The organism is Microcystis sp. MC19 (assembly GCF_003019735.1).
GTDB lineage: Bacteria > Cyanobacteriota > Cyanobacteriia > Cyanobacteriales > Microcystaceae > Microcystis.
Genome location: NZ_CP020664.1, coordinates 4820503 through 4935845 on the forward strand (window position 1 = coordinate 4820503; position 115343 = coordinate 4935845).

The 115343-nt window shown below is 42.7% G+C and carries 109 protein-coding genes, 1 tRNA gene and 1 pseudogene (2 of these 111 only partly in view); 47 read left to right on the top strand and 64 right to left on the bottom strand.

The annotated features are described in order from the left end of the window. The 3 genes from B5D77_RS24575 to B5D77_RS24585 form a co-directional block, all read left to right on the top strand. Positions 1-1469: the 3' portion of an ABC transporter substrate-binding protein gene (locus B5D77_RS24575; RefSeq protein ID WP_106909845.1), read on the top strand. Its footprint begins 148 nt before the window's first position; 1469 of the gene's 1617 nt are visible here — the last part of the coding sequence; its start codon lies off the left edge, out of view; the stop codon is at positions 1467-1469. A 148-nt stretch (positions 1470-1617) separates the two neighbouring features. Further along, a complete protein-coding gene (locus tag B5D77_RS24580) occupies positions 1618-2400 on the top strand; it encodes an endonuclease/exonuclease/phosphatase family protein (RefSeq protein WP_008199922.1) in 783 nt (260 codons plus the stop codon). A 478-nt stretch (positions 2401-2878) separates the two neighbouring features. Continuing rightward, positions 2879-3172, top strand: coding sequence for a hemolysin XhlA family protein (locus B5D77_RS24585; RefSeq protein ID WP_008199924.1), 294 nt, complete (start codon positions 2879-2881; stop codon positions 3170-3172). Between the two features lie 183 nt (positions 3173-3355). On the opposite strand, the gene B5D77_RS27865 is transcribed toward B5D77_RS24585, so the two are convergent. The 4 genes from B5D77_RS27865 to B5D77_RS24610 form a co-directional block, all read right to left on the bottom strand. Then, a complete protein-coding gene (locus B5D77_RS27865) occupies positions 3356-3943 on the bottom strand; it encodes a choice-of-anchor R domain-containing protein (protein WP_106909846.1) in 588 nt (195 codons plus the stop codon). 1074 nt (positions 3944-5017) lie between these two features. Further along, a complete protein-coding gene (gene groL / locus B5D77_RS24600) occupies positions 5018-6643 on the bottom strand; it encodes a chaperonin GroEL (RefSeq protein ID WP_002804201.1) in 1626 nt (541 codons plus the stop codon). A gap of 46 nt (positions 6644-6689) precedes the next feature. Then, entirely contained in the window at positions 6690-7001 is a 312-nt protein-coding gene (groES, locus tag B5D77_RS24605; protein ID WP_002759486.1) for a co-chaperone GroES, read from the bottom strand. 495 nt (positions 7002-7496) lie between these two features. After that, on the bottom strand, positions 7497-8282 hold the full coding sequence (locus B5D77_RS24610; RefSeq protein ID WP_008199944.1) for a slipin family protein: 786 nt from the start codon (positions 8280-8282) through the stop codon (positions 7497-7499). Positions 8283-8515: 233 nt separating this feature from the next. On the opposite strand from B5D77_RS24610, the gene B5D77_RS24615 reads away from it, so the two are divergent. From B5D77_RS24615 to B5D77_RS26405, 4 genes are all read left to right on the top strand, one after another. Next, complete coding sequence (locus B5D77_RS24615) at positions 8516-9001, top strand: allophycocyanin subunit alpha-B (protein WP_008199947.1); 486 nt, start codon at positions 8516-8518, stop codon at positions 8999-9001. 661 nt (positions 9002-9662) lie between these two features. Further along, complete coding sequence (locus B5D77_RS24620) at positions 9663-10175, top strand: hypothetical protein (RefSeq protein ID WP_008199954.1); 513 nt, start codon at positions 9663-9665, stop codon at positions 10173-10175. A 108-nt stretch (positions 10176-10283) separates the two neighbouring features. Further along, entirely contained in the window at positions 10284-10793 is a 510-nt protein-coding gene (locus B5D77_RS24625; protein WP_008199957.1) for a tetratricopeptide repeat protein, read from the top strand. Positions 10794-11393: 600 nt separating this feature from the next. Continuing rightward, positions 11394-11570, top strand: a complete 177-nt coding sequence (locus tag B5D77_RS26405) for a hypothetical protein (protein WP_008199960.1) — start codon at positions 11394-11396, stop codon at positions 11568-11570. A 59-nt stretch (positions 11571-11629) separates the two neighbouring features. Here the strand turns inward: B5D77_RS26405 and corA are convergent, their stop codons facing one another. From corA to pyrR, 3 genes are all read right to left on the bottom strand, one after another. Then, a complete protein-coding gene (gene corA, locus B5D77_RS24630; protein WP_039899808.1) occupies positions 11630-12790 on the bottom strand; it encodes a magnesium/cobalt transporter CorA in 1161 nt (386 codons plus the stop codon). 90 nt (positions 12791-12880) lie between these two features. Continuing rightward, positions 12881-14158 carry a recombinase family protein gene (locus B5D77_RS24635; RefSeq protein WP_106909847.1) on the bottom strand — a complete coding sequence of 426 codons (1278 nt, stop codon included), beginning with the start codon at positions 14156-14158 and terminating at the stop codon, positions 12881-12883. A gap of 137 nt (positions 14159-14295) precedes the next feature. Next, positions 14296-14829: a bifunctional pyr operon transcriptional regulator/uracil phosphoribosyltransferase PyrR gene (gene pyrR / locus B5D77_RS24640; RefSeq protein WP_008199968.1), complete on the bottom strand. Its 534-nt coding sequence runs from the start codon at positions 14827-14829 to the stop codon at positions 14296-14298. A gap of 136 nt (positions 14830-14965) precedes the next feature. Here pyrR and B5D77_RS24645 point away from each other — a divergent pair, with 136 nt between their 5' ends. Then, positions 14966-16363 (top strand): amidase, encoded by a 1398-nt coding sequence (locus B5D77_RS24645; RefSeq protein WP_008199970.1) that lies wholly within the window; start codon positions 14966-14968, stop codon positions 16361-16363. On the opposite strand, the gene B5D77_RS24650 is transcribed toward B5D77_RS24645, so the two are convergent. Both B5D77_RS24650 and metK read right to left on the bottom strand, forming a co-directional pair. Beyond that, positions 16356-18230 carry an ABC transporter ATP-binding protein gene (locus tag B5D77_RS24650; RefSeq protein WP_106909848.1) on the bottom strand — a complete coding sequence of 625 codons (1875 nt, stop codon included), beginning with the start codon at positions 18228-18230 and terminating at the stop codon, positions 16356-16358. The two genes, B5D77_RS24645 and B5D77_RS24650, sit on opposite strands and share 8 nt — an antisense overlap. Positions 18231-19222: 992 nt before the next feature. Then, positions 19223-20473, bottom strand: a complete 1251-nt coding sequence (metK, locus tag B5D77_RS24655; RefSeq protein ID WP_106909849.1) for a methionine adenosyltransferase — start codon at positions 20471-20473, stop codon at positions 19223-19225. A 326-nt stretch (positions 20474-20799) separates the two neighbouring features. Here metK and pcrA point away from each other — a divergent pair, with 326 nt between their 5' ends. Next, on the top strand, positions 20800-23121 hold the full coding sequence (gene pcrA / locus B5D77_RS24660) for a DNA helicase PcrA (protein WP_106909850.1): 2322 nt from the start codon (positions 20800-20802) through the stop codon (positions 23119-23121). A gap of 9 nt (positions 23122-23130) precedes the next feature. On the opposite strand, the gene B5D77_RS24665 is transcribed toward pcrA, so the two are convergent. Continuing rightward, positions 23131-23472, bottom strand: a complete 342-nt coding sequence (locus tag B5D77_RS24665) for a DUF5615 family PIN-like protein (protein ID WP_002759489.1) — start codon at positions 23470-23472, stop codon at positions 23131-23133. After that, positions 23469-23702, bottom strand: coding sequence for a DUF433 domain-containing protein (locus tag B5D77_RS24670; RefSeq protein ID WP_039899814.1), 234 nt, complete (start codon positions 23700-23702; stop codon positions 23469-23471). Before B5D77_RS24670 ends, B5D77_RS24665 begins: the two co-directional genes overlap by 4 nt. Before the next feature lie 325 nt (positions 23703-24027). Between B5D77_RS24670 and B5D77_RS24675 the strand changes: the two genes are divergently transcribed. Then, positions 24028-24456 carry a CAAD domain-containing protein gene (locus B5D77_RS24675; RefSeq protein WP_106909851.1) on the top strand — a complete coding sequence of 143 codons (429 nt, stop codon included), beginning with the start codon at positions 24028-24030 and terminating at the stop codon, positions 24454-24456. 205 nt (positions 24457-24661) lie between these two features. Here B5D77_RS24675 and gorA read toward each other — a convergent pair whose 3' ends face one another. Next, the gene (gorA, locus tag B5D77_RS24680) at positions 24662-26014 is read right to left on the bottom strand and encodes a glutathione-disulfide reductase (RefSeq protein ID WP_008199989.1); all 1353 of its coding nucleotides are present in this window, start codon (positions 26012-26014) and stop codon (positions 24662-24664) included. Between the two features lie 174 nt (positions 26015-26188). Here gorA and dacB point away from each other — a divergent pair, with 174 nt between their 5' ends. Beyond that, complete coding sequence (gene dacB, locus B5D77_RS24685; protein ID WP_008199991.1) at positions 26189-27613, top strand: D-alanyl-D-alanine carboxypeptidase/D-alanyl-D-alanine-endopeptidase; 1425 nt, start codon at positions 26189-26191, stop codon at positions 27611-27613. Positions 27614-27833: 220 nt separating this feature from the next. Further along, positions 27834-29312, top strand: a complete 1479-nt coding sequence (gene glgA, locus B5D77_RS24690; RefSeq protein ID WP_008199992.1) for a glycogen synthase GlgA — start codon at positions 27834-27836, stop codon at positions 29310-29312. 135 nt (positions 29313-29447) lie between these two features. Here glgA and B5D77_RS24695 read toward each other — a convergent pair whose 3' ends face one another. The 3 genes from B5D77_RS24695 to trmB are packed head-to-tail and all read right to left on the bottom strand — an operon-like array spanning position 29448 to position 31546. Then, positions 29448-30248, bottom strand: a complete 801-nt coding sequence (locus B5D77_RS24695) for a tetratricopeptide repeat protein (protein WP_106909852.1) — start codon at positions 30246-30248, stop codon at positions 29448-29450. Between the two features lie 19 nt (positions 30249-30267). Then, complete coding sequence (locus B5D77_RS24700; protein ID WP_106909853.1) at positions 30268-30876, bottom strand: hypothetical protein; 609 nt, start codon at positions 30874-30876, stop codon at positions 30268-30270. A 34-nt stretch (positions 30877-30910) separates the two neighbouring features. Then, complete coding sequence (gene trmB / locus B5D77_RS24705; RefSeq protein ID WP_106909854.1) at positions 30911-31546, bottom strand: tRNA (guanosine(46)-N7)-methyltransferase TrmB; 636 nt, start codon at positions 31544-31546, stop codon at positions 30911-30913. Positions 31547-31611: 65 nt separating this feature from the next. On the opposite strand from trmB, the gene B5D77_RS24710 reads away from it, so the two are divergent. Together B5D77_RS24710 and B5D77_RS24715 are read left to right on the top strand one after the other, a co-directional pair. Beyond that, positions 31612-32748, top strand: a complete 1137-nt coding sequence (locus tag B5D77_RS24710) for a metallophosphoesterase (RefSeq protein ID WP_106909855.1) — start codon at positions 31612-31614, stop codon at positions 32746-32748. 75 nt (positions 32749-32823) lie between these two features. Beyond that, the gene (locus tag B5D77_RS24715; RefSeq protein ID WP_254053018.1) at positions 32824-33213 is read left to right on the top strand and encodes a hypothetical protein; all 390 of its coding nucleotides are present in this window, start codon (positions 32824-32826) and stop codon (positions 33211-33213) included. A gap of 235 nt (positions 33214-33448) precedes the next feature. On the opposite strand, the gene B5D77_RS24720 is transcribed toward B5D77_RS24715, so the two are convergent. Beyond that, entirely contained in the window at positions 33449-34306 is an 858-nt protein-coding gene (locus B5D77_RS24720) for an IS5-like element ISMae4 family transposase (RefSeq protein WP_106909955.1), read from the bottom strand. Positions 34307-34764: 458 nt separating this feature from the next. On the opposite strand from B5D77_RS24720, the gene petG reads away from it, so the two are divergent. Next, on the top strand, positions 34765-34881 hold the full coding sequence (gene petG, locus B5D77_RS24730; RefSeq protein WP_002738052.1) for a cytochrome b6-f complex subunit V: 117 nt from the start codon (positions 34765-34767) through the stop codon (positions 34879-34881). Positions 34882-35047: 166 nt separating this feature from the next. Here petG and B5D77_RS24735 read toward each other — a convergent pair whose 3' ends face one another. Next, complete coding sequence (locus B5D77_RS24735; protein WP_008200011.1) at positions 35048-35599, bottom strand: acireductone dioxygenase; 552 nt, start codon at positions 35597-35599, stop codon at positions 35048-35050. A 131-nt stretch (positions 35600-35730) separates the two neighbouring features. Here B5D77_RS24735 and B5D77_RS24740 point away from each other — a divergent pair. Continuing rightward, a tRNA-Ala gene (locus tag B5D77_RS24740) sits at positions 35731-35803 on the top strand. A 28-nt stretch (positions 35804-35831) separates the two neighbouring features. Here B5D77_RS24740 and B5D77_RS24745 read toward each other — a convergent pair. The 6 genes from B5D77_RS24745 to B5D77_RS24770 form a co-directional block, all read right to left on the bottom strand. Continuing rightward, positions 35832-36896 (bottom strand): NAD-dependent epimerase/dehydratase family protein, encoded by a 1065-nt coding sequence (locus B5D77_RS24745; RefSeq protein ID WP_106909856.1) that lies wholly within the window; start codon positions 36894-36896, stop codon positions 35832-35834. Between the two features lie 27 nt (positions 36897-36923). Beyond that, positions 36924-38195, bottom strand: a complete 1272-nt coding sequence (locus tag B5D77_RS24750; RefSeq protein WP_106909857.1) for a glycosyltransferase — start codon at positions 38193-38195, stop codon at positions 36924-36926. A gap of 190 nt (positions 38196-38385) precedes the next feature. Next, positions 38386-39453, bottom strand: a complete 1068-nt coding sequence (locus B5D77_RS24755; RefSeq protein WP_106909858.1) for an NAD-dependent epimerase/dehydratase family protein — start codon at positions 39451-39453, stop codon at positions 38386-38388. 70 nt (positions 39454-39523) lie between these two features. After that, on the bottom strand, positions 39524-40303 hold the full coding sequence (locus tag B5D77_RS24760; protein ID WP_106909859.1) for a pantothenate kinase: 780 nt from the start codon (positions 40301-40303) through the stop codon (positions 39524-39526). A gap of 103 nt (positions 40304-40406) precedes the next feature. Beyond that, entirely contained in the window at positions 40407-41240 is an 834-nt protein-coding gene (locus B5D77_RS24765) for a metallophosphoesterase (protein WP_106909860.1), read from the bottom strand. Positions 41241-41332: 92 nt separating this feature from the next. Next, positions 41333-42568, bottom strand: a complete 1236-nt coding sequence (locus tag B5D77_RS24770) for an LL-diaminopimelate aminotransferase (RefSeq protein WP_106909861.1) — start codon at positions 42566-42568, stop codon at positions 41333-41335. A 153-nt stretch (positions 42569-42721) separates the two neighbouring features. Here B5D77_RS24770 and B5D77_RS24775 point away from each other — a divergent pair, with 153 nt between their 5' ends. Then, complete coding sequence (locus B5D77_RS24775) at positions 42722-42934, top strand: DUF2839 domain-containing protein (protein ID WP_008200026.1); 213 nt, start codon at positions 42722-42724, stop codon at positions 42932-42934. Positions 42935-43023: 89 nt separating this feature from the next. On the opposite strand, the gene B5D77_RS24780 is transcribed toward B5D77_RS24775, so the two are convergent. Continuing rightward, positions 43024-43959, bottom strand: coding sequence for an NAD-dependent epimerase/dehydratase family protein (locus B5D77_RS24780; RefSeq protein ID WP_106909862.1), 936 nt, complete (start codon positions 43957-43959; stop codon positions 43024-43026). A gap of 161 nt (positions 43960-44120) precedes the next feature. Here B5D77_RS24780 and B5D77_RS24785 point away from each other — a divergent pair, with 161 nt between their 5' ends. Next, positions 44121-44573: a DUF29 domain-containing protein gene (locus B5D77_RS24785; RefSeq protein WP_106909863.1), complete on the top strand. Its 453-nt coding sequence runs from the start codon at positions 44121-44123 to the stop codon at positions 44571-44573. A gap of 8 nt (positions 44574-44581) precedes the next feature. Here B5D77_RS24785 and B5D77_RS24790 read toward each other — a convergent pair whose 3' ends face one another. The 7 genes from B5D77_RS24790 to B5D77_RS24830 all read right to left on the bottom strand — a co-directional run bounded on the left by B5D77_RS24790 (position 44582) and on the right by B5D77_RS24830 (position 50632). Then, positions 44582-45367, bottom strand: a complete 786-nt coding sequence (locus tag B5D77_RS24790; protein ID WP_106909864.1) for a hypothetical protein — start codon at positions 45365-45367, stop codon at positions 44582-44584. A 136-nt stretch (positions 45368-45503) separates the two neighbouring features. Further along, complete coding sequence (locus tag B5D77_RS24795) at positions 45504-46010, bottom strand: type IV pilin-like G/H family protein (protein WP_106909865.1); 507 nt, start codon at positions 46008-46010, stop codon at positions 45504-45506. Between the two features lie 367 nt (positions 46011-46377). Further along, positions 46378-46908 (bottom strand): type IV pilin-like G/H family protein, encoded by a 531-nt coding sequence (locus B5D77_RS24800; RefSeq protein ID WP_106909866.1) that lies wholly within the window; start codon positions 46906-46908, stop codon positions 46378-46380. A 348-nt stretch (positions 46909-47256) separates the two neighbouring features. After that, positions 47257-47535: a DUF4164 domain-containing protein gene (locus B5D77_RS24810; RefSeq protein WP_106909867.1), complete on the bottom strand. Its 279-nt coding sequence runs from the start codon at positions 47533-47535 to the stop codon at positions 47257-47259. Between the two features lie 207 nt (positions 47536-47742). After that, the gene (locus B5D77_RS24820; RefSeq protein ID WP_106910065.1) at positions 47743-48105 is read right to left on the bottom strand and encodes a shikimate dehydrogenase; all 363 of its coding nucleotides are present in this window, start codon (positions 48103-48105) and stop codon (positions 47743-47745) included. 84 nt (positions 48106-48189) lie between these two features. Then, positions 48190-48555: a DUF4164 family protein gene (locus tag B5D77_RS24825; protein ID WP_106909868.1), complete on the bottom strand. Its 366-nt coding sequence runs from the start codon at positions 48553-48555 to the stop codon at positions 48190-48192. A 103-nt stretch (positions 48556-48658) separates the two neighbouring features. Next, the gene (locus tag B5D77_RS24830; RefSeq protein ID WP_106909869.1) at positions 48659-50632 is read right to left on the bottom strand and encodes a M48 family metalloprotease; all 1974 of its coding nucleotides are present in this window, start codon (positions 50630-50632) and stop codon (positions 48659-48661) included. A gap of 384 nt (positions 50633-51016) precedes the next feature. Here B5D77_RS24830 and rpmF point away from each other — a divergent pair, with 384 nt between their 5' ends. After that, positions 51017-51199, top strand: coding sequence for a 50S ribosomal protein L32 (gene rpmF, locus B5D77_RS24835; RefSeq protein ID WP_002742494.1), 183 nt, complete (start codon positions 51017-51019; stop codon positions 51197-51199). Positions 51200-51287: 88 nt separating this feature from the next. Next, complete coding sequence (locus B5D77_RS24840) at positions 51288-51887, top strand: sulfite oxidase-like oxidoreductase (RefSeq protein WP_008200046.1); 600 nt, start codon at positions 51288-51290, stop codon at positions 51885-51887. A gap of 116 nt (positions 51888-52003) precedes the next feature. Here the strand turns inward: B5D77_RS24840 and B5D77_RS24845 are convergent, their stop codons facing one another. The 4 genes from B5D77_RS24845 to B5D77_RS24860 all read right to left on the bottom strand — a co-directional run bounded on the left by B5D77_RS24845 (position 52004) and on the right by B5D77_RS24860 (position 56025). Further along, positions 52004-53467: a tetratricopeptide repeat protein gene (locus B5D77_RS24845; RefSeq protein ID WP_106909870.1), complete on the bottom strand. Its 1464-nt coding sequence runs from the start codon at positions 53465-53467 to the stop codon at positions 52004-52006. Between the two features lie 10 nt (positions 53468-53477). Beyond that, entirely contained in the window at positions 53478-54773 is a 1296-nt protein-coding gene (locus B5D77_RS24850) for a P-loop NTPase fold protein (protein ID WP_106909871.1), read from the bottom strand. Positions 54774-55105: 332 nt separating this feature from the next. Then, positions 55106-55357: a BolA family protein gene (locus tag B5D77_RS24855; protein ID WP_002755721.1), complete on the bottom strand. Its 252-nt coding sequence runs from the start codon at positions 55355-55357 to the stop codon at positions 55106-55108. 71 nt (positions 55358-55428) lie between these two features. Continuing rightward, the gene (locus B5D77_RS24860) at positions 55429-56025 is read right to left on the bottom strand and encodes a hypothetical protein (protein ID WP_039899817.1); all 597 of its coding nucleotides are present in this window, start codon (positions 56023-56025) and stop codon (positions 55429-55431) included. A gap of 280 nt (positions 56026-56305) precedes the next feature. Here B5D77_RS24860 and B5D77_RS24865 point away from each other — a divergent pair, with 280 nt between their 5' ends. Together B5D77_RS24865 and B5D77_RS24870 are read left to right on the top strand one after the other, a co-directional pair. Next, positions 56306-56869, top strand: coding sequence for a Uma2 family endonuclease (locus B5D77_RS24865; RefSeq protein ID WP_106909872.1), 564 nt, complete (start codon positions 56306-56308; stop codon positions 56867-56869). Between the two features lie 5 nt (positions 56870-56874). Further along, on the top strand, positions 56875-57444 hold the full coding sequence (locus tag B5D77_RS24870) for a Uma2 family endonuclease (protein WP_106909873.1): 570 nt from the start codon (positions 56875-56877) through the stop codon (positions 57442-57444). Positions 57445-57609: 165 nt separating this feature from the next. Here B5D77_RS24870 and B5D77_RS24875 read toward each other — a convergent pair whose 3' ends face one another. Further along, positions 57610-58620 (bottom strand): hypothetical protein, encoded by a 1011-nt coding sequence (locus B5D77_RS24875; protein WP_106909874.1) that lies wholly within the window; start codon positions 58618-58620, stop codon positions 57610-57612. A 267-nt stretch (positions 58621-58887) separates the two neighbouring features. Beyond that, positions 58888-59745 (bottom strand): bifunctional methylenetetrahydrofolate dehydrogenase/methenyltetrahydrofolate cyclohydrolase FolD, encoded by an 858-nt coding sequence (folD, locus tag B5D77_RS24880; protein WP_106910066.1) that lies wholly within the window; start codon positions 59743-59745, stop codon positions 58888-58890. An 89-nt stretch (positions 59746-59834) separates the two neighbouring features. On the opposite strand from folD, the gene B5D77_RS24885 reads away from it, so the two are divergent. From B5D77_RS24885 to ctpB, 4 genes are all read left to right on the top strand, one after another. Beyond that, a complete protein-coding gene (locus tag B5D77_RS24885) occupies positions 59835-60545 on the top strand; it encodes an OB-fold nucleic acid binding domain protein (RefSeq protein WP_106909875.1) in 711 nt (236 codons plus the stop codon). A 26-nt stretch (positions 60546-60571) separates the two neighbouring features. Beyond that, the gene (locus B5D77_RS24890) at positions 60572-60931 is read left to right on the top strand and encodes a four helix bundle protein (RefSeq protein WP_008200066.1); all 360 of its coding nucleotides are present in this window, start codon (positions 60572-60574) and stop codon (positions 60929-60931) included. A gap of 31 nt (positions 60932-60962) precedes the next feature. Next, positions 60963-61382 carry an NUDIX hydrolase gene (locus B5D77_RS24895; protein ID WP_106909876.1) on the top strand — a complete coding sequence of 140 codons (420 nt, stop codon included), beginning with the start codon at positions 60963-60965 and terminating at the stop codon, positions 61380-61382. A 142-nt stretch (positions 61383-61524) separates the two neighbouring features. After that, positions 61525-62850: a carboxyl-terminal processing protease CtpB gene (gene ctpB, locus B5D77_RS24900; RefSeq protein ID WP_039899822.1), complete on the top strand. Its 1326-nt coding sequence runs from the start codon at positions 61525-61527 to the stop codon at positions 62848-62850. 377 nt (positions 62851-63227) lie between these two features. On the opposite strand, the gene recR is transcribed toward ctpB, so the two are convergent. Further along, the gene (recR, locus tag B5D77_RS24905) at positions 63228-63818 is read right to left on the bottom strand and encodes a recombination mediator RecR (protein WP_043999193.1); all 591 of its coding nucleotides are present in this window, start codon (positions 63816-63818) and stop codon (positions 63228-63230) included. 149 nt (positions 63819-63967) lie between these two features. After that, a complete protein-coding gene (locus B5D77_RS24910) occupies positions 63968-64501 on the bottom strand; it encodes a DUF4330 domain-containing protein (RefSeq protein WP_008200075.1) in 534 nt (177 codons plus the stop codon). A gap of 325 nt (positions 64502-64826) precedes the next feature. Here B5D77_RS24910 and speA point away from each other — a divergent pair, with 325 nt between their 5' ends. Both speA and B5D77_RS24920 read left to right on the top strand, forming a co-directional pair. After that, entirely contained in the window at positions 64827-66866 is a 2040-nt protein-coding gene (gene speA / locus B5D77_RS24915; RefSeq protein ID WP_106909878.1) for a biosynthetic arginine decarboxylase, read from the top strand. An 86-nt stretch (positions 66867-66952) separates the two neighbouring features. Then, positions 66953-68968 (top strand): ribonuclease catalytic domain-containing protein, encoded by a 2016-nt coding sequence (locus B5D77_RS24920; protein ID WP_008200079.1) that lies wholly within the window; start codon positions 66953-66955, stop codon positions 68966-68968. A gap of 813 nt (positions 68969-69781) precedes the next feature. Here B5D77_RS24920 and B5D77_RS27565 read toward each other — a convergent pair. The 4 genes from B5D77_RS27565 to B5D77_RS24935 all read right to left on the bottom strand — a co-directional run bounded on the left by B5D77_RS27565 (position 69782) and on the right by B5D77_RS24935 (position 71603). Beyond that, positions 69782-70504, bottom strand: a complete 723-nt coding sequence (locus tag B5D77_RS27565; RefSeq protein ID WP_254053019.1) for a PEP-CTERM sorting domain-containing protein — start codon at positions 70502-70504, stop codon at positions 69782-69784. 61 nt (positions 70505-70565) lie between these two features. Next, positions 70566-70910 (bottom strand): hypothetical protein, encoded by a 345-nt coding sequence (locus B5D77_RS26105; protein WP_159036998.1) that lies wholly within the window; start codon positions 70908-70910, stop codon positions 70566-70568. A gap of 268 nt (positions 70911-71178) precedes the next feature. Next, positions 71179-71430, bottom strand: coding sequence for a type II toxin-antitoxin system RelE/ParE family toxin (locus B5D77_RS24930; RefSeq protein ID WP_106909879.1), 252 nt, complete (start codon positions 71428-71430; stop codon positions 71179-71181). Next, complete coding sequence (locus B5D77_RS24935; protein WP_106909880.1) at positions 71409-71603, bottom strand: hypothetical protein; 195 nt, start codon at positions 71601-71603, stop codon at positions 71409-71411. The genes B5D77_RS24930 and B5D77_RS24935 overlap by 22 nt, the downstream gene beginning before the upstream one ends. 773 nt (positions 71604-72376) lie before the next feature. On the opposite strand from B5D77_RS24935, the gene B5D77_RS24940 reads away from it, so the two are divergent. The 3 genes from B5D77_RS24940 (at position 72377) to B5D77_RS24950 (ending at position 73229) form a co-directional block, all read left to right on the top strand. After that, a complete protein-coding gene (locus B5D77_RS24940; RefSeq protein ID WP_002764591.1) occupies positions 72377-72628 on the top strand; it encodes a UPF0175 family protein in 252 nt (83 codons plus the stop codon). Then, on the top strand, positions 72621-72953 hold the full coding sequence (locus B5D77_RS24945) for a DUF3368 domain-containing protein (protein ID WP_254053020.1): 333 nt from the start codon (positions 72621-72623) through the stop codon (positions 72951-72953). Before B5D77_RS24940 ends, B5D77_RS24945 begins: the two co-directional genes overlap by 8 nt. Positions 72954-73076: 123 nt before the next feature. Then, on the top strand, positions 73077-73229 hold the full coding sequence (locus B5D77_RS24950; protein WP_008200105.1) for a DUF3368 domain-containing protein: 153 nt from the start codon (positions 73077-73079) through the stop codon (positions 73227-73229). 351 nt (positions 73230-73580) lie between these two features. On the opposite strand, the gene B5D77_RS26410 is transcribed toward B5D77_RS24950, so the two are convergent. Next, positions 73581-73754 carry a hypothetical protein gene (locus tag B5D77_RS26410; RefSeq protein ID WP_172456625.1) on the bottom strand — a complete coding sequence of 58 codons (174 nt, stop codon included), beginning with the start codon at positions 73752-73754 and terminating at the stop codon, positions 73581-73583. A gap of 280 nt (positions 73755-74034) precedes the next feature. Here B5D77_RS26410 and B5D77_RS26810 point away from each other — a divergent pair, with 280 nt between their 5' ends. Then, a complete protein-coding gene (locus tag B5D77_RS26810; protein ID WP_008200115.1) occupies positions 74035-74823 on the top strand; it encodes a choice-of-anchor K domain-containing protein in 789 nt (262 codons plus the stop codon). Between the two features lie 116 nt (positions 74824-74939). On the opposite strand, the gene B5D77_RS24965 is transcribed toward B5D77_RS26810, so the two are convergent. Next, on the bottom strand, positions 74940-76511 hold the full coding sequence (locus tag B5D77_RS24965; RefSeq protein WP_002758276.1) for a Na+/H+ antiporter: 1572 nt from the start codon (positions 76509-76511) through the stop codon (positions 74940-74942). A 135-nt stretch (positions 76512-76646) separates the two neighbouring features. Between B5D77_RS24965 and B5D77_RS24970 the strand changes: the two genes are divergently transcribed. Both B5D77_RS24970 and B5D77_RS24975 read left to right on the top strand, forming a co-directional pair. Then, positions 76647-77186, top strand: coding sequence for a DUF3038 domain-containing protein (locus tag B5D77_RS24970; RefSeq protein ID WP_106910067.1), 540 nt, complete (start codon positions 76647-76649; stop codon positions 77184-77186). 168 nt (positions 77187-77354) lie between these two features. Then, positions 77355-78689 carry a DUF4335 domain-containing protein gene (locus B5D77_RS24975; protein WP_106909881.1) on the top strand — a complete coding sequence of 445 codons (1335 nt, stop codon included), beginning with the start codon at positions 77355-77357 and terminating at the stop codon, positions 78687-78689. 300 nt (positions 78690-78989) lie between these two features. Here B5D77_RS24975 and B5D77_RS24980 read toward each other — a convergent pair whose 3' ends face one another. Together B5D77_RS24980 and lexA are read right to left on the bottom strand one after the other, a co-directional pair. After that, a complete protein-coding gene (locus tag B5D77_RS24980) occupies positions 78990-79256 on the bottom strand; it encodes a TIGR02450 family Trp-rich protein (RefSeq protein WP_002737176.1) in 267 nt (88 codons plus the stop codon). Positions 79257-79385: 129 nt separating this feature from the next. Beyond that, positions 79386-80000 (bottom strand): transcriptional repressor LexA, encoded by a 615-nt coding sequence (lexA, locus tag B5D77_RS24985; RefSeq protein ID WP_008200125.1) that lies wholly within the window; start codon positions 79998-80000, stop codon positions 79386-79388. A gap of 50 nt (positions 80001-80050) precedes the next feature. Here lexA and B5D77_RS26115 point away from each other — a divergent pair, with 50 nt between their 5' ends. The 5 genes from B5D77_RS26115 to B5D77_RS25010 all read left to right on the top strand — a co-directional run bounded on the left by B5D77_RS26115 (position 80051) and on the right by B5D77_RS25010 (position 88514). Beyond that, on the top strand, positions 80051-80281 hold the full coding sequence (locus tag B5D77_RS26115) for a hypothetical protein (RefSeq protein ID WP_081504660.1): 231 nt from the start codon (positions 80051-80053) through the stop codon (positions 80279-80281). Between the two features lie 542 nt (positions 80282-80823). Next, the gene (gene nifJ, locus B5D77_RS24995; RefSeq protein WP_106909882.1) at positions 80824-84378 is read left to right on the top strand and encodes a pyruvate:ferredoxin (flavodoxin) oxidoreductase; all 3555 of its coding nucleotides are present in this window, start codon (positions 80824-80826) and stop codon (positions 84376-84378) included. Between the two features lie 2 nt (positions 84379-84380). Further along, positions 84381-85406, top strand: coding sequence for a dihydroorotate dehydrogenase-like protein (locus B5D77_RS25000; RefSeq protein ID WP_106909883.1), 1026 nt, complete (start codon positions 84381-84383; stop codon positions 85404-85406). A gap of 278 nt (positions 85407-85684) precedes the next feature. Next, complete coding sequence (locus tag B5D77_RS25005) at positions 85685-87094, top strand: IS4 family transposase (protein ID WP_106909948.1); 1410 nt, start codon at positions 85685-85687, stop codon at positions 87092-87094. Positions 87095-87299: 205 nt separating this feature from the next. Continuing rightward, entirely contained in the window at positions 87300-88514 is a 1215-nt protein-coding gene (locus B5D77_RS25010) for an ATP-dependent 6-phosphofructokinase (RefSeq protein ID WP_106909884.1), read from the top strand. An 860-nt stretch (positions 88515-89374) separates the two neighbouring features. Here the strand turns inward: B5D77_RS25010 and B5D77_RS25020 are convergent. Then, positions 89375-90871, bottom strand: a complete 1497-nt coding sequence (locus B5D77_RS25020) for an IS5-like element ISMae6 family transposase (RefSeq protein ID WP_106909885.1) — start codon at positions 90869-90871, stop codon at positions 89375-89377. A gap of 329 nt (positions 90872-91200) precedes the next feature. Here B5D77_RS25020 and B5D77_RS25025 point away from each other — a divergent pair, with 329 nt between their 5' ends. Continuing rightward, positions 91201-92610: an IS4 family transposase gene (locus tag B5D77_RS25025; protein ID WP_106909948.1), complete on the top strand. Its 1410-nt coding sequence runs from the start codon at positions 91201-91203 to the stop codon at positions 92608-92610. A 126-nt stretch (positions 92611-92736) separates the two neighbouring features. Here the strand turns inward: B5D77_RS25025 and B5D77_RS26415 are convergent, their stop codons facing one another. The 10 genes and pseudogenes from B5D77_RS26415 to queF all read right to left on the bottom strand — a co-directional run bounded on the left by B5D77_RS26415 (position 92737) and on the right by queF (position 100499). After that, the gene (locus B5D77_RS26415) at positions 92737-92877 is read right to left on the bottom strand and encodes a hypothetical protein (RefSeq protein ID WP_008200156.1); all 141 of its coding nucleotides are present in this window, start codon (positions 92875-92877) and stop codon (positions 92737-92739) included. Further along, a complete protein-coding gene (locus tag B5D77_RS25030) occupies positions 92865-93092 on the bottom strand; it encodes a hypothetical protein (RefSeq protein WP_106909886.1) in 228 nt (75 codons plus the stop codon). Before B5D77_RS25030 ends, B5D77_RS26415 begins: the two co-directional genes overlap by 13 nt. A gap of 34 nt (positions 93093-93126) precedes the next feature. Next, positions 93127-93351 carry a DUF2283 domain-containing protein gene (locus tag B5D77_RS25035; protein WP_072923712.1) on the bottom strand — a complete coding sequence of 75 codons (225 nt, stop codon included), beginning with the start codon at positions 93349-93351 and terminating at the stop codon, positions 93127-93129. 3 nt (positions 93352-93354) lie between these two features. After that, complete coding sequence (locus tag B5D77_RS25040) at positions 93355-93585, bottom strand: hypothetical protein (protein WP_002742722.1); 231 nt, start codon at positions 93583-93585, stop codon at positions 93355-93357. A 106-nt stretch (positions 93586-93691) separates the two neighbouring features. Beyond that, positions 93692-97252, bottom strand: a complete 3561-nt coding sequence (locus B5D77_RS25045; RefSeq protein WP_106909887.1) for a hypothetical protein — start codon at positions 97250-97252, stop codon at positions 93692-93694. 65 nt (positions 97253-97317) lie between these two features. Beyond that, the gene (locus tag B5D77_RS25050; RefSeq protein WP_106909888.1) at positions 97318-97713 is read right to left on the bottom strand and encodes a hypothetical protein; all 396 of its coding nucleotides are present in this window, start codon (positions 97711-97713) and stop codon (positions 97318-97320) included. A 26-nt stretch (positions 97714-97739) separates the two neighbouring features. Then, positions 97740-98162 carry a hypothetical protein gene (locus B5D77_RS25055; RefSeq protein WP_106909889.1) on the bottom strand — a complete coding sequence of 141 codons (423 nt, stop codon included), beginning with the start codon at positions 98160-98162 and terminating at the stop codon, positions 97740-97742. A 346-nt stretch (positions 98163-98508) separates the two neighbouring features. Beyond that, positions 98509-99306 (bottom strand): annotated as a pseudogene (locus B5D77_RS25065) (PstS family phosphate ABC transporter substrate-binding protein); the annotation flags it as partial. A 47-nt stretch (positions 99307-99353) separates the two neighbouring features. Continuing rightward, positions 99354-99686, bottom strand: coding sequence for a hypothetical protein (locus B5D77_RS25070; RefSeq protein ID WP_253860447.1), 333 nt, complete (start codon positions 99684-99686; stop codon positions 99354-99356). 417 nt (positions 99687-100103) lie between these two features. Further along, the gene (gene queF / locus B5D77_RS25080; RefSeq protein WP_002740916.1) at positions 100104-100499 is read right to left on the bottom strand and encodes a preQ(1) synthase; all 396 of its coding nucleotides are present in this window, start codon (positions 100497-100499) and stop codon (positions 100104-100106) included. Between the two features lie 227 nt (positions 100500-100726). Here queF and B5D77_RS25085 point away from each other — a divergent pair, with 227 nt between their 5' ends. From B5D77_RS25085 to B5D77_RS25100, 4 genes are all read left to right on the top strand, one after another. Continuing rightward, positions 100727-101908 (top strand): M20 family metallopeptidase, encoded by a 1182-nt coding sequence (locus B5D77_RS25085; RefSeq protein WP_008200196.1) that lies wholly within the window; start codon positions 100727-100729, stop codon positions 101906-101908. Positions 101909-101930: 22 nt separating this feature from the next. Further along, positions 101931-102395, top strand: a complete 465-nt coding sequence (locus B5D77_RS25090) for an MEKHLA domain-containing protein (RefSeq protein WP_008200198.1) — start codon at positions 101931-101933, stop codon at positions 102393-102395. 240 nt (positions 102396-102635) lie between these two features. After that, positions 102636-103337: an orotidine-5'-phosphate decarboxylase gene (pyrF, locus tag B5D77_RS25095; RefSeq protein WP_106909891.1), complete on the top strand. Its 702-nt coding sequence runs from the start codon at positions 102636-102638 to the stop codon at positions 103335-103337. Then, positions 103301-103837 carry a hypothetical protein gene (locus B5D77_RS25100; RefSeq protein WP_008200212.1) on the top strand — a complete coding sequence of 179 codons (537 nt, stop codon included), beginning with the start codon at positions 103301-103303 and terminating at the stop codon, positions 103835-103837. The genes pyrF and B5D77_RS25100 overlap by 37 nt, the downstream gene beginning before the upstream one ends. Here B5D77_RS25100 and prmC read toward each other — a convergent pair. From prmC to B5D77_RS25115, 3 genes are all read right to left on the bottom strand, one after another. Beyond that, complete coding sequence (prmC, locus tag B5D77_RS25105; RefSeq protein ID WP_106909892.1) at positions 103834-104718, bottom strand: peptide chain release factor N(5)-glutamine methyltransferase; 885 nt, start codon at positions 104716-104718, stop codon at positions 103834-103836. The two genes, B5D77_RS25100 and prmC, sit on opposite strands and share 4 nt — an antisense overlap. Positions 104719-104723: 5 nt before the next feature. Then, positions 104724-105524 (bottom strand): Tic22 family protein, encoded by an 801-nt coding sequence (locus B5D77_RS25110; protein WP_008200214.1) that lies wholly within the window; start codon positions 105522-105524, stop codon positions 104724-104726. Between the two features lie 389 nt (positions 105525-105913). Continuing rightward, the gene (locus B5D77_RS25115) at positions 105914-106348 is read right to left on the bottom strand and encodes a hypothetical protein (RefSeq protein WP_106909893.1); all 435 of its coding nucleotides are present in this window, start codon (positions 106346-106348) and stop codon (positions 105914-105916) included. A 219-nt stretch (positions 106349-106567) separates the two neighbouring features. On the opposite strand from B5D77_RS25115, the gene mtnA reads away from it, so the two are divergent. Continuing rightward, positions 106568-107629, top strand: a complete 1062-nt coding sequence (gene mtnA / locus B5D77_RS25120; RefSeq protein ID WP_008200219.1) for an S-methyl-5-thioribose-1-phosphate isomerase — start codon at positions 106568-106570, stop codon at positions 107627-107629. Between the two features lie 925 nt (positions 107630-108554). After that, entirely contained in the window at positions 108555-109268 is a 714-nt protein-coding gene (locus B5D77_RS25130) for a response regulator transcription factor (protein ID WP_106909895.1), read from the top strand. A 51-nt stretch (positions 109269-109319) separates the two neighbouring features. Here the strand turns inward: B5D77_RS25130 and B5D77_RS25135 are convergent, their stop codons facing one another. The 3 genes from B5D77_RS25135 to B5D77_RS28260 all read right to left on the bottom strand — a co-directional run bounded on the left by B5D77_RS25135 (position 109320) and on the right by B5D77_RS28260 (position 113393). After that, on the bottom strand, positions 109320-110321 hold the full coding sequence (locus B5D77_RS25135) for a phosphoribulokinase (RefSeq protein ID WP_002750016.1): 1002 nt from the start codon (positions 110319-110321) through the stop codon (positions 109320-109322). Positions 110322-111216: 895 nt separating this feature from the next. Beyond that, positions 111217-113037, bottom strand: coding sequence for an EAL domain-containing protein (locus B5D77_RS25145; RefSeq protein WP_008200231.1), 1821 nt, complete (start codon positions 113035-113037; stop codon positions 111217-111219). Between the two features lie 248 nt (positions 113038-113285). Further along, positions 113286-113393 carry an EAL domain-containing protein gene (locus tag B5D77_RS28260; RefSeq protein ID WP_106909896.1) on the bottom strand — a complete coding sequence of 36 codons (108 nt, stop codon included), beginning with the start codon at positions 113391-113393 and terminating at the stop codon, positions 113286-113288. Between the two features lie 485 nt (positions 113394-113878). On the opposite strand from B5D77_RS28260, the gene B5D77_RS25155 reads away from it, so the two are divergent. Further along, a protein-coding gene (locus B5D77_RS25155; RefSeq protein WP_106909897.1) for a bifunctional aminoglycoside phosphotransferase/ATP-binding protein crosses the window boundary here: on the top strand, positions 113879-115343 show its 5' portion. The gene runs 62 nt beyond the window's last position; only the first 1465 of its 1527 coding nucleotides appear in the window; the start codon lies at positions 113879-113881; the stop codon falls past the right edge of the window.

Here is a 115343-nt window from a genome sequence, read left to right on the forward strand (position 1 = left end):
TCGATCCGGCCGATAGTTATGAGTTAGCGGGACTTTTTATTATTTATAATCTCGGTGAAACTCTCTACACCTACGCCGAAGGAACCACTAATTTAAAGCCTCTCCTCGCCACGGAATTGCCCCAAATTAGCCCCGATGGTTTGACTTATACTATCCCAGTACGTCGAGGAGTTATTTTTCATGATGGCACGGTTTTTAACGCAGAGGCGATGAAGTTTTCCCTAGAAAGATTTATCAAAAATGGTGGTGAACCTTCCTTTCTTCTCCGGGATACAATTGATAAAATCACCGTTACCAAAGAAGACGAAATTACTATTAAACTAACCAGACCTTTTGCCGCCTTTCCCGCTCTTTTAGCTTATCCCGGAGCCTGTGCGGTTTCACCCAAATTTTATCAAATTGGCGAGGGTAAATTTAAACCCGAAGAATTTATCGGCACAGGACATTATCGATTAAAAGCAGTTACCAGCGATTCTTTTAGTTTAGAAGCCTTCGATCGCTATTGGGGAGAACCGGCCAAAAATAAGGGAGTTAATGTGCAAATTTATCTCTCGAATCCTGCCAATTTGTTTAACGGTTTTCAGACAGGTGCGGTGGATATTGCCTATCAATCTTTACTGGCTCCTCAAGTGAAAAAATTACGCACAGAAGCAGCCCAGGGAAAATGGCAAGCCATCGAATCTTCTGGGGCAGCAATTAACTTTATGAGCGTCAATCTCAAAAGTGAACCCACCCATAATATTTTAGTGCGACAAGCCATTGCTTCTCTTGTTGATCGAGATTTACTTAATGATCGCATTTTACAAGGTCAAGGCATCCCTCTTTTTAGTCTCATTCCTACTACTTTTTCCGAGTCACAACCAGTGTTTAAAGAGCGTTATGGCAATCATAATATAGAGCAAGCCAAACAATTACTAAAAGCGGCTGGTTATAGTCCGGAAAAACCCGCAATTGTAGAAGTTTGGCACTCCTCCGGATCGATCACTTCCAGCACTGTGGCGGCAGTGTTGAAAGCCCTATCAAAACGGGATTTAGATAATAGGATTCAATTTGAACCCAATAGTATCCTAGGAGCGGCATTTTTCCGTAATATTAGCCGGGGACTTTATACCACTGCTCTATCTAATTGGTATCCAGATTTTTTGGATGCAGATAACTATATTTATCCCTTTTTAGATTGTGCTAAAGGTTCCCCAGAAACGGGCTGCGAAGAAGGCGGCTCGCAAAGTCAAGGCTCATTTTTTTACAGTCAAGAAATGAATCAATTAATCGCCCAATCCCGTCAGGAAAGTAACCCAGCTAAAAGAAAGCAAATTTTTGGCAAAATTCAAGAAATTCTCGCCGATGAAGTTCCCTATATTCCCCTTTGGCAAACCAAGGAATACGCTTTTGCTCGCCATGGCATCAGGGGAGTTATCATCAATCCCAGTCAAACTTTTCCCTTCTGGACAATTGCCAAAAAATCCTGATAATTAATTATTAGGAGTCAGCCTTGAATCAGTTATCAGTTATCAGTTATCAGATGTGAGTTTTCAGTTCACTGATTACTGTTTACTGTTCACTGACAAAACTCCCCACTTCCTTCTCCCTTCCATCTCTTCCATTCTCCATTTTGCTATGAAACTAACAGCAATGTCCTTTAATGTTCGCTACGATAAACCCGATCCCGATGAGCGTAATTGGCGAGTAAGAAGGGAAGCAGTAGCGGCTTTAATTGCTCACTATTCTCCTGATATAATTGGTACTCAGGAGGCTCGCGCTAATCAATTATTGGATCTACACCGTTTATTGCCAAAATACCAAAGTCTAGGCAGCGATCGCAGGGGGACAGGATTAGATGAACATTGTGCAATTTTATATCAACCAAGTCGGTTAAAATGTTTAGAAATATACGAATTTTGGCTATCAGAAACCCCCGATATTATTGGCAGTATTACCGAAGCTTGGGGTAATCCTTATCCCCGCATGGTAACGGGGGCTAAATTTCGCACTCTTGAGGGGCAAACTTTGCAGTTTTATAACACCCATCTCGATTACTATAGCGACAAAGCTAAGGACTTAGGTGCTAAGTGCATACAGGAGCATTTTTGTCAACTAGATTTAACAGAAGATTACCTATTTTTAACGGGGGATTTTAATGTTAATTCTCAGCAATTACCCCGTCAGATTTTAACTCAACCTCTCCAGTCAGACATTAAATTAAAGGACGCTTTAGCAGATTGGGAATTAGCAGAACAAATGAGCTTTAATAATTACACTGATACTCCTTATTTAGCCATCGATACCATTTATTATGATAGCCGTTTACAGTTAGATTGGGCAAAAGTTGATCGTTCCCGTTGGCTGAATCTTATTCCTTCCGATCATTATCCCGTAATTGCTGCTTTTACCTTGCCCTAAAAATAGATTATTTTTGTATTTAGCAAATATATAGAGGGGGAAAGCTGCAGCAGACTTTGGTAATTCAATAGTTAAATTTCTTAAGTGTTTTAAACAGGAAAAAACTTAACCAGTGGTATTTTTATGACGACTTTACTAGGAATTATCCCGACTTTTGTGGGGAAAACTGGGTTAAATTTGCTTCAAACTGGCAGTTTTGTACTAGGGAGTTTTAGCTTAACTATAAAGGTTATTTTTGGGCGTTGTCAGATCAGAATATGAAAGATGCAATGCAATCCCTGCTATCAAAGTAATTTCAGTTGCAAGCTGATTCGGATCATCTTTCAATTTGACAACGCCAAATAATTGGGTATTGGTGACAGATGATACTGATTTTAATTATGTAGATGGACTGATTTTAGAACGTTGGTAAGGAGCGCATCACCTACAAAAACAGCCTACAATATTACTAGGCGATCGAATATTCCTGGAAATTCAGATGAGTCAATCCCCCGTCACTATCACCTATTCCCTAGAAACTGTTCTAACAAGAATCGAAGGCAAGTTAGACTCTTTACAGAAAGATGTCACCGATCTAAAAGTAGATATGGCCGAGGTGAAAACCGAACTCAAAAGTATTGATAGGCGATTGGAAAAAGTAGAGGGAACACAGAACGCTTTAATTAAGGATGTATCCGACCTTAAGGGAGCAAAATCGTTGATTATTCCCGTGGTAGTGGCAGTATTAACCAGTATTCTGACTCTGCTGGTGCGATCGATCCCTAATCCTTAAAAGTTTCCCCGTTTGTATAGTAAATTCGTAGGTCGGGTTGAGGCAACGAAACCCGACATAGATCCTCGGTGGTTGGGTTTCACTCTGTTCAACCTAACCTACAGCTTAAAAGCTTCCCCCCCCTTGCCCCCCCGACATCGGGGGGGTTAGGGTAGGTTGATTCATCAATCAACCTACGGCAACTTATCCCTCGTTCCGACGACCTTTAACCCCCAGTAAACCCAATCCGAACAGGGACAACGCCGCGATCGCACCAGGTTCGGGAGTGGCGACCGAGGGGGGTATGTCGGCTGTGTTGATCTGGAAACTGTTCAAAATGGAACTGTCACTGAAACTCGATCCACCGTTAAAACTAAACTGGTTTCCCGATAACGTGGCGATGCCCGTCGGGGTTTGATTCGTATTAGAAGCGGTCCAGCTGAACTCTCCACTGGTGCTGGTAACGTATAACCAGTATTTAGTACCGGCGGTAAACGTGAGGGGGCCAGTGGGAGTGAAGGTGTAGCTAAAGGCTCCCAATCCTTGAGGGGCGGGATTGGTGAAAGTGGCGAGGACGGTACTGCCCGGATTGTTACCCCCGACATCATTGCGGATCTGGACGAGGGGATTGTCTCCGGTTTCGTAGTCCTTGAGTCGCAGGATGGCGTTGTCGAGGCTGTAATTGTTACCCGCAGGCAGGGTAAAGGCGAGTGCTTTTACAGCAGTGATAACACCAAAAACACCAATCAGATTGCCCGTATTATCATTATTTTGCGGGAGATTCCCGATCAGAACCGCCGCGCGGACAGGGTTTACCCCCCCCCGCTAGAACAAATGAACTGCTAATGCCCGCCAACACTAAAGACACAGGTAAGGTTTTCATGATTTCTAAAAAAGTTCAGAAAGATTGCCTTAATTCTATAGCAGCTGTCTCTTCTGTACGACCATTGATTATTTATAGTTATCATTTATCGTCTGGTATGATATTTAATTCTATAGGGTGTTGACAAAATGGCTAGAAAGTGGTAGGCAACATCGGGCAGTTTCTGGTCGTGCCAAGTAAATTCGTAGGTCGGGTTGAGGCAACGAAACCCGACATAAATCCTCGGTTGTTGGGTTTCACTATCGTTCAACCCAACCTACAGGTATTAACCTAAAACTACACTACTGTGATCCAATGCCCCAGTTTCTGGTCGTTCCAAGTAAATTCGTAGGTCGGGTTGAGGCAACGAAACCCGACATAAATCCTCGGTTGTTGGGTTTCACTATCGTTCAACCCAACCTACAGGTATTAACCTAAAACTACACTACTGTGATCCAATGCCCCAGTTTCTGGTCGTTCCAAGTAAATTCGTAGGTCGGGTTGAGGCAACGAAACCCGACATAAATCCTCGGTTGTTGGGTTTCACTATCGTTCAACCCAACCTACAGCTACAATATTACTAGGCGATCGAATGTTCCCGGAAATTCATGAGTCAATCCCCCGTTACCGATTCCCTAGAAATTATCCTGACAAATATCACGGAAAAATTAGTATAGTAAATTCGTAGGTCGGGTTGAGGCAACGAAACCCGACATAAATCCTCTAAATACGGTTATTAAAAGCTGATTATCTATTGCCCCTTTTGCCTTTCCTCATAAGTAGGGTTTGCGGCAAAAAGTACGGGCGAAGCATTCGGATAGAAAATCTCCAGTTTCACCGATAGGTTATTGCCCGAATGCTTCGCCCCTCTGAGTAACGCACAGAAAACGGGTTTCTCCGAGAAACCCGTTTTCTACTCATGTACTCATGCAAAAAGATGTTTTTTCATCAAAAAAAACTCGATCGCAATTAAGCGATCGAGTCAAGAAAAAACAGACTAATTATTAATAGTCGAAGTCACCACCGCCGGCGGGAGGAGCGGATTTTTCTTTTTCCGGTTTATCCACAACAATACACTCGGTAGTTAAAACCATACCGGCGATAGAAGCGGCATTTTGTAGGGCAGAACGAGTCACTTTAGCGGGGTCAACGATACCCGCCTCAAACATATCGGAGAACTCACCGGTAGCGGCATTATAACCGACATTAAAGGGCTTCTCTTTCACCCGTTCGGCAATAACTGCACCGTTTTGGCCGGCATTTTCAGCGATCCGTTTTAAGGGGGCAGCAATGGCGCGAGAAACGATTAAAGCACCGGTTAATTCTTCATGGTGTAGGGTTTCTTTGGCCCAGGTTTCCAATTGGGGAGCCAAGTGAGCCAAAGTAGTACCACCCCCGGGGACGATACCTTCTTCTACGGCTGCTTTAGTGGCGTTAATTGCGTCTTCTAGGCGCAATTTGCGGTCTTTCATTTCCGTTTCGGTAGCGGCACCGACTTTAATCACTGCCACACCGCCGGCTAATTTAGCTAGACGTTCTTGCAGTTTTTCTTTATCGTAGGAAGAATCAGTTTCCTCGATTTGACGGCGAATTTGCTCACAACGGGTTTTCACTGCCACGTCGTTGCCTTCGGCGACGATGGTGGTGGTATCTTTGTTCATAGTGATACGGCGGGCCGTACCTAAGCTGTCAATTTTAGTGGTTTCCAGTTTTAAACCCGCATCTTCGCTGATTACTTGACCACCAGTTAAGACGGCGATATCTTCTAACATCGCTTTTCTGCGATCGCCAAATCCGGGAGCTTTCACCGCAGTGACGTTGAGAACACCGCGCAGACGGTTAACCACTAGGGTTGCCAAAGCTTCTTTTTCAATGTCTTCGGCGATAATTACTAGGGGTTTACCTTGACGGGCAACTTGTTCGAGAATGGGAACCAAATCCTGTACTAAACCGATTTTTTTGTCGGTAATCAGAATAGCGGGATCCTCAAAAACGCATTCCATGCGCTCGGTGTCGGTGACAAAGTAGGGAGAGATATAACCTTTGTCAAAACGCATCCCTTCGGTGATTTCTAGTTCGGTGGTCATCGATTTCCCTTCTTCTAGGGAAATTACGCCTTCTTTGCCGACTTTATCCATGGCCGAGGCGATCATTTGACCGACTTCATCATCGTTACCAGCAGAGATAGCGCCCACTTGTGCGATCGCTTTGGAGTCTTCTACGGGTTTCGCGTGTTTGGCGATTTGACTGACGAGGAAATCGGCAGCTTTATCGATACCTTTTTTCAGAGAAATCGGGTTAGCACCGGCGGCGACGTTGCGTAAACCTTCTTTAACGATAGCGTGGGCGAGAACGGTGGCGGTAGTTGTACCATCACCCGCTACATCGTTGGTTTTTGAGGCGGCTTGGCGAATTAAAGCCACACCAGTGTTCTCGATATGGTCTTCCAGTTCGATTTCTTTAGCGATGGTGATGCCATCATTGACGATTTGGGGTGCGCCAAATTTCTTTTCGAGGACGACGTTACGACCTTTGGGGCCAAGGGTGACAGCTACCGCTTCGGCCAGAAGATCCATGCCTTTTTCTAAGGCGCGACGGGCATCTTCGTTGTAGATAATAGATTTAGCCATAATGTCTCGTTATTCGTGCAAAATAGGGGTTTTCAAGGGTAGATGATTAGGAAACGACGGCGAGAATGTCTTTTTCGGAGAGGAGAACGTATTCTTCGCCACCAAGTTTGATATCGGTTCCGGCATATTTGGAGTAGAGAACTTTGTCACCCACACCTACTTCTACAGGGGTGCGGCTACCGTCATCGTTGCGTTTGCCAGCCCCGGCGGCCACAACTTCCCCGATTTGGGGTTTTTCTTGCGCGGCGTCGGGAAGGAAAATACCACCGGCGGTTTTTTCTTCGCTGGGGCTAACTTTGACGAAAACTCGATCGCCTAGGGGTTTAACAGTTGTTACGTTGATGCTGACTGCAGCCATGGAATATCCTCCGTTTGTCTTGTATTTGGGTAAGTGCTTTTTCCAGATTAGCACTCTTACCTTCCGAGTGCTAATTTACCGAAATACAAGGACCCCTGACAACGGCTCGATCGGTACGGGTTTCCGAACTATGGTGTTAAGCCATAGCAGTTATCTTAATGGTGAGGTACAAAGTTTTCCTTTTGCGTCGGAGTGCGGTTGTCCATAACCTTCATATTTTAGCTCGAATGGGGATACACCACGAGGAGAAAGTGAGCTAACATAGCACCTTTTAAGTCAACTATCTTGCTCCCACTTCTCTTGACAATAAATTGATTAATTCATGAAAGGAATTAGAAGTTTATTGGCGTAAAATTTACGCCAATAAACTTGGCTCTGGGACATCCAGATTAATTTTGGTTTTTCAATTTAAACCAAGTATTTTTACTCAGTGAGCTATTACTGAATCGGTGTTCTAGCAAAGAGACCAACACAACCAATCTTTATTATTAAAAATTAACCTTTTTGGCTATTGACAATTGAGCCATTTTGTGATGGTTTTTCGGTTAATTTTTGAGCGAGATTTAAGATATCGGAGGGGAGCATAATCACGGTACTGGTGTTATTTTCCGCTCCAATTTCCGTTAACATTTGTAGGCGGCGTAATTCCAAAGCGGCGGGATTTTCCATGATTAATCGGGAAGCTTCCGCTAATTTTAGGGAGGCTTCCTGTTCTGCGGCAGCTTTAATCAAACGGGCGCGTTTTTCTCGCAATGCTTCCGCTTCCTTGGCCATGGCCCGCTGCATACCGGTGGGAATTTCCACATCTTTCATCTCCACCCGTTCGATATCGATGCCCCAGGGTTCGCTAATTTCATCGACAATTTGTTGGACTGCATGGTTAATTTTGTCTCGTTTTTGCAAGACATCATCGAGATGATTTTGACCAACTACATTTCTTAAAGTGGTCATGGCCGCTTGATAAACGGCCGCGGGATAGGATTCGACTTTATTAATCGCTTTGCTAGGGTCGATAATGCGATAGTAGAGAACCGCATTAACCTTAATTGTGACATTATCGGCGGTGACAGTTTCTTGCGGGGCAATATCAACGGTTTTGGTGCGAATATCCAGCTGCATTTTTTGGTCAACTAGGGGAATGATCCAGTACAGTCCGGGGCCTTTGGTGTCTTGATAACGTCCTAGGCGAAAGATAACACCACGCTGGTATTCTCGATCGATTTTAAAGCCATTTAACCCCAGAATGCCGGCTATCAACAGCAAGGGTGCTAAAAATTCCATATTAATTACCAGTTATCGGGTTCAAGTTAATCGGTGCGCGGTGAGATCTCAAGGACAATCTCCTCGCTCCTGACCACTAATACATTCATTCTAGAGATTAACCGGGCTGTCGGGGAAACTCATGACGAAATATTACAGATTTTTAGGAATTGCCTAACCAGCAGAGATGACTCGACTTCCAGACCCCGACCTGAGATAAACTACAGAATGTTATCAGAATTTACCTTGATATTATGAGCGTAGTTAGCCAAGTCATCCTCAAAGCCGACGACGAACTTCGTTATCCTAGTAGTGGTGAACTACAGGGTATCGGGCAATTTTTAAAAACCGGTGAGCAGAGAATTCGCATTGCCGAGACTCTCGCTGAAAATGAGAAAAAAATCGTCGATCAGGCTCAAAAACAACTGTTCAAGAAACGTCCCGATTATAGAGCGCCGGGGGGTAATGCCTACGGTCAGCGTCAATATAATCAATGCTTGCGCGATTATGGTTGGTATCTGCGTCTAGTTACCTATGGGGTATTAGCCGGAGATAAAGGACCGATCGAACAAACCGGCCTGATCGGGGTCAAAGAGATGTATAACTCTCTTAATGTTCCCGTCCCCGGCATGGTGGAGGCGATTCGTTGTCTCAAAGAGGCCGCTTTAGCTCTTTTGACTCAAGAGGATGCCGTGGAAGCAGCTCCCTACTTCGACTTTATCATCCAGTATATGTCCTAAGCGATCGGGACAATCCCAAGGGTCTGAAGTCTGAAAAGGGGCAATTTTCCCCTCTTTCAGGGTTCAGGCTTGACTTTTTTCAGTGATCAGTAAACAGTAATCAGTAATCAGTAAACAGTGAAAAGACAGTAGGAAACTGCCATTTTCAGTGATCAGTGATCAGTAAACAGTAATCAGTAAACAGTGAAAAGAAAGTAGGAAACTGCCATTTTCAGTGATCAGTGATCAGTAAACAGTAATCAGTAAACAGTGAAAAGAAAGTAGGAAACTGCCATTTTCAGTGATCAGTAAACAGTAATCAGTAATCAGTAAACAGTGAAAAGAAAGTAGGAAACTGCCATTTTCAGTGATCAGTAAACAGTAATCAGTAATCAGTAAACAGTGAAAAGAAAGTAGGAAACTGCCATTTAATACTGCTTGCTTAATACATAAGTACCTAAGCAAAATTAATTACACATCCAAACCGTCAGCAGTTACTCCGTCAGCTTTTTGCTGTGATCAGTAAACAGTGAACTAAAAACTCAAATCTGATCCCGTCTCCCGTCTCCTGTCTCCTGTCTCCTGTCTCCTGTCTCGACTGGGAAATTAATTTTGCATGACTACTTACTGCTCACTTAATACTCAAAACTGATAACTGATAACTGATAACTGATAACTGATTATGTTTTGGCGCATTATACTACTTACTTTTCTGATTCCATCGGTCTATGGGGTGTTTGGCTGGTCGATCGCCCATGAGCGTTTATCATGGAGTGATTGGTTAGTTGTCCGCGGTGATGAAATGAATTGGACTCTCACTAGCGAATGGCTAGAAATCATCATCTATACCCTAGCGGTGGGGGTTATCCTCTCAATTGCCCTAGGATTAACTTTGTTTAGTCACTTAATGCCGCTATTTTTCCGCAGTTGGTTTAAAAACGATATTAGCGCTGTATTATCAATTCTCGGCTGGTCTTTGGCGGTAGTCTTTATCTTCCACAAGTGGGCGGTATTTAGTCGAGTGTTAATCCTATTAGCTGCTACTATCCTCGGTCGTCTAGAACTTCAGGAAGCAGGTTACAATAGGTGGCAAGTTTTCCTGATGATCACCATCCTCTGCTTAGGTAGTTTTGGCTTGGGCATTTGGGCTTATAATCTTTGGGGTCAAGAATTTCATCGAGTTACTACTGATTAATCTTATCTGGTGCGTGGGGTGCGGATTACTAATTTTGGTTTTTCATGCCAAGGTTATCGCCGCCAACACGCACCCTACAAAATTGCTTATCTCTAATTGTTAAAAAGTATGCCAAAAAAAAATAACGATACCCTCAAACGAGTCTTAATTGTTTCCTCTGGTTTAGTATTTCTGGCTTTAATGGTGGTGCCAACTTTAGGTTTACTGAAAAATAATAATTCTAATTCTACCCAAGGCAGTCAACCAGGGCAAGAGGCAACTATTCCTCCCGAAAAATTAGCAGCAATGGTCAAAGGTTACGAGAAAATTCTCGAACGTGAACCGGATAACCCCACTGCTTTGCAAGGACTGGCGGAAGCTCGCCTACAGTTAAAAGATTTTATCGGAGCCAGAGAACCTTTAGAAAAGTTATATCAAAAATATCCCGACAATCTGGAAGTTATGCTGGTTCTTTATGGAACAAGATTACAAACTCAAGACGTTTCTGGGGCGAAAAGTCTCCTAGAAAAATTAGTCAAAGACTATCCCCAAGAACCAAAATTTAAAGAAGAATTAACTCGCTTAAATCAAGCGATTGCGGCAGCTTCCCAACAGCAAACCCCAGAACCTAAAAAGTAATGAAAAAAGAATTAATTATCGAAGCTGGGGGAACTAAAAGACAATATCGAGAATTTTTTATTTCTTGACTTGGCGCAATTATCGGCATTGCTTGGGCATTACTGCGGCGTTTCTTCGGTAAATTAGCCCGTTTGCCTAGGGATGGCGCTGCCCCAATAAGCTAGGACGCATTCTAAACGCCTATCCTTAGATTAGCTGAATCTCCCCCGCCCCCCCAACCCCCCCGACATCGGGGGGATTCTTGCCTCTTGCAAGAGTGCCTCATCTCAACAAGCAATTTAAATTTGCGGGCAGCGGCTCTCCCAGCTTTGGTGGGTAAAATGTATTCTAAGATACATTTCTCAAGAGCGAGGGGGTGGAACGAACCACAAAGACACAAAGGACACAAAGATCGATCGATCCTATGTCAATTAAACTTATCACACAGAACCTAGAAGAGCCGGGCAGCCTATCATCTAACCCTGACATTAGCTCACTTTGTTAGATAAGAACTTTTTTAAGAATTATGATCGGCCTATAATAGTAACTGTAGTCACCCCTATCCTTTAGGGATAATTCTTGGTTTAGGGTTGATGTCCTTCAGCGCAAGCGAGATAGGTTATGAAAATTAGCGAACTAGAAAACTACTTAGCTCAGGTTAAGTCAGAGATTGGTGACATCGATATCGTCTATCAATGTCGCAACCAGCACTATAGTTGGTTGGACAAAATTAGAAGCCATCAACTGAAAGTGTTAAAAAATACCGCCGACACTAAATTATTGATTTCTCTGCAATAGCCATTTTCTCTTGCTAGATGCCGGCCCTGCAATCCGGTTTATCTAATCTGCTTAACAGTTTATCTTTTCTTCACTGTCGATAGGTTCTTAAACCAGCCGCGTCGCCAAAAGAAAATGATTAAACTGAAAGCAACGGTTAGCATCAACACCCAGACGAATACATAGCCCCAATACCATTCTAATTCGGGCATATTATAGGGGGATTTATCAGTATTAAAGTTCATGCCGTAAATACCGACAATGAAGGTGAGAGGGATAAAAATCGTCGAGATTACCGTTAAAGTTTTCATAATCTCGTTCATTTTATTACTCACGGAAGACAAGTAAAAATCCATTAAACCATTGGCAAATTCCCGGTAATTTTCGATAACATCGAGGATTTGTACCACATGGTCATAACAGTCCCTTAGATAGGGTTTAATCGTTGTATCGATGACAATGTACTCATCGCGTAAAAGGGCATTGAGGGTGTCTCTTTGCGGCCAAATTGCCCGTCGCAGGGAGAGTAATTCCTGACGTAGTTGGTAAATTTTTGATAAAGTCTGTTCCGTGGGACTGGCTAAAATTTCGTTTTCTAGCTCCTCGATTCTTTCTCCGTAGGACTCTAAAACGGGAAAATAACCGTCAATAATGGCATCCCAAATCGAGTAGGCTAAATAACCCGATTTTTGCTGCCGGATGGAACCTTTATTTAAACGGATTCTTTCCCTAACTCCCTCTAAAGAATCGTATTGTCCTTCTTCCTGCACGGTTAAAACATAATTCTTGCCGACGATTAAACTGATTTGTTCTAGCAAAAAACCCTGATGATCGATCAGGATGGCCATTGGCACTATAATTAAAATATAATTCTCGCATTCTTCTACTTTTGGTCTTTGGGGAATACTGACTATATCCTCCAGGGTTAGGGGATGTAAATGAAAAATTTCTCCCAACTCTTGCAGTTTATCTTCATTACCCAAACCGACGATATCAACCCAAGAGATGGAATCATTGGATAAATATTTAAGACAGTCTTGAGGTAAGAGATTATTAACTATAGTGGCTTGTTGAGAGTTATAATTAATTAAAGATATCTCGGTAGCAACGGCATTTTCATCGATGGTGATTAACCCCGGCATCGTCCCGGGTTGGTTATAGTGATAATCATAAAGGTGGGGTTTTGTCTCGGAGGATTTTCGCCCTTTTTTATACCTAGTTAATCTTTTGTTATTGCTCATAGTCGAGATCGATCGCTGTTGGCCTTTTCTTAGCATTGATCACTCAAAGATTCCTCAATTTTTAGCTAACTTTAAGATTGTCCAAGATTGTTAAAAAACGAAGATTAAACGTAAATGCCAATTATTAGCCGTTTCCCTCTCTATTTCGATGCGACGGATAAACTCGCGAAAATAAAAACGGCGCTCGATTTCCGATAAATCTCGCCAAAATTGCGGAAAAGCAACGGCACGAGCGATAATAGTCAGGTTATCGGGGGGTAATTGGTCTAAACGTCCTTGAATCTGCGCGATCTCGTTTTTCAGTTTATAGGCCCGTAGATTAGCCGTTTCTCGATCTAAAATTCCCGCCGCTTCTAGGGAGGACAATTGCGACAAAATATCGTTTTTTTGCCCTATTTCCTCGCTCATTCCCCGTTTGATCGCCTCTAAATCCGGTAAAGCTATCTGAGCGATCGTCGGTGGTAGGTCTTGACAAATGCGCTCGATTGTGCTATCTAGAATTTTCTCATAAGCGATCGCTGAACATTTTTTCGTCCGGGGACATTGCAAAGGTCGCAAATAGAGGTATTCTAGGCCCTTTCCTCGCGCCGTCACTTTGGTAATCGTCATCCCCGATTGACATTGACTACAGACGACTAAACCCGCTAAGGAACGCGGCGCGCTGGCACTGCGGGGGGGTAATTTGCGATTATTTCTCAAGATGCGATCGATCTGGGCTGCTTCTTCCCGGGAGATAATCGGGGTGTGGGTATCGGGGATAATATCTTGACCGAGATAGCACAAATCACCGCGATAAACGGGATTAGTCAGCCATTTATGGGCAGTAGCTACCGATATCTTTTTACCGTAGCGTTTTTCTAGATAGCGCACCGTGGAACGCAGGGAAGCGGAAATCAAAAAGCGATCGAAAAAGTCTTTGACTACCGGCGCGGTACTGCGATCGAGTATATAACGCTCCTTGCCACGACGATAACCGTAGGGAGCTTTTCCGGGGGGAGGCAAAGCTTGCAGACGATTGTGAGCGTGACCTGCTTTTAAACGATTACTTAGTTCGTTTTTTGATATTTCTTGCAGAATCTTGGCAAAATTTAGCTTATAGTCTGGGTCTTCTAGGGCAATTATATCTATGTCGAGGGCTTCTAAGGATTGTAAAATTTTGCTAACTTCTGTGCCATTGTCTCCCAATTCTGCTAGGCGACGTAGGATCAGTAGTCGGGGGGGAGTTCCTTGACAATCGCGGAGCAGTTGCTGCCGTTGTGAGCGATCGCCAAAATCCTGATACACTTGTTCGGGAGAATAGGCCCAAATCGAGCTATCGGGGGGACTATCGAGGAGGGGATTGGTATAGGTGTAGGCGATAATTTTCATGGGATTAAGGGTGGAAAATCACGATCAGCACTCCTGAAAAGGCCTTGATTTTTATCAATTAGCCTCTCCACTTCCAAGCGCTTATGAGCAGGAATCCCAGGATTGGAAGCTAAAATGATCATCGTCTTAACTCCGGTTTATTTGATTAATTCCACCCCATCTTTGCCGTCAATCTCCTGTAGATAAACTCTTACCTGTTCCTCGGCTGCGGTGGGGAGTTTTTTGCCGGTAAAATCCGGGTGAATTGGTAATTCCCGATGACCACGATCAACGAGGACTAATAAGCGGATTTTTTGCGGTCTGCCATACTCAATAATAGCATTAAAAGCGGCGCGGATCGTGCGGCCTTTATAGATAACATCATCAACTAAAATCACGGTTTTACCCGTGACATCTAGGGGCATTTTGGTTTTAGCAGGAGTGCGGGTTTTAATGCGATCAAGATCATCGCGATAGAAGGTAATATCGATCGCTCCCACGGGAACTTTTACCCCTTCTAGGCTCTCAATTTGACTAGCAATTAAATTAGCTAAAGGCACTCCTCGCGTGTAGATACCGATCAAAATCAAGTTATTTAAATCGCCACTTTTTTCGATAACTTCGGAAGCTAAACGGGTAATGGTGCGACGAATTTCGTCAGCCGAGAGAATTTCAATTAACTGTGGGCGCATAATTTTCAAAGACAAGGGGGGATAGGGAAATTTTGACGGCAATGGACTTTTTTTTTCTTTTTCTTTTTTCTTTTAAAACCATCTTCCCACTAAGGAATATAATTATTTTCACTTACCTATTTTAACTTGATCGCTCATGAGTGATGAATTATTGCAAAAATCTGCCCTAGAATTAGCCCAACTGATTCGCACTAAACAAATCTCCCCCCTAGAATTAACCCATTTATACCTTGACAGAATTGAGAAATTTGACAGTCAAATCGGTAGTTTTGTCCATGTCGCCGGGGAAAGCGCCCTAGCAACTGCGAGCGCCCAAACGGAACAATTAAGTCAAATCACCGCTACTGCCGAATTACCGACTTTTTTTGGAGTTCCCACCGCCATTAAGGACTTAAATGCCGTCGCTGGAATGCCGGTTAGTTACGGAGTCGCCGCTTTACAGGGAAATATCGCCCAATACGACGAAGGAATCGTCGCCAGAATGAAAATGGCGGGTTTTATCCTTCTGGGCAAAACTGCCACTTCCCAGCTAGGTTCCTTTCCCTACACCGAAAATCCGGGTTTTTTGCCGACTCGTAACCCCTTCAACCGCGATTATACCGCAGGAGGTTCCAGTGGCGGCGCGGCGGCGGCGGTAGCGGCGGGTTTCTGCCCGATTGCCCAGGGTTCCGACGGTGGTGGGTCTATTCGTACTCCGGCGGGTTGTTGCGGTTTGGTGGGGATAAAACCCAGTCGTGGGCGCGTTTCCTATGCCCCGGTGGGGGAATTTCAAAGCGGTATCGCCACTAACGGCACTCTTTCTAAGACGGTGGCAGATGGGGCGGCGCTGCTTACCGTGATTTCGGGCTATACGACGGGCGATCCCTACTGGCTACCCGATCCGCCCTTTTCTTTCCTAGAAGCCACTCAGAGAGGCGTAAAACCCCTGAGAATCGCTTTTTCTACTTCCATATCCCCCTTCGGCGAGGCGGCTGCCGTCTATAAAAATGCTGTGATCGAGACGGCTAAAATTTTAGAGGGTATGGGGCATCATTTAACGGAGTATTCTCCCGATTTACAGGCTTTAATCGCTCCTTTTCGGCGTATTTGGCAAGCGGGGACGGCAGCGACGGGAATTCCGAAGGAGTTATTAAGTCCCCTTAACCAATGGTTATTAGAGAATTCTGGCAGCGCGGGGGAATACCTGCAAGCGGTGCGGCAGATGCACGTTATTTCGCGGCAAATTGTGGCGATGTTTGATAATTTTGATGTCTTACTTTTGCCCATTTTCCTACATCAACCCCCCGGAATTGCTGAGTGGGAAAATTTACCACCGGAAGAAGCGGTTAATAAGATGATTGCTTGGATTGCCCCTTCCCCCATTGCTAATGCGAGTGGTTTACCCGCGATTGCTTTACCCACAGGGGTTGATAGTCAGGGTTTACCCGTGGGAATTCAGTTAGTGGGCAAACCTGCTGATGAAATCACTTTGTTAGGTTTATCGGCACAATTAGAGGCAGCTAATCCTTTCGGTTTGAGGGCTAATTTTAACTAGCAATACTTTCGGTAAATTGGGGAATAGAAGCGATAAGTTTACGCGTGTAATCACTTTGGGGAGAGTTAATAATTTGGTTAGCTGTACCCATTTCCTCAATTTTACCTTTATTCATCACCATAATCCGATCGCTCATAAATCTGACAACACTTAAATCGTGGGAAATAAAGATATAAGTGAGATTAAATTCCTGCTGTAATTCTTTGAGTAAATTTAAGACTCCCGCTTGCACGGAAACATCTAAAGCAGAGACAGATTCATCACAGATAATAAACTGAGGATTTAAGGCTAAAGCGCGAGCAATACACACCCTTTGTCGTTGTCCTCCCGATAATTGATGGGGATAGCGATCGAACCAAGTAGGATCAAGTTTAACTCGTTCTAATAAATATTCTACTCGTTGCCGTCGCTTTTGGGAATTGCCGCCGGTATGATGAATAACCATCGGTTCTAAAATTGCTTTACCGATGGATAAACGGGGATTAAGGGAGTTGTAGGGATTCTGAAAAACTATCTGTAATTCCCGTCTCAGTAGTCTTAATTTTGGATCGCTGGGGTTTAATTTAGCGAGATTTTCTCCTCGGAAATAGATATTTCCAGAAGTAGCAGGAATTAAGCGCAGAATTGTCCTTGCTAAGGTAGATTTTCCGCAGCCAGACTCACCGACTAAACCGAGGGTTTCCCCCTGTTTAACGGCAAAACTGACGTGATCTACGGCATTAAAAAAGGTCTTTACTTGCCCGAAAACTCCCTTAACTGGAAATCTAACCGATAAATTTTCTACCGATAAAATATTCTCGTGATCTTGTAACCCTTCGATTCTGCTTTCTTCCTCCTGGAGAGTAATAAATTTAACTGCTGGTGGAGTAATTTCCTGTAATTCAATAATCTTACCTTGAGAGTCTTTTTCCACTCGTAAAAAATCGCTGACGGTGGGCAATTTTTCTGGACGAGAGTTTAAGCGGGGACGACAGGCAAGTAAACCTTTTGTGTAGGGATGTTGGGGATAATTTAATACTTCTTCTTTCGGTCCCTGTTCGACAATTTCTCCTTGATACATCACGACAATTTGATCGGCAATTTCGTTAATAACTCCTAAATCGTGGGAGATAAAAACCATTGACATTTCTCGATCGCTTTTACACAAATCGCGTAATAATCTTAATATTTCTGCTTGGACAGTCACATCCAAAGCGGTGGTTGGTTCATCGGCAATTAATAGGGTAGGATTACAAGAAATCGCCATGGCAATCATTACCCTTTGTAATTGTCCCCCCGATAATTCGTGAGGATAACGCTTGAGAATTGCCTCTTTTTGTTCCTGAATATAAGTTCTAATTTTTTCTCTGACATGACCCTTATTTTCTAAGGGAAAAGTTTCTATATACTTCTCCTCTAACTGTTGATCACTGGGTAATAAGCGCACTTCTTGCAGTAGAGAGATGGCTTGATTTTTTGCCTGTTCAGTGGTGACTTTTTGATGCAGTAAAATTGCTTCGGTAAGTTGAAAACCGATGTTATAGACTGGATTAAGAGAACTCATGGGTTCTTGGAAAATCATCGCCATTTCTCCCCCGCGATAATAACGCAATTCTTCCGGGGGAATAGATAATAAATCTACTGCTTGCATTGACGGACTTTTTGCCGGACGAAAGGAAATTTCTCCCCCGGTAATTTTCCCCGGAGAGGGAACCAGTCCCATGAGTGCAAGGGAGGTGACGGATTTTCCTGAACCCGACTCCCCCACACAACCGAGAACTTGACCTTTCTGCAAGCTAAAACTAATGTTATTAACTGCGACTGTTGTTCTTTTCTGATTAGAAAATTCAACGGTGAGATGGCGAACGTCGAGAACTTTGTTATCCATAGCTCTTTAACTGGTGAAACCTAGCATCATCTTAACCTAAGTTGTCAATTTTAACTATATAGCAGTTATCTTATTGGTGAGATGGGAAGTTTTCCTTACCCAATCAGGTTACACTTCCTCTTGATGAGAAAAGCTATGAATTCTCTGAGGATTGAAGTATATCTAAACGGGTGCATCTCATCTTTGTGACTTTCTCTCACATATAGGCGAGCAGCAGCAGTTAAGTAGGTGGGTGGAATTAAATATAAAATGAACGTAGGTTGGGTTGAAGCATGAAACCCAACGCCCGCATGGGTTACGCTACCGCTAACCCATCCTACAAATAATTGTGCCTACCTACTTATTAAAAGAGGGCGAATGCAATTCGCCCCTACAATAATATTATTTACCCAAAAGAGGGCGAATGCAATTCGCCCCTACAATAATATTATTTACCCAATGGTAGGGGCGCATCGTGGTCAGTGAGTTGATCGAACTGTGTGCGCCCGCAATGTAATATAGATATTTCGACCAAATGGAGATGCACCCGATCTAAACTGGCTAAGGGTCAGCTTTTTTTAAGCTACAAGAAGACCAAGACAATTTGTTGTCTGGTTATCCCATAAGAGTTAAGGATAAACACAAAGGCAGAAAGAATACAAACAGAAAGACAGATTCGATTGACTGATAAATAGGGCTTGCTGAATAATGGTAAAACCCTTTTAAAATAAGGCTTTTGACCTGTTAAAGTCCGATGTTCATGCTGCGAAAATAGGATTGGGACTTTCAAAAACCTTGCATTATCCTTCTTGTGGTACATCGCTTGGTACAAAAAACAAGGGCAACAAAGCCTGAAACGACCGGCTACTGACGACCGGCTACTGACTCCTACCCCCAGGAAAAACTTTTTCAGCAGACCCTAAATATAGCTTTTTCTGTTTAAAAACCGTCCAAAAAAGGAATAGAGCCTTAAACTCTATTCCTCAATCAAAAATTGCAGTTAATTTCTAACCCTATACTACCACAGAAGTCAAAGCTTCTTTGAGGATAGCGGCTTTATCGGTCTTTTCCCAGGGTAAATCGAGATCATTGCGGCCAAAATGACCATAAGCGGCCACATCTTGGTAAAAACGATCGCCTCTTTCACTGGGTAAACCGCGCAGGTTAAAGGTTTGGATAATACCGGCCGGACGGAGTTCAAAGTATTTATTGATTAAGTCCAGAATCACATCATCGGCGACTTTGCCAGTGCCAAAGGTTTCCACGAAGACACTTACCGGACGAGCTACCCCAATCGCATAACCCACTTGAATCTCGCACTTATCGGCCAAACCAGCAGCGACGATATTTTTGGCCACATAACGGCAAGCATAGGCCGCGGAGCGATCGACTTTGGTAGGATCCTTACCGGAGAAAGCGCCGCCACCGTGACGAGAATAGCCACCGTAGGTATCGACGATAATTTTCCGTCCCGTTAATCCCGCGTCGCCTTGGGGTCCACCAATGACGAATTTTCCGGTGGGATTAACCAGATAACGGGTATTGGCATCGGGTTTAATCTCTAAATCGCTGAAGACCGGTTGTACTACCGCTTCCCAGAGATCACTTTTAATCTTTTGTTGGACGAGATCATTATCGGTGATATCGCCGATAGTAGCATCGTGTTGGGTAGAAACAAGGATAGTATCGATACCCACGGGACGACCATCTTCATAAATGACCGATACTTGCGTCTTACCATCGGGACGCAGATAGGACAGTTCACCCGTTTTTCTGACTGCCGCTAAACGGCGAGCGATGCGGTGGGCTAAACTAATCGGTAAGGGCATAAATTCGGGGGTTTCATTGCAAGCGAAACCGAAGACAATACCCTGGTCTCCCGCACCAATTTTATCGAGTTCATCATTGCTGAGAAGTTCGCGATTTTCCTGAGCAGCCGTGACACCCTGGGAAATATCGGGAGATTGTTCGTCTAAAGCGACTAAAACGGTGCAACTATTCGAGGAAAATCCGTTATCTGCGTTGATATAACCGATTTCAGCGATTTTACTGCGAACTAAATTGACGAAATGAACCTGCGCTTTCGAGGTGATTTCACCGGTAATCAAGACTAACCCCGTATTGACAACCACTTCAGCCGCTACACGACTGTGGTCATCTTGGGATAACAGAGCATCGAGAATGGTATCAGAAATCTGGTCACAAATTTTATCGGGATGTCCCTCTGTAACCGATTCGGAGGTGAACAAATAACGTTTAGACAAGTGATGTCCCTCACATGGTAGTACATTTGAACGGTAAAAGATTCTCGGAAATCTTTGACTATACAGTGTAACAGGGAATTTGTAGAGATCGAATATTTTCAATAAGAAACCGCCCGAACATTGTCCGGACGGAGTGTGGTGTGAGGAGTGAACGGAAACTTGCGTCTCCGCTAATTCCATTGTAGATGACAACTTAGAATCTTGAGCGATTTGAAACAAACTAGCCCAAAAAAATTTTTATCTCTTCAAGGGGTTGACTAATGCCCGATCCCCGTCTCGATGATGTAGCCTGATTAATAGAGGTCGCAGAGCTATATGCAAAGATTATGACAGTCACAGCCGATTATTTAGAACAACTCAATCCCTCCCAGCGCCTTGCTGTCGAGCATTTTTGCGGCCCCTTGTTGGTGGTTGCTGGGGCAGGATCGGGAAAAACTAGCGCTTTAACCTATCGTATCGCCCATTTGATCCGTCATCATGGGGTCGATCCGGAAAATATTCTCGCGGTCACTTTTACCAATAAGGCGGCCCGGGAAATGAAAACTAGAATTGAAAAAACTTTTGCTCAACAAAAAGCACAGGAAAAATACGGTCAAAGATTAGAACTTTTGGAAGAATACGAACAGAAAAAACTCTTTTCTCAAGTTTATCGGAATTATACTAAAAAACTCTGGATCGGGACTTTTCACAGTCTTTGCGGTCGGATTTTGCGCTATGACATTAATAAATATCAGGATGAATATGGTCATAGTTGGCAAAGGAATTTTTCGATTATGGATGAATCTGATGCCCAGAGTTTGGTGAAAAATATCGTCACTAAACAGATGAATTTAGACGATAAAAAATTTGATGCTCGCAATCTACGTTATGCGATTAGTAATGCCAAAAATTTAGGTTTAACCCCCAGAGATTACGCCAGAGAAAACCCTCATTTTCGGGGAAAGGTCATTTCTGAGGTTTATCAGGCTTATCAGATGCAATTGGCACAAAATAATGCCCTAGATTTTGATGATTTAATACTGGTTCCAGTCCGTCTTTTTCAGCAAAATGAATCTATTCTCGGTTATTGGCACACGCAATTTAAGCATATTTTAGTCGATGAATACCAAGATACTAACCGGATTCAGTACGAGTTAATTCGGCTTTTGTCCACCAATGGTGAAACCCAAAAAAGTGAGTGGAATTGGACGGATCGATCGATTTTTGTGGTGGGTGATGCCGACCAATCTATCTATAGTTTTCGGATGGCGGATTTTACTATTCTGCTCAATTTTCAAGCGGACTTTGGCGATGGTTTACCCGATGATGATACTCGCACGATGGTGAAACTACAGGAAAACTATCGTTCACGGGAGAATATTCTGCAAGCGGCAAATAAGTTAATTGAAAAGAATAGTCAAAGAATCGATAAAGTTCTTGTTCCCACCAGAGAAGGGGGTGATAGTATTTATGTTTTTAAAGCCAGAGATGAACAGGAAGAAGCGGCTTTTGTTATCGATAAAATTCGAGAATTTACCCAAGAAAACCCCGAATTAAATTGGGGTAGTTTTGCCATTCTCTACCGAATTAATGCCCAATCTCGTCCTTTTGAAGATGGGTTAATTCGCAATAATATCCCCTATAATATTGTCGGGGGATTTAAATTTTATGATCGACAGGAGATTAAAGATGCGATCGCCTATTTACGAGTGATTGCCAATCCTGCCGATACGGTTAGTTTACTGAGAATTATTAACACTCCCCGGCGCGGTATCGGTAAAACCACAATCGATAATTTGCTCAAAGCTGCCCAAGAATTAGGAGTGCCTTTATGGGAAATTATCAGTGATGAAACTTCCGTTAATACTCTCGCCGGTCGTGCCACTAAAAGCATCAATAAGTTAGCTAAAATTATCCAAAACCTGCAAGAAAAAATCACCGATTTATCCGCTAGTGAAATCCTAGACCAAATCATGGAAGATTCGGGATATATCGATGAGTTAAAACAACAGGGAACCGAGGAAGCTGATACCCGGATCGAAAATATCCAAGAACTTTATAGCGCCGTGGTACAATTCCAAGAGGAAAACGAGGAAACTAATCTACGGGAATTTCTCGCTAGTGCTAGTTTAGCCTCGGATTTAGATAATCTTCAGGAAGGTCAAGAAAAAGTCTCGTTAATGACCCTTCATTCCGCCAAGGGTTTAGAGTTTCCTCTCGTCTTTTTAGTCGGTTTAGAACAGGGCATTTTTCCCCATAATCGTAGTTTAAACGATCCCATTGCCCTTGAGGAAGAACGGCGTTTGTGTTATGTGGGAGTGACTCGGGCCAAGGAACAATTATTTTTAACCTACGCAAAAGAAAGATATGTCTGGGGGAATAAAGAGACGAAGGTAGCTTCCCAATTTTTGCAGGAATTGCCCCCAGAATTGCTCACAAGCAACCTGAAACCGAAAAAGACCCCAAAAGTGGTTGCCATGGAAAAAGCTGTCTCTGATCAAAGAAAATGGCAGGTAGGCGATCGAGTGTTACACTCTACTTTTGGAGAAGGAGAAGTGACCCATATCCTCGGTACGGGCAAAAAAATGAATCTAGCGGTCAAATTTTCGGGTTTAGGTCAGAAAATCATCGATCCTCGCACCGCACCCATGCAACTTATCCAGGAATAGGGGAGGATTTTAAGGAGTATTGCTAATCTCTACAATTATTGTTCCCTGCTCTAGTTGTTTCAACGCATCGGGTAAAGTAGCTGTCAGTAATCGCCGCAGATTCTGATTTGTGACATTACCACAGGTTAACCATAAAATTTGAGGAGGTGTTCCCAGACGACAAACCAAATCAATAAAGTCACTATCTTTGGTCATAATCACGGCATTTTCCGCTCGCGCTGCTGCAAAGATCTCGATATCTTGAGCATCTCGAAGGGATAAGTCTCGCAGGGACGATGCTTCTAAATCAAAGGTCGCTGATAACCAGCTTGCTAGAGTTGGAGGTAGTTGAGCATCAATCCAAATTTTCATGCCGTTAGTTTAGGAAAATCCGTACACCGTGCTGCAAAAAGTAAACAAGCTTGGATATCTGCGAGTTCCAAATCGGGAAAGTCTTCTAGAATTTCAGTTATGCTCACATTCTCCGCTAACATTTCCAAAATATCCGTTACTCGAATTCGCATCCCCCGAATACAAGGACGACCACCACACTGGCCGGGTGTTTGAGTAATGCGGGTAAGCAAGCTAACTGTTGAGTCCATAGAACGCATCTCGAAGATATTTAGTCTGCATTTAATTATCTTATCTGGTAATCCTAACAACCAATCCCTAGCACCCAACTGACCCCCCCCGATTCCTCAACTCCGATCGCTACCTGCTGTTAGAATGGAGAATTGCGGTCAGACTGACGATAGAATTGAGAAGCTAAACCCTTGATTCTTAATAGTTGTTGAGAAACTTTCCGCCTACTATCGCAATTATCCGATAATATGGGCAACAGCGAGTTAGTCTATTCAGTCTGTTAAAATTGACCCCTGTTGGTCGTATTCGCGCACTGTCTAACCTTTATGATGAGGATCAGTTAATATGGAATCAATGCAACCGACCGAGACCAAAAATCCGATTAGAACGGATTTACCCGGGTCTCTGAGCAAACCCAGCAGCAGCACCGAACAGATTTGGTCTGAATATGTAGAACCAGTTTGGGATTCGGTGATGTCCTATCTGGCTAATGTCCCCGATTATATCGGTAGTTTCTTCTCTGGATACAAAAAACCTTTAATCGTTCTGGGGGCAATTTTAGCGAGTTTTGTCACCGTGAAAGTTACCCTAGCGGTTTTAGATGCGATCGATGATATTCCCCTCCTTGCTCCTATCCTACAATTAGTTGGGATCGTTTACACTGGTTGGTTTGTCTGGCGCTATCTGCTCAAGGATGAAAATCGTCGCGAGTTATTAGCCGAAATTGATGCACTAAAAGCGCAAGTTTTTGGCAGTCACAATAACCCTTTATAGAATCAAGCATAGATAACCGAGGAGTTGAGCGGAAACACTCAACTCTTTTGTTTTTGCACAATCTGAACATTAAAGAAGTCTAGAAGGAATAAGTGGGTGGGTGAAATTAAATAGGATTTGCGGCAAAAAGTAGGTTGGGTTGAAGCATGAACCGCTCATGTTACGCTACCGCTAACCCATCCTACAAATAATTGTGCCTCCCTACTTAACGCATGGTGACAAATTCCTCGGCAGCACTGGGATGAATGCCGACAGTGGCATCAAAATCGGCTTTTGTTGCCCCCATTTTTACCGCAATGGCTACTCCTTGAATAATTTCGGCGGCATGATCTCCCACCATGTGCGCCCCAAGGATTTTACCACTTTCTTGATGGACAACTAATTTCATCAAAGTTTTGTCCTCTCGGCCTGGTAAAACATTGTAACCGGGGCGGAATTTAGACCGATAAACTTTAATTCCCGTGTCACCATATAGGTTTTTTGCTTGCAATTCTGTTAATCCCACCGTCGCCGCTTCAGGAGTAGAAAATACTGCCGAAGGAACGTTTTCATAACTCATTAACCGGGGTTTATTACCGAAGACTGTATCGGCAAAAGCTCGCCCCTCATTAATCGCCACGGGAGTTAAATTAATTTTGTCGGTACAATCGCCCACGGCATAGATATTATCTTCGCTGGTTTGGCTATACTCGTTGACGACAATTGCCCGATTTTTGACCTCGACATTGACATTCTCTAAGCCCAATTTTTCCAGCTTAGGGATTCTTCCAGTAGCAGCTAATCCTAGGGCATCAACAAAGAGAATTTCTGCGGTTTCTTTTCCCTGAATATGTACTTTTAAACCTTCGTCAGTTTTCTCGATCGAAGTGGGGAAAGTTTCGGGCATAATTTTAATTCCCTGACGGATCATTTCCCCTTGAATTTCATCGCGGATATCCTCATCAAACCCTCTTAAAATCTTGTCTTTACGGATTAACTGCACCACTTCCGTCCCTAATCCGTGCATAATACCGGCAAATTCTACCCCAATATATCCCGCCCCTAAAACTATAATTCTTTTCGGTTGTTCCGGCAGTTGAAACATGGCATCAGAAACTACCGTATGTTCGATCCCCGGAATATCAGGTTTAACGGGATGTCCCCCCACGGCAATTAAAATTTTATCGGCAGTAATTTTCTCCTCTCCCACCTCGAGGGTATGGGCATCAAGAAACTTGGCATAATTAGGAAAAATCGTCACTTGAGAATTATCGAGCATCTTTTGATAAATGCCATTTAAACGGATAGTTTCCTGATTAAGCGCGCTAATTAATTTTTGCCAATTTAATTGACTCTCTACCGCACTCCAACCGTAACCTTCCGCATCCTTAAATAGTTGCGGAAAACGACTAGAATAAACCATTAATTTTTTGGGAATACAACCGCGATTAACACAAGTTCCTCCTAAACGATCATATTCTGCCAATCCCACTTTTGCCCCGTATTCGGCCGCCCGTCTAGCGGTGGCAATACCCCCAGAACCACCACCAATCACGAATAAATCAAAATCATAACTCATAAAAATATCCTCGCGAATAAATAGAAATTTGACGGAATCAAAAAACTTTCTGGGCAAAAAGGGGAGAGAATATCTCGGATCAATCCCTAACTGAATCTATCGAGTAACTAGCACAATATAGTCACTAATGCTGCTAAATTAGAGCCAATTTGACTACTGCGAAGATCTAATTCTATGCTAACACGCCGCTCGAAATTATCTTTTCTCTTGGGGACCTGTTCCCTATTTCTCTGGGTAAACCATCCCCTCACCCTCGCAACCCCCATCAGTCAAGACAATTCCCCCCCTTCCCAGTTTATCTGTCCAGCAGACTTAGCCAGCAGGATCGATCGCATTTTAGCCCGCCCCGATTATCAAGGCGCTTATTGGGGAATTTTAGTAAAATCCCTTAATTCTCAGGAAAATCTCTATAGTCTCCACGAAAATAACTTTTTTACTCCCGCTTCTACTGCGAAATTATTAACCACTGCCGCCGCTTTCAGCAAATTTAACCGCGATTATCGTCTGAAAACCCCCATTTTAGCCCAAGGCAACCCCCCCGATTTAGAGACTTTAACCTTAGTCGGGAGGGGAGATGCCACCATAACCACAGAAAAGTTAGAAAAATTAGCAGAAAAGTTAAAAGCAGGGGGAATTAACTCAATTTCTCGCTTAATTGTCGTTGCTAGTCCTTTTGTCGTCTCCGATAGTCAAAAAAACTGGGAATGGGAAGATGTCTTTTTTGACTACGCAGTTAGTGCTTCTAGCTTGGTTTTAAACGAAAATTCCGTCACTTTAAGGCTTTTACCGCGACAATTGGGGCAAAGCTTAGATTTACAATGGTCTGATCCCATTGCCGCTAAACAATGGCTAATTGAGAATCAAACCAGCACTGCATCGCAAGGAACCCCGAATACTTTGGCAATTAAGGGCAATTTAGCCAATAATCGCCTGATTATCACCGGTTCTCTGCCGATAAATAGTCAAGATGATTTTAATTTAGCTATTCCCCAACCTTCGGAGTATTTCCTAGCTCGCTGGCGTAATATCCTTGAAAAAGCGGGAATTACCGTTAAAACCGCCGAAATTAGCTCACAAATTCGCGGCGATGAAATCACCAATTTAGAATCAGAACCCCTGGCATATTTGGTGGAAAAAGTCAATAAAAATAGCGATAATTTACTGGCCGAAACCCTACTACAAATGCTCGGCGGTGTCTCAGGATTGCAAGAAACTTTAACAAAACTGGGAATTGAGGGCGATAGTTATAAAATCGGCGATGGTTCGGGGCTATCACGACAAAACCTAATTAAACCAAAGACTTTAGGCGAAATCTTACAAATAATGGCAGAAAATACTGATTATCGGCGTTCTTTAGCTATTGGCGGCATTGATGGCACTTTAACCAATAGATTTCGCCAGACTCCCCTAGAAGGACGATTACAGGCAAAAACCGGGACATTAACCGGGGTTATCGCCCTCGCCGGTTATCTAGAAACCGCCGACAAGCAACCCCTCATCTTTAGCATAACCGTAAATAACAGCGATAAACCCGCCACTACCCTCAGAAACGGCATCGATGAGGTGATTTTGCTCCTAGGACAGCTAAAACGCTGTTAATCTTTAGGAGATAGGGAGATAGGGAGATAGGGATTTAGGGAAATTTCAGCTAAATTCCCCCACTACCCAATTCATAATTCATAATTCATAATTCATAATTCCCACTCCCCCAACCCGCAACTAATTCGATCGACCGACCAATTTAATCACAGAAGACTGTATACTTTTGTAAAAATTGCTTCTAGCTGACCTGTAGATTAATCGACGGAGTTATTGATATATGTATATAGTTCAGGTTGCCTCTGAGTGCGCCCCGGTGATTAAAGCTGGGGGATTGGGGGATGTGGTCTATGGATTGAGTCGAGAATTGGAAATTCGCGGTCATTGCGTGGAGCTAATCCTGCCCATGTATGATTGTATGCGCTACGACCAAATTTGGGGCTTACACGAGGCTTATCGGGATCTGTGGGTGCCTTGGTTCGGTGGGGCAATTCACTGTAACGTTTTTTGTGGTTGGGTACACGGGCGCTTGTGTTTCTTTATTCAACCCAATTCGGGGGATAATTTCTTTAATCGCGGTACTTACTACGGTTGTAAAGACGATAATATGCGTTTTGCCTTCTTCTGCAAAGCCGCTTTAGAATTTTTGCTCAGAAGTAATAAACGTCCCGATATAATTCATTGTCACGACTGGCAAACCGGTTTAATTCCGCCCTTACTTTTTGAAATTTATAAATATCATGGCATGGGCAATCAGCGCGTTCTCTACACCATCCATAACTTTAAACATCAAGGATTTGCTGGTGCGGAAATTCTCTGGGCAACAGGATTAAATAACGATACTTACTACTTTAGCTATGCCCGACTGCGTGATAACTTCAATCCTTTTGTGATTAATTTTATGAAAGGTGGCATCGTCTTTTCCAACTATTTCAATACCGTCTCACCCCACCATGCTTGGGAAGCACACCACACCGATGTTAGTTACGGTTTAGGTCATACAATTCACCTGCATCAACACAAATTTACCGGCATTCTCAACGGTTTAGATTACAATATCTGGAACCCGGAAGTGGATAAATTTATTGCTGCACCCTACGGTGTTGATAGCTTCTCCGAGAAGGCACGCAATAAGAAGGCACTGCGAGAAAGACTCTGGTTAAGAGATGAAGGAGACAAACCCTTAATTTGTTATGTCGGTCGTTTAGATGACCAAAAAGGCGTACATTTAGTTCACCATGCCATGTATTATGCCTTAGCTCGCGGGGCGCAATTTGTCCTCTTAGGTTCCGCCACCGAATCGTTAATTAATAACTGGTTCTGGCATGAGAAAAATCACCTAAATAATAACCCTGATGTCCATATTGAATTGGGCTTTAATGAGGAATTATCTCACCTCATTTATGCGGGGGCCGATATGATTGTGGTTCCCAGTAATTTTGAACCCTGCGGACTGACACAGGTAATCGGCTTAAAATACGGAACCGTTCCCATCGTCCGGGGAGTTGGTGGTTTAGTTAATACGGTTTTTGATCGCGATTATGATAGCCATCACCAACCGGAAGAACGCAATGGTTTTGTCTTTTTTGATCCCGATAATAATGCCCTCGAATCAGCCATGTCCCGGGCATTGGAATTGTGGTACACTCAACCAGAAGAATTCCAAAAATTAGCAATCCAAGGCATGGAATGCGATTACTCTTGGAACCGCCCCGGGGAAGAATACGTTGCCCTCTATGAAATGATTCGCCACAAATAAACTGTCTTGTCTCTAGCAATTCCCTGGCAGTTGTCAACAGAAATTCGAGGAATAGATTTGTTGAAATTACTGGGGAATTGCTTTAGTTCTGACCGATTCCTAACCCCACCAACAAACTTTTTTAGTAAACCCTACTTAGTAAAGCAGAAATGTTAACTTTGCTTGGTATTCTTGGGTGAGGGGATGACTAAATCCCAAAATCTGAAATATAGCTAACATGGCTTTTCTTGCCCCATCCTGACGATATTTTCTACTTTCTTCCACCAGGCTGATCAGTTTATCTAAAGCGGCGGCATAATCTTCTTTTAATGCGAAATTAATCCCAGTAAAAAATATCGGATCGAGGGGATTATTTTCTAGTTTTAACTGTTGAAATTCTAGGAGAGTTTTCCAACCTTTGATAACAGGATTTTCCTCTTTAATAACACTGATTAATCGGTAGGCATCTGACCATTTTTCTAGACGCATGAGAAATTTTACCGCCATAATAACTAATCGCGGTTCGTTGGGATATTTAGGAAAAAGACGATCAAATAATTGTTTAGCTGCGGGCAAATTATCGAGGGCAATCGCTTCTTGTATTTCTGCTAATCCTGCTTCTAATTCCGATTGTAAATCGAGACGGGAAAATAAGTCTCTAATTTGTTCTTCTGGCAAAGCACCGACAAAACAGGGTAACACTTCTCCCTTGCTGACAATTCGCACATCGGGAACTCCTTCCACATCGTATTGTTCGGCTAATTCGGGATTTTTATCTATATCTATTTTGGCTAGGATAAAATTATATTCGCTTGCCAGTTTTTCCAGCATCGGTTTTACCAATTTACAGGGTCCACACCAAAGAGCATAAAAGTCTAAAATCACTGTATTTATATAGGACTTCTCGATCACTTCACTGTCAAAATTTGTCCCATCTACCTCGATAGAATATCCCATCTATTTCTCCTCTAATAACTTATTTTTCAGCTAGTTTTGTCTCACTTACCTCTTTTACCCAAAGGGCTAATCCTCCCCCTCGTCCCCGGGCTGCTATCATTGTTTCTGTGATCAGAAAATAGGCAAAAAATGCCTGTTTTTTGATATTTTCCCGATAAAAATTCGCTTCGCTTACCTGGCCATTTCTAATAAAACCAGAATAGAGAGAGCGATTAAATAGGGTTAGGTTGAGCCTGGTGAAATCAAAGGCAAGAAGACGGGTTTTAGGAAAAAACTTAACCGGACCGCTTACAGATAGTTTTACTGCTCCTAAAACTATCTGATTGCTGACGGTTCCAGAGACAAATTCTCCCAGTTCTAAGCTCTCATTTCTTTGGTAAGAGATGGTAATTTTTAACCAGGACGGTAGATAACGACCCTTACCCAAAACAATTCCCGCTCTCTTTTTCGCTTTTTGAGTTCCCGTGATAAAGTATAATCGCCAAGTACCGACTAAAGCCTCAAAAGTCAGATTTTCTTTAGTTTTTTTATTGTTTTTTTCTTTGGTTAAGAGAAATTCTAGCAATTGAGAGACAGGGGGGCGATTATTGTCCTCAAGTATTAGGGGTGAGTCGAGATTTCTAACCATGATTTCAGACAGTGCCAAGATATTTTAACTGAAGCTACCGAACTCGAAAAAGCGAGCGATAAACCGGTTGACCCTTATTATAAGTGGACTTTTCCCTTTCCGTCGGTACGGGGAAAATATTTTCCTCTAACCAGGGGGTTTGATGTTGCCGAACAAAATGGGGATGTGCTTGAAATCTCTCCGTCATTTCCAGGGCGATCAATTCTACATCCGACTGTAAAAAAACCCAGCCCCCAGCTACCATATACTTAGCCAAAGCTATGACTAATTCCGGCTGCACAACCCGACGCTTACTATGACGCTGTTTAAACCAAGGATCGGGAAATTGAATCGACACCCGAAATAACTTATCTGCGGGCAAAGATTGCAGTAAAATTTCTGGGGTAACATTCATATTCCCAAAAACAAAAGCGAGATTACTCAATCCTAAACGTTCCCGTTCCTGATTCGCTTCAATTACCAAAGGTTGACGAATTTCAATGCCCAAAAAATTAATTTCTGGATATACTTGGGCCATTTGTAACAAAAATTTACCCCGCGCACAACCAATATCAAGATGGAGAGGTTGCGTCATATCCTGATAAACTTGATTCCAATCGGGGGGAGCGATCGGATGGCGATATTTATGACTTAAGGGATTGACGTGCTGACGAACGCGAACTTTAGCCAAAGATATTTTCTCCTCATTTCTCCTCGATCGATCTAGTTTACCGATATTTAGCCCAATTGAATGCGATGAATTTCCGTTTCGCCATTCTCAGCGATCCTCATATCGCTTTACCCACAACCATTTTGAACCATTCTAATCGCTTTCATCTGGTGGAAGTGAGTATTCCCGCTTTAAAAATTGTTTTAGACCATCTCATCACCCTTAACCTTGATTTTCTGCTGATTGCTGGCGATTTAACCCAAGATGGTGAACCAGAAAATCATCGTTGGTTAGCCGATTGTTTAGCCACTTTACCCTTCCCCGTCTATGTGGTGCCGGGTAATCATGATGTTTTGAGTTTAACCGCGACGGAAAACCAGATCGGTTTAGGAGATTTTCCCTTTTATTATCAACAATTTGGTTACAGCCATCCCGAACAAATATACTACCAAAAAGAAATTTTACCCGGAGTGCAATTAATCGGTCTTAATTCTAATCAATTCGATGAGCAAGGTGGACAAATTGGCAGTTTAGATGCAGAACAATTGCATTGGTTAAAACAGACTTTACCATCGCTAAAAAACGATCTAGTGATGGTGATGATCCATCATAACGTTATCGAGCATTTACCCGGACAAAGCAATCATGAATTAGGTAAACGCTATATGTTGGCTAATGCGGGAGAACTGCTCGATATACTAGAGGAAAACGGCGTAAAATTGTTGATTACTGGCCATCTCCATGTGCAGGATCTGGCTTTTGCCAGAGGTATCTATGAAATTACCACCGGTTCCCTCGTCAGTTATCCCCATCCCTACCGGGTGCTAGAATATTGCGAAAACACGGGAGAATTAGCCATAGAATCTTTTCATCTGCAAAATATACCCGGATGGGAGAATTTACCCGCTATTTCTCGGCAATGGTTAGGCGATCGCTCTTATCCTTTTATGATGCGTTTATTAACCTGCCATCCCCTCAATCTTCCCATGAGTCTAGCGGAGGAATTAGCCCCAAAATTACGCAATTTTTGGGCAGATGTGGCCCAAGGTGACACAATCTTCGATTTTAGCGATTTTCCCCCCCTAGTACGCCGTTATTTCTACGCTTTCAGTGCCATCGATTCCCTCGGTAATCCTCATTTTATCGACAATCAAGCCGTAATTAGTTTCAAGCATCAGTTCAGTTATCAGCGCTCAAACTTGCTGGTAGAGATGAGAGAATAGCTGCAACCAATAATTAACTATAGCTATAGTTATGGTACGCGGCCGCTATCTTGGCAGAAAATATCAAAAAAATCAATGGAAGCACTTAAAAAGGAATTAAAAAAAATCGGTTCTCTTGCCCTCTTTTTTTTCTTGGCTTTCGGTTATATTCTTCTGATCATGAAATTATTTCTGGAAGAGTATTCGATTACCACCTACGTTTTGGGTAAAGCGATCTTAGGAGCGATCCTTGCGGCAAAAACCGTGGCCATTCTCGACGCAGCCATGAAGCTAGAATGGTTAGAAAATCGTCCCCGTTACGTTAGTGTTCTATATCGAACCTTTGTTTATACCCTAGCAGCACTGATTCTCGGCTCGATCGAGGGTTTTCTGGAAGCTTATCGGGTAACGCGGGTGATTTCGGAGGCAATGGCCAAATTTTGGCAAAGGGAAAGTTTCTCTCAAATCCTTGCGGTTACTCTCTAGAACTCTTGCAAATTAATTATATGTTATAATGATGGGTTAACTAATTTTCCCCAAAAAATTAGTTAATCAGTACATTCGTCCTGAATGAAAACTTGAAGTTTAACTTTTAACTCAAAACTCTTTAGAGCTGCTTTAATTTGGTTATCAAAACCTCTTTATTTAAGCAGCACAAACTATCTCAATTTTTATAATTGAGAATAAATTCTCCTTGACTTGATTAATCTTTAGGCAACTTTTAAGAAGCTGCTATACCTATCCCTAACTCACAGTTATAAATAGCCGCCAACAAGTTAACTCTTAAACTATATCTTCGACGACGATTCCGATATTTACAGGATAAGATTTTAAAGGTTTTGAGTTTCCTATTTATATGTTCAATGATAATCCTTTCTTTGGCTAAAGCCTTGTTATACTCTTTTTCTAACTCTGTTAATTTTCTATTTTTCGGTTTCTTTTTCGGTGTATAACTATTACTATGGTATGCAGCTATTCCCTGATAACCACTGTCTTCTATGCTGGTAGTTAAAGGATGAAAACGAACTCGACTTTTTTTAAATAAACTAAAATCATGACCTCTGCCTTTCCCACAAAAGACACAGATAATTTCCTCTGTATTTTGATCAGCTACTAATTGGGATTTTAAAGTATGATAACCTCTTTTACCCGAAAAAAAATCTTTCTGTTTCTTTTGGGGGCGTTCAATGGGAGTTTCCGTTACATCCATTACCGTTATGACCGGTATCTCTGCTTGATTGAGTAAAGCTTTTTTTCCTTTTAAACGGAAGTTTCCCGATTGTAAAAGCATTTTTTCCGTCTTATTTACAATCCGACATATAGTTGATTCTGATAGTTCCCAGCTTGTACCAATGTGAAAATATGTTCTATATTCTCGCCAATATTCTAACGTTACTAAAACTTGTTCTTCTATAGATAGTTTAGGTTTCGGTCCCCTTTTAGATGGTGAATTAGAGTCGGCTTCAACACTTTTTACTGATTCTACCATCTTTCTATATGTTTGTTTATACACACCGAAACGGCGTTTGAATTGTTCATCTGATAAGTTTTGATAATCCATAATTTTGCTAATAAACATAGCAAAATTATAGATGATTTCCTGACCTAAGATCACATTTTATTCTTTTTTCCACTTCAATCTAAGAATTGAGAAAAAAGCAAAACCTTATATTGTACCATAAAAAAATTATGCAAGAGGTCTTCTGTCTAGCAGTGGTTTTTTGTCTCCACAATCTCTGGCAAGAAATCGATCGCTATTGGGGTAAAGGCAAATTGAGAAAATTTTTTCTCGATCGCTCCTAGAGTAGAGCAGTTATCTTAATAGTGAAGTTTTCCTTTTGGGGAGTCGGGAGATAGGATTTAGAGAGATGGGGATTTAGGGAAATTTCAGCTAAATTCCCCACTACCCCCACACCCCACGAAAAACTTGTTCAGCAAACCCTATTTAAGAAGTATGTGCGATCGCCCTATCTTTCGCGGGCAACCCCTGCTAGGATAAAATACGGGTGAAAAATTGCTAATCCAAGGAGTACAGACGTGATTGAACCTTTAGTGCTAGGGATTGTCCTAGGCTTAATTCCCATTACCCTAGCGGGTTTGTTCGTTGCCGCCTATTTACAGTACAAACGGGGCAATCAATTCGGCTTAGACTAAATCTATCACGCCAATCCCCCGAATTGAGACAATCTCCCGTCAAGCTAGGCACTAGACGGGAGATTTTCAACAGGACAAATTTGCCGCTTAACAGATTGTGGCTGCCGGCGTTGCCATCCCTGCAAAACTTATCTGTCTTGGGAAAGCACTCGCCTGAAACCAAAGGCTAGACGGCTGTTAAACTAGGAAAACGAATGACGGTTTCCGTATATTCGGGAACCCATCCGGCGGTACTGGTGAAGTAACGCACTGCTTTAACTCGTTTACTGGCAGTGAGGTGAAACCAGTGTTCGCTATGGGCGGGAACATTGATATATTCTTGAGGTTGAATAGTTAATTCCCCCTGAGAACCATCGGGAAAAACAAAGCCAAAAACCCCCTCCCCATCAATGATATAACGCACCTCATCGTCAGCGTGGGTGTGACAGCGCTCGAATTTGGCCAGTAAAGTGTCGAGATTGGCAAGGTCGGGGTGTAAAACGATTAAATCTCTGGATTGATAACCCGCTTCTTGCTTTAGTTGCTCAAAATAACCGTCTAAGCTGGTTAAAACTATTTCTTTTTCCTCGTCAGTCAGAGAAGCTTGCTTAAGTAGCTGACGGGTGGCTTCGTTTTCGATCGGCCAATAGTTTAAAGTAACATTTAATTTGGCCAATTCCAGACTAATATCGGCTAACTGGGTATAGGTTGTCCCATTCTCTAAGCGTAGTATCGCCATTAGTGATCATCCTCAAGATTACTTTTTCCATTTTAAAGTTTTCCAGAGAGAAGCCGCTCGATTTTTTGCCCCTCGATCTCTTGCCAGTTCCTAGGATTTTCTGCTCAAAAATGCTATTATGGTCTATATATGGGGAATTAGCTCAGTTGGTAGAGCGCTGCGATCGCACCGCAGAGGTCAGGGATTCGAGTTCCCTATTCTCCATTTTCCAGAGATATTAACCAGAAAGCAACTAGAAAATACCTTTTAATTCCTTCTCATGATTATAAATCCAATCAAAAATATCTTGGATTAATTTTCTACCATCTCGCTGAGGCTGCCATCCAGTTACAGAACTGATTTTGCGAGAATCAGTGATAAAAATTGGCATATCTCCGGTGCGATTTTCGGGAATTGCCTCAATTATTATACTATTGCCCGTGATTTCTTGACATAGTTTTGTGGTTTCATAAAGGGACAAGGAAAAATTTTGCCCACCCCCCACATTAAAAGTCTGCCCATTGAATTGTTCTAAATTAGCAATCTGAATATCGATTAAATCGAGTAAATCAGCTACATGAAGAAAATCTCTAACCTGTTTCCCTGTACCCCCATAACCGATATATTTTAAGGACTTCTGAAAGTAATGATTAGCTACCCAAAGGGCAAAAACTCCCTGATCAACTTTTCCCATTTGCCAAGGACCAGTTAAAACTCCACAGCGATTAATTAAAGTTCTTAATCCGTAGGCATCCCCATATTCATTAATAATCAATTCCGATGCTAACTTAGTGGAACCGTAGAGAGAACGGGGCAAATCTAAGGGAAATTGTTCACTGATACCAAAAGCAGAAACCCCAGGTAAATTTTGCTGTTCAGATAACTGAAAACGAGTATCTGTTTCTGTATAGTTTAATTGATTAAGATAGGCAATGGGATAAACTCTGCTGGTGGAGAGAAAAATAAAATCTGCTTGGGTTTGTCTAGCTAATTCTAAACAGTTAATCGTTCCAATTAAGTTTGTTTGCAAAACATAGCCAGGGGAAGTATAACCAGCTAAAACGGAAGGTTCTGCCGAACATTCTAGGATTAAATCCACTGGCAAAGCGGCTGCTTCTAAGTCTTCCGCATTTCTGACATCTCCATGAACAAATTCAATTCCTGCTTGTTTGAGACGGGGAATATTTAATTCAGAACCGCGACGTTTTAAGTTATCTAAGGCGATAATTTTCCAATCAGGATAACGTTGGGCTAATCCCAAACCTAAGGAACTACCCACAAAACCCGCACCACCAGTAATTAACACTTGCCTAGTCATCAAAAATACTCCTCTAGATGATAATTATCAAACAACTTGATTCTTTTTCTGTTTGCGCTTATAGTCGCCTCGAGAAAGGTGTTTTTCTAACCAGATAGAGAGAACTATAAATAAATAACGGCTACCCATTTCCTTGAGTTTTAACTTGGAAATCCCCGTGGTACGATTGCGCCAAGTGATGGGAATTGTCGTGTAGGAATATCCTCGCACGATTGCTTTTAAGGGCATCTCTACTGTTAAATTAAAATGGTGAGATAGTAGAGGTGAGATTCCTTCGATAACCTCCTTGCGATAGATTTTAAAGGCGTTAGTGGTATCATTAAATTTTAGCCCAAATAAAACTTGAATGAAGAGATTAGCCAAACGATTAACAATTAACTTGTGTATGGGATAATCAATAACTTTTCCTCCCTTGATAAAACGAGAACCAAAAACGCAATCGTAGCCTTCTTGCAGTTTATAATAATAGTCCACCATGTTATCGGGAGAGTCGGAATTATCTGCCATTACTACTGCCACTGCATCCCCGCTAAAATTTTCTAATCCACAGCGCACCGCAAACCCAAAACCGTTGGGATAATAGTTATTGATGTAGCGAATCCGAGGATTTTCTTGGTTGATTTTTTGCAGAACTGCTTCGGTGTTATCTTTGCTATTGTCATTAACCACTAGGATTTCATAATCAATTTTATCCTCTTCTAAACGTTCAGATATTAAGTGAGTTGTGCTTTCGATGCAATCTTCTTCGTTGTAAGCAGGGATAATTATTGATAGGGTTTTTACTGCATAGTTATCCCTTGATTGACGTGGGTGAGAGTAACCGTCCATCTCGAAAGCTGGTGCTAATCCTTCGGGATAGTACATTTCTGTCTCATTAGTCTTATTCTTAGGTTTAAAAATTAGGCTATCACTGGCAACATAATTAATACTAGCTCCCACTAAAACCCCAATCATTATGTTAACTCCGGGGCTAATTCCTAACCAGTTTAAGAAGGGAAATATCAAAAAAACTCGCAGTAAAACTGCTAAACCTGCCGAGAGATGATAGAGAGGCAGTTGTATCAAAATTACATCTCTAATTGTCCAATCTCCCCCAGTCCACACCCAGATTCTATAGATAAAAAAACTAGCAATTAAAGATATTTCTATCGAAATAACATTAGCAATATTTTTCAGAAATGGGGTATTAAATCCCAAGTCGTCAATGAACCAATAAATTAAGAATAAGTTGATTAGAAATGCCACTCCCCCAGCAATGAGAAATCGGAAAATTTTATTGTTGTAGATTTTAATTAACATAATAGTATCTTAAATATGCTCTGGTTTAGTTTTTTTGGGTCAACATTGCTACTAATAACATCACTAATGTCCTCTAGTTAACTAATTAACAGAGTCCCTCAATTACTACCAGTATATTTGGCTAAAAATCACTTTTGTAACGAGGGAAAACTAGCAGATAAAAACTGATCAAAATAATTCTTGATTTGCCCTAAGTCCAACGGCTAACGTTTTGACTAAAAATCTCTTTGAGAATATCCGTTACCGTGTAGGTTAACTGCCAATCAGGATAATGATTTTTAAACTTACTCACATCAGAAATCCACCAGATATGATCACCGATACGATTAGTCTCTACATACTGCCAGTTTAACTTTTTATCCGCAATTGCTTCACATTCTTGAATAGCTTCTAACATGGAACAATTACTAAAGCGACTACCACCGATATTATAAACTTCTGCTACTCGCGGGGCCTGATAAAAATGATAGAAAGCATTGACGAGATCGTAACTATGAATATTATCCCGTACCTGCTTACCCTTATACCCATAAATACTGTATTCTTTGCCAATCATCGTACATTTCATTAAGTAGGATAAAAACCCGTGTAATTGCGTTCCCGAATGACTTGGACCGGTTAAACAACCGCCACGAAAAGAGGCAGTTTTCATCTCAAAATAACGCCCGTATTCCTGTACCAACACATCCGCCGCCACTTTCGAGGCACCAAACAAAGAATGTTTACAAGCATCAATACTCATCAACTCGTCAATACCTTGAGCAAAATAAGGATGATTTTCCGAGATTTCCCAACGTAATTCTTTTTCTACTAAAGGCAATTCATTCGGTCTATCCCCGTAAACTTTATTAGTGGAACAGAAAATAAATACTGCTTGGGGACAGTGTTGACGAGTATTTTCTAATAATACTAAAGTTCCGTTAGCATTGACACTAAAATCCATATAGGGATCCTTAGCTGCCCAATCGTGGGAAGGTTGCGCCGCCGTATGGATAATTAAGGATATATCATGACTATAGGTTTTAAAGATAGCTGAAATAGCTTCATGATCGCGAATATCTACAGCATGGTGAATGTATTTATCCCCGTAATCTTGGGATAATTTGGCTCGATTCCACTCCGTCGAAGCGTCTTCGCCAAAAAATACCTGACGCATATTATTATCGATACCGACGACAGTATAACCCCGATCACAAAAAAATCTTACTGATTCGGAACCAATTAAACCAGCAGAACCGGTTACTAGAACTATCGCCATAACTATATCCTGAATTTTTTGCCTAGTTGTTCAGAAATTTCCCAAGTTGAGAAAACTTTCCCCGACTTTACTAGATAGGTTCGCCTTTGTCAATTAAACAGGAGGAGATTCCTTTAACTGCGGCAATTCCCTCAAAAATTATCGTCTTATCCACTAGGGGTGATTTAATCGCCTTTTCTTGCCAGTAATCCCTAATTAAGTCCCCATCTCCCCCTGTTAAAATTATCCTGCTCTCTGGATATAAATTTAACCATTCCCGACTGAATTTTTCTATTCCTGCCAAAATTGTATAAATTATCCCACTTCTTATCCCTTCTGCTGTTTCTTTTGCCCACATCTGCGGTAATCTTTCCGGTAAGGACACCTCTGGTAAGGCTGCCGTCCGTTCCCTTAAACTGGCTAATTGCACCTTTAACCCGGGTAAAATTGCTCCCCCCACTAGCTTTTTATCCCCATCCACTCCCGTAAAAGTTAAGGCTGTTCCCGCATCGATGACTAAACAGGGAAATCCGTATTTTTTTCCCGCACCTAAGACAGCTAAAGCTCGATCGATGCCTAATGTTGGATATAAATCCAGTAAAGGAATATCTTTTAAAGTAATTATCCGTAAATTGCCATAATTTGCCCATAATTCTCTTTGGTTAGGAACCACGGAGGCGACAATCAATGCACAGTTACAGTTATTTGTCAAGAGTTTAGGGAAAATTTGTTGCAAAAATTCATTACTTAGGGGTTCCCTCAGGTGAGGAGTATCGAGACAAGCTAACAGGGTTTGACCGCAAAAATACCCCCAATGTAGCCGAGAATTGCCGATCATCAAACCTATCCAGTCAGTATCTTGCTCAGTCATTTATTTAGTGGGAAGTGGGAAGTGGGGAGTGGGAAGTGGGGAAGTGGGGTGATGGGGAGAATAAATAAAAATAATCTCCTGACGACCGGCTCCTGACTCCTGACTACTGACTGCTGTTGATCAACGTAATTACCGTCACTTCGGGGGGACAAAAAAGACGACCGGGAAAATAGGTTCCTAAGCCGCGATTCACATATAATTGATTTTCCCCGACTCGGTGAAATCCCTCGGACCATTGCCAGTATCGGACTACTCTGCTAAACTGCCGGTGAAAGGGAACCCATTGACGATATGGGTCGGGCAGCGATCGCCTAAGTTTCTCTAAAACTATCGGTAGGGAACCCATACCCGGGATAGTCACTTGGCCTCCGTGGGTATGACCGGATAACTGCAAATCCACGCGCCAATCCCTTAAAACCATGGCTGTATCGGGATTGTGGGAAAGGACAAGTCTGGGTATATCGGGAGCAATTTGCTCGAGAATTTGGGGAAAAAATTCCCCAGACCAATAATCGGCCAATCCGACGATGGGAAAATTTTCGCCGTAGGGTGTGACGATTTCATTCCAGAGTACCCGAATTCCCACGCTAGTTAAGGCTGCTCTGACCGTTTCCCTTGCGTGGGGAGGATAACTGTCATGATTTCCTAAACAAGCATAAATACCCCCTTGACTTTCGAGAGCTTTTATGCTCTCGACCAGGGTAAAAATTGGCCTGGGACTATCGGTGATAAAGTCTCCCGTCAGGAAGATCAGATCGGGTTTTTCCTGATTAGTAATGGCGATCGCTTCTTGCAGGACAGCTTCAGGCAAATGCTGTTCATCGCAGTGCAGATCTGACCACTGCACCAACTTGATCCCTTGCAGCGCTGCCGGTAAGCTGGCAATTGCGATCGTTAATCTTTCTACCTGTAAGGATTCTAACCAAAAGGGTCGCATCGGTGAGCCGTTGTCGGTGAGTATGTCAACAGTCTATCAATTCCCGATGGGGATGTTGGGGGACGCTTCCGCAAACATCCCTCTCTTAACGATTAGCCTGGAAATTTACTGATAATTCTTTCCATAGCGGCCTCGACGTTGGCACGACTATTAAAAGCCGACAGCCGGAAATAACCCTCTCCGGCGGCCCCAAAGCCAGATCCAGGAGTTCCCACCACATTACAGGTATGTAGCAGTTTATCGAAGAAATCCCAACTCGATAGACCTTGGGGCGTTTTTACCCAAACGTAGGGCGCATTTACGCCGCCATGGACTTCTAAACCGGCAGCGGTTAATTTTTCTCGGATAATTGTTGCATTTTGTAAATAAAACTTGACAAGTTCTTGTACTTGTGCTTCTCCTTCCGGGGAATAAACCGCTTCGGCCCCCCGTTGGACAATATAGGAAACGCCGTTAAATTTGGTCGATTGCCGACGATTCCACAGTTTCCAGAGTTGCACATCCGTCCCGTCGGCCGCTTTGGCCATCAGACTTTGGGGAACCACGGTTAAAGCGCAACGGGTCCCAGTAAAACCGGCATTTTTAGAAAAAGAGCGAAATTCGATCGCACATTGCCGCGCCCCCTCGATTTCGTAGATGGAATGGGGTAAACTGGCATCGGTGATAAAGGCCTCATAGGCCGCATCAAAAAAGATAATCGATCCGTTGGCCCTAGCATAATTAACCCAAGCTGTCAAGTGTTCTTTGGTAGCCGTGGCCCCGGTGGGATTGTTGGGAAAACAGAGATAGATTAAATCGACTTTTTCCGCCGGAATCTGGGCAGTAAAGTTATTTTCGGCGGTAATTGGCAGATAAATCAAGCCCTCGTATTCGCCGCGGTCGTTGACCTCTCCCGTGTGTCCAGCCATAACGTTAGTATCAACGTAAACGGGATATACTGGGTCAGTTACGGCGATCGAGTTATTATCCCCAAAAATATCGAGAATATTGCCCGTATCGCACTTAGAACCGTCGGAAATAAAGATTTCATCGGCACTTATCTCACAACCGCGAGCCTGAAAATCATGGACGGCGATTTTCTCCCTTAACCAAGCATAACCCTGTTCGGGCCCGTAACCCTTAAAGCTAGAGCGATCGCCCATTTCCTCCACCGCTTTGATCATTGCCTCACGACAAGCTAGGGGCAAAGGTTCGGTGACATCGCCAATCCCCAAACGGATAATGTTAGCATCAGGATTGGCTGCCGCAAAAGCTTGGACTCGTCGGGCAATTTCCGGGAAAAGATAACCCGCTTTTAGTTTTAAGTAATTACTGTTAATGGTTGCCATAATTATTCTCGTTTCAGTCGCAACCTTTAATTTTATAACAGTCAGTCATCGGCCGTCAGTTTTGATCGCCCCCCTGCACGCAGTAGGATTGGGTGTAGGCGGTTGTCTTTCGATATACAATCAGAGAAAAACCTCTTAATAACTGACATTAGTATGGGTGAATCAAAACGTCGTCAATCGGCCCTGGGTGATAAGTATGGACAGGAAGAAAACATCCTGCCTTGGCTACCGATTACCAAAAGTCAAGCATCCCAAGCTTACAAGTTAACCACTAGGGGTGCCTGGATTGGTATAGGAGTTTTAGCCGGGGTTTGGCTAGTTATTCGTTTTGTCGGGCCGGCCTTCGGTTGGTGGGATGTCCAATAACTGGTTAAGGCTGCCTCAGTTATCAGTTATCAGTTATCAGTTATCAGTTATCAGTTATCAGTAAAAAACTCCCCACCAGAAAATTAATTTTATTGGTTTGCCAAGATCTGGTCATCGATCGCCAAGTCTATTTCTTGCTGATCGCGACCGGCAGCGAGATAATCATTCTGGAAGGAGTCTGTTAAACCACTGACGAGATCATATTCGGGCTGCCAGTTTAACTCCCGGGTGGCCTTATTAATATCAGCGTAAAAATGTTGAACCCGCAGGGGGAAAGGTTTCTTTTTGCCGAAGTCAAATTTTTTGGGGTTATAGTTAACAATCTCGATTTCCTCGGCATTTTTCCCCATGGCTGCCGCGCAAGCTTTTGCTAAACCGTTAAAAGTTACATAGCGATCGCCAGAAATATTATACACTTGACCGATAGCCTGAGAATTACCCAATACTGCGGCCATGGCCTTAGCTAGATCGACAACGTGACCAAATTGGGTAAAATGTTCCCCATGACCGGGTATAGGAATAGGACGATTACGAACCAAACGGTCAAAAAACCAAGCTTCTAGGTCATTATAGTTACCCGGTCCGTAGATATAGACTGGACGGATAGAAGTCCAGGGTAAACCCATCTCGCTTAAATAGTTTTCTGTCTCGTGTTTTCCCTTGTGGCGACTTTTGGGGTCTAGTTTATCCCCTTCCTTATGGGGCATTTGGTCGGATTTTAGATAAACCCCCGCCGAGCTAACATAGACAAAATGCCTGATTCTGTCGCCAAAAATCTCGACGAGGGGCTGAGTATCACTTAATTCTCTGCCATTATTATCGAAAATTGCCTCAAAACTCTCATTTTTAAGCTTTTCTTTCAGTTGCGCTGGGTCAGTGCGATCGCCATGTATCTGTCGTACTCCAGCAACCGGAGCGGGTTTATTGCCACGATTGAATAATACTACCTCATGACCCTGTTCTACTAACACTTTAGTCAGAGAAACGCCGATAAATCGGGTTCCACCCATAATTAAAATTTTCATAAGATGATGGCATAGATATCAAGGTTATATTATCACTCTTTCAGCCATCACCCCACACCCCCTGCCCCCCCGATGTCGGGGGGGTTGGGGGGGTCACACCCCACACCCCACGAAAAACTTTTTCAGCAAACCCTAATTAGTCAACAGAGGAGGTCAAAATTATGACTTTAGCCAAGGTAAAAAATCTGTATGATCAAGATTTTGCTTTGTGGATAGAGAAGACGGTTAAGCAATTAAAATCTGGGGATTTATCTCAGGTTGATTTGGAGAATTTGATCGAGGAGGTGGAATCTTTGGGAAGACGAGACAAAAGGGAACTCAAAAACCGTTTAATTACATTATTTGAACAGGCTTTAAAACGGCGTTATCTTCCTTTATCCGAATGTTATCGAGGTTGGGAAGTAACAATTAAACGCTGTCAATTTAAGTTAAAAGCTATCCTTAAAGATTCCCCTAGTTTATGCAGTTTTTTAACCGATATTTGTGACAATTGTTATCAGGAAGTGGTGGAGAATATGCGAATTGAATATGATGCTAATTTTCCCGATGTTTGTCCTTTTTCTAAGGATATTGATGGTTTATTAAATCATAAGTTTTGGGAAGATGAAAAATAGGTCACATCCTAATCTTTGGGGGGAATTGCCATCACTTGATTATTATTAATCACCAATTTACCGCCCAACTTTTCGATATTTTCCTTAGCTAACCTGCGGGTTTCTTCATCTTGGCTATTTATCCAGACTAACATCCAAGCACCGACTCTAGGAGCGCGACTATCGGGATTAGTTTCTAAAAATTTCACTGTTCCCCTAGCGGATTTTTCGATAAATTCATTACCAGCAATTTTCGCCCAATCGGCGGCCATTTGATAGGATTTTTTCGCTGCGGGAATATCACCTAAAAATAATAGTTCATCCACTCCTTTATATAACCAAATAAAATAGGCATCGGCGACATCAGGAGTTAGTTTTGATAAACCTTTATTCATAATCTCAACGGTTCTTTCCGGTTTACCGGCATTGACAGAAGAAGCGACGGACATCATCAAATAGGCGCGGATAAATTTGGGGTCATTTTTAGTGACAATTTCCATAAAATCGGGACTTAAACCGTAACCAGTTTCCCGGCGAGCATCCCCATCGCCATAGTATTGTATAAACTGTAACATTGACCAATTGGCTAACATATTGTCAAAGCCAAAAGCTGGTATATTTTTTAATAACTGAACCTGAGCATTTTCTAGACGAGACTCTTGACGATAATTTCTCTCTAATAATTTTTCTTTGGTCAAGGTTTTCACCTTTTCCTGTTGCATTTCCACAATAGCCATGATTAGTCCACCGATGACGGCGACTAAACCCAGAGTTTTAAGTAAGGATAGATTGAGAGATTTTTTTGCGCCTACCATAGCTTTAAATAAAAGTCAATAATCAGTGTAGGGTTAATTCATGAATTAACCCTACGATGAATTAACCTACAAATCACGCCCTTCATAATTATAACCATTTACTTATCAACAAAAATAAAAGATTTTTGGGTTTATTTTAATTAATTTTAACGCCATTAACACAATCAAGAACACCGGCGTCATTCGTGGTAGAAACATTATCTTCTAAAGGAGTTTCATCCTCACAAACAATACCGGTATAGGCCCCAGCTGCCGTTTGTCCAGCCGCTCCAGCATAATTTTTAATATCGTCATCAAATTCAGTCACAGCATTCGCTAGATAGGCCGCTCCAAAGGCATCGGGGGTTCCCACTTCGCTGATATCATAGAATGTTAGGGAAATAGTGGCAGCTTCCAGAGCTAGTTCAGATAAAGTAGCAAAAGTCCCTTTTTCATAACGATAACCCTGTTGGGCGCGATTGATTAATCCCAGTGCTGCGCGCGCTTCTGCTTGCCTACCCTTGGCGATTTGTCCTAAGAGATTCGGTAAACTGATGGCAGCGAGAACCCCCAATAAAATCACCACTACTAACAATTCTATTAGAGTAAAACCCCTCGCTTTTTTTTCCTGTGATTTGATTGCTGAAAAAAGAAGGTATTTCATAGTTAGGCGCTGGCAATTCAGTTATCAGTTATCAGTTATCAGTTAAGTAGGTAGGCACAATTATTTGTAGGATGGGTTAGCGGTAGCGTAACCCATGCGGGCGTTGGGTTTCATGCTTCAACCCAACCTACGTTTATTTTATATTTAATTCCACCCACCTACTTATCAGTTATCAGTTATCGGGAGACAGGAGATTGGTTTTATTTATTCTCCCCACTTCCCCACTTCCCCACTTCCCCACTTCCCCACTTCCCCAAAAAATCAAAAGCGCAAGGTTTCCGAGAAAACATTTCCCTGCCACCTTCCGCTAGATTATCAATTGTTGGTTATTATGCCAGAAAGCTTTTAAGCAATCTGGGAAGAATATCTAGTTAACTTCTGTGCTGTCGGTTGGACAATCATCCACCGTACCTGTAGTTACAGTCGCCGTGACAGTATCTGCAGGTGTATTTGCTTCACAAATGATTGAACTGAAAACACCCTCATCGGTTTGACCTACTGCAGCAGAGTAGTCGCGAATATCGTTGCTAAAACCAGTTTTAGCCGTAGCATTGTTTACAGCTTGTGTGGCATCAAAACCAGCCTCAGTATCAGGATAGTCGTAGTATTCAGGTTGTATAGATATGGGCAAGTCGTTGTCATTAGCTGTAAGGGAGAATTGTCCAAAAGTAGCCTTCTGTAAGCGGAAAGCCTGTTGAGCGCGGTTAATGGCAGCGAGGTTGGTGCGAGCTTCCACTTGTCTGCCTTTGGCTACCTGACCGAGGAGGTTGGGGAGAGCGATGGCGGCGAGTACACCGATGATGATAACAACAACTAGGAGTTCAATGAGGGTGAAACCTTTGTTACGGTTCTTTTTGTTGAGAGCTTGGAGGAGTTTGAATTTGAAGGTGGAGTTCATAGGTATATCCTTTGGTAAGTGTTTTTTGTTCTCTATAAACAACTTACCCACCTGTTTCAGAAAACCTATCACCCTTGGGAAAAATTTTTTTTGGGGAAGTGGGGTGGTGGGGGAATGGGGGAATGGGGTGATGGGGTGGTGGGGGAATGGGGGAATGGGGAAGTGGGGTGATGGGGATTTTCCTGAATTTAGGTTTGACAAGAGGTATTGTAAGGTTTTAGGACTGATCGTCAACATGACTAATAATGCCGATAAATGGCTACTAAAAACCCCAAAATCCCCAAAACCCTAAGTTCCCAAAACCCTAAGTTCCCATTTCAGGTTAGGTTTAAGTATCGGGGGTAACTTCTAGGGATTGGGGAAAAAACCGAAAAGTTTAGCAGCACCTCCCAAGACAGCAACCACCAAAGCTATCAGAATCCCCCGGTTGGTGAACTCCTGATAACCAACCCGTGCCGTTAATCCCTCGATTTTCTCGTCTAATACTTTAATATCGCCTTTTAACTCGGCCTTGAGTTCGGCCTGTCCGATTTCTAATTTTGTGAGACGTTCATCGATTTTGTCGATTTTACTTTCAATCCTGGTTAGGACAGCTTCTAGGGAATAGCTGACGGTTTCGTTGGACATTTGCTAGACTCCTAAAGTTATCAATAGTTTTCGGGGTGTGAGACTAGAGAATTTTAGGGATTGTTACCGAGGAAAAGAATTCTGAGGCTCTTCTAGGTTCTGTGTGATCAGTTTAACTTACAATATGATCGATCAATCTTTGTGTCCTTTGTGTCTTTGTGGTTCGTTCCACTCACTCGCCAGCAGGACTGTATCCTAGAATACATTTTACCCACCAAACCTGGGAGAGCCAATTCTGATAGCAACGGTGATAATTGCACCGATAGCGGCACTCATGGCACCGATAAGGATAGGGACAATCAGACCTCGAAAACCCTGTAGGTCAGAAATAGCCTTAACTAGAGTGTATTGCTCATTTTCTACTTTTTCTAGTCTTTTATCCATCCCTTCGACTTTCTCAGTTAGTTTAGCTTGTCCTACCTTTAAATCATTTACATCTCTTTGCAAGGTGTCCATTTTCTGATTGACATCTTTTTGCAAGGTGTCCATTTTCTGATTGACTTCCTTGATGCTGTCTTTAATTTCCTTAAGGACCGATTCTAGGGAATAAGTTACAGTTTCGTTAGACATTTTGCTATACATCTATACAGTTTGGGTTTTTGAGCGGTCATTTATTATGATCATAAAGCTCGTAGCCTTGCCTAGGAGCCACTTCTAGGGATTGGGGAAAAAACCAAAAAGTTTAGCAGCACCTCCCAAGACAGCAACCACCAAAGCTATCAGAATCCCCCGGTTGGTGAACTCCTGATAACCAACCCGTGCCGTTAATCCCTCGATTTTCTCGTCTAATACTTTAATATCTCCTTTTAACTCTCCCTTTAACCCCTCGATTTTCTCGTCTAATACTTTAATATCGCCTTTTAACTCGGCCTTGAGTTCGGCCTGTCCGATTTCTACTTTGGTTAGCCGGTCCTCTACCTTGTCAAATCTCTCATCCATCCGTTTTTCAAGGGAGTCGATTTTACTCTCAATCCTAGTTAGGACCGATTCTAGGGAATAAGTTACAGTTTCGTTAGACATTTGCTAGACTCCTAAAGTTATCAATAGTTTTCGGGGTGTGAGACTGGAGAATTTTAGGGATTGGCGCTCAAAGATTGGCTATTATCCCAGCAACTACCTAACGCTAGAAAAGGGATAATGTGACTGCGATAATTAAACCGGAGACTAATAGGACAAAACCGCTAACCAAAGACCAAAAAGGGGGATAAACCCGAATATTTCCGCCAGAGTGAGTTATTTGACTCCATTCGAGACGAGGAGATAAATCGCGACGAAACCAACCGAGAATCTGTACTGATGTATTATTTATTGCTGCCATGGGGGGGTTAGTAGTCCTGATTTTATGCCAAAAACCGAAACGATAGTTAGGAGCGAGGGGAATTATGCCGGTGCTATCTTTCAGAAAAAAATTCTTTCCCTGAGCAATTAACTCACCGTGGAGTCGGACGGGGATAGATGGGAGGGGATGACTGTAAGGATTATCGGTTAAAGAAAAAATATCGCTGAAACTAGCATTTTTGAGAGGAGGATAACTGGCTAATCGATTGATAATTATACCCAAACCCCCAGCGACTAAAATTAGCCCCAATGCAGCCCAAGAGCTAAATTTCAGACCAAGAAAACCAGCGATGACAACCCCAATAATAAAGCCTAGTCCCCAGGCATAATATAAACATAGTCGCAGCAAAAAGTTTTGATGGAGTTTCTTGCGATCTAATTCTATTTCTTGGCGTAATATTTCCTCCAGACTAAATTCTATATCTAGATCCATCTGTCGGGCATAGTTAGCTAAAGCGCCAATCCTTTTACCAGTCAGGGGATGATTAGATTGCCACTCTAACCATTTTGCCCAAGGATTATATATATCCCAGAGAAAACTCTGTCCGATCCGGCGAGACTCCAATGCGATACCATAAACGTTACCGGCAATGATCCCATCCTGCTCCTGGGCAATATTTAATACATTTATACTTAATGACAGGGGACTGGACTGGGCAGTTTCTTGGACTAAACCAAAGGCAATTTTTACTAAAGCGCGGGCCAAAGCATTGGGATTACCGGTAACTTGGGCAGCAAAATGATCGGCGAAGTATTCCCTAGTACGAGACAGATAAAGACTGCAAAAAACAAGAATTTGCCTAAAAATAGTGATAATTGATGAGAGAAGGCCTAGAAAAACTGTGTCTTTAAAACTATTACCTTGATTTTGAGCAAAAGAGTCGATATAACAGCTTAAATGGTCGAAACTAGCACAGATAGTCATCAGGGCAAAGTCTCCCTGCCAAATATGCCCTAATTCATGAGCATATACCGTCGCTAGTTCCTCATCGTCGAGATAGGTAAATAAACCTCTGCCAACTACTAAGCGAGCATTACCCCGTCGAGAGCCATAGGTAAAAGCGAGGGGCTGTCCATCTTCGATAATGCCTAGTTTTGGCGGTTCTAACCCTTTTTCTCGGCATATACGCCCGATTACTGCCGCCGATTCTGGGCTATCCCGTTTAATTTCCGCTAAGGACACCCAACGCACTCGATACAGACGTTCTTGTGTCCAATCAATTAGATTCGGGGCGATAAAAAGGATGAGTCCGCCTAAGAAACTCGTCAAGAGCAAGGCAATAATTACACCCGTCTCCCCAGGGATGGGGAGCAAACGGATAATTGCAAAAAAAAGACTCGACACCATAGCATAAAAAGCCGTGATTGTCAATAGTTTAGCAAAAATAAGTCTATTGGCGGGGATAACCCGGCATAACCGCACGCTTACCTGTGCTGCTCGTCCTGCCTTGGGCAGCGATCGAGATTTGACCCCATTAATGGCAATACCGGGGGTTTTTTGTTCAGCACTAAAGATTGTCAGTAATCCTTTGGCCCACTGACTAACTTCCTGATCAAGATGATTTTCTAATTCCAAGGCTAATGCGATCGCTTGTTGCCGTTGATTATTGCCGCGATAGGCCCGAGCAAGAGCCATTTTAGCCTGAATATATAAGGGAGAATAAAAATTAGCCGATTGTTGACAATATTCTTCCAGTAATTCCACCGCTCTTGCGTAATCCTTTAGCTGCAGACATTTTAATCCTTCTTCCAGTGACATAGATATACCTTAGCTGTTTATCTATCTTTAGAGATACCCAGAATTGTAGGAAAGATTAAAGGAGTTGGGGAAGTGGGGGTGTAGGGTGTGGGGTGTGGGGTGTGGGGGATTTTTCAGTGAGCAGTAAACAGTAAACAGTAAACAGTAAACAGTAATCAGTGAACTTAAAACTCTGGGTTCGACGGTAGTGACCATGATGGAAATTACTTGACTACATAGCTATATAGGATTTTAAACATAAATAGGTAAGCCAATGATAAATATTAAGTTTTATCAATATTTTGGGCAGTAGTGAGGGAGGGAATCGGACAAGTTGGCGAGCCGATTAGGGAAATAGGGAGTAGAATAGAAAGGTTGTGAGTCTATAACTATCGTTAAAATACTATGGCTTGTCCCAAGAAGAAAACCTCAAATGCCAAGCGCGACCAACGGAGAGCGCACTGGAGAAAGCAAGCGGCTCGGGAAGCGCAAAAAGCCTTATCTTTGGGTAAATCTGTCCTTTCTGGTCGTTCTAACAGCTTTGTCTATCCCACTAAAGAGGAAGAAGAAGGGGAAGACGAGGAATAACTTGATAGTGGGGAGTGAGGTTGAGAAAACCTTTTCGCTCCCTAATATTTTAAGATTTGTTTAGGGTTTTCGTTGTGAGTCTCAACTAATGTTAGGCAAATTCTTTAAAAAACCAGAATCTCCCGATCAAGACCGAGTTCCCCCGGGCCAATATCTCGCTAGTGGTTTTCCTGTGCTTACCTACGGGGATACTCCCCAAATCAAGACCGAGGAATGGTTATTTAAGGTTTGGGGAAAGGTGGCCACGACTAAAATTTTTAACTGGTCGGATTTTATGACCCTACCGCAGTCGGAATTTACCAAGGATTTTCACTGTGTCACCCGTTGGTCAAAATTAGATGTGACTTGGACGGGAGTTAAGGTATCGGATTTGATGACCTTAATTGACCTGCTGCCGGAAGCTACCCACGTCATGCAACACTGTTACGGGGGTTATACCACCAACCTCACCCTAGAGGAATTCCTGCACGAGGATAATTTTTTCGCTTTTCAACTGTTTGGTCAACCTTTACCCCCCGACCACGGTGGTCCGCTGCGTTTAGTTGTTCCCCATCTCTACGCGTGGAAAAGTTCTAAATGGATTAATGGTCTAGAATTTCTCGATCGAGAGCAATCGGGTTTCTGGGAACGTAATGGCTACCATCGACGAGGTGATCCCTGGTTAGAGGAACGTTATGGCGGTTTTTAACCAGTTTTGGCTTAAAATCGGGTGAGATTAGCAATCAAGTCTGGTAATTACTAGCATTAAAACAAGCAAAAGTCAAGGGGGAAGCAACAAATTTTTACTCGATCGCAACTGGTTAATTATAATTGCCGAATTGCCTGATCGCACTTTTGAACATATCCTGCTAACCCCAATGCTTGAAATAATTCCCGCGACTGAAGATATGCTTCTTTCGCTTCCGATATACGATCGAGTTTATAGTAGGTAAGTCCCAGATTAAACAGAGTCTTTGGTTCTCCTATGATATACCCTATTTCCTGAAAGATTTCTAGGGACTTTTGATAAAACTTGATCGCTTTTTGGTATTCTCCTAGGGAATCGTAAACATTCCCCAAACCTAGATAGGAATAAGCTTCTCCTGTTATATCAGAGATTTCCCGTTTGATCGCTAAAGACTGTTGATGAAACTCGATCGCTTTTTGGTATTCTCCTAGGGAATTGTAAATATTGCCCAAATTATTGTAACAATACGCTACTCCCCTTATATCATCAATTTCCCGTTTGATTGCTAAGGACTGTTGATGAAACTCGATCGCTTTTTGGTATTCTCCTCGGAAACGGTAAGCATTGCCTAAATTATTGTAAGAATCTGCTTCTCCCCAGCGATCTCCGATTTTCTGAAAGATTGCTAAGGACTGTTGATAAAACTCGATCGCTTTTTGGTATTCTCCTAGGAAATAGTAAATACCTGCTAATGAGTCGAGACTCGCAACTAAATCAAGTTCTAGATTTAACTCTTTTTGTAAATCGATCGCTTTTTGATAATACTCGATCGCAAGCTGTTGTTCCTGACGATAATCTGACAATGGCAGATTTAATAAACGAAGGTTATAAATCTTAGCTAAACTGGCATATAAACTCGCTAGTCTTGGCTCTTTTTTGCCTTTATTTACCTCGATTTGCTCGATTAGTTCTAACAAGTCTTCTTTAGAGATTGAAGGAATATCTTTATCTATAGTAATTTCGTCAAAAGATTGTAAAATTGGTAAAAATTCCTGACAAGGTAAAAAGTTACTTGGAGGAGAAATAAAGCGAAAAACTCCTTTTCTCCAACTCCAAAAATCGGGGGACTTTTTGCGTAAATTTACTTCCACTGTGCTTGTTACCCAAAGAACGATGGAATAGGGAAATTCTCGCAATCCTTCCCTTGTCCATTGCAGATAACCAAAAAATTTATCTAGTTCCGATTTTTCCTGTTGCCATTCGGTCGCAACGCGCTCGCTACGCGAGATCGAGTGTAATTTTTCCACTCCTGTGGTTGTGATCACGGCGTTTTTGCTTTGTAATAACTCTGGTTTTCTGGAGACTAAACTAGCAATTGCTGCTCTTAAACTCGGTTCTTTTTGATCTAAATCAATCCGATAACAAGGGATTACTGGTTCTAATTCTTGGCTATAGCGATCGATGATTTCTTCTCGCAATTTTTCCTGATCACACACACAAATCAATATATTTAATCTCTCTTGATTTGCCTCTAGAGAGACGATTAAACCTTCGTATTCTCTTTCATTTTGGTCAATAATTGAAGATGTTTCATTATTCATAATATGCCATTCAAATTGTTCCTCTTTTTTTCATTAACTCAACCACAATCGGATGCACATTATACCAGAGATCGCCATTGCGGTATTCCAAAATATATAAACCATGCAGCAGATCTAGAAAATTTTGATCCTTGAGATCCTTCGGTTTTGACTTTTCATAAACAGTTTTAATAATTTCCTCATCTGCTGTACCGATACTTTCAGCAAAATCGAGACTAAGTTCTGTGATTGATTGTTCTAAAACAGCTTGATTAATTTTTAGGGTATTATCATCAGGATAACGACGAACCGATCGCAAACAAACCCGACAGCAATCATTAGTAATGCGAATTAATTCTCGTAACACTCCCCCACTATAAAGACAAATTTTTTCGAGGGTGTCAGGATCGATTAAAGCGGAATCGATGCGCTTAGTGATAATCTCGGTTAAAGTGGCAATAATTTGGGGATCGGGTATAGCATTAGGTGAATTAATGTCTCCCTGTTTAAAGAGTTTATATACAGGCATTTGTACAATCTGATCATTAGTTTCTGTTTGGAGAGTTGCCTTTAAAGCTACTTCTCTTAAAGCGGCGATCGGAATAGTCATAATAATCCGAAAACCGGGCAACATAATCGCTTTAATATGGGATTGAAAAATATCCCTTACCTGTGCTAAGTCAATTTTATCAATGTCATCAACAATTACTAAGATTTTTTTCTGACTTTGGGACTCGATCGCACTAGCTATAATGTTAATTTGGGCAACTAGATCGGTAATTCTCCGCTCATATTTTTGTTTGATTTCCTGGCGAATAGTCGAATTAATCTTGAGAATTCCTTTAATGTGAGCTAGTAAAGAAGAAAAGTTAAAACCTGTTTCGAGAGTGGCATCTGCTTGATTAGTTTCGGTGCGAATTTGTTCAGCAAACCATTGATAAAAGCTTTTTTTAATAGAATCTTTAATAGTTAAATTTTGGGCTTCCGCTTCTGACATCATCTGAACGGCGATCGAGAATAAAATATTAACATGATTTACGTCTGACATTTCGATCATGTCTGAGATCGAGAAGAAAACAACAAAATAGCGATCATCTAACTTTCTTTTAAATTCATAGAGTAGGGTTGACTTACCACAACCCCGATGTCCTGCTAGAATAATTTTTCCGTCTTCCGAAGGACTATCTTCGACCAATTGTTCTAATTCGTCGATAATTTCTGTGCCGTATTTAACAGCAAAACGCTGTAATTCTTTATCCGATCGCAGGGGTAAAAGTTCCAAATTGCGATAGGCTTCTCGAAAGGGTTCCAGTAAAGGACTAACCATAAGTACTTAGGGTTTGCGGCAAAAAGTTTTTCGTGGGGGTAGGGTGTGGGGTGTGGAAATTATGAATTATGAATTATGAATTATGAATTATGAATTATGAATTATGAATTATGAATTATGAATTATGAATTATGAATTGGGTAGTTGGCTCTTATAGGTTCTGTGTGATAAGTTTAACTTACAGAGGATCGATCAATCTTTGTGTCCTTTGTGTCTTTGTGGTTCCTTCCACTCGCTCGCTAGGAAGAATGTATTTTAGAATACATTTTGCCCACCAAACCTAAGAGAGCCAAAAAACTAACTGATAACTGATAACTGATAACTGATAACTGTTATTTTTCTGCTGCCCAACTGTCGGGAGTGTAGGTTTTTAATGCCAAAGCATGGATGGCTTCGGTAGCCAGTGCCGATTGTAAAGCGCCATAAACCATTTGATGCTGTTTAACGCGGGTTTTGCCAGCAAATTCGCCAGAAATAACCACCGCTTCCAAATGATCGCCACCTCCCGTTAAATCCCGAACCATCACCTGTGCATCGGGGATTTGTTCTTGAATCATCGCTTCTACTTGGCGAAAGTCAACCATCTTAACTCCTCAAAACAATTAAAAATACTCTGATCCCATTGTTACCGAAAGCTCGTCAATGGGGACAAAATTTACTGCTGTGGGGGGGAGTTGTTAGGAGTTGCGGAGGTGGGAGTCGGTGCGGAGATGGGTGTGCTGACAAATCCCATCTCGTAGAGTTGTTGATAGCTTTTTTGTCCTAATTCACTGGTGGGGTTTTGGGATTGAATCACCTGAATTAACAAAGGAACCGCCAATTCTGGCTGATTTTGCGCTCTATGGACCAAAGCAAGCTTATAGGTGGCTTCATCCCGCATTTGTCCCGTGTTTAAAGCACTTTGACGCTGAGAATCGAATACTTTCGGGTCAATTCCTGAGAAACTATTAGCTAATTGCAGATGATAGTTAGATAGTTGGTTAAAAATCCGACGCGCTTGATTGAGTTTCTCCACAGCGACACTGTATTTAGCGGCATTAATAGCGGCGTTCGCTTCTTCCACTAAACGTTGTCCCCCCTGAAGACTCAACAGACTATCAGCTTGATTTAATGGTTTTAATTCGTTAGGATCACTGGCGGGATTGTTAGAGTCGGGGGTTTGTGCTTGTCCGTCAGGTGCGATCGCAATCACTAAACCGATTACCAGAGTGAGCAGATAAATTAAACTATAAGGCTGTTTTCGCTTAACCATAAAATTTCTCGACTTAATGTTCCAGATGGGAACGGCTATTTTTTTAACATCGGCAACTGGCCTATAGTAGCTTTTTTGGGGCAGTTTCGATCCGACCCCAGCTTTCTAGACGTTAGCTCTAGCGGTTTTGTCGCCATGGCAAGCGCTGATTTTTCCCGAAAAATCAGTACAAGTCCCCAAAAAGTTAATTTATCCCCCCGATTAATTGTTTAAATACCGATAATTCACCCCTTGGCAAGCTGCCCAGATAGAATAAAGAAAAAGTAGGAGTTTATTTAAAATGTCTGTATCACTGATTACCCGTAAGTTTACGGTGGAAGAATACGAAAAAATGGCAACCCAGGGAATAATCAAACCTGATGAAAAAGTGGAATTAATTCGAGGAGAAATTATCAAAATGTCACCGATGGGAACTCGTCATGCTTCTAGTATAGATAGATTAACACAGTTATTTTATCGAAAATTTGGCGATCTTATTCTCTTAGGAGTGCAAAATCCGATTAGATTAAATAATAACTCTCAACCAGAACCAGATTTAAGTTTACTAATACCTCGATCGGATTTTTATGTTGCTGCTTATCCTGGTCCCCAAGATATCTATTTAATTATTGAAGTTTCTGATTCTACCCTCGATTATGATCGCTATACTAAAATCCCTCTTTATGCGGAAGCAAATATTCAAGAAGTTTGGATTATCAATCTCAAGGAAGAATGTTTAGAAGTTTATCGCCATCCGCTGCATGGTAGTTATCAAGCTATTCAGAAATACTCTATAAATGAGAGGGTTTTTATAACATCTTTTCCCGATATAGAATTCACTATCGCAGAAATCTTAGGAGTGTAGTTAAAATGTCTGTATCACTGATTACCCGTAAGTTTACGGTGGAAGAATACGAAAAAATGGCAACCCAGGGAATAATCAAACCTGATGAAAAGGTGGAATTAATTCGAGGAGAAATTATCAAAATGTCACCGATGGGAACTCGTCATGCTGCCTGTATAGCTAGATTAACACAGTTATTTTATCGAAAATTTGGCGATCTTATTCTCTTAGGAGTGCAAAATCCGATTAGATTAAATAATAACTCTCAACCAGAACCAGATTTAAGTTTACTAATACCTCGATCGGATTTTTATGTTGCTGCTTATCCTGGTCCCCAAGATATCTATTTAATTATTGAAGTTTCTGATTCTACCCTCGATTATGATCGCTATACTAAAATCCCTCTTTATGCGGAAGCAAATATTCAAGAAGTTTGGATTATCAATCTCAAGGAAGAATGTTTAGAAGTTTATCGTCATCCGCCGCAGGGTAGTTATCAAGCTATGCAGAAATATTATCGAGGTGAAAGTATTTTTATTGAATTCTTTTCAGAAATAGAGTTAACTTTAATTGAAATACTCGGTAATATTTGTTAAATTAAATTCTAGAGCGTTTCTTATACTATTTTCTTTATTTCTGAGTAGGTAGGCGTTAAAAATTATCAGACACCACCCTTATCAAGGGGGGCAGGGGGGATCGAACCTAAAATCCATTTTTAATTTAATTATATTATAACCAGCTACTTGGCAGGCATCCTACTATTAGCTTTCTAAGAGATGGCGGTACTTTTCTCCGAGATTTTCCGTTGCTTTGGTTAATTTTCCCTTTTCGTCTAGGATGGGTAGTTTCATGATTTCCGATGAAGCTTTAATTAAAAGCAGTACCTCCCGAAACTTGGCTGCATCTTCCTCTAGATGGGGATTAAAAGTAGCTCGTGACTCCAGTTCATTTAAACTCTGAATAGCTCTACTATTCAGACTATTAACGAGGTATTGTAACTCCTTAATTCTGCGCTGAACTTGTCCTAAAAAACTCTTACTTTTATCTAACTGAGCTATTTTATTATCCACTTCCTTGGCGTATTCGATAGCTTTAGTTAGGGCTTTTTTCCCTTCTCCTCCTAAGACAAAACCACCAATCATTAAAGCAGGTCCGACGGTAATACCTCCTAAAACCACTGTTCCCAAAGCCATACCACCACCACCGGCAGCTAAAGAACCACCTCCTAACCATGCTAAGGTAGCATTCCAAGCGGCTACCCCACTAAGTCCACTAATTGCTGTTCCTGTACTAGCAGTACCGAAAAGACCAATTAATCCTAGGGTTGTCTGACTGGCTGCCGAAGCGACTCTCACTGCTTTTAAACCCCCCACAGCCAAACTTTGCGCGTCTAACACTTCTGCTTTATATTCCTTGAATTGTTCGGCAGAAAATCCCTCAAACCCTTCTAAGAAGCGTTGATGGGATGGGGAGGAATTTTGACCAAGTCTTTGACCTATTCTTTGATCAATTCTGCTAATAAACTTAATAAATCTGCCGATGGTGTTGATTTTGACATTAATTTGCAGTTGACCGTATTCTTCCGCGAATTTTTGGGTAGCTTGAAACTTTTTTTCTAGGGATTTGTTGGCTTTTTTGTATCTTTGTTCGGCACTTTTGCCAATTTTTTGCGCCTTTTGTAGCTTGGATACACCATCAGCACCCGCACTAACTCCCACACCAGCAGTAACTAAGGCCGCCGCACCAAGAATAATCGGGATAATAAAGATCATGACCGAAAAGCTCCTAGTTTATTCAGTTTTGTAAAATTCTACCAAGATAGTTAAAAAAAAATCAAGGATTGCATCGGTAGAATTACGGACCTCTTATTCTTTGTGTGATTAGTTTAACTTATATAGAAGCGATCAATCTTTGTGTCCTTTGTGTCTTTGTGGTTCGTTCCACGCACTCGCCAGCAAGACTGTATTTTAGAATAGATTTTACCTACCGAACCCAAGAGAGCCGAATCACTGAATAGCTGATAGCTGGTAGCTGAGGATTTATAACTTGCGTTCGTAACTTAACAAGGTATTTTTTAATAACATTGCCACCGTCATCGGACCGACACCCCCGGGGACAGGAGTAAGATAACTAGCCACTTCTAAAACCCCAGCATAGTCCACATCTCCCACCAAACGGTCAGCGACACGATTAATCCCCACATCCACCACCACCGCACCAGGTTTTACCAGATCTTTAGTGATTAAATTGGCTTTACCGACCGCAGGTACTAAAATATCGGCACTTCTGGTTATTTCTGCCAGATTTTCTGTGCGCGAGTGAGCAATAGTTACCGTAGCGTTTTCCTCCAATAACATTAAAGCTAAAGGTTTCCCCACTAGAATACTGCGACCCAGTACCACCGCGTGCTTACCAGCTATGGGAATATTATATTCTTTCAGCAGTGCCATGACCCCCGCAGGAGTACAACTGCGGATACAGTCCTCACCCCGCACTAAACCGCCTAAATTGAGAGGATGTAAGCCATCAGCATCTTTTTTCGGGTCAATTTGGTAGAGAAGGGAAACCGCATCTAAATGCTTAGGTAAAGGTAATTGAATTAAAATCCCGTCCACCCGCTCATCTTGATTGAGACGGACAATTTCCGCTAAAATTTCTAGTTCACTTGTATCGGTGGGAAAATGACGACCAAAAGAGGCCATGCCGATTTTAGTACAAGCTTTCTCCTTATTGCGGACATAAACGGCACTAGCGGGATTATCCCCCACCATCAACACCGCTAACCCCGGAGGTCTTCCCATTGGAGATTTTAGCGTCTGGATGCGCTCTCCTAGACCAAGTTGGATTTTTTGAGCTAAGGCTTTCCCGTCGAGAATTTGGCAAGTAGTTACGGACATTCTATGATAATACCGAGAACAAAAATCTTTCGGATCCATTCTATGGTCAAAAAGATTGGCTAATCGCACTCGTTAAGGTTAAAGCAAGAATGTCTATTCAGACTCGTGTAGGGCGCATCGGCAGTTTATTATTATTGCTAGGGTTATTCGGTTGTAGTACCCTTGCTGACCTCGGTATTGCCGTTCCCTACATCGGTGATCCTCCCCTAACAGCGATCGAGCAACTACAGGAAAAACCAAAAGGCGCTTTAGTTTATCTTAGGGGAACTGTGAGCAATTATGCCCCTTTTTTAGCGGGAGGGGCCTATCTTTTGCGGGATGGTTCCGGCAAGATTTGGATTCGCACCAATAGCAATAAATTACCCCGTCAAGGCGAAGAAATCGTCATTAAGGGCAAAATTGACTTTGAGGCTATTCCCCAGGGTTCCCAAACTATTAACGAAGTGTATGTGCTGGAATTAGAACAGATGGATGCAGTAGCGGTTAATTCGGTTCCCACTCCTTCCCCGTCCCCGGAAATTAAACCTTCCCCCACCTCAGAAGTTAAACCCCCAGAAAACAATTCTCCCCCAGTTTCAACTAAACCCCTCGAAAATCCCCGACAGGTGACAATTCCCAGCGCAGCTGAAACGAAACCCCCAGAAACTCCCGTCGTTACCCCCGTTAAACCCAATCCACCCGCGCAACCCGTCGCAGAAGCGATTACCCCCAAACCCCCCGCAGTGGTTAAACCCGTCCAAGATCCCCTTGATGCTTTCTTTTTGCCCCATAAACAAAGCGAGAAAAACAGTAATCAGTAATCAGTAATCAGTAGCGGGGCAAACAGATGGAGAGTAAAGTTTATGACAAAGCTTATAAGTTTGCCCTTAGGATTGTTAAAGGCTATAAATATTTGTGTGAGACTAAACAAGAATATATTTTGTCAAAACAGCTATTAAGGAGTGGCACTTCAATCGGGTCTAACATTGCCGAGGCTAATGGAGCCATTTCTCAAGCTGATTTTCGAGCTAAAATGTCAATAGCTTATAAGGAATGTCTAGAAACAAAGTATTGGCTGTCTCTATTGAAAGACACGAATTACATAGAGGAAAGAGCCTTTCAAAGTATCAATGATGACGCAGAGGAAATTGGTAAAATGCTTTGGGCTATTCTAAAAACCTGCCAAGAAAATACCAAAAACCGATAACTGATAACTGATAACTGATAACTGATAACTGATGATATTTGTTGCTTTGGCGATTTTAGAACAGGACGGTCGATTTTTAATGCAGTTGCGCGACGACATCCCGACGATTCTCTATCCGGGGGTGTGGGGTTTATTTGGTGGTCACTTAGAAGCGGGTGAAAGTCCAGAAATAGGGTTAAAACGAGAGTTAAAAGAAGAAATTAACTACGAAGCCCCTAGTTTACGCTATTTTCGCTCTTATAACGATGATAATCTCTCCCGTTATCTTTATCATGTACCCCTGACCGTGGAATTAGAAAAATTAGTGCAAACGGAAGGGCAAGATTTAGCTTTATTACCCCCAGATGCCATCCGTCAAGGGGAATACTATTCCCAGAAGATTAATCAGACTCGTCCTTTAGGAAAAATTCATCGCCAGATATTACTCGATTTTATAGAACTAGAATTATAGTGGATATTAGAGCCAGACAAGGAACTCCCCTATCTATACGGAAGTCGTAGTTAACACTGCTCCTCACCTCCCTCGAAGGCAAAATGCTCCCGCTTTTTGAATGGCTTTATTGAAACGTCAATCTTATTTTGGCTTTGTCTTTATGAACCAGTCGCGTCCCTCGTTCGTTTCCGTGCAGAAACTCCTATCTGGAGGTGCGATCGCTACCCTAGCAGTTAGTTCCCTGATGGTCCTCACCCCCGCAGCCAAAGGGGAAAAACCCTTAGAAGATAACCCGAAAGCAGTCATCGACCAGGTTTGGCAAATTGTTAATAATGAATTTGTAGATCGTGGTTTTCATCAAATTGATTGGCAAAAAAAACGTCAAGAATTGTTAAGCAGAAATTATACTAATCCCCAACAAGCTTACACGGCAATCCGGGAAGCTTTAAAGGAATTGGGTGATAGTTATACCCGTTTTTTAACTCCTAGTGAATTTTCTGTCCTCACCAGTCAAACCTCCGGAGAATTATCGGGAATTGGCATACGTTTGTCCCTCGATCAGCGCACTAGCGATCTGATCGTTGTCGATACGGTGAAAAAATCCCCCGCCAAGGAAGCAGGAGTAAAAAGCGGCGATCGCCTGATCAGAATTAATGGCAAACCCACCGCTTTAATGACCCTAGAACAGGCAATGGAGGCACTACAGGGAGAAGTGGGTACTAGCGTTAGTTTACAGCTTGCCCGTCCCGATCGAGGCGTGTTTGAAGTGACTTTGACCCGGGTAGATATCGAAATCCCCTCGGTTAGCTATACCCTGAAACAGGAAGGTGGGGTGAAAGTTGGTTATATTAAACTAGATGAATTTAGTTCCCACGCAGCCGAACAAATGAAAGAGGCGATCGAGGAATTAAGTCAACAACAGATATCCGGCTATGTTCTCGATCTGCGGGGCAACCCCGGGGGTTTACTATTTGCTAGTGTCGATATCGCTCGCATGTGGATGAAACAGGGCAAAATCGTTAGCACCATCGATCGACGGGGCGGAGATCGTCAATTTAGTGCCAATAACACCGCTATTACCGATTTACCCCTCGTAGTTTTGGTTAATAAAGGTTCCGCCAGCGCCAGCGAAATCCTCGCCGGGGCCCTAAAAGAAAATGGCCGGGCGACTTTAGTGGGTACATCGACCTATGGCAAAAGTACCGTTCAATCGGTACACACCCTCTCCGACGGTTCCGGTTTAGCGGTGACAATTGCCCGTTATTATCCCCCCAACGGCGAAAATATCTATAAAAAAGGCATTAAACCCGATGTGCAGATTGAGTTAACCCGGGAACAACAGCTGCGCTTCCGCGATGATCCTTCTTTGCTGGGAACTAAGGATGATCCCCAGTACCAACAGGCGATCTCAGTCCTACAATCCCATAATGTTAAACGTCCAGGCACCGGCAATCTCAATAACCCTTTGAGTAGTCGGGCTGAATAATTGTCCTCAATAATGTCTAAGTAGGTGGGTGGAATTAAATATAAGATGAACGTAGGTTGGGTTGAAGCATGAAACCCAACGCCCGCATAGTTTACACTACCGCTAACCCATCCTACAAATAATTGTGCCTCCCTACTTAGGGTTTGCGGCAAAAAGTACGGGCGAAGCATTCGGATAGGAAATCTACGTTTCACCGATAGGTTATTGCCCGAATGCTTCGCCCCTACAGGACACGGGCCGATGAAGACGCAAGGTGTTGAAGCACGATTCTTTCAAAATCTTGCACCTGTTTCACGAGAAAAGCCACAAAACCCTTACCTTGCCTACATTTCACATTTATTCAGCAAACCCTACTTAATCCCAACCTTGGCGAGATTTTACAATTCCCGACGACCTTCTAAAGCTCTCGCTAAGGTTACTTCATCAGCGTATTCCAGATCGCCGCCCATGGGCAACCCGAAAGCGATACGGGTAACTTTAGTGAAGGGTTTCAGTAAACCCCCAATATACAAAGTCGTGGTTTCTCCCTCGACACTGGGACTGATAGCTAAGATAACTTCCTGAATTTTTTTCTGGCTGACTCTGGTGACTAAAGACTGTATATTTAATTGATCCGGTCCAATGCCATCCATAGGTGAGATAACACCGCCCAAAACGTGATATTTGCCCGAATATTCCCTAGTTTTCTCCAAAGCAATCACATCTCTGGAGTCAGCTACCACACAGATAGTCCCCGTTTCCCGGTTAGGATTGCGGCAAATTTCACAAATCGGTTCGGCCGAAAGGTGAAAACAAACCTGACATAATCCTACTTGTTTTTTCGCTGCTACGATCGCCTGGGCCAATTCGATCGCATCTTGTTCCGGTCGTTTGAGAATATACAGGGCCAGACGTTGAGCGCTTTTGGGTCCGACTCCGGGTAATTTTTGTAACTGCTCGATCAAACGAGCTAAAGGCGGTGTATAAATAGCAGTTAATCCTCTTATCAGTTATCAGTTATCAGTTATCAGTTATCAGTGGGTAAGTTATCAGTTATCAGATTTGAGTTTTCAAGTGAGCAGTGTTACATGGAAGTTTCCTGCTGTCTTTTCACTGTTTACTGCTCACTGGTCACTGATTAAGACCTTTTTGGTAAACGGACATCGATAACACTGGTGTTGAAATTATAATTATCTCCTTCTAACTCGATTAAAGTGCCAATTTTCACCTTTTGACCGCCAACAACCGCACCGGTATCGGTAACTTCCGCTTGACCACTGAGAGTCATGATCATATCTTGAGAATAGTTTTCCGTGCGGGGATCGGGTAGGACTTTCACACTACCATCCGGCTGCGGAACTAAGACATTTCTCGATAAAGGTTTAACATTTTTTATATCCACTTGACCGGCTGGTTGATTACGAATAACAATATTAGTTTTCTTCTCGGTATTGAATTGATTAATCAAAGCGTTGGGATTAAGAACACTTAAACCCCGGACAATAACATCCACTTCTATGGGTTCTTTGGTCACTTGAGCGATCGTACTTTTACCACTCGTCCCCGGCACAACAAAAATACCGATAATTGTCAATAAAATTACTAAGGCCGCTCCGATATCAAGCAAGCTAAATTTACCGAATAAACGTCCTTTTGAGTCTAATAAATTCATAAGCGGTTCACTATAAAATTTTGGGGAGAAGGGAATGGGGAGTTGGGGGATAGGGGTGATGGGGAGAAGGAATTATGAATTATGAAGTGGGAAGTGGGAAGTGGGAAGTGGGAAGTGGGAAGTGGGAAGTGGGAAGTGGGAAGTGGGAAGTGGGGAGAAAATACAAATAATCTCCTATCTCCTGTCTCCTGACTCCTGAATCCTGTCTCCTGAATCCTGCCTCCTAACGGCTAATAGATTCTATCACGATCGGAATCTTGGTCGCAGACAGGAAGTCTGACTTAAGATAGAAGATCGGAGTCTCACACGGAGCGATCGATAGACAATGGCGGGTAAAACTCAACTTAAGAAACAAGAAAAGCAATTATCTCCAGTGGATCTGACCCCTTCTGACGGTAACAACCTCGAAAAAGTTGCCCCCGTTAAACATTGGTCGATCGAAGATAGCGAAAATCTCTATCGCATCCAAGGCTGGGGAGAACCCTATTTCTCGATCAATGCCGCAGGAAATATTACCGTCTCGCCCCAGGGAGAAAGGGGCGGTTCTTTGGACTTATACGAGTTAGTTTCGGCGATTAAGCGGCGCAATATCGGTTTACCCCTGTTAATTCGGTTTAGTGACATCCTTGAGGATCGGATCGAGCGCCTGAATGCCTGTTTTAGCCGAGCGATCGCCCGTTATAATTATCCCAATGTCTATCGCGGTGTCTATCCGATCAAGTGCAATCAACACCGTCACATCGTCGAGTCTTTAGTGCGTTTTGGCAAACCCTATCAATTTGGGTTGGAGGCTGGTTCAAAACCTGAGCTAATGATTGCTTTAGCGACCCTAGAACCTGCCTTAAACGGCAAAAATGACAAAACACAACCATTGCTAATTTGTAACGGCTATAAGGACAAAGAATACCTGGAAACTGCCCTATTGACCACTCGTCTCGGTCATCGGCCTTTGATTGTCATCGAACAATTGGAGGAATTATATTTAACCCTGCGCGTCAGTCGTCAGTTAGGAATTGCCCCTCATTTGGGAGTGCGTGCGAAACTGGGGACAAAAGGGGTGGGCCGTTGGGGATGTTCCACGGGAGACCGGGCCAAATTCGGTTTAACCGTCCCGGAAATCCTAACGGTGGTGACGGAATTAGAACAAGCGGGGATGTTAGATTGTCTGCAACTGCTGCACTATCATATCGGGTCGCAAATCTCCGCTATCAGCGTTATTAAGGATGCCATTCGCGAAGCTAGTCAGATTTATGTGGAATTAGCGAAATTAGGGGCAAATATGACCTATCTTGATGTGGGGGGTGGTTTAGGGGTCGATTACGATGGCTCAAAAACTAACTTCTACGCCTCAAAAAACTACAATATGCAGAATTATGCTAATGATATCGTGGCTGAGGTCAAAGAAGCTTGTGAAGATGCCCAGATTTCACCCCCAATTCTCATCAGTGAAAGTGGCCGGGCGATCGCTTCTCATCAATCGGTGTTAGTCTTTGATATCTTGGGAAGTAGTGAGGTTCCCCAAAACCCTCCCGATCCCTGCAATGGGAAAGAACACCTCATCCTCCGTAATCTCTGGGAAACCTACACGGGTATCGATGAGCGCAATTATCAGGAAGCTTATCACGATGCGGGACAGTTCAAAGAGGAGGCGATTAGTCTGTTTAATTTCGGTTATCTCAGTCTCAAGGAACGAGCTAGAGCCGAACAATTGTACTGGGCTTGTTGTCACAAAATTCTGCAAGTGGCCCGACAACAGGATTATGTTCCCGATGACTTGGAAGACTTAGAGCAAATTATGGCCTCAATTTATTATGCCAATCTCTCGGTTTTTCAGTCAGTTCCCGATAGTTGGGCGATCGATCAACTATTTCCAATTATGCCGATCCATCGTCTCGATCGAGAGCCTACCCAAAGAGGCATTCTCGCAGATTTAACCTGTGATAGTGACGGGAAAATTGCCCAGTTTATCGATTTGCGCGGGGACGTAAAATCAGTTTTAGAATTGCATCCTTTGGAGTACAAAAACGGTAAACATTCTCCAGAACCCTATTATCTAGGAATGTTTCTGGTGGGTGCTTATCAAGAGATTATGGGCAATTTACATAATCTTTTTGGCGATACTAACGTGGTACATATTCAGATGAGTCCCAAGGGGTACGATATCGAGTATCTAGTCAAAGGAGATACGATCACGGAAGTATTAAGTTATGTGCAGTATTCTGCGGAAGATCTGTTAGAAAGAATTCGTCTTCGTTGTGAACAAGCTTTGCAGGAAAATCGCATGACTGTGGAAGAATCCCAATTACTACTACAGGATTATGAACGCAGTTTGCGGCGTTATACCTATCTAGTGGGTGGGGATTGATGATTGCTCTTGCCGATCGAGTAATCGATCGAGGATGATAGAAAATAGACAAAATAGACAAAATAAATAGGCAGTAAAGGAAAACAGTGGAAAAGGGAACGCTGGTAGAATTTCGAGTGCAAGGAGAAAGGCGCTTAGGGGTGATCGATCGCCCAGAAGGTAAAAAAGATTGGATCGTCATCGATCAGGGGGGAAACCCGCATAAACTGCGTCCCCAACGCTTCGATTACATTGTCAAAGGAGGTCCGTCCAACTATAGGGAGATCGGCAATTTTCTGCGAGAAGTCCAACCCTATCTAGATCCTAGTGGTTTAGAAGTGGCCTGGGAATTATTAGCCGGGGAAAATCAGTTAGTCACTCCCGAAACCATGGCCGAGATACTCTTTTCCGATCGTGGTCCGCAGTTTTGCTATGCAGCCCATTGTCTCTTGAGTGATGATAAGGTTTATTTTAAAAATAAAGGGGATGGTTACGAGGCCCGCTCGGAAAATCAGGTAGAGGAAATCAAACACCAGCTAGAGGTGGAACAACAGCGTCAACGGGAAAAAAGCCAATTTCTCCAACGTCTCCAACAGGCCCTGGCCGGTGAAACGGTAGAATGGTCAGAAAGCGATCGAATTCGTCTGGAATCTCTAGAAAAATTTATCCTCCAACCCGAACAAAAATATCCGGCAGCCATGGACATACTCTCGCTGCTAGGCCGTTCCCAAACCCCCGAGGCTGCTTTTGAATTGTTAGTCGATTTGAAATGGTGGAGTAGTCACGAAAACCTTTTCCTGCGACGCAGTTCCTACCCCGTTCAATTCTCGAAAAAGGTACTTGATGTGGCGCGTCTTAATTTACTCAATCCCCCTGCGGATGCGGATGTCAACAATCGTCTCGATTTAACCCACCAAAAAATTTATACCATCGACGATGAAAGTACCGAGGAAATCGATGACGGATTATCGGTAGAAATTCTTGCAGATGGTGGTCATCGTCTCTGGATTCATATTGCCGATCCTAGTCGTTTAGTGTGTCCCGATGATGAATTAGACCTAGAAGCGCGTCGTCGCAGTACCAGTCTCTATCTTCCCACGGGAATGGTTCCGATGTTTCCCCTAGAATTGGCCGCAGGTCCAATGAGTTTGGTACAGGGTAAACTTTGTCCTGCCTTGAGTTTTGGGGTAATCCTCGATGAAACGGGAGCGATCGCCGATTATCGGATCTATCCTAGTACAATTAAACCCACCTATCGCCTCACCTACGAAGATGTGGACGAAATGTTACATCTGGATCTGCAGCATGAACCGGAAGTAAGGATTCTCAACCGTTGGGCCAAACAACGCCACGCCTGGCGCAAATCTCAGGGATCGATTAACATCCAAATGCCAGAATCATCCATTAAGGTGAAGGATAACGACGAAATTATCGTAGAATTGCAGGAAGTTTCCCCATCTCGGCAATTAGTGGCGGAAATGATGATTTTAGCTGGAGAAATCGCCGGTCGCTACTGTCAGGAACACGAGATCCCCGTGCCTTTCCGCGGACAACCACAACCGGAATTACCCCCCGATGAGGAGTTAATTTTACTACCTGCGGGCCCTGTGCGTTCCTGTGCCTTGCGTCGCTGTATGCCGCGCAGTGAGATGACGACGATTCCTAACCGTCATGCTAGTCTGGGATTGAATACCTATTCCCAAGTAACTTCGCCAATTCGCCGTTATACTGACCTTTTGACCCATTTTCAACTAAAAGCCCATCTCCGGGGCGATCAACTGCCTTTTACCCGGGATAGAATGCAGGAAATTCTCTATAGTGTCGCTAGTTCGGCCCAAGAGGCCACCTCCGTGGAACGACAAACTAATCGTTATTGGAGTTTGGAATTTCTGCGACGACAGGGAGATCAAGTCTGGCAAGCTTTGGTGTTGCGCTGGCTGCGGGAAGAAGAAAATTTAGGCTTGATTTTATTGGAGGAATTGGGGTTAGAATTACCCCATCGTTTTGAGCGTTCGGTATCTTTAGGCGATCGCTTTCAAGTACAAGTTAGTCGCGCCGATCCCCACCGCGATGAGATCCGTTTTCGCGAGTTATCGGGTTTTGTCTCCTCCCAAGCAAGTTAATCTCTCGGGGAGTCAGTATTCAGGAGTCGAGAGATAGGGTGATAGGGATTTACGGGGTTTAGGGAAATTTCAGCCAAATGCTCCACTACCCCACACCCTGCCACCACCGAAAAGCTTTTTGCCGCAAACCCTAAATAAGGTTCTTCGGTTTGTGTTATGCAACGGAAAGGATTACCAAAGATGAAATCCTTATATATAAAGGCATTTAGCGATTTTTGTTAATTGTTTTTGATCTAGAGCGAACTAATCAATTAAGTCTTTTGCTAGATAAGAATTTAGTCCATTTATGCCACCCTATCGAACTATACTAAGTAACGAAGAACCATACTTGTCAATGTAAAGTTTTATTACAGGATTCAACGTTTCTGACCCTGATGTTCTCTATTCTCTGGTTACTCATCAACCCATTCAACTCTTACAAAAAAACCAGAATCAAGATTCTCTAAGTCAGGCAAATGTTTAGATTAACTTTATTTTCTGGGAATTCAGATTGGGATGACTAATTAACGTAAGTTCGGGTTAAGCTGAAACTCTTATTCTGTCGTTGGCTGGAACCCTGATTCCCTCGTTGAGGAAGTCTCAAAATAGCCTTAACGCGAACATCAGATTAATTTAACCACGAGTTATGATCGCAAAAAAAGGTGATTTTTTAATTATCGATACTTATCAAGGGATTCCAATTATCAATCAAGCCGAGTTACTCGCTCTTTTCTAAGATCACTGAGATTTTTTTAAGGTTAAAAAAGATGGTAAAAATAAACCCCTTCAAGTGACTAAATGAAGGGGTGATTGTGCGTTTTTCATTGATGATTTTTAGGAGACTTTTGTGGTTTCCTTTTCTGTCGATTGGGAGGGTTTTAGTTTGCGCTTGAGGATTGCACCTGTACCCAATGCCCCAAGGGTTAATAAGCTGAGGAATGTAGAGGGTTCAGGTACAGTTTCTACATCTGGTGCAAGAGCTTCTAGTTTATCTCCAAACGTATAAACTAAGTTTTCTTGAGTCGGCTCTAGTGTAAGACTAAAAAGAAATTTATTGTTTAACACTTCATAGTTTCCTGCATTCCCACTGAAGGCATTAACTATACGCTGTTCAATCACGCCGTTAGAATCGCTAAATGATAAAGAAAAGAATGAATTGCTTGTTCCAAGACTTATAGTAGGCTCAATAAGTCCACTTGAATTTGATTGCTCTATCTCTATCTGATAAAGATCTATTGCATCAGCAATAGAGTCATTAAAAAAGTTAAATGGATCAGATATTTCTCCCGATGCTACTCTTGCACTTAAACTGATTTTTGGATTGTCTGCAATACTTGGGACACGAGGAATTCCATTAAACTTTGTTCCAGAAGATAAAAATACATCTAGGCTAAGGGTAGAAAAATTGGTAAATCCTGGGCCAATGGTTAATGGATCAGATAAAGCTACTGTCATAGAAACAGGTAAGTTTTCTGCTTGACCAGGAAAAATACTTGCTCTCACACTAGATGTAAAAATAAGATTACCCCCAGCATCTTGTACTAAGTACCTAAGCAAAATTAATTACACATATCTAACCACCTCTTGCCTCCTGCTTTTTGCCTCTTGCCTATCTTCACTAGGAAATTAATTTTGCACGACTACTTAAATCTGAACGAACTTGACCTGAGCCATCTGTACCGTGTAGTTCAATGAGAAACGTAGCATCGTCTTCATATCTGTGTTGTAAACTTTTAAATCCTAAATCTATAGCTGGTAATGGAGGATGCGCATTGAAAAGATAAAATGTACCTGTTGGTACTATGCCGAAAATTTCGAGAGGTGGCTGTCCTATTTGCCTACCGAATATACTTCTATTATTAGAAGTGACAGTCGTAGCGGCAACCAGATTGGTTGTTAATAACAGGCAGGAAGAACTTAATAAGCTTCCAAGTATGAAGGTTTGCAAAGATTTTCCAAACATCACTTTCTAATAAAACTAAGTACGATTGCATCCCTCGCAGCTAGGTCAAGCAACAGCCTAACCCAACAACAAAGACGGACAAAAGGACTATACACACTACCCCCCCGATAAAGTATCAAAAGCTACAATTTTAATAAGTCTTTATATTTCTCTCTCTAACAACGACTCCCCAAAGAGGGAGTCTCAGGTGGTTTCCCCTGTTTTACTTCTTCTCAGGCAAACTATCGTCTTCCGTGAGGGATTGTGGAGCGGTATGTCGGATTCGGTATTATTTATAAATATCACCACGAGAACCGATCTCAGTGATAATGAAAAGCCGTTCTTCTCGATTGACTTGCATTAATACCCGATAATTACCAACTCGCAGACGATAACCCTCACGTCCTTTAAGTTTTTTGAAATCTGTCTGAGTGGGACTAACCAGCAATTGATCCAGTTCATTTAAGATAGGCTCTTGGCTACGAGGCTGTAACCGTTTTAGGTAACGCTCGGCTGGTTTTAAGATGATGTAACGCCACATCCTAATTCAGCCTTTAACTTAACTAAGGATTTGCCAGGATCGCGCCCTTCTAGATACTCCTGATAGGCTTTCTCTGCCGCTTCAATTTCTTCGGGAAGCACGTCATCAGCCGTCTCAGAAGTTTCTAAATACTCTAGGAATTGCTCAATATCTACAGCACTTTGGTTGTTCATCGGAAATTTTGGGTCTGAAACCCCGCCGTTCTAGGTTGGCTTTACGTTAGAATTAAAAGGCCAGTCTCGAAAACCAAGTGGACGGCGCAGCACCTTGAAAACTCGGCTTAGGGGGTTCCGACCAGAAAAGCTTGGCCGGGTAAAAAGTCGCGCGCAACAAGTACAAGAAGCTATAGGCGGTCAACGTACCGTGGGACACACGGAATCGGGCTTCTGAAATGGGGCGAAAGTCTGTGGACTCTGTGTAAGACAGTACATGGTTTTTTAACTGTGGTATGCGACGGTGGTGGAAGCAGAAACTTAAATCGTGAGGTTTAGGAATCGCCGCACTTTTAGGGCGGCGAGGATGTCAAGCTACTGCCCTTACCTCCTTATTGTTTTTCTGGCTTTCATTTTAAGTTTTACCACATTTATAAGTGTATCCTAAGAGTGCGATCGCAGCGATTCACAGGAGAAGGAATCTCAATTAGTTTCCCCTGTTTTACTCCTTCTCAGGCGAACTATCGTCTTCCGTAAGGGATTGTAGCGCGGTATGTCGGATTCGCCTTTGTGTTCTCCCTTGACCACCTCTCAACTCGATCGCTAACCCAAATTAAGCACGATTATATTGCCATAAAGCCGTAGAGGTTTGGTCTCCAACCCCTTGAGGACAAGATAGGCTGCACCCGCTCATTCTGTCGGTTGGAGAGGGGAAACCCGTTACTGATTCTGCTCACAGAGAAGGACTAATTTTATTGGTGTAGAATAGAGACAATTATTGAGAGAGAAAGAAAATGAGCACTATTTCCCTTGAAATTCCTGAAGAAATCTTAATTAGTCTCAAAGAAACTCCTGAAAATCTATCAAGAGAATTAAAAATATTGGCAGCCGTTAAACTTTTTGAACTTGACAAACTATCTTCAGGACGTGCAGCCCAATTAGCCGGAATGTCACGAGTAGAATTTTTAACTATTTTGGGGCGTTATCAAGTCTCCCCTTTTTCTTTAACGACTGAACAATTGGAACAAGATATTGTCAATGCCTAATCCTCAAGTCATTGTCAACACCTCTCCTCTACTGTACTTACATCAAGTGGGCTATTTGGAATTGCTCCAACGCTTGTATTCTCAAATCTTGACTCCTCCAGCAGTAATCGAAGAATTAGCAATCGGTAAAAATAAAGGAATTGATGTTCCCAATATTCAGGCAATTGAATGGATTTCAATTACTCTGGTTAAATCAGTCAGTCTAATTCCAGCTATTATTGATTTAGGGCAAGGAGAAGCAGAGGTATTAGCTTTGGGATTAGAAAATCCAGATAGTTTACTGATTTTTGATGATCAGTTAGCCCGACGTATTGCCGATTTATAAGTAGGTAGGCACAATTATTTGTAGGATGGGTTAGCGGTAGCGTAACCCATGCGGGCGTTGGGTTTCATGCTTCAACCCAACCTACGTTCATTTTATATTTAATTCCACCCACCTACTTATCGCTTGAAATATTCAGGAACGCTTGGTGTTTTAGTTAAAGCGAAGCAGCAGGGCTATCTATCTTCTGTTGCTCCCGTTATTGCTAAGTTACGCCATCAAGGAATGTGGCTAACTGATAAAGTTGTCAATGATGTTCTTCGATTAGCTGGAGAGTAAGTATGCTTAAAAAAAGGCTCTTCGTTACTTGGTATGGTTCGATAGGGGAGCATAAATCGACTAAATCTTTATCTGGCAAGAGATTTAATTGATTAGTTCGCTCTAGATCGAAAACAGTTGACAAAAATCGCAGCAACACCTGTCTCTATAAGGGTTTCATTCCTTATAACCCCGTCCATTGCATAAGACAAACCGAAGAACCCGTTAATTAAATCTCTATATTGTTGAGCTTTTCGCAGCAGCCTGTCATCGGTGGTCAGGAAAATATCAGCGCCCCCCGCTTCAGCAAAAGCCAGATGTAAGGCATCATAAAACTTAAAACCCAGTTGGGAGGTACGGAGTAGGGGCAATTCATGAATTGCCCCTACTGGCGATGGGCGTTTCCCTCGATACCATCCAACGGGCAGCTTCTACAGTAGCTTCTTGCCAAAATTCGGCATCAGTAGCAGCTATATCTGAATAATCTATATCAGAATCTTTCATCTGACCAAGGAGCTTTAATTGTTCCTCTCTCGACATACTCATAATAAATAATCACCTAACAATGTTAGCGAAATTTTGAACCCTATGACCGAATCTGACACACCGCGCCACAATCCCTCACGGAAGGCGATAGTTCGCCTGAGAAGCAGTAAAACAGGGGAAAATACCTGAGACTCTTTCCCCTATGAATCCCTAAGCTAGGGAGAAGAATATAAAGATTTATTAAATTGTAGCTTAGGATACAGTTGTGGGGGGGGAGTGTGTATGCTGGCTTCAAGTTGTCCTCAACGGAGTGTCGCCATTAACGGAGTGTGTAAATTACATGAGTGTCGCAAAGCAATATTCTATCAAGCAGACCATTTTTAAGCAGCTTTTATTTCTGCTCCCTTCTTTTCTTGCTTGGAGCAATTTACCAGCAAATAGCCAACCCGTAGGTTCTGGAGTGACAAACGGTGTTTTTAATAGCTTCGCCAGTCCTTTTCCCTATACAGATGTCAATGGAATTGGTACTAATCAACTTGATTTTAGTCTTCCCGATTCCGCTCCCAGCTTTTTTAAATTCGATGGAACATCTTTTGAGAATGTTCAAGTTGGACAAACTTTTGTCTTAGGAACACTTAGCTATAAAAATGGAATTGGTTGGATTGGACTTCACACCTCAGAACTAGCAGTTTCTAGTAGTTCGTCCACTACCACTCCATTTAATTTTAATCAGATTTTGACTGAACAGATCGGATTAGATATGACCGCCAATGGTTTTGTGGTCGATGGAGTGTTGGTTCTCGCAACTCCTGAACAAGCAGCTGATATATTATATTTTCCTAATAGACCAGAGTTAGGAAGCTTTCGTATTTATGAAAATTCCACTGGTACTGTGGAAGTTTTAGGAAGATTTGGTTCACTTCAGTTGGCAGGTTTTGGGAATGCTATATCAGGGGGTTTTGTTGATCCAACCATCGATCCTATTCCGACTGCTCCTGCTGTTTCCGTTCCTGAATCTGGAAATATAGCTGGCTTACTTGCGATTAGTATTGTGGGCGCAGCTTCCACCCTCAAGCGCAAACTAAAACCCTCCCAATCCACTGAAAAAGAAACTACAAAAGTCTCCTAAAATCCCCCATAAAACCCCACAAAAACCCCTTCATTAATTGGAGGGGTTTTTGTCATAAAACCCAGTCGTTGATCGTTAGGAGAATTGAGATTGATTGTATATACCCCAAAATAGTCCTACTGTTCACTAATTTTACTTTCAGCGAGAATTTCTTGGAGGACGGGGGATAAATTGCTAGTTAAACGGCCGGATCGAATAAATTCAGCGTAGGTATCAGCTTCGATATCTAGGAGGGTTTCCCGAAGTTGTTCCATTGTTAATAGCTGTAATTGGGGATAACTATCGTTGAGAGATTGTATTTCCGCTTCTACAGTCTTTAACTTTTCTTTGACGAGATGCTGCTCATAACTAAAAAATTCGGGGGCAACATCGGGAGATTTATCTAATTTAGAAAGATAGTCTAAAACTCTTTTTAAAGCTACCCGTCGGGCTAAAAGTTCCGCATAGTTTTCTCGAATTGGTTGATCACCGATCAGGTCTAATCTCGATAGGAAAGTTTGAATAGTTAATCCCTGAACCAAAAGGGTAAAGAGAACAACTCCGAAGACGATATCGATGATATCCTGACGATTGGGAAAAATAACCGGCACACTTAAAGCTAGGGCAATAGAAACGGAACCGCGCAAACCTCCCCACCATAAAACCGTTTTTTCCCGCCAATTAATTTTAGTTTCCATCAAGGCATTACTAACAGTTGCTAGAGCAAAAGTAGCCAGAAAACGGGCCGCTACCACGGCGGCGATCGTGATAAAAATTAAATTGAGATTATCGGCTAAACTAGAGAGACGGATCTGATCGCCGATGAGGAGAAAAACGATCGAATTGACAAAAAAAGCGAGAAACTCCCAGAATTGCGTGACTAATAGGCGGGTACGGGGACTCATACTAATTCTAGAGCCAAAATTACCCAAAATAATCCCCGTAGTCACCACTCCGATTACCCCCGAACCCCCGAACTCCTCGGTTAGTAAATAAGCACCGTAGGCGGACACAAGAGTTAAAGACTGTTCCACTAGGGGTAAATCCAGACGTTGAGTCAGATAGGAAATACCAAAACCCACTAAACAACCCACTGCCACCCCGATACCGATAAAAGCCGCAATCCGGCTAATGGTTGTCTCTAAGGATAGACCACTAGCACCGAGGGGAATTTCCACCAAAAGAGCGAAAGCGACGACAGCGACCCCATCATTAAATAAGCTTTCCCCTTCCAAAAGCACGGTGAGGTTTTTACTGGCCCCTAATTCGCGAAAAAGAGCGACAACAGCGACGGGATCCGTAGAAGAAAGGCTCGCACCCACTAATAAGGCCGTAAATAGGGGTAAATTGGTCAATTCATCTAGGGTAAAACCAACCCCGAAAATCGAGATAATTACGCCGACAATAGCGAAAAGACTGACGGGAATCCAATTATCCTTCAGATCTCGCCAGCGTGTATTCCAAGCGGCTTCAAATAGCAAAGGGGGCAGAAAAATTTCTAGAATCAGTTCGGGGGATAGGTTCACCAGACGGATATCGATGAAAGCTAAACCTAAACCGACTATCACTAACAATAGGGTGTAAGGAATTTGGCGAAACCAGCTAAAAATCCTCGAAACCGTGGCCACACTCAAGGAAACGGACAAAACAATTAGAAATTGTTCTAAATTTTGCTTAATGACTTCATCGGTAGCGGATTCTAAACTCATTGGGTAGGAGGCAATCGGTGAGCGGACGTGCAAGAAAAGAACAATCTCAATTATTATTACACTTTAGAACCAGTGATTTTTTTTCCTAAACCCAAGTTTTTCTGCTGGCAATCCCTTTTATCTATGTCCTTGACTATGCCTCAGTCTGCCGAGTCCTCCACGGGTGAGGATTTACCCCTAGCTATCTCACCCAGTAACGAGCAGTTAGAGAATATTAATAGCTATTTAAACCTGATTTTGGCGGCTTTAGTCTCTCTAGCTAATTTAGACTCCGATTCTATCACCCAAGCAGCCCAAGAATTAGCCTTAGATCTGGATACAAGCGATCGCCTAGTTGCCCACCACTGGCAACCCCAGTCAAAACTTTCCCTAGCGGACATCCGTTCTCTAGTTCTCCTCCTCTGTCATCTAGCCCAAAAAAAGCAAGAGTTAATCCGTCGCGCTGTAATTCTTTTGGAACAAGTGGGAACTCAAGGAGAAGAACCGGTCAAAACCACGCTTTTAGGCAATTATATCGATAATTTTCGCTTAAAATACCCAGAAATATCGGAAAATAATCTCAGTGATTCTAGCCTTGCTTCCCTAGCTTGGAAATTATTAATCGATTTATTGTTCTACAGCAGCCCCCGCAGTCATCTCCTTCTCTGGCACACCCTTTTGGCAAGTAAAAAGTAAAAAGGCTATCAGTTATCAGTTATCAGATGTAAGTTATCAGATGTAAGTTTTCAGTTCACTGATTACTGTTTACTGGACGGCTACGCCGTGCCTTTGGCAACACTGAAAAAAAGCTTCCCAGTTCATAATTCATAATTCATAATTTATAATTCCCGCCGATAACTAAAAATGAGTAATCTAATTCGCAAATATACACCCCCCACCTGTACCCTAGAAATTTGGGGAAATAGTTCGCCTCTAGCGGTTTGGCTAGGTAAAAATGTCTTAAACGATGCCCACTTTCAATTGCGTTTTGATGATCCTAGATTGAGTGAGGAAAAGCAGGTGACGATCAAAGGCGATCGCACACAATTACAACTCCTAGGGGAAATTGTCGCTAATTATGTGCAGAATTTACTCTCTAGTCCTGTTTCTACCCTCTCTTTCGTGGCTAGTGGTTCCCCCGAAAGTCATCTTCCCTCCTTACCCTCTCTCCATTGTCAGGGACTTCTCCAGCATCAATTATTTTTAGGTTCCCTGCTAACCGATCAGGATAAACAGGAGATCGAATTAACCACATCGCAATTATTCGATCTAGCCAATGCTTTAGGGGAATATAACCATGAAAGCCCCCTAATACCCCCATTAATTCGCCAGAAAACTCGAAAAAATGCCCTGATCTGGACGGGATTAATCGCTTCGGCCCTAATAACTATCGGGGGAATAGCGATCGCATTTTATCAACAGCAACAAGCAGTCAACAATGATTTAACCAGCGATCCTAATAGCGCCAAGATTCCCCAACCCTTGCCAACGCTGCCTTTACCCCCCACGGGAACGGTCGCCCCAAACCCGCAGTTACCGGCAAATTTGGGCAATAAAACCCCTTTACCGCCACCGCCGCCCGTGGCAACCGTTCCAGCCCCAGTTCGCCCCTCTAGCGTCCCCCTAGTGATTCCGCCGTCCACTTTACCGCCGCCACCGGTCACAGGTTCGCGTCCAGGCGGCACGGCGATCGTAATTGAACCGAATAATCAGAAAATCCCGATTACTGCCCCCCTCGTCACTGGCGATCAGGGTACAAACGCACTGGCAAATGTCCCCCCCACCACGATGAATCCGACTCCAGCACCGCCAAAATTGCCCAATTTACCGCCTATAAGCCCTATTAACCCTGAAAATGTCAATTTAGACCCCAAACCGCCCACAAGCACCGCTAAAGCCCCAGAGACGAATTTACTAGATACCATTCCCCAAGTGGCAGAAACCAGAGAATATTTTCAATCCCGTTGGCAACCGCCGGAAAGTCTCAAGCATACTCTAGAGTACCGTTTGGTCTTAAATCAGGATGGTTCCCTAAAACAGATTATTCCCCTGGGACAGGCGGCGAAAATCTATCTCGATCGCACTAATATGCCCCTGCTCAATCAACCTTTCGTTTCTCCCCTCGATATCCCCGGTAATCCTCAATTGCGTCTGGTGCTTGGTTCTGATAGTACGGTGCGGACCTTTATGGAACAGTAATAGGCTGTACTGCATTTAAGTAGCTGGTTATAATTAAATTAAAAATTGATTTTAGGTTCGATCCCCCCTTCTGTCCTTTAGTCACATCTTTCTTAACATTTCAAACCTTTGTAGCACAAGGCTTTCAAGACTCGGTTAACAATCTGTAATATTCCTTGTTGACACCCTTACTGACAAGGAAAAAACTGAAATCAAGTCAGGATAAGGGTTGGAGTGCTTACTGAAAAAATTGTTAAGAAAGATCCCTATAAGGGATAGCTTAATAAGGGGGGCATCTGATAATTTTTAACGCCTACCTACTTAATTAACAATAATCTCGTCGGCGCTGTCAGGTTGGTTCATTTCCGTTAGGGTTTGCCAACCTGATTGCCAGAGATTCGCGTCTTGCAACTGTTTAGCATTAATCCAGAAGCGGACAGTCGGATCGCAGGAAGCGACTAATTCCGCAAAAACCCATTGACCGCGATTTTGACGATTGACCACTTGAAAATGTCGCCAGCCCCATGTTTTTTGTTTTGCCGTCCATTTTGATCCCAAGAGATGGGGATATTTCTGTTTTTTGGGCATAAAAGTTAAAACACCTGAGTTCGGGATAGGCTAAAACCCTTATATTATCCTAGTCTGCCAACCCGGTTCTTTTCCCGGAGCCAAGGAGGGGAAAAATTATCGGGGCGCTTAAGTGCGCCCCAGTTTTGGCTAATAACCGCGCCAAACACCAACCAAAACCCCTTGTACTTGTACTTGTTCGGTATTGACTGTAATTGGTTGATATTTTTGATTGGAGGGTTGGAGAGTGATGATTTCTCCTTCTTGGTAGAAACGTTTTAAAGTAGTGCCGTGGCCTTCGACTCTAGCGGCGACGATTTCCCCATTGGACACCGCTTCACTACCCGTGAGAGAACGCATAATCACCAGATCGCCATCGGCAATATGATCCTCGATCATGCTGTCTCCGGAAACCCGCAGAGCATAACAGTCTTGACTGCGTTGCAACAGGTTAGAGAGATCGAGTTTTTCTTCCACATCGGTGAAGGGTTCCACTAAACCACCGGCAGCGATCACGCCTAGAACCGGTAAACCTTGCACTGGTTGTTTGAGAATCCGCAGGGTGCGTGCTTTTCCTTCTGTCCAATCAATATAGCCTTTGGCGCGTAAACGTTCTAAACGGCTTTGAATCGGTGCGGGAGAGCGTAAATTCATCGCTCGCATCATTTGCCGAATAGAAGGGGCGTGTTGAGTAGTGCGAATATACTCAATTAGCCAGTCGTACAACTCCTGTTGCGCTTGAGTAAGGGTTTCGAGGTTAGTCATGATCTATTTTCCTATCCTTGGGTTAAGATAATTTGTACTTTAGTTCATTTGTGTTTAACCTAGTACATCTTAACTTCATCGGCCGACTAAATCAACTGGTTATTAGACCGCTGGCAAAAATCAAAAATTGTCGTGGTTGGTTAGGAGACTCCGAGACAGGAGACTCCGAGACAGGAGACTCCGAGACAGGGGATTATTTCTATTTATTCTTCCGACACCCCACACCCCACACCCCACACCCTGCCACCACCGAAAAACTTTTTGCCGCAAACCCTAATTAATAATTCATAATTCCTTCTCCCTGCTCATAGACAGTCTTAATGAGTAATTTAGATAGTCAACAGCTTATCTTCTGACCTAGCACTTTTTTAAAAAAAGTATCATTAATTTTTAAGTAGTCGGACATAAATTCTGTTGTCTATCTTAAGAAATGTAAATTACCGCAATTCTTCCTGACGACCGACGACCGACGACCGACTCCTTACCCCACCCACAGTTAACTTTACTTTTGTCCAACTACTTACTTATCAATTCTCAATATTAATTAATCCCAGTGTCGGTTGCTGGCAAACTCAGCAGCGTATTAAGAAAAAATAACGAATTGCTAGAAAGCCCAGAATCTGGATAATGATCGAGGTGGAGACAGAAAAATTGCTCTACTTAAGCCTGTCTGCCGTAAGCGTCCAATAGTAGATAGGGAGTCAAAAGCGACGCTCAAAGAAAATCCTTCGGTTGTCAGGGAAACGAGAGGATATTTAGTGCGAAATTGAGCCGTAAAAAAACTTAAAATCCCGACAAATATCGTAAAAACTAAGGGGAACACATGACCAAAAAAACCTATGCAACCATAGACGGTAACGAAGCTGTTGCACGCGTTGCCTATCGTCTCAGTGAAGTAATCGCTATTTATCCTATCACTCCCTCCTCGCCTATGGGTGAATGGTCCGATAGTTGGGCAGCCGAACGCAGAGCTAATCTCTGGGGAACCATTCCTTCCGTAATCGAAATGCAGAGCGAAGGTGGGGCAGCGGGAACCCTGCACGGAGCGCTACAAACAGGCTCTTTAACTACCACTTTCACCTCCTCCCAGGGATTACTATTAATGCTCCCCAACTTCTACAAAATTGCTGGGGAATTGACCTCTTCAGTGGTCCATGTGGCGGCCCGTGCTTTAGCAGCCCAAGGATTGTCAATTTTTGGGGATCATAGTGATGTCATGTCTGCCAGAAGTACGGGTTGGGCTATGTTAGCGGCTAATTCCGTTCAAGAAGCTCATGATTTGGCCGCTATCGCCACAGCTACCACACTAGAAACACGGCTTCCTTTTCTGCACTTTTTTGATGGTTTTCGTACCAGTCATGAGGTGCAAAAAGTCGAATTAATTAGCGATGAAACTCTCAAAGAACTAATTGATGAAGACCTAATTATTGCCCATCGTCAAAGAGCTTTAACTCCCGATCGACCGGTGTTACGAGGCACGGCACAAAATCCCGATGTTTATTTCCAGGCAAGGGAAAGCGTCAATCCTTTCTATCATGCTTGTCCCGATATCACTCAAAAAATTATGGATCGTTTTGCCCAATTAACAGGACGGCAATACCATCTCTATGAATACCACGGTGCGCCCGATGCCGAAAGAGTGATTATGTTAATGGGATCGGGAGGGGAAACCGTCCATGAAACCGTGGATTATCTCAATCAAAATGGGGCGAAAGTTGGGGTTTTAAAAGTTCGTCTCTATCGTCCCTTTGCCGCCGAAAAATTACTGGCAGCTCTGCCCACCACGGTGAAAAAAATAGCCGTTTTAGATCGCTGTAAAGAACCCGGTGCCGGGGGCGATCCGCTATATTTAGACGTGGTAAATGCCTTTATGGAAGAGTACGAAGGCCAGCTGCCGAAAATTGTGGGAGGACGCTACGGTTTATCTTCCAAAGAATTTACTCCAGCCATGGTTGCTGGCATATTTGATAACTTAAGTCTCGACAAACCGAAAAATCATTTCACTATCGGTATCGTTGATGATCTCACCTTTTCCAGTTTGGAATATGACCGCAGTTTCTCCACTGAACCGGACGAAGTAGTGCGGGCGGTTTTCTACGGTTTAGGTTCCGATGGTACGGTGGGAGCTAACAAAAACTCAATTAAAATTATCGGTGAAGATACTGATAATTATGCCCAGGGTTATTTCGTCTATGATTCCAAAAAATCTGGCTCCGTCACCGTTTCTCACCTACGCTTTGGCCCCCATCCGATTCGCTCTACCTATTTAATCACTGATGCTAACTTTATCGCCTGTCATCAGTGGGAATTTGTCGAACAATTTGATCTGCTAGAAACCGCTAAACCGAACTCAATTTTCCTCCTCAATAGTCCCTATCCACCGGAGGAGGTATTTAGTCGCTTACCCCGCCATCTCCAGCAAACTATCATCGATAAAAATCTGCAAGTTTATACGATTAATGCCACTCAAGTGGCCAAAGAAGCGGGGATGGGCAGTCGGATTAATACCGTGATGCAGGTGTGTTTCTTTGCCCTAGCGGGGGTTTTGTCGCGGGAAGATGCGATCGCACAAATCAAAAAAGCCATCCGCAAGACCTACGGCAAGAAAGGAGAAGAAATCGTGCAGATGAACATCAAAGCTGTGGATTCTGCCCTAGAACACCTCTATCAAGTCCTAATTCCCGCTACTGTCACCCCTGAAGCTTTTGAATTAAGACCAGCGATTCCCGACAACGCACCCGCTTTCGTCCAAGAAGTCCTCGGCAAAATTATCGCCCGTCACGGGGACCAACTGCCCGTTAGCGCCCTTCCCAACGATGGGACCTATCCCACCGCCACTAGCCAATGGGAAAAACGCAATATTGCCCAAGAAATCCCCGTTTGGGATGCGGATGTCTGTGTTCAGTGCGGTAAATGCGTTCTCGTTTGTCCCCACGCCGTTATTCGCTCGAAAGTCTATGATGAGGCCGAATTAGCCACGGCCCCGGAAACCTTTAAAGTCGCTAATGCTAAGGATCACGACTGGAAAGGGCTAAAATTCACCATCCAAGTGGCCGCCGAAGATTGTACCGGTTGCGGTCTCTGCGTTGATGTTTGCCCCGCTAAAAACAAATCGCAACCGCGTCTAAGAGCGATTAATATGGCTCCCCAATTGCCCCTGCGAGAACAGGAACGAGTTAACTGGGATTTCTTCCTTAATTTGCCTAATCCAGACCGATTAAGCCTAAATCTCAATAAAATTAACCATCAGCAAATGCAGGAACCTCTCTTTGAGTTTTCCGGCGCTTGTGCCGGTTGTGGTGAGACTCCCTACGTTAAATTAGTCAGTCAGCTATTTGGCGATCGCATGATAGTGGCTAATGCCACCGGTTGTTCATCTATCTACGGAGGTAATTTACCGACAACGCCCTGGGCAGTTAACGCCGAAGGTCGCGGTCCGGCCTGGTCGAATTCCCTCTTTGAAGATAATGCCGAATTTGGCTTAGGATTCCGAGTTTCCATCGATAAACAGGCAGAATTTGCTGCCGAACTTTTACAAACCCTTGCTAGTGAAATCGGAGAAAGTCTAGCGGCAGATATTCTCAATTGTCACCAAGTGGATGAAGCGGAAATTTACGAACAACGGCATCGGGTAGAGGCCCTAAAATCCCGTTTAGGGCAATTAACCCCGACCACGCAGGTGAAAATGTTGTTATCCGTGGCCGATTATCTAGTCAAGAAAAGCGTCTGGATTGTCGGGGGTGACGGTTGGGCCTACGACATCGGTTATGGTGGCTTGGATCACGTTTTAGCCAGTGGTCGCAATGTGAATATTTTGGTCATGGATACGGAAGTTTACTCGAATACGGGCGGCCAGGCCTCGAAAGCTACTCCTCGCGCCGCCGTAGCTAAATTTGCTTCTGGTGGCAAACCAGGACCGAAAAAAGACCTCGGTTTAATGGCCATGACCTACGGTAACGTCTATGTGGCCAGCGTGGCTATGGGGGCAAGAAACGAGCAAACGATTAAAGCTTTCTTGGAAGCGGAAGCTTATAACGGGCCATCGTTAATTATCGCCTATTCTCACTGTATTGCTCACGGGATCAACATGACCACCGCCATGAACCATCAAAAAGAAGTGGTGGAAAGCGGTCGCTGGTTAATGTACCGTTATCATCCCGATTTAGCTAAAGAAGGCAAAAATCCCCTGCAATTGGACAGCCGTGCGCCTAAACTTACCGTAGCGCAAACTCTCTACTCGGAGAATCGCTTTAAGATGTTGGCCACCAGTAAGCCGGAGGAAGCTAAACGTCTGCTCAAAGAAGCACAAGCAGATGTGGATACGCGCTGGCAAATGTATCAGTATTTAGCAGCAAAAGGTACAGGGAGCAACGAATAGTTATGAATCTACACACTACCTACATGGGTTTACAATTGCGATCGCCGCTAGTCATCGGTGCGGCCGCACCCTTGAGCGAGGATATCGACAATATCAAGAAAATGGAAGACTTTGGAGCCGCTGCCGTGGTTTTACACTCCTTTTTCGAGGAGCAGATTAAACAGGAAAGACTGGCTTTACACCATCATTTTACCCACGGAGCCGAGAGTTTTGCGGAAGCTTTGACTTATTTTCCCGAACCGGAGGTTTTTCACGTTGGTTCCGACGAATATCTCAACCATATTCGCAAAGCCAAAGAAATGGTCGATATTCCCATTATTGCCAGTCTCAACGGTGAGACCTCTGGGGGATGGTTGGAGTATGCCATTCAAATTCAACAAGCGGGCGCTGATGCTTTGGAGTTGAATGTTTATTATGTTCCCAACGACCTAGAATTAACCGGAAATCACGTCGAACAAAACTACGTTGATATCCTCAAAATTGTCAAATCGGAGGTATCAATTCCCGTCTCGATGAAGTTAAGTCCCTACTTTAGCAATACGGCCAATATGGCTAAACAATTAGCGGAAGCGGGGGCCGATGGGTTGGTATTATTTAACCGTTTCTATCAGCCGGATATCGACTTAGAAACCTTAGATGTTCACCCTAATATTATCCTCAGTAATCCCCAAGCAATGCGTTTACCCCTGCGCTGGATTGCCATGCTTTACGGTCGTGTAGCGACGGATTTTGCCGCTACCAGTGGCATTCATAACGCCATCGACGTGATCAAAATGATGATGGTGGGGGCAAAAGCGACCATGTTAGTTAGTGTTTTATTACGCCACGGTTTGGAGGAAATTACCAAGATCGAACAGGGTTTATTGCATTGGTTGGAAGAAAATGAGTACGAATCGATCGAGCAGTTAATTGGCAGTATGAGTCAAATGAATTGCCCGGATCCGACTGCTTTTGAACGGGTACAGTATATGAGAGCTCTGCAAAGTTACGAACCTGTTTGGAAACGTTTTCAAACCGCCGGTAAATAAAAGTGGGAAGCTTTTTTCAGTGTTGCCAAAGGCACGGCGTAGCCGTCCAGTGATCAGTAATCAGTAATCAGTGAACTGAAAACTTAAGTAGGTAGGCGTTAAAAATTATCAGCCACCCCCCTTATCAAGGGGGATCCCCCCGCCTATCGGCACCCCCCTTATCAAGCTATCCATTAGTCAGATCTTTCTTAACAAAAAGAGAAGAAACTTAAAAAAAGGGGAAACGATTGATAGGTATAGTTTTGAAAGAAGGAATTAAGGTGGAGGTAAGCAAAAAAATGGAGAAATGGGCAGCCCAAGAATTACAGTATGCAGACCTAGGGGACACCAGAAGAAAGAAAAGGTTAATCAGTATCGTAGAAAACTTGGCCAGCCAACCTAGTACAAGTGTGCCACAAGCTTCGGGAAATCTAGCCGCCGCCAGTGCCACCTACGACTTTTGGAATTCCCCCTATTTTCACCCCTCAGATATAATTGCCGCCCAAGCTAAAAGTACAGTAGAAAGAATCAAAGAACATCCAATAGTTTTGGCAGTGCAAGACACAACAAGTTTAGACTTTACGACGCAAAAAGCCAAAAAAGGAATGGGTTATCTAGATTGTAAAACATCCTTTGGTCTCAAAGTTCATACCACCTTAGGAGTCTCAGCGCAAGGAGTACCTTTAGGACTGATTAATCAATATGTCTGGGCAAGAGAAGAAAAGAATTTAGGGATTGCCAAGCAAAGAAAAAAAAGAGAAACTCAAGAAAAAGAAAGTCAAAGATGGTTAGATTCTTTGTCAGAAACACAACAACAAATACCCGAAGAAATTCAAGTAGTAACAATCGGAGATTCTGAGGCAGACATATTTGATTTATTTGCCCAGTCAAGAAATCCTAACTCTCATTTATTAATTCGAGGAACTCATAACCGAAAAGTTAACTATCTCGAAGACAAGCAAAGGTCAGGGCATCCAGAGACTAAATATTTACATCAATCCATCAGAGAAATAAAAGCCTGTGGTAGCCTAGATGTGCAAGTAAAACGCAATCCTAATCACGAGGCTAGACTAGCTAAACTAACAGTTAGATTTGCCAGTTTTGAAATACAAGTACCTAAGCATCACTCGAAAGCGAACCCTCGTCAACCGGTCAAATTACAGGTAATTTTAGCTGAAGAAGAAAATCCGCGTCCTGGAGTTAATCCTATCAGTTGGCTCCTCTTAACTAGCCTAGACATTAGTAGCTTTGAATCAGCGATAACCTGTGTGCGCTGGTATAGTTATCGCTGGTTAATAGAACGCTATCATTTTGTTTTAAAAAGTGGTTGTGGATTAGAAAAACTGCAATTAGAAACGGGTCGGAGAATTGAGATGGCCTTAGCTACCTATTCAATTGTAGCTTGGAGATTACTTTGGTTAACCTATCAAGCACGCTTACACGGAGAGGAGAGTTGTGAAAGTTTTTTGGAAGAACATGAATGGCAATCTTTGTGTGCCACTATTCATAAAAAGAGTCCGCCACCTAAAAAGCCGCCCTCCTTTCGAGAAGCGGTCAGAATGATTGCTTCTCTTGGGGGGTTTTTAGGTAGAAAAGGTGACGGTGAACCAGGTGTTAAAACTATTTGGTTGGGACTGCGAAGGTTACATGATATCAGCGAGACTTGGAAACTGTCTCATCAAATTAGTTCCCCCATAGAACCCCCTTGAGCCATCTGGCACACTTTTCTCTTTTTGTCAAATTTTATGTTAAGAAAGATGTGACTAATGGATAGCTTATCAAGGGGGGCAGGGGGGATCGAACCTAAAATCGATTTTTAATTTAATTATAACCAGCTACTTAACTGAAAACTGAAAACTTACATCTGATCACTGATAACTGATAACTGACAAAAAAATCCTGGAGGATGTAACCATGAACGAGAATCAAAAGAAAAAAATCGGCATTCTGACCAGTGGTGGCGATTGCCCGGGGTTAAATGCGGTAATTCGTGCCGTGGTGAAAGCATCAAAACTCAAGGGTTGGGATGTGTACGGCATTCCCTACGGGACCGACGGTTTTATGCAGATTGCTGAGGGGAAATATCACCCCCAAGATTTGATCCTGACTCAGCATGGCTATGACCTACCCGGGATCTTGAAAGGATTAGACGTTTTGCAGTTTCTTAGTGGTAGTGTTTTGGGTTCTTTGAGCAAAGGACATCCCGAAAACCCAGAAATTGCCACGAAAATCCTGCAAGGATACGAAATGCTAGGATTAGATGCCCTGATCGTCGTCGGGGGCGATGGGAGCGTCGATATCATCTACGATCTCGCCCAGAAAGGCAACTGGAATATTATCGCGGTTCCCAAAACCATCGATAATGACGTTCCCTATACGGAATGGTCCGTCGGTTTTACCACTGCCGTGGATATCGTCACTCAAGCTTTGTATGATCTCACCTTTACCGCCGCTAGTCACGAAAGGGTGATGATTGTGCAGGTTATGGGTAGAGATGCCGGTCATTTGGCCCTTCATGCGGGGATTGCCGGGGGGGCCGATGCGATTTTTATTCCCGAATTAACCCCGGCTCTCACTCCCGAAATTATCGACGGTTGTTGTGATCATTTGGCACAATTACGGGCCCAAGGTCGTAAATTCGCTCTCATTGTCATTTCTGAGGGGGTTAAAAACGAAGATAACCAAAAAGAGAAGTATATTGGCGATTATTTAGAAAAATTGATAGTTGACAAAACTCGCTCTTTATGCGTTACCGATCCCGTCTTCTGTTATCTCAATTCCATGGATGTGCGGGCCATGTCTTTGGGACACCTGCAAAGAAGTCGTCCTCCTTTGGCCATGGATCGACTGTTAGCCACGGCTTTTGGCATTAAGGCTGTAGAATTAATTGAACAGGGAAAACTCGATCGCGTGGTGATTTGGCGCGGGGGACAAGTGCGTAGTTTGCCACTGAAACCAGTGATCAAAATTATCAAACAATGTCATCAAGAAAATCGCTGTGCCTATCCCGTGGCTCCTGATGGTTTTATTGTGAAAACAGCCCGTTCTTTGGGAATTTACCTAGGGGAAAATACCACGACCACGACCGAGACGACAGTAGTTCCGCAAGCTGTGGAGGTGTTGGTTTAGTTATAATAAAGCGAGAAGGGTTGCTCATACCTTCTCGCTTTGTTAATTGGTTAAGATTAGGCATTTCTAAACGCTACAATTACGGGAGATACTGACAGCTACTGTAGAAATTAAGAAACTTTTTAAAAGAGTGTAATTAGGGCTTGCTGAATAAATGTGAAATATAGACGAGGTAAGGGTTTTAGGGGCCTATTTTGCGAAACAGGTGCAAGATTTTGAGAGAATCGTGGTTGAAAACCTTGCATCTTCGGGGCGAAGCATTCGGGCATAACCTATCGCTGAAACCGTAGATTTCCTATCCGAATGCTTCGCCCCTACTTTTTCAGCCAGCCCTAATTAATTTTCTGAGCATAAACTTTTATTATCGGCCCGCGTCCTGTAGGGGCGAAGCATTCGGGCAATAACCTATAGGTGAAACCAGAGATTTTCTATCCGAATGCTTCGCCCGTACTTTTTGCCGCAAACCCTACATAAAGATTTCTACTATCAGTGATGAGGTTATAAGATTGAACTATTGGACAAGCTTCAATGAGATGTCTAATCTCTTGAAAATATTCATTAATCAACAAATTCTATCTCCTCAATTTCTTCTTTGTCTTGCAGTAAAGCTTCTATAGCGGTGTGCAGTCGTATGAGGTACAGTGTCACGAGCTATAAACCATGCTAGGCAAGGCTTGGTCTGTATCTCACTCAAGCGCTTACCGCTATAGCATCCAAGCTTCTCCCATCCATTCATCAAAGTCTAAGGTATGCTGCAATTCATTGTTTTCAAATCGTCTGAGAAATTCTTGTGTCTGCATTTGATACTTAGGGTCTGCTGAAAAAGTCATTGAAAAGTACAGGTCTCTTAATCAATGATTTCACTTAGCTACAAGCATAAGCTTTAGTTGTTGATTAATTTTTAAATTATAACTTATCCTAATCATTGACCGAGAAAAAGTGCTGTTTTTCCATTTCAGACATAAAAAAGCCCAAAAAACCTGCCTCAACAGGTTAGAAAGATTCATGACTAAAAAAGTAATAGCAATCGCTGAAAAGGAAGTATGAGGAAGTTTAGCCATCACTTTACCTAAGCTAAATCTTCTTTTCCCCTGTCCAAATTTGCCCTCTATACAATTCCGAATCCTCTCATCATCGGTAGCTTGTTTCTTTTGTTCTTTACTAACATTTTTGGCTGGTCTTCCTAATGGGGGACCACTGATTCTGATTCCCCTTTCTTTACACCAAGCTCTGTTTTCTCTGGTTCGATAAATTTTGTCCACATGAACTGATTCTGGATAGTATCCTGTATAGTCATAATAAGCTTCTATTTGTGCTTTTAAATCTCCCGATTCATTAAAGTTATCCCAACTAATCCGGTCTAAAAATATGTAACCATCTATACAGCTTGCTGAGAATTTAGCCCCAAATTCTACGGGTTTTCCAGCTTTTCCTCTGACTATCGGACGGATATGGGGTTGAGTTAAGCTGACAATTCTGTCTTCAATACTCTGTTTGTTATTTTGGTACATCCAGAGTTGTTGGCGATCAACTTCTGTGACTACTAATAACAGCTTATAGTCTCTTTTTTTCAAGCTTTGTAGCGAGGCTCCTTCTGCTAAAAGTTGTTCAATATGGTCGAGATTTCTTTTTAGATATTGCAGTTGTCTTTTCAGAGCTTTTCGTCTTTGTTTGACGGTAGGTTTTCTTTTTTTTGCTACTTCTAAATAACTTTTTCTGGCTAGGAGACGATAGGTTCTCGGTTTTTGAACAAGTTTTCCTTTTAAAGTTTCATAGAGAATATCAATAATTTTTTCGGTTTGTTTTCTTCCTTGATTTAACAGGTTTAAATCCGTAGGATAACTAATATCTGCGGGCGCACAACTGGCATCTAAAATTAATTTACCTCGATTTTCTGGTTGACTTTGGGTTTCGCTCTCTAACTTTTTTTCGGTGTTTTCTTCTTCTTTTATTTCTCTCGAATTTTTGACCATAAAGCGATTCACTTTATTAATTAGTTCCAGAGTAATTCTTTCTCGAAAGTGAACCAACATTGACGCTTCAAACCGGGGTTCATTGCTGTAGGATGAAAACCCCAAGAAGTATTGTAAATAAGGATTTTCTTTGATTTGTTCTACCGTTTCTCTATCGCTTGTTCCTAATTTTTCTTTAATAATTAATGCTCCGAGTGCTGTCCTGAATGTTTTGGCGGGTGTGCCCATTTCTTCTGAAAAAAGTGATGCGTATTCCGCTTCAAATTCTGACCAGGGAATGAGGTTGGCCATAATTACCCAACGATTGTCTTGGGATAATTTCCCCTCAAAGGGCAGCTCGAATTTTTCTGGTGGGGTTGAGGGTAACTCGCTTTTACGGTACATTAGCACTAATTAGAGAAGATGCAAGGGTGATGCAAGGGTTTTAAGAGATTCTAGCAGATTTAAGTGCATTTGGGAAGCTCTCAATCAAGCTAAAAGCCCTTTCCTGTAAGGTTTTTACCATTATTCAGCAAACCCTACTTAAGTAGGTAGGCGTTAAAAATCATCAGACACCCCCCTTATCAAGGGGGGCAGGGGGGATCGGCACCCCCCTTATCAACTATCCATTAGTCAGATCTTTCTTAACAAAAAGAGAAGAAACTTAAAAAAAGGGGAAACGATTGATAGGTATAGTTTTGAAAGAAGGAATTAAGGTGGAGGTAAGCAAAAAAATGGAGAAATGGGCAGCCCAAGAATTACAGTATGCAGACCTAGGGGACACCAGAAGAAAGAAAAGGTTAATCAGTATCGTAGAAAACTTGGCCAGTCAACCTAGTACAAGTGTGCCACAAGCTTCGGGAAATCTAGCCGCCGCCAGTGCCACCTACGACTTTTGGAATTCCCCCTATTTTCACCCCTCAGATATAATTGCCGCCCAAGCCAAAAGTACAGTAGAAAGAATCAAAGAACATCCAATAGTTTTGGCAGTGCAAGACACAACAAGTTTAGACTTTACGACGCAAAAAGCCAAAAAAGGAATGGGTTATCTAGATTGTAAAACATCCTTTGGTCTCAAAGTTCATACCACATTAGGAGTCTCAGCGCAAGGAGTACCTTTAGGACTGATTAATCAATATGTCTGGGCAAGAGAAGAAAAGAATTTAGGGATTGCCAAGCAAAGAAAAAAAAGAGAAACTCAAGAAAAAGAAAGTCAAAGATGGTTAGATTCTTTGTCAGAAACACAACAACAAATACCCGAAGAAATTCAAGTAGTAACAATCGGAGATTCTGAGGCAGACATATTTGATTTATTTGCCCAGTCAAGAAATCCTAACTCTCATTTATTAATTCGAGGAACTCATAACCGAAAAGTTAACTATCTCGAAGACAAGCAAAGGTCAGGGCATCCAGAGACTAAATATTTACATCAATCCATCAGAGAAATAAAAGCCTGTGGTAGCCTAGATGTGCAAGTAAAACGCAATCCTAATCACGAGGCTAGACTAGCTAAACTAACAGTTAGATTTGCCAGTTTTGAAATACAAGTACCTAAGCATCACTCGAAAGCGAACCCTCGTCAACCGGTCAAATTACAGGTAATTTTAGCTGAAGAAGAAAATCCGCGTCCTGGAGTTAATCCTATCAGTTGGCTCCTCTTAACTAGCCTAGACATTAGTAGCTTTGAATCAGCGATAACCTGTGTGCGCTGGTATAGTTATCGCTGGTTAATAGAACGCTATCATTTTGTTTTAAAAAGTGGTTGTGGATTAGAAAAACTGCAATTAGAAACGGGTCGGAGAATTGAGATGGCCTTAGCTACCTATTCAATTGTAGCTTGGAGATTACTTTGGTTAACCTATCAAGCACGCTTACACGGAGAGGAGAGTTGTGAAAGTTTTTTGGAAGAACATGAATGGCAATCTTTGTGTGCCACTATTCATAAAAAGAGTCCGCCACCTAAAAAGCCGCCCTCCTTTCGAGAAGCGGTCAGAATGATTGCTTCTCTTGGGGGGTTTTTAGGTAGAAAAGGTGACGGTGAACCAGGTGTTAAAACTATTTGGTTGGGACTGCGAAGGTTACATGATATCAGCGAGACTTGGAAACTGTCTCATCAAATTAGTTCCCCCATAGAACCCCCTTGAGCCATCTGGCACACTTTTCTCTTTTTGTCAAATTTTATGTTAAGAAAGATGTGACTAATGGATAGCTTATCAAGGGGGGCAGGGGGGATCGAACCTAAAATCCATTTTTAATTTAATTATAACCAGCTACTTATTTTCAAAAAAAGTTATTCGTTCTTGGGTGCGCTTAATTCCTTCTTGAAGTTCTTGCAGTCTTTCGGTTAATGCGTCTTCAATAAATTTTTTTAAGGAGTTTAGATGTTTAGAACTCAGTTTTACTTCAGCCATAATGCTTCCGAGTCGATAATCGCTGCTGTTTGCCATTCGTCAGTCCATCCTAATTCTAGTTCATCTACTGCTAAAAAAGCTTGGGCGAGTTCTTCTGCTTCTTGTTGTTGTCGCCATTGTTGTAAAATTGAGGCGATGAAAATGCTTTTATCTTCTACTTTCTGGTCTAGGTAATTAACCAGTTCATCGGGTAAAGAAATGGAGATTTTAGCCATTGTTATCTCTTTGGCTATTTGATTCTAATATAGACTATTTTGATTGAGATAAAATAACAGAATTAAGGGGGAAAGATTCAGTTTCTAAACGAGTTAAATCAACAATTTGACTAGCTTGATCAATATCAATTCCAACTAATTTTCCTTCGCTATCAAAATCTAAAACAATATCAGGGGCGATTTCTTGAGAATCGGTGCTTGTTTTTTCTGATAGGCTAATGTATAGAGAATCGGTTTCAGGATAATAACTAAATTTCATTTTTTACTCCTTAAAGTTACGATCTGGGAAGGCGTTATGAATGGTTTCTCCATCATCTAGAGTGACAACTCGCAAGTATTTTCCTAATTCGGGAATGTATAACCAATGACGAATGCGTCCATTTGGTTCTATTTCTCGTCTAACTGGATTCTGGATAGCCTGTTGACACCATTCTCGCTTAAGATAGGGTCTTTTGACCAAGACTTGTTCTTCAAAGTAGCGGGTAGTTTTCATTCATCATTTTTCTGATCGATTCCTTCTATCATAATTTTAACGAAATTTAGATAAATTTCCCCAGATAATAAATTCTCCCCCCTTTTTAAGGGGGGCAGGGGGGGGATCAAATCCCATCACACAAACCCCTATCCTCCTCCCTAACACCAGAATTAGGATTCTGCAAATAAGCCCGCACCCAATCGCAACTACGCCCCATTAAATCACTTAAACCCCAGTCTGTCCCAAGATTCCAGAGTTTGATAGTGTTGTCCCAACTACCGCTCACCAAAGTCTTGCCGTCGGGACTAAAATTAACGCTTATGACAGCGCTATCATGCCCCTTGAGGGTGCGGATTTCTTGGCCTGTTTCTACATTCCAGAGTTTGATGGTGTTGTCCCAACTACCGCTCACCAATGTCTTGCCGTCGGGGCTAAAATTAACGCTTGTGACCCAGTTATCATGCCCCTTGAGGGTGCGGATTTCTTGGCCTGTTTCTACATTCCAGAGTTTGATAGTGTTGTCCTCACTACCGCTCACCAAAGTCTTGCCGTCGGGACTAAAATCAACGCTATAGACAGCGCTATCATGCCCCTTGAGGGTGCGGATTTCTTTGCCTGTTTCTACATTCCAGAGTTTGATGGTGTTGTCAGCACTACCGCTCACCAATGTCTTGCCGTCGGGACTAAAATTAACGCTATTGACGTTGTCATCATGCCCCTTAAGGGTGCGGATTTCTTGGCCTGTTGACCCATTCCAGAGTTTGATAGTCTTGTTATCACTACCGCTCACCAATGTCTTGCCGTCGGGGCTAAAATTAACGCTTGTGACACGGTAATCATGCCCCTTGAGGGTGCGGATTTCTTTGCCTGTTTCTACATTCCAGAGTTTGATAGTCTTGTCATCACTACCGCTCACCAAAGTCTTGCCGTCGGAGCTAAAATTAACGCTATTGACAGGCTCATCATGCCCATGGAGGGTGCGGATTTCTTGGCCTGTTTCTACATTCCAGAGTTTGATAGTCTTGTCCCCACTACCGCTCACTAAAGTCTTGCCGTCGGGACTAAAATTAACACTATTGACAGGCTCATCATGCCCCTTGAGGGTGCGGATTTCTTGGCCTGTTTCTACATCCCAGAGTTTGATAGTCTTGTCATAACTACCGCTCACTAAAGTCTTGCCGTCGGGACTAAAATTAACAACGCTTATGACATTGCCATCATGCCACTTGAGGATGCGGATTTCTTGGCCTGTTGACCCATTCCAGAATCTGATAGTCTTGTCCCCACTACCGCTCACCAATGTCTTGCCGTCGGGACTAAAATTAAAGCTTTCGACATCGCTATCATGCCCCTTGAGGGTGCGGATTTCTTGGCCTGTTGACCCATTCCAGAGTTTGATAGTCCCGTCCCAACTACCGCTCACCAATGTCTTGCCGTCAGGACTAAAATTAAAGCTTTCGACATCGCTATCATGCCCCTTGAGGGTGCGGATTTCTTGGCCTGTTGACCCATTCCAGAGTTTGATAGTCGTGTCAACACTACCGCTCACCAAAGTCTTGCCGTCGGGACTAAAATTAACGCTTATGACAGGGCGATCATGCCCCTTAAGGGTGCGGATTTCCTTGCCTGTTTCTACATTCCAGAGTTTGATAGTGTTGTCCCAACTACCGCTCACCAAAGTCTTGCCGTCGGGACTAAAATTAACGCTTGAGACAAAGTTATCATGCCCCTTAAGGGTGCGGATTTCCTTGCCTGTTTCTACATTCCAGAGTTTGATGGTGTTGTCATAACTACCGCTCACCAAAGTCTTGCCGTCGGGACTAAAATTAACGCTATAGACAGCGCTATCATGCCCCTTGAGGGTGCGGATTTCTTGGCCTGTTTCTACATTCCAGAGTTTGATGGTGTTGTCATAACTACCGCTCACCAAAGTCTTGCCGTCGGGACTAAAATTAACGCTATTGACACTGCCATTATGCCCTACTAAGCGATTAGATTCCCTTCCTTCATTCATAATCTTCTGCAAAGCATCAATTACCTTCGTGTTGCTTGCGTTGTGTTTCTGCAAAATTTTTCCTGCCTTAATCGCTTCAACAATAGCATCTAATTCTTTTCCCTCTTCATTAAAGAGATGCAAAGAATAACCACTGAGAGAATTTGCTAAACTAAGTTCTGTATCAACTTCGCGCCGTTTTCTTTCTGCTTCGATTTTTTCTCGTTGCTTTTGATAGTGATAACTAGCTTTAATAAATTTTACGGCTACATCATCTAAATTAGAAAGTGATTTTTCTTTGATAAGATTGACAATCCTTTTCAGTTTAGAACCTCCCCAAAGCTCACTACTCGCTTTTACTGCATCTTGCTTCTGTAAATCATCCCACTGTTTAGCATCAGCATATAAACGACTTCTCAGAACAATTATCTCCTCTTTTTCTCGAATTAAATCCTGTAACACTTTCCAAGAACGTAATAACGCCTCATGTGCCACCTCAACCGTTGCTTTCCCGTCTTCTCCCTTACTCACCAAAAGACGATTATCTATCAATTGATAGAGAACCTCCCTTTGCATTTCCTCCTGTTCAAAACTCGATTTATCCGCCCTTCTGCTAACCGCTTTTTCCCCTTCTAAACTAATTAACTCTAGAAAAATTTCCTCTGCTGCTTTCCGTTGCTGTTCATTAAATTGACCATAAATTTTATCCGCTTGTTTTTCTAGCGCACCCGTTACCCCACCAATCTCTTGATAAGTCTTAATATTTAAAACCCGCTCTTGAATATGATTTTTTTGCCACAATAAATCTAACGTATATTGTAACAGAGGTAAAGAGCCAGCCTGTTCATAAAAATCGGCAATAATTTGATTAATTAATCCCTTTTCAAAGATTACCCCATTTCTCGCCGCCGGTTCAGCAATAGCTAATCTTAACTGACTTTCATCCATATCCGTTAACATCTTGCTATACTGATCATGGATTTTTCCTAAACTGGGATAAGGACTTAATTTATCTAAAAAATCCGCCATTATCGTCATCACAATTTTGACTAAACTATCATTATTTTCAATTAATTTAATCAAACTTTTAATAAAAATATCTCTTTCTGTCTTCGGTGTACGAGTAAATAATTCCTCAAATTGATCAATAAAAATAAACCATAAATCAGAATTATTTTTTAATCCTTTAACCACATTAATTAAAGTCTCTTCCTTAACAGCTTGTGCTAATTTCGCTTGGGATTGTGTATATCTATTTGCCAAAAGACAACCATAGAAAGACTCAAAGGGATTAACATCAGGAACAAAAGTTAAATTAACCAATTTATTCGCGCCAAAATTATCCTTTAACTTAGGAATTAAACCCGCTTGCACGAGAGAAGACTTACCGCTTCCCGACGCACCTAAAAGCAATAAAACATTCTTTTGCTTTAAATAATCGGTTAACTCAATAATCCAATTATCTCGCCCAAAAAACCTATCCTTATCATCTACTTCAAACTTCCTTAAACCCAAATAAGGTGAACCCGTAATTAAAGTTTGAGACTGAATCTCAACTCCTGACTTTTGGGTGATAATATATTGATTGATTACACCACCACTAATATCACCCGCAATTCCCTTAAATTCACCATCACCGCTAAGACCTTTAACATCACCTCCTATTTCTGAATAATAACTTTTATCAGTCATTTTTGCTACCCCAAAACTATTCTTTTCAAGTTAAATTTAAATTGCAGTTTTAGAATTAGCACTCTTTAAGGACTTCCTACTAAACCAAACAATTTAGCCAAACCGCCTAAAATCGTTACAATTAAAGCAACTAAAATCCCTCGACTGACAAACTCTTGATTCTCTAAGCGCTTTTCCACGCCATCATTTTTTCCCTCTAGACGCTTCTCAATACCATCAATTTTTTCCTCCAGACGCTTCTCGACACCATCAATTTTTTCCTCCAGACGCTTCTCGACACCATCAATTTTTACCTCCAGACGCTTCTCGACACCATCAATTTTTACCTCCAGACGCTTAATTTCACCTTTAACTTCACTAAGTTCAATCTTAATATCAGTAACATCTTTTTGAAGATTGTCTAACTTTTGATTGATTTGAATTAGAAAATCTTTAAGTTCTACCTCAACAGTAATTGACATAAATTTCCCCCCTAAATAATCCTCAACTAATTAATCTTCTGACTAATATTTCCACCACTAATATCTCCTGCAATTCCCTTAAAAGTACCATCTCCCACCATTCCCTTAATATCATCACCAACATTAATATTATACTTACCTGCGGCAAATTCTTCAGGTTTTAATTGCTTGAGTAATGCTTCTGCTGTCTTAATAACCTCTGCATCTCTATCAATTTTTGCTTCAAGTAACTCTTCTTTGAGCAGTGTTTTTACCCCCTCTGAATCTGGTTTTTTCTCATGTTTATCGACGATATCACTATCATCTGTTTTCCCTTTTTCTGCAAATTTCTTCTTAATCAACGCTTTTAAACCCTCATAAGCATCCTTAACGGCTGTTCCTGCCGTATCCTTAGCAGCAGCAACCGCACCGGCAGTCAATGCAGCGAGAATTAGAGAAATCGGTTCCATTGCCTGAGACTCCAAATTAGATATTGCTGACTCAATTTTAGATCAAAGCAAAGTATCTGACGCAATTATGGCGCAGGTATTGGGTGCAAATGGCTTGCTCGTCGGGGTTGTTGGCTACTACTGCAAGCTGGACGTAGGGTAGCGACAGAAGGTGTAAATCCCACCGTCATCGATGCCCTGCTTGTTCGGTAAAAATCGTTCGCACTGAGGGATGATTGCGACGGGATAGCCGAAAATCTGGACAAAACTGGGAGTAGCAGTCCTCTGGATGCGCCCAATCAAGCGCACACTCAGATGAAAATTGCTCAAATTCACTTTAACCTAGATTTGTAGAAGTTGGATTAAATTATCTCAAGGGAACAAAACCGGCTTTTTCAATTAATTCCTGTCCTTGATCGGTTAATAGTAGATCAGCGTAGGCTTCCCCCGCTTGTTCGTCTAATTGACCATTTTGTTTGATAATAACAAAAAGACGACGGGTGATCGGGTATTCTCCCTTTTGAAAAGCTAATTCATTCAGTTGATTACGCTTCTGGGGACATTGGGAAGACGGGATCGAAGGTTCTTGATAGGGGGCAACTAACTTATTTTCGCTTTTACCGAGGGGTAAAGTTTTAATTCCACACTGGGGAACTACTTCCGGTGCAGAAGCATAGTAAATTCCTCCCGGATTTTGGGAAACTTTTCTGAGAGCGGGAGTCGTGCTATAAACGTACTCAATATTATCCCCAAAATCGGCTTTTTCTAAAACCTGATCGATAAAAAATTCCACGGTTCCCCCATCTTCCTTGCGTCGGGAATAGGGAATAATGGCTAAATTAGTCCCGCCCACTTGCCGCCAATTGCGAATTTTTCCTGTATAAATATCTTTTAACTGGGTAATTGTTAGACCGGAAACCGGTAAATCAGGATGAACTGCGATCGCAATTCCATCGATAGCCACGGGAACCTCTTTTAAGGTCAATCCCCGTTGTTGAGCGCGTTGTATTTCCTCATCTTTGAGCGATCGAGATGCTTGGGAAAAAGCCAATTGATTCTCGATTAACATCCGAATACCGCTGCCGGTGCCGGGGGTTCCCGTAGTGGGATCGGTATAGACAAGGCGAAATTTCGGCCAGACTTGCTGGATAATAAAGTCCACTTCCGGCTCTCCCAGCTTTGGTGGGTAAAATGTATTCTAAGATACATTTCTCAAGAGCGAGGGGGTGGAACGAACCACAAAGACACAAAGGACACAAAGATCGATCCTATGTCAATTAAACTTATCACACAGAACCTAGAAGAGCCCACTTCCTTGCGAATCGGGGCCCAAGTGGTACTTCCCCCGTAGTTAAATAATCCTTCCGGGACATTTTTAACTGCACCTAAAGTTTCAGAAATTTGACTATTCGAGGAGGAAGAATTAGATCGATCATTGAGATTGGGAAAGGTTTTGTTGAGCAACCACCAAGCAATTCCTCCTAAAAGTGCCGATGTCACCATAACCGTCAACAGCAGCGGAAGAATTTCATTTTTCTGGGACATAAAATCAGGATCAGGCTTCGGACTACTTTAATGATAATCCCAGCTTTTTTTAATGACCCTAACTTTTACAATTCTTTCGGGTTGTGCCAAGGGTTAAGGATAAACCATAGAGACACGAACAACAGAAAGGAGAGGATAGATTCGATGAGTAATACTAAACCCGGTTATTAAAAACTGATTATTTATTCTCCCTTTTGCCTCTTGCCTCTTGCATGAGTGCCTGTCCTGATATGTAAGCCTATACTCAACGGATTTAGTATAAAACCTATCAGACAAAGGACAAGATAGCGATATAACCTGCTTGAGCATCTTCTCCTGTTGACTGGCTACAGACCTTCGAACAGCAAAAAACTTGAACAACAAAAACTAGAACAGCAAGGGATGGAGGCAACCCCATCCCCAAACTAGACAATTATGCTATTCTTTTTTATACATCACCTCCACCACGGTATGTACGTTACCTCTGGGATGAAAATCCCCCTTAACTTTCATCTGCAAGGGTTCGCAAGCGGCCACCAAATCATCTAAAATTTGGTTAATTGCTTCTTCGTGGGAAATATAACGATCGCGATAACTATTAATATAAAGTTTAATCGCCTTTAATTCCATCACCTTTTGATCGGGAACGTAGCTAAGATAAATGGTGGCAAAATCAGGATAACCGGAAAAGGGACACTTACAGGTATATTCCGGCAGAGTGATCTGAATATCGTAATTTCTGCCAGGACGTGGATTGGGGAAAGTAATTAATGTTCCTTCGGCAATTTCTCTTTCCCCGTACTTAACCTCAATTTTTTCGGAAGACTGAACCATGTTTTTTCCTAACTAGACAATGTTTCCTATCATAGCTGGAATATTCTCTCAAGAGGCGTTACCGAATCAACAGATGAATAGTAACTCCTGCATCCTATTGACAAATTAGCTTAGTCCAGGGTTGAAAGAATGCCGAGAAGACAATGCAGACTTAAAATCAGCCAAGTCGAATTTTCAGGTAAAAAATGCTCTATGATTAACTCTAAAGATACTGTAAAACTGGTTTCATGCTCTCCGAGATTAAAAACATAGCCGAGAGTCTCGCACCCCGATTAGTGGAGATTCGCCGCCACATTCACGCGAATCCAGAGTTAAGCGGGCAAGAATATCAAACTGCCGCCTATATTGCTGGGGTTTTGTCTTCCTGTGGTCTATCGGTGCAGGAGGCAGTGGGAAAAACGGGAGTTAAGGGAGAATTGGCCGGAAAAGGCAGTGATCGAAGGATTTTAGCCATCCGGGCCGATATGGATGCCCTACCGATCCAAGAAAGAACCGATTTAGACTTTGCTTCCCGTAAACCGGGGATTATGCACGCCTGCGGTCACGATGTTCATGCTACCGTCGGTTTAGGGGTGGCGATGGTGCTTTCCCGTCTCTCGGAACCTTTGGGGGGAAAAATACGCTTTCTCTTTCAACCGGCAGAGGAAATCGCTCAAGGGGCCAGTTGGATGATTCGGGAGGGGGTGATGCGGGATGTCAGTGCCGTTTTCGGGCTGCACGTTTTCCCCTCGATTCCGGCCCGATCGATCGGGGTTCGTTACGGGGCCTTAACCGCGGCTGCCGACGATCTGGAGATCTTTATTCAAGGGGAATCCGGCCACGGGGCCCGGCCCCACGAGGCCATTGATGCTATCTGGATCGCTTCCCAAGTAATCACCACTTTGCAACAGGCAATTAGTCGGACTCAAAACCCCTTGCGTCCCATTGTCCTCACCATCGGCCAGATTAGCGGTGGTCGCGCCCCCAACGTCATCGCCGATCAGGTACGCATGGCGGGAACCGTGCGATCGCTGCACCCAGAAACCCACGCCCATCTCCCAGAATGGATCGAGGGTTTGGTCACGAATGTCTGTAGCACATATAACGCTAAATGTCAAGTAAAATATCGTCGGGGCGTGCCATCGGTACAAAATGACCAATTTTTAACCCGTTTGGTGGAAGAAGCTGGTTTAGAAGCTTGGGGACAGGATCGGGTTTTAATTCTCTCGGAACCCTCCATGGGGGCCGAGGATTTTTCCCTTTATTTGCAACAGGCCCCGGGGACAATGTTCCGTCTGGGAGTGGGTTCTCCTCACCTCCTCAATCCCCCCCTTCACCATCCGGAATTTTTAGTGGATGAGTCGGCAATTCTGACGGGAGTGATTACTTTGGCCTACGCGGCCTATAAATATTGGCAAAGGGAAGGTTAAACCGGTTTTTCAAGATAATTTTATGGAAATTTGGGAAGATTTAGCTATTATAGCTTGGACAGAATTGCTGCTGGATAGTTATGAACAGTTAATCGGGCGATCGCTTTTGCCCCGGATCGGTACTGGCAAAGAACAGAGTAAAATGCTCTTTTATGCCCCTTTTGTGCTAGTTTCCCACGGTACACAAACTAATCCGATCTTCAATTATGGTAATCGCGGTGCCCTCGATCTCTGGGGTTTAACTTGGCCAGAATTATTAACAACTCCTTCGCGAGCAACGGTACAGGGGGAGGAACCCGCCCAAGAACGCCAAAAAATGCTGGATTTAGTCAAAAAACAGGGCTATATCAACGATTATCACGGGGTAAGGATCACGAAAAATGGTCAACTATTTCGCATTGAAAAAGCGATCGTTTGGAATATCATCGATCGTGATGGCATTTATTGCGGACAGGCTGCCACTTTTGCCGATTGGATTTTTCTCTGATTTAAGCTCCCCGCTCCCTTCTCCCCGCTCCCTTCTCCCTAATCCATAATTCATAATTCCCTCTCCCCACTTCCCAATTCATAATTCATAATTTATAATTCATAATTCATAATTCCCTCTCCCCACTTCCCAATTCATAATTCATAATTCATAATTCCCTCTCCCCACTTCCCAATTCATAATTCATAATTCATAATTTATAATTCATAATTCCCCACTTCCCCACAGTATCGCCCAAATATGACCAACTCAGACCGAATTATTGTTCCTCTTGATGTGCCGGATTTAGAATCAGCGATCGCAATGCTCGATCTGCTGCCAGAAGTCAATTTTTGGAAAGTGGGACTAGAATTATTTGTCAGTAGCGGTGCAGAAATTCTAGGGATTCTGCAAGAAAGACAAAAAAAGAGCTTTCTCGATCTAAAATTTCATGATATTCCCAATACGGTCGCCGGGGCCTGTCGTTCCGCCAGTCGCTATCGAGTGGATTTACTCACCCTCCACGCAACAGCCGGACGGCAAGCAATGACGGCAGCTAAGGCGGCAATCTCTGACCTGCTATCCCCGCCAAAACTTCTCGCTATCACCGTTTTAACCAGCCTTAACGCCCGCGAATTAGCCTTCGACCTCAAAATTCCCCTAGAACTATCGGAATATGCCTTAAATCTGGCATTATTGGCCAAGGAATCGGGAATTGATGGGGCGGTTTGTTCTCCCCAAGAAGTGGCGCAATTACGTCGCGTCTGTGGAAAGGATTTTCTCTTAGTTTGCCCCGGAGTTCGTCCCTCCTGGTCAAGCAAAGGGGATCAAAGTCGGGTGATGACTCCGGCCCAAGCGCTTAAAGCTGGGGCTGATTATCTAGTAATTGGACGACCGATCACCGGTGCGGAGGAGCCAAAGGTAGCATGGGCAAAAATTTGTCACGAATTAGCCGATATTTAGGGGTATTACTGGTTATTTTCGGGATTAACTCGCCAGCTGTTAGTCGTCCTCTTTCTAGCTGTCCGGAGGATTTAAATCTTTTAGTCGATCGCCTCTTGTCAGATTTACCCGGTTATGCTAATCGAGTTATTAGCCGCGCCCAAATCGATCAAGAATTATCTACACCGGTTTTTGTGATTATTGCCGGTCGTCCCGAATTTGCACCCCTACCTTTAACTGCCGGTCAATATTCCGGTCAAATTGCCGATGACACTCAACAGGTTTTTTTTACGACTTTAGAGCGTCAGTATAGTAAAAATCGCTCTGTCACTCTCCAGAATTATCATTGGTTATTTTTAACTAAAACTGGGGAAGGATGGCGATTAGTCACGGTTTACAGTCAATTAGCTTCCCTGGAACCCACTCAAGTCCCCTTACCTCCCCTAGAAACCAGCCAAGGCACCATCGGCCAAGCGGTGCGTCTCTGGCTGCGGGACTGCGAAGCGGGTACATTGCGCTAAATTCGCTCGGCCAAAACAAAGCGATCGAAACCTGCTAGGTCGTTAATAATCTGAATTTGTCGATAATTGCCCTGATTTTCCAGCATTTGCGCTACTTTTTCCCCTTGACCGGCTCTCATTTCCACTAGCCAAAGGCCTCCCGATCGCAGATAATCGGGAGCAGTGGCCACTAGATAGCGCAGCGCGGTCAATCCGTCTTCACCTCCATCCAGGGCCAAACGGGGTTCATGTTCCCGCACTTCAATTTGTAAGTCAAGGATTTCTGCACTGGGAATATAGGGAGGATTGGACAGCATACCGCTAATCTGTCCTTGCCACTTCTCTAGGGGGGTCCACCAAGAACCCTGTTTTAAGATAATTCTGTCGGCAAAACCCGTCTTGATGATATTTTCTTTGGCGATCGCTAAAGCCGTTTGACTGTAATCAATAGCATATATCTCTGCTTTTGTCAAGATACTGGCTAAACCAATAGCGATCGCACCGCTACCGGTTCCCAGATCTACCCAGATTCCCCCGTCGTCTCCTCTGACGGTTTCTCCAACAATATCGATTAATAACTCGGTTTCGGGACGAGGAATTAAGACCCCCGGGGAGACTTTCAGGGTAAAATTACGCCAGACCACCGATTCGAGCAAATACTGCAAGGGAACCCTTGCTTGCAGGCGTTTTTGCCAGCGTTTAGTAATTTCCGACCAAGAATAACTCAAGGGGATTTTTTCTCGTTCGCGAAAGGATTGTAAGCGCAGGGAAAGAGTATCTAAATCTGTCACTGCTTGCAGAAAGATATCCACTTCCTTGGCCAATAGTTGCGATCGCTGTAAATCAGCGATCGCCTGTTGGCGCCATTGACTTAATTCTTGACCGGAAATACTAGCAGTCACAAGGCTTAACGATTGGGGGCGGGGGGATTACTGGTATTATTATTAGGGCGTGGCTGATTTGCCGGGGGTTGATTGGGAGCATTTTGGTTACTATTTGCGCGGATAAAATCAATCGTTTCTTGGCTAGGAAAGAGGAGAATTTTAGTTAAAGCTTCATCGTTGCTTTGTTGTAGGGTGGCGATGACACTTTCTAGGGGAATAACATCAATTTTCACCGTGGCTGCTTCGGCGGGATTGGCTTTTTTATATTGTTCTGCCATTTGTAAAGCGGCGGCTTTTTCAAAGAAGAAAGGAATAAAATCCTGATTATTGCGACTGACCACTAGAAAATTACTCTCTTTTCCCGCTTTCGGCACAAATAAAGGGACACCACCTTGATATTGTTGACCTCTTTCACTGAGCAGTTTTTTCGCCGATTCTACTTCCGACTCTTTGGGAACAAAATCGATAATTAAACGATTTTGTTCGGTTTGACTGGTTTGCATCTTATAGACTTGTGCCAAGGAAACAGCCTGAACTTTAACTTTGCTGGCCACTTCAGGATTCTCTTTTTTCAGTCGTTCAAAAAAGTTTTCTGCGTCCTGCCGACTGATAAAAACTCCCGTGAATTTCTGTTCTTTTTCTCCCACGGCAATTAGGGGAACTCCTTGATCGTCGGCAATAGCGAAGACAGGTACAGACTGCAAGGTTCTGACGATTTGTTCTTCTGGTAAAGCGAGTGCTTTAGAATAGCTGCCCAGCAGCGAAGTCAACATTGTCGTTCCTACTAAACCAAGGGTTGCCGTCCAACGAATGAGAGATTTCATCAAAATAATTACCTCGTTATTACTATTAACCAATATTTGCCGTTAATCTGAAACTATATCGTCTGCTTAACCCCTCCGATCAGGAGTTTTCTGATGAATAACCAGCCCCGAAAGTTCCCTTTATTGGCTTGCTTCTGAACCATCATAGCTAAAAAGCTCCATATTTGGTGAGATGTGGTCGCAGCGGCGGCTAGGAAATAGGGGCAACTTAGGGGCTGATCTGGAGAATAATAGGAATTAATTGGATTTTTTAAGCTATATTTTCAAAAAAAATCGCTTTATCTACGGTTTAAGCTTGCTTTTGCCTTCATAAGCACCAACTTAAGCTCAAAAGCCATCCTCTTGTCTGAATCAGTTAGTCAACTGACCACCTTTTGATCTTGGCACTGCTAATGATTTTCCGAGAGATGGTGCGGATGGGCGATCGCTAACCGTAGCCATTGATAGGAAACTAGATTTAAAATCAGTCCGATAACCAATAAAATTGCCATGAGAGCGATTTGATACCAGGCGATCGGTCTGACCAGAAGATCGGCGATCAGATGGGCTAAATTCAAGACAGAATAGAGAATTGTCAACCAGAAATGGCCTTTTCTCAAGGAGCGACTTTCGCTAAAATTGACCCCGATAATCGCTAACATGGGCAGCAAAAAAAAGAGCAACATTCCCCAGAAAATCGGATCAAGATTGCTGGTTTGATGACTCTCGACGAGCGATTGACCATGGAAAAGCGGCATTAACCCCAGTTGGGTGTGAAATAGGGTTCCCAAGAGGAATGTTGTCCAGAGAGCGGCAATTTTTTCGGGATATTTCGCTGTTTTCACGGTAATTATCCTCTTAATCGGTTAATATAAAAGGTCGGGCTAGGTGAGAAAGTATTCTTCAATTTTTCCTAGTCACTTATCTATACATTCTAAAAAAAGTTTCTGTATTTAAAATTACTTTTTACAAAAAAACACAAAATAGTTTTTACTGCTGATCAGCCGTGGAGAAAGGCCGCTGCTATAGTGGTAAATTTAGCTAATTCTCAATCTAAAAATGTTATGACCACAACCACTTGCGAGAGTAACTCGATCTATCCCGTGCGTTGGCAAGATAATAAAGTCTGGCTGATCGATCAAACCCGTTTACCCATGGAGTATGGGGAAGTTGAGATCACCAGCAGTGAAGCCATGGCCCGGGCGATCGAAACGATGATTGTCCGCGGCGCCCCGGCCATCGGGGTGGCGGCTGCCTATGGTATGGTTTTAGGAGCGCAGGAAATTAAAACCGACCAGAAAGAGCAATTTCTGGCTGATTTAACTAGAATAGCCGATCGATTAGCTCAAACCCGGCCCACGGCGGTGAATTTATTCTGGGCGATCGAGCGAATGTTAAAAGTGGCCAGGGAAAGTGGCCCAGAAGTGGCAGTAATTACCAAAAATCTCCTGGAAACTGCCCACAATATCCAAAAAGAAGACGTGGAAACCTGTCGGGCGATCGGTCGCCATGGTTTATTGGCGCTGCCGGAGCAACCGGAAAAACTGACAATTTTAACCCACTGTAACACTGGTTCCCTGGCCACGGCCAGTTATGGTACTGCTTTAGGGGTAATTCGTTCCGCTTGGACAGCAGGAAGATTAATACAAGTGTATGCAGACGAAACCCGGCCACGGCTGCAAGGGGCAAAATTAACCGCCTGGGAATGTCTGCGGGAGGGAATCCCCGTCACCGTGATCACCGATAGCATGGCGGCCCACTGTATGCAGCAAAAACTGATCGATGCGGTGATTGTTGGGGCCGATCGCATTGCGGCCAATGGGGACACGGCTAACAAAATCGGCACCTATTCCCTTGCGGTGCTGGCAAAAGCTCATCATCTGCCTTTTTATGTGGCTGCCCCCCTATCGACGGTGGATTTTTCCCTTAAGGATGGTACGGGTATCCCGATCGAACAGCGCGATAGTGCCGAAATTTATCAGGTGGGAACCACTACCCTTTGCCCTAGAGATGTTAACTTTTATAACCCCGCTTTCGATGTTACTCCCGCCGCTTTAATTACCGCTATCATTACCGAAAAAGGAGCGGTAACACCGGCTGAATTAATTTTTTTACAGGATTCCTAGAGGGTAAGCTTTTTCGACAAGATACTCACTAAAATTAGAACGTAGGTTGGGTTGAAGCATGAAACCCAACGCCGGCATGGGTTACGCTACCGCTAACCCATCCTACAAATAATTTTGCCTCCTTGCTTAATAATCCTAATGAGTCTCCAAATGTATCCTTTTTTGAACGAAAATGCCTAAGTCCCAATGAGTCTCCAAATGTATCCTTTTTTGGACGAAAATGCCTAAGTCCCAATGAGTCTCCAAATGTATCCTTTTTTGAACGAAAATGCCTAAGTCCCAATAGGCTAAAAAATTAATTAAACCAGAGCTTGGTTCTATTCTAGGAAAATCCAAGCATCTCAAAGATAAGTAGGTGGGTGGAATTAAATATAAAATAAACGTAGGTTGGGTTGAAGCATGAAACCCAACGCCCGCATGGGTTATGCTACCGCTAACCCATCCTACAAATAATTGTGCCTACCTACTTATATTCTTCTTAAAATTATCTTGGCTCTTCTCGACTTTGTGTAATAATTTTTGCCGATCAAATTCTGAAATGTTTACTGGGAAAGACTTTTAGGGCTATGTTGTGAATAAATAAACTATCAGTATAGGCCTCGTTTCCACACAGAAACCAGAAAAGCCAAATCCTTGCATAATCGAGATTTGAATGATATTATAAAGAAATAATTAAAGCAGAAAATTCTGGGTGATTTGGGTAGATTTGAGTATATTTTAGGGGAGGCTAAGTATATTTGCCATCTCTGCTTTTAGTAAGTATCAATAAAATCAACCGGAAAAAGGGGATTGCCGAATGAAGAATAAGAAAGCGGAATTCAGAGAAGGAAGAAGGGAGTGAAGTCAATGTTAAGGAGCGGCTCTAATAATCGAACAGCCAAAATTATCCAATCATCGCCTAATTCGGCGAAACTGGTCAAAAAATATGGATAAAGTGCGGGTTATCGTTGTAGAAGATCACGATTTAACCCGCATGGGCTTAGTGGTGGCTCTCCAGCATCGGGAAGGTATTCAAGTGGTAGGGGAAGCGATCAGTGGATTACAGGGACTGAAACTGCTAGAGGAGACTAAACCCGATGTGGCGATCATCGATATAGGTTTACCCATGATCGATGGGATCGAGTTAGTGCGACGCTTCAAACAAAATTGGGGCGAAGACCCCCTGGCCACGAAAATCCTTATGCTAACCATGCACAAAACCCCAGACCTGATTTTAGCGGCTTTTGGTGCTGGGGCTGATTCCTACTGTATGAAGGATATTAGCATCGATAAATTAGTCGAGGCGATTTATTCCACCCACGAGGGCAATCCTTGGATCGATCCTGCGATCGCAGATGTGGTTCTGCAACAAGTGCGCCAAAATTTTGCCGTCGGTGTGGCTACCGGGTCGAAAACAGTGGTAATTCACGGCCTTGACCCAGAATATCGTCAATTATTGGAAAATGCGCCCCTAACGGAACGAGAGCTAGAAATTCTCGATCTGATTGTCGCCGGTTGTAGTAATGCCGAGATTGCCGAGCGACTCTATATCACCATCGGCACGGTGAAAACCCATGTCCGCAATCTCTTAAATAAACTCTCTGTGGATGATCGGACTCAAGCGGCAGTGCTGGCCCTGCGATCGGGATTAGTAGATTAAAAAAAACGGCATCCTACCCGGGTAGGATGCCGGCTCGCTCAAAACCAAAAACTAGACTTGGGCCACCACTTTTGCTTCGGCTGCCATTAGTTTTTCGTAGGTTTCACGCATTTTGAGACCGACCAATACTTGGAATAAACCCGTACCATTGGTGGAACCGGGATAATCCTTGTGTTTGAGCAGTAATTCCGTCATTTCACCGTAGTATTTAGTGCCAGTTTTGCTCAAATGGCTTTCGATGTAGATCATTTCTTCTAGGTTATCGAATTGACCATCTAGTTCCAGAATCGACACTTCATTGCCCAAGAAGCCATCTGGACCATAGTAGAGTTTAATACCGGGATAAGTGCAGGTCAATTTACGACCACAGGGCCGCCAATCGATGGTGGAACCTTCATCAAACAGATAAGCGGGTTCAAAGTTTTCTACCCCTTCTTTCTGGATTAAACGGACTCGCAGTAATTTACTTTCGTGATCTTCAAGTAATTTGGTGGGCAGCACTTGAATCACCACGTCAGCGTACTGTCTTTGGGGATCGATATAGGCACTGAAATCGGGTTTTCTAGAATTAATGGCCGCCATCACATCATCATAGGTGTGACCGCGCTCGGCCATATCCCGTTGAATTTTCCAGTTAACTTTGACTTCATCGCTAATATCGAGATAAACGCTGAAATCTAATAGAGACCGGACTCGTTCATCATATAAGGGGTGTAGTCCCTCGATCACGATTACCTTATTCGGTTCGATGATTTCGGGGGGATCGATCATCCCCGTTTCATGATTATAAATAGGTTTATTAATGGCTTGACCTCCCTTGAGAGCTTTAATCTGCTCATACATTAGGTCAAAGTTATTCGCTTTCGGATTGAGTGCGGTGACACCCACCTCTTTTCTCTGTTTGCGATCGAGGCAATGGTAGTCATCTAAACAGATCACTGTCATAAACTCGGCCCCGAATAAATCGGTCAAACGACGTAAAAAAGTAGATTTCCCACAACCGGAGTCCCCAGCTACACCGATTAGAACCACGCGTTCCGGCTTATTGGCCATAGTTTCCCTCTAAATACACAACTAATTGTTAACCCTATAGTATTTGACATACCCCACGCCGTAAACGGACGTGGATTCTTCTCGCATCACTGCTGAGAATTTCTGGCTCAACGAGTCCACTTGAATTAGATTCCTGGCGAAATCCAACCCAGAGGTGGTTCTCTCCTCAGACTTTCGCGACCTTACAGAAGCCTGTTCTCGTATGCCCTACGATACAGTTCAAAACCTCTAAAATAATTGGTTTCTTTGGTACTTGACGCTGAGAGCTTTTCCCTATAGGAGCATTCCCCTATAGAACCCCATAACTCTAGTTTTCAAGGTGCGTTCATCGGTTGATGACTGGGTTTTTTAAGCGGTTGCTTACCCTGCCCGCTATTCTTGATATCATACATCATATCAAGTCCCCCTAAAAGGGCGGGGCTTTAAACCCAATTTTTCGGTAATTAAACCTGACTCTGGATCCAGCAGTACCCCGCCGCCAGAAATTTCTGCTGCTGACAGGTTTGGCAAGAGCCCCACGCTAGAATGAGTAGGTATTTAATACTAGATTCTCTGTTCAGATCATACCAGAATCAGTGACCAAAATCAGTTATCAGTTATCAGTTATCAGTAAACAGTGATCAGTGAAAGGACAGCACTGTTAAGTAGGGATTGCTGAATAAATCTAAAAACCTTGTTGGATAAGGCTTTTAGACTTTTTTTCCCTGAAAAAGTGCCGACCATTGGAGTGATTGGGGGGAAAATTCAGGTAATTTTTCCCTGAAAATTAGGTAATTGACCACCTGAAAATGGGTAAAACCCCACACCCCACACCCTGCCCCTAGGAAAAGCTTTTTGCCGCAAACCCTATTTACTCCTCCTTACTGAAAACCCATATCTGATAACTGCTAACTGATCACTGATCACTGATTACTGAGAGGGTGCGGTGGATGTGGAGAAATTTAGTCATTTCCTCCGCTGCTAGGGGACCACTGATGCGATTGCCTTGCATTCTCTCACAACCTAATTCTTGCAGGATTTCTAATTGTTGCTGGGTTTCTACTCCCTTGGCGATCGCTATTAAGTTAAAACCTTTCGCTATCGCCAACAATGACGCGATAAAACGGGTATCTTGGGGATTATTAGTCAGGTTTTTCGTTAAAGATTGCTCTATTTTCAGTTTTTTCACGGGAAATTGACCGAGATAGGCGATCGATGCGTAACCGCTGCCAAAATCATCGAGGGTGATACTAATACCCAATTTCTGCAAATCCCCAAGAATTCGACTGGTTTCGCGGCTATTTTCCAGTAAACTTGTCTCGGTTATTTCCATCTCCAGAAAGAAAGGCCCGATTTTGCTTTCAGTCAAGACTTCTTTGAGGATGGTGAGCAACTGGGGATCCCGCAATTGGTGTGGGGAGAGATTGATCGAGAGGGGAGTGTATAATAATCCCCGCTGCTGCCATATTTGTGCCTGTTGACAGGCATTTTTCAGTACCCAACGATTAAGCTCAAAGATTAACTCGCTTTCTTCGACTAAGGGTAAGAAACGATGGGGAGCGATTAATCCGAATTGAGGGTGTAACCAGCGCAATAATACCTCTAACCCTTCCACTTGTCCCTGAGTAATATTAACTTGCGGTTGATAGTAAAGAGCTAATTCATTATTTCTGATGGCCTGATAGAGAAAATATTCAACTTTAGAACTACGAGGGTTTTTAGGTTGAACATTAACTGACTCTATCCTGGAGTTATTATTGATATTATTCTTGACCGCTACTAAATTTTCCTCCAGTTTCTGTAAAATTACTTTTCTATCTGTGCCGACGGAGGGACAGATAACTGAACCTAAATTTAATCGCACGGCTAGGGAGTGATTTTCGATTTCGTAATTCTTTTCTAGGTTTTTAATAATTCTTTGACTAACTTTTTCCAGATCATTAGCATTATTAATTTGTGGCAGCAGTATAATAAATTCGTCCCCTCCCCAACGAGCGACGATATCCCCTGATCGCAAATTTTTTCTTAACCGTTCACTGACGATTTTTAAGAGCTTATCTCCCAGTCGATAACCTAGTCGATTGTTGACATTCCTTAGCCCCTCTACGTCCACTAATAACAGACCGAGCAGTTGATTAGTTTTCTGGGCATTATTAATAGCATTTGACAGATATTCATTAAAGAGAGAATGGTTAGGCAAATCCGTGAGATCATCGAGGAAAGATTCGTCTTGAGTCCTGTGATCAAAACTAATAGTCTGGGATGGGGAATGATGGAGAATTAAGGTACTTTTGGCGTGGAAGTTATTCTGGCTATAATTGGCTTCATTTTCCGTCAGATCAACTCTTAACTGTCCCAAACTTTTAACAGGTGCTTGCTCTATTCTTTCTTGATTAGCTATTAAATGAAAACTGGCATTTATCTCACAACCAAAGTTAATTAAATCCCCATCTTTTAATTCATGAACTAAGCATTTAGCACCATTAACATAAAGACCATTATGACTTTTATTTCCCTCTAAATCCCCATCCAGAATCCAATAGGAAAAATTTTGGCGATCAATACTCTTTTTAATTAAAGTCGCATGATAGCGAGACGCGTGTTTAGAGCGAAGAACAATTTGATTATCGGACTTACGGCCGAGAGAATATTTTACGTCTTCTAGGGTAATTGTTCTTCTCCCTTGCGGATCTTCCACAATGAGGAGATAACGGGAATTGGATGAACCATTAATCATTTTTTCGGTGCCTCGACAAAATATAAGTTAATATGCTCCCTCAAAAGTCATGGCTTATTCGTCTTTAACTTAATTTATTTTCTCAATAAAGTGTTAGGTGTGATTCGGAACAGCTACTTAACAGGAATTGCGTCACATCTTCTGGTTTTAAGGCTGAGTCAACCAAAATCCTTGTACTTCTTCCAATTCTGTCCTAGGCCGATTATAGTCGATAACATGGCTAAATGCTCGGTTTTTTACGGTAAAGATTAGATAAAGGTTAGATCGATCTTCAAACTGTCGAGGGGATATTTATCAATATAACTTAAGAAGGAATAGCCGGCATCAAAATTATCTAAAACTAACTGTACCCCCAATTCCTTCGCTTCAAGCTGACCCCGCTCCCAGGCAGTCTGAACGAGTAATTTAGCTAGTCAACAGCTGACCGACAATCGGCAATTATCGGTCATCCTCAAACCAGTACAAATGTATGAACAACCCCCGGCAGCATCCCACTTGCCCCTAGACCTCTTGCAAAAATCAAAAATCTGACCTTAGGTGAGGAGTCAGGAGCCAGTAGTCAGGAGTCAGCAGAATTAAGAATGAGCATTAATCAATTAAATGCTCTATTTAGAGATTTTATGCAATTTTATGTCTATTTTTCTCATTTTTGCACTCTCGAAAATTAATTATGCAAGAACTCTACTTGCCACTTCCCCACGGTGGGGGGTAGAATCCCCCAAGAGTCCAAGATTAAGTGATAAAATCAGAAATAACGCCCAATTTTAGCAGAGATTTTCCCTTTAAAAATTCTCACTTAGTCAGTTTCAAAAATGAGATGTACCCCCGAGGAGTTCTCCCTATGGATAGCAACCGATTAATCGAAGAATTAAAAAATCCCGACTTTTATCCTCATGCAGTAAAAATTCCCGTTGAAATTATTCAAACCCATGCTTCAATTATCTTCTTGACGGGAGATTATGCCTATAAAGTCAAGAAACCAGTTAATTATAATTTTTTGGATTTCTCCACTTTAGAAAAGAGAAAATATTATCTAGAACAGGAACTAGAGTTAAATAAAAAAATAGCCGCCAATATCTATCGGGAAGTTTTGTCAATTAATGAAGAACAGGGTAGCATAAGTTTAAATGGCAAAGGAAAGGTGATCGAATACATTTTAAAAATGAATCAGTTTCCCCAAGAATGTTTACTGAGTAAAATTTTTGAACGGGGAGAACTAACGGAAAAAGCGATCGAGTCTTTGGCTGAAAAGGTGGCACAATTTCATCGGCAAGCTCTGACTAATTCCTATATTACTCAGTTTGGCAATTTGGAAATTGTTAAACAAGCTTTTGATGAAAACTACCAACAAACCGAGAAATATATTAATTTTGTCCAAACCCAAAAACAATACGATGAAACAAAAGCTTATACAGATAAATTCTTCGCAAAACACCAAGATTGGTTAGAGGAAAGACAAATAAAAGGGATGATTCGTGAATGTCACGGCGACTTACATTTAAATAATATCTGTCAGTGGCAGGGAGAAATACAATTATTTGACCGCATAGAATTTAATGAATCTTTTCGCTTCGTTGATGTCATGTATGATCTTGCTTTTACAGCCATGGATTTAACCGCTAGGGGGAGAGAAGATTTCGCTAATTTATTTGTCAATACTTATTTAGAACAAACCGCCGACTGGGAGGGTTTAAAAGTCTTGCCTCTCTACCTGACTAGACAAGCTTATGTGAGGGCAAAAGTCAATAGTTTTCTGCTTGATGGTGAGACTTTTTCCGAGAAAATTAAAGCCAATGCACAGGATTATTATCAATTAGCTTGGCAGTACACCCAACCGCAGAAACCGAGATTAATTCTGATGTCGGGATTTTCTGCATCGGGTAAAAGTACCATAGGGAAAGTAATTGCTAAAAATCTTAATGCTATTCAGATTCGTTCCGATGCAGTTCGCAAACATTTGGCTGGAATTGACTTAAATCAAACAGGAAGTCTAGATATATATAGTCTCGAAATGAGTCAAAAAACCTTCGCTAGACTGGCGGAATTAGCCAGAATTTTAATAGCTTTAGGTTATCCAGTTATTCTCGATGCACGCTACGATAAATATGCTTGGCGAGAACCCTTATTAACCTATGCCCAAAATTTACAGATTCCTTTTCATATTGTCCATTGTCACGCACCTATAGAAGTTTTAAAACAACGGATTGCCGCTAGAAAAGGCGATATTTCTGATGCTACTATCGAGGTTTTAAATGCCCAAATTGAGCAAACAGAACCTTTTAATGAAAAAGAACAACCCTATCTAA

Coding starts and splice junctions, on each gene's coding strand:
- B5D77_RS24580 (WP_008199922.1), top strand. CDS start 1,618: ATGAAACTAACAGCAATGTCCTTTAATGTTCGCTACGATAAACCCGAT.
- B5D77_RS24585 (WP_008199924.1), top strand. CDS start 2,879: ATGAGTCAATCCCCCGTCACTATCACCTATTCCCTAGAAACTGTTCTA.
- groL (WP_002804201.1), bottom strand. CDS start 6,643: ATGGCTAAATCTATTATCTACAACGAAGATGCCCGTCGCGCCTTAGAA.
- groES (WP_002759486.1), bottom strand. CDS start 7,001: ATGGCTGCAGTCAGCATCAACGTAACAACTGTTAAACCCCTAGGCGAT.
- B5D77_RS24610 (WP_008199944.1), bottom strand. CDS start 8,282: ATGGAATTTTTAGCACCCTTGCTGTTGATAGCCGGCATTCTGGGGTTA.
- B5D77_RS24615 (WP_008199947.1), top strand. CDS start 8,516: ATGAGCGTAGTTAGCCAAGTCATCCTCAAAGCCGACGACGAACTTCGT.
- B5D77_RS24620 (WP_008199954.1), top strand. CDS start 9,663: ATGTTTTGGCGCATTATACTACTTACTTTTCTGATTCCATCGGTCTAT.
- B5D77_RS24625 (WP_008199957.1), top strand. CDS start 10,284: ATGCCAAAAAAAAATAACGATACCCTCAAACGAGTCTTAATTGTTTCC.
- B5D77_RS26405 (WP_008199960.1), top strand. CDS start 11,394: ATGAAAATTAGCGAACTAGAAAACTACTTAGCTCAGGTTAAGTCAGAG.
- corA (WP_039899808.1), bottom strand. CDS start 12,790: ATGAGCAATAACAAAAGATTAACTAGGTATAAAAAAGGGCGAAAATCC.
- B5D77_RS24635 (WP_106909847.1), bottom strand. CDS start 14,158: ATGAAAATTATCGCCTACACCTATACCAATCCCCTCCTCGATAGTCCC.
- pyrR (WP_008199968.1), bottom strand. CDS start 14,829: ATGCGCCCACAGTTAATTGAAATTCTCTCGGCTGACGAAATTCGTCGC.
- B5D77_RS24645 (WP_008199970.1), top strand. CDS start 14,966: ATGAGTGATGAATTATTGCAAAAATCTGCCCTAGAATTAGCCCAACTG.
- B5D77_RS24650 (WP_106909848.1), bottom strand. CDS start 18,230: ATGGATAACAAAGTTCTCGACGTTCGCCATCTCACCGTTGAATTTTCT.
- pcrA (WP_106909850.1), top strand. CDS start 20,800: ATGACAGTCACAGCCGATTATTTAGAACAACTCAATCCCTCCCAGCGC.
- B5D77_RS24665 (WP_002759489.1), bottom strand. CDS start 23,472: ATGAAAATTTGGATTGATGCTCAACTACCTCCAACTCTAGCAAGCTGG.
- B5D77_RS24670 (WP_039899814.1), bottom strand. CDS start 23,702: ATGGACTCAACAGTTAGCTTGCTTACCCGCATTACTCAAACACCCGGC.
- B5D77_RS24675 (WP_106909851.1), top strand. CDS start 24,028: ATGGAATCAATGCAACCGACCGAGACCAAAAATCCGATTAGAACGGAT.
- gorA (WP_008199989.1), bottom strand. CDS start 26,014: ATGAGTTATGATTTTGATTTATTCGTGATTGGTGGTGGTTCTGGGGGT.
- dacB (WP_008199991.1), top strand. CDS start 26,189: ATGCTAACACGCCGCTCGAAATTATCTTTTCTCTTGGGGACCTGTTCC.
- glgA (WP_008199992.1), top strand. CDS start 27,834: ATGTATATAGTTCAGGTTGCCTCTGAGTGCGCCCCGGTGATTAAAGCT.
- B5D77_RS24695 (WP_106909852.1), bottom strand. CDS start 30,248: ATGGGATATTCTATCGAGGTAGATGGGACAAATTTTGACAGTGAAGTG.
- B5D77_RS24700 (WP_106909853.1), bottom strand. CDS start 30,876: ATGGTTAGAAATCTCGACTCACCCCTAATACTTGAGGACAATAATCGC.
- B5D77_RS24710 (WP_106909855.1), top strand. CDS start 31,612: ATGAATTTCCGTTTCGCCATTCTCAGCGATCCTCATATCGCTTTACCC.
- B5D77_RS24715 (WP_254053018.1), top strand. CDS start 32,824: ATGGAAGCACTTAAAAAGGAATTAAAAAAAATCGGTTCTCTTGCCCTC.
- B5D77_RS24720 (WP_106909955.1), bottom strand. CDS start 34,306: ATGTTTATTAGCAAAATTATGGATTATCAAAACTTATCAGATGAACAA.
- B5D77_RS24735 (WP_008200011.1), bottom strand. CDS start 35,599: ATGGCGATACTACGCTTAGAGAATGGGACAACCTATACCCAGTTAGCC.
- B5D77_RS24745 (WP_106909856.1), bottom strand. CDS start 36,896: ATGACTAGGCAAGTGTTAATTACTGGTGGTGCGGGTTTTGTGGGTAGT.
- B5D77_RS24750 (WP_106909857.1), bottom strand. CDS start 38,195: ATGTTAATTAAAATCTACAACAATAAAATTTTCCGATTTCTCATTGCT.
- B5D77_RS24755 (WP_106909858.1), bottom strand. CDS start 39,453: ATGGCGATAGTTCTAGTAACCGGTTCTGCTGGTTTAATTGGTTCCGAA.
- B5D77_RS24760 (WP_106909859.1), bottom strand. CDS start 40,303: ATGACTGAGCAAGATACTGACTGGATAGGTTTGATGATCGGCAATTCT.
- B5D77_RS24765 (WP_106909860.1), bottom strand. CDS start 41,240: ATGCGACCCTTTTGGTTAGAATCCTTACAGGTAGAAAGATTAACGATC.
- B5D77_RS24770 (WP_106909861.1), bottom strand. CDS start 42,568: ATGGCAACCATTAACAGTAATTACTTAAAACTAAAAGCGGGTTATCTT.
- B5D77_RS24775 (WP_008200026.1), top strand. CDS start 42,722: ATGGGTGAATCAAAACGTCGTCAATCGGCCCTGGGTGATAAGTATGGA.
- B5D77_RS24780 (WP_106909862.1), bottom strand. CDS start 43,959: ATGAAAATTTTAATTATGGGTGGAACCCGATTTATCGGCGTTTCTCTG.
- B5D77_RS24785 (WP_106909863.1), top strand. CDS start 44,121: ATGACTTTAGCCAAGGTAAAAAATCTGTATGATCAAGATTTTGCTTTG.
- B5D77_RS24790 (WP_106909864.1), bottom strand. CDS start 45,367: ATGGTAGGCGCAAAAAAATCTCTCAATCTATCCTTACTTAAAACTCTG.
- B5D77_RS24795 (WP_106909865.1), bottom strand. CDS start 46,010: ATGAAATACCTTCTTTTTTCAGCAATCAAATCACAGGAAAAAAAAGCG.
- B5D77_RS24800 (WP_106909866.1), bottom strand. CDS start 46,908: ATGAACTCCACCTTCAAATTCAAACTCCTCCAAGCTCTCAACAAAAAG.
- B5D77_RS24810 (WP_106909867.1), bottom strand. CDS start 47,535: ATGTCCAACGAAACCGTCAGCTATTCCCTAGAAGCTGTCCTAACCAGG.
- B5D77_RS24820 (WP_106910065.1), bottom strand. CDS start 48,105: ATGTCTAACGAAACTGTAACTTATTCCCTAGAATCGGTCCTTAAGGAA.
- B5D77_RS24825 (WP_106909868.1), bottom strand. CDS start 48,555: ATGTCTAACGAAACTGTAACTTATTCCCTAGAATCGGTCCTAACTAGG.
- B5D77_RS24830 (WP_106909869.1), bottom strand. CDS start 50,632: ATGTCACTGGAAGAAGGATTAAAATGTCTGCAGCTAAAGGATTACGCA.
- rpmF (WP_002742494.1), top strand. CDS start 51,017: ATGGCTTGTCCCAAGAAGAAAACCTCAAATGCCAAGCGCGACCAACGG.
- B5D77_RS24840 (WP_008200046.1), top strand. CDS start 51,288: ATGTTAGGCAAATTCTTTAAAAAACCAGAATCTCCCGATCAAGACCGA.
- B5D77_RS24845 (WP_106909870.1), bottom strand. CDS start 53,467: ATGAATAATGAAACATCTTCAATTATTGACCAAAATGAAAGAGAATAC.
- B5D77_RS24850 (WP_106909871.1), bottom strand. CDS start 54,773: ATGGTTAGTCCTTTACTGGAACCCTTTCGAGAAGCCTATCGCAATTTG.
- B5D77_RS24855 (WP_002755721.1), bottom strand. CDS start 55,357: ATGGTTGACTTTCGCCAAGTAGAAGCGATGATTCAAGAACAAATCCCC.
- B5D77_RS24860 (WP_039899817.1), bottom strand. CDS start 56,025: ATGGTTAAGCGAAAACAGCCTTATAGTTTAATTTATCTGCTCACTCTG.
- B5D77_RS24865 (WP_106909872.1), top strand. CDS start 56,306: ATGTCTGTATCACTGATTACCCGTAAGTTTACGGTGGAAGAATACGAA.
- B5D77_RS24870 (WP_106909873.1), top strand. CDS start 56,875: ATGTCTGTATCACTGATTACCCGTAAGTTTACGGTGGAAGAATACGAA.
- B5D77_RS24875 (WP_106909874.1), bottom strand. CDS start 58,620: ATGATCTTTATTATCCCGATTATTCTTGGTGCGGCGGCCTTAGTTACT.
- folD (WP_106910066.1), bottom strand. CDS start 59,745: ATGTCCGTAACTACTTGCCAAATTCTCGACGGGAAAGCCTTAGCTCAA.
- B5D77_RS24885 (WP_106909875.1), top strand. CDS start 59,835: ATGTCTATTCAGACTCGTGTAGGGCGCATCGGCAGTTTATTATTATTG.
- B5D77_RS24890 (WP_008200066.1), top strand. CDS start 60,572: ATGGAGAGTAAAGTTTATGACAAAGCTTATAAGTTTGCCCTTAGGATT.
- B5D77_RS24895 (WP_106909876.1), top strand. CDS start 60,963: ATGATATTTGTTGCTTTGGCGATTTTAGAACAGGACGGTCGATTTTTA.
- ctpB (WP_039899822.1), top strand. CDS start 61,525: ATGAACCAGTCGCGTCCCTCGTTCGTTTCCGTGCAGAAACTCCTATCT.
- B5D77_RS24910 (WP_008200075.1), bottom strand. CDS start 64,501: ATGAATTTATTAGACTCAAAAGGACGTTTATTCGGTAAATTTAGCTTG.
- speA (WP_106909878.1), top strand. CDS start 64,827: ATGGCGGGTAAAACTCAACTTAAGAAACAAGAAAAGCAATTATCTCCA.
- B5D77_RS26105 (WP_159036998.1), bottom strand. CDS start 70,910: ATGTTTGGAAAATCTTTGCAAACCTTCATACTTGGAAGCTTATTAAGT.
- B5D77_RS24930 (WP_106909879.1), bottom strand. CDS start 71,430: ATGTGGCGTTACATCATCTTAAAACCAGCCGAGCGTTACCTAAAACGG.
- B5D77_RS24935 (WP_106909880.1), bottom strand. CDS start 71,603: ATGAACAACCAAAGTGCTGTAGATATTGAGCAATTCCTAGAGTATTTA.
- B5D77_RS24940 (WP_002764591.1), top strand. CDS start 72,377: ATGAGCACTATTTCCCTTGAAATTCCTGAAGAAATCTTAATTAGTCTC.
- B5D77_RS24945 (WP_254053020.1), top strand. CDS start 72,621: ATGCCTAATCCTCAAGTCATTGTCAACACCTCTCCTCTACTGTACTTA.
- B5D77_RS26410 (WP_172456625.1), bottom strand. CDS start 73,754: ATGAGTATGTCGAGAGAGGAACAATTAAAGCTCCTTGGTCAGATGAAA.
- B5D77_RS26810 (WP_008200115.1), top strand. CDS start 74,035: ATGAGTGTCGCAAAGCAATATTCTATCAAGCAGACCATTTTTAAGCAG.
- B5D77_RS24965 (WP_002758276.1), bottom strand. CDS start 76,511: ATGAGTTTAGAATCCGCTACCGATGAAGTCATTAAGCAAAATTTAGAA.
- B5D77_RS24970 (WP_106910067.1), top strand. CDS start 76,647: ATGCCTCAGTCTGCCGAGTCCTCCACGGGTGAGGATTTACCCCTAGCT.
- B5D77_RS24975 (WP_106909881.1), top strand. CDS start 77,355: ATGAGTAATCTAATTCGCAAATATACACCCCCCACCTGTACCCTAGAA.
- B5D77_RS24980 (WP_002737176.1), bottom strand. CDS start 79,256: ATGCCCAAAAAACAGAAATATCCCCATCTCTTGGGATCAAAATGGACG.
- lexA (WP_008200125.1), bottom strand. CDS start 80,000: ATGACTAACCTCGAAACCCTTACTCAAGCGCAACAGGAGTTGTACGAC.
- nifJ (WP_106909882.1), top strand. CDS start 80,824: ATGACCAAAAAAACCTATGCAACCATAGACGGTAACGAAGCTGTTGCA.
- B5D77_RS25000 (WP_106909883.1), top strand. CDS start 84,381: ATGAATCTACACACTACCTACATGGGTTTACAATTGCGATCGCCGCTA.
- B5D77_RS25005 (WP_106909948.1), top strand. CDS start 85,685: ATGGAGAAATGGGCAGCCCAAGAATTACAGTATGCAGACCTAGGGGAC.
- B5D77_RS25010 (WP_106909884.1), top strand. CDS start 87,300: ATGAACGAGAATCAAAAGAAAAAAATCGGCATTCTGACCAGTGGTGGC.
- B5D77_RS25020 (WP_106909885.1), bottom strand. CDS start 90,871: ATGTACCGTAAAAGCGAGTTACCCTCAACCCCACCAGAAAAATTCGAG.
- B5D77_RS25025 (WP_106909948.1), top strand. CDS start 91,201: ATGGAGAAATGGGCAGCCCAAGAATTACAGTATGCAGACCTAGGGGAC.
- B5D77_RS26415 (WP_008200156.1), bottom strand. CDS start 92,877: ATGGCTGAAGTAAAACTGAGTTCTAAACATCTAAACTCCTTAAAAAAA.
- B5D77_RS25030 (WP_106909886.1), bottom strand. CDS start 93,092: ATGGCTAAAATCTCCATTTCTTTACCCGATGAACTGGTTAATTACCTA.
- B5D77_RS25035 (WP_072923712.1), bottom strand. CDS start 93,351: ATGAAATTTAGTTATTATCCTGAAACCGATTCTCTATACATTAGCCTA.
- B5D77_RS25040 (WP_002742722.1), bottom strand. CDS start 93,585: ATGAAAACTACCCGCTACTTTGAAGAACAAGTCTTGGTCAAAAGACCC.
- B5D77_RS25045 (WP_106909887.1), bottom strand. CDS start 97,252: ATGACTGATAAAAGTTATTATTCAGAAATAGGAGGTGATGTTAAAGGT.
- B5D77_RS25050 (WP_106909888.1), bottom strand. CDS start 97,713: ATGTCAATTACTGTTGAGGTAGAACTTAAAGATTTTCTAATTCAAATC.
- B5D77_RS25055 (WP_106909889.1), bottom strand. CDS start 98,162: ATGGAACCGATTTCTCTAATTCTCGCTGCATTGACTGCCGGTGCGGTT.
- B5D77_RS25070 (WP_253860447.1), bottom strand. CDS start 99,686: ATGTCCCAGAAAAATGAAATTCTTCCGCTGCTGTTGACGGTTATGGTG.
- queF (WP_002740916.1), bottom strand. CDS start 100,499: ATGGTTCAGTCTTCCGAAAAAATTGAGGTTAAGTACGGGGAAAGAGAA.
- B5D77_RS25085 (WP_008200196.1), top strand. CDS start 100,727: ATGCTCTCCGAGATTAAAAACATAGCCGAGAGTCTCGCACCCCGATTA.
- B5D77_RS25090 (WP_008200198.1), top strand. CDS start 101,931: ATGGAAATTTGGGAAGATTTAGCTATTATAGCTTGGACAGAATTGCTG.
- pyrF (WP_106909891.1), top strand. CDS start 102,636: ATGACCAACTCAGACCGAATTATTGTTCCTCTTGATGTGCCGGATTTA.
- B5D77_RS25100 (WP_008200212.1), top strand. CDS start 103,301: ATGGGCAAAAATTTGTCACGAATTAGCCGATATTTAGGGGTATTACTG.
- B5D77_RS25110 (WP_008200214.1), bottom strand. CDS start 105,524: ATGAAATCTCTCATTCGTTGGACGGCAACCCTTGGTTTAGTAGGAACG.
- mtnA (WP_008200219.1), top strand. CDS start 106,568: ATGACCACAACCACTTGCGAGAGTAACTCGATCTATCCCGTGCGTTGG.
- B5D77_RS25130 (WP_106909895.1), top strand. CDS start 108,555: ATGGATAAAGTGCGGGTTATCGTTGTAGAAGATCACGATTTAACCCGC.
- B5D77_RS25135 (WP_002750016.1), bottom strand. CDS start 110,321: ATGGCCAATAAGCCGGAACGCGTGGTTCTAATCGGTGTAGCTGGGGAC.
- B5D77_RS25145 (WP_008200231.1), bottom strand. CDS start 113,037: ATGATTAATGGTTCATCCAATTCCCGTTATCTCCTCATTGTGGAAGAT.